Here is a 113,270-nt window from a genome sequence, read left to right as displayed (position 1 = left end):
TTGGCGCCGCCCCCGGCCAGGATCAGCGGGCGGCGCGCGGCGGTGACGAGTTTGGCAGCGCTGGCAATTGCGGCGGCTTCGGGCGCGGGCGGCGGCGCATTGCTCAGCACGGCGGAGATGCCGTCCGCCGGCTTGACCATGACGTCGGTCGGAATCTCGATGTGCACCGGCCCGGGCCGGGCCGATGAGAACAGCGCGAAGGCCTGCGCCAGCGCACCTGGCAATTCGCTGGCCTGGGTGACGCGATGCGAAAACAGCGCAACCTTTTCCATCATGCCGCGCTGGTCTGGCAGTTCATGCAGGAAGCCGAGGCCCTTGCCCAGGGTCGGCGTGGCGTTAACCCCGGAGATGACCAGCATCGGCACCGAATCGGCACGCGCCTGACCCATGGCGGTGATGGTGTTGGTCAGCCCCGGTCCGGTGATGACGAAGGCAACGCCCGGCCTGCCGCTGGCGCGCGCATAGCCGTCGGCCATGAAGCCGGCGCCCTGTTCATGACGCGGCGTGACATGGCGGATGTTGGAGCGCGCCAGCCCCCGGTAGAGCTCGACTGTGTGCACGCCGGGAATGCCGAAGACCGTGTCGACACCATGGGCTTCGAGCAGCGAAATGAGCGCCTCGCCGACGGTCGGGCCAATGTTGGTCATTGGCGTAGCACCGGCCGCGTCAGGCAGGTCGGGCCGCCTTCGCAGGCGATGCACAGCGCATCCGCCTCGAAGGTGGAGACCACGCAGCCGGCGGCCTGCATGGCAGCCGCTGTCCTGGGAAAACCGGCAACGGCGATGACCTGGCGCGGCGCGGTCGGCAACACGTTGAGGCTGAGCCCGTTGGAGGCGAAGAACTCGCCGGCATCGCCCTCGACCAGCTTGACGCCGCGCGCCCGCAGCATCTGGTAGAAGGCGGCCGGGAGCAAGGGCGCGTAGACCAGCGCCAGATCGTCGGCGAGCGGACTGATCACCGACATCAGATGCAGGCAGGCCTCCTCGCCATGCCAGAGCGGCAGATCGAAGCCGAAGACCGAAATCCCCTTGGGCGAGAGCAGATTAGCGAGTTGCTGGATACCGTCCTGGTTGGTGCGCACGCCACGACCGACGGCCAGCGTGGTCGCATCGACCCAGACGCAGTCGCCGCCTTCCACCTGGCCAGGGCTTTCGAGGCGCCCAAGGATGGGAATGCCCATGCGCTCGTACGCTGCCTCATGCAGGCCGGGCTCGGCCTGGCGCAATGCCTTGCCCATCGAGAGAATAATCGCGCCATGATCGGTCATCAGCGACGGATCGTGGGTGAAGACGGCATCGGCCAGCCCGTCATCGGCATCCGTCAGCCATTCGATCTCGGCGCCGGAAGCCGCGATCATGCCGGACAGCTGCTCATGCTGGGCTGCGGCCTTTTGCGGATCGAAGCCTGGACCATAGTGCCATTCCTGTGCCCTGGCATGACGCATGGCGCTGGCGGCGGACCGCATCAGCACGCGTTTCAGGGGTCCGGCCATGGACTGCGACCCGTATGATTTGCCCACTCAATTCTCCCGAAACGTTCGTTGCCGCCACTAACCACTACGGCAGGCTCCGATCAATAGTCCAAAAACCATGGTTGACGGAGGCAAGCGGAACGGTCCATCCTGAGAATGGGAACTCTGTCAGTGACGGGTAATGGGTAAAAGATACCAGCAGCGACCGATTCTACCGCGCCGCGGAGCGTCGAAGGGATGACGGTTACAAGCGCCGCATCCGCACTGAAATACACGGCGCAGAACGGCGCCGCCGAAGCCATCCATGTCGAGAACCTGCACAAGAGGTTCGGTGAGTTGCATGTGCTGAAGGGCGTGTCGCTGTCGGCGCGCGACGGCGAGGTGATCGCCATTATCGGTGGCTCAGGCTCGGGCAAGTCGACGCTGCTGCGCTGTATCAACTGCCTGGAAAATCCTACCAGCGGTGTCATCCGGGTCAATGGCGAAGAGATCAAGCTCAAGGCCGACAGCCACGGCCACACGGTTCCGGCCGATCGCAAGCAGATCGAGCGCATCCGTTCCAAGCTCGGCATGGTGTTCCAGAACTTCAACCTGTGGAGCCACATGACGCTGATCGAGAACGTCATCGAGGTTCCGGTGCACGTGCTTGGCGTCAAGCGCGATGTGGCGATCGCAGAGGCCGAAAAGCTGCTCGCCCGCGTCGGCCTTGCCGAAAAGCGCGACGTCTATCCGGCCTATCTGTCGGGCGGCCAGCAGCAGCGGGCCGCTATCGCCCGGGCGCTGGCCATCAATCCGCGCGTCATGCTTTTCGATGAGCCGACCTCGGCGCTGGACCCTGAGCTGGTCGGCGAAGTTCTGAAGGTGATCGGCGACCTGGCACGCGAGGGCCGCACCATGGTGCTGGTCACCCATGAGATGAAGTTTGCCCGTGAGGTCGCGACCCACGTCGTCTACCTCTACAACGGGTTGGTCGAGGAAGAGGGGCCGCCGGAGCAGATATTCGGCGCACCGAAATCCGAAAGGCTGAAACAGTTCATCCGCAACATCGGCTAGGAACAGGCCGGGGCGGGAGAAACCGGGAACCAACAACAAACTGGGAGTCGTGAAATGAAGACCGTTCTGAAGACATTCGCCGCAGCGCTGCTGCTCGGCGTCGCCGCGATGGGGGTGGCCAAGGCCGATCCAGTCAAGATCGGCGTCGCCGCCGAACCCTATCCACCCTTCACCTCGCCCGATGCATCGGGCAAGTGGATCGGCTGGGAGATCGAGTTCATCGACGCAGTCTGCGCCGAAGAGAAGCTTGACTGCGTCATCACTCCGGTTGCCTGGGACGGCATCATTCCGGCGCTGACGACGAAGAAGATCGACCTCATCGTCAGCTCGATGTCGATCACCAATGAGCGCAAGAAGACGATCGACTTCTCGGACAAATATTATAACACGCCGACGGCGATCATCGGGCCAAAGGACCAGAAATTCGGCGCCACTCCGGACGACCTCAAGGGTAAGGTCATTGGCGTTCAGGTGTCGACCGTGCACGCCGTCTACGCCAAGAAGCACTTCGGCGCCACGGCTTCCGAGATCAAGGAATACCAGACCCAGGACGAAGCCAACAACGATCTTGCGGCCGGTCGCCTCGACGCGGTGCAGGCCGATTCCATCGCGCTTGGCGAATTTCTCAAATCGGACCAGGGCAAGGCCTGCTGCGATCTCAAGGGCATGGTGGCACCGGATGACGAAGTGCTCGGACCGGGCGTCGGCGCCGGCGTGCGCAAGGAAGACACCGAGTTGAAGGACAAGATCAACGCCGGCATCAAGGCGATCCGCGCCAACGGCAAATACGACGAGATCTCGAAGAAGTACTTCGATTTTGACATTTACGGCGGCGGCGGCGCGCAGTCGAACTGACAATCCTCGCATGAGCCGAGGGGCATGGCGTCAGCGCCATGCCCCTCCTGCCCGATCTTTCCCAGGCATGTTTGCCGCCGACGCAGCCGTCGGTGGTTAGAGCCAGCAATCCGGGGGCGACGCTGATCGACGCATTTCTTTCGGCCTCGGCGGCCGGCATCATCGAACTTCTCTCGCCCAATGCGCCGGGCTGGGGCGGGACCCTTTTGGTTGGACTGCTGCATTCGATCGAGATCGCGCTGGGCGCCACATGTCTCGGTCTTTTGATCGGCACGTGCGGCGCCTATGGCAAGCTTTATGGCGGCCCGGTGGTGCGCGATTTGCTAGTGGTCTACACGACCATCGTGCGCGCCGTGCCCGAACTGGTGCTGATCCTGCTGCTCTATTACGCCGGAACCGACCTGATCAACCAGGCGCTGACGGCAATGGGTTATCAGCGCGTCGACATTAGCGGCCTTGCCGCCGGCATCGCCGTGCTCGGCTTTGTCCAGGGCGCCTATTCGACCGAGGTGATACGCGGCGCGATCCTGGCCATTCCGCAAGGGCAAATCGAAGCCGCCCGCGCCTATGGAATGTCTCCCGGCCTCCTCTTGCGGCGCATCACCTTGCCGGCAATGCTGCCCTTCGCCATACCGGGCCTCGCCAATCTCTGGCTGATCGCCACCAAGGACACTGCACTGCTGGCGGTCGTCGGCTTCTACGAGCTGGCGCTGGCAACGCGGCAGGCCGCCGGCGTCACCAAAGCCTATTTCACCTTCTTCTTCGCCGCGGGCGTGCTCTATCTGCTGTTGTCGTTGTTTTCCAACCTCCTCATCGGCCGGGTCGAGGCCTGGTCGCGGCGCGGCATGCCTTCGCTGAAGGAGGCGCGCTGATGGCCAACGAGGCGGCTATCATCAACGTCGTCGCGCGGACGTCGCTGTGGCTGCAGCCGCACCGTATCGTGCTGATCCTGATCGCACTCGGGCTGGTTCTGTCGGCGGCGTTTTTCATGCGCTGGGACTGGCTGCCGCAATATTATGAGATGGGATTGATCGGCATCTGGCGCTCGCTGTGGATCCTGGCCGTCACCTGCATTCTGGGCTTCCTGCTCGCCGTGCCGCTCGGGCTGGCGCAGGCCACCGGCTCCTTCTGGTTCGCCGCGCCCGCCAAGGTGTTCTGCACGGTGATCCGGGGCACGCCGCTGCTGATCCAGCTGTGGCTGCTCTATTACGGCCTGGGCTCGCTGTTTCCACAATATCCGTGGATCCGTGGATCCTGGATGTGGCCATATCTGCGGCAAGCCTGGCCATATGGCGTGCTGGCATTGACCTTGTCTTTTGCCGGCTATGAAGGTGAAGTGATGCGCGGCGCCTTTGCCGGCGTGCCCAAGGGGCAACTCGAGGCCGCCCGCGCCTTCGGCATGAGCCGCTGGAAGGCATTCCGGCGCATCTGGTTGCCGCAAGCCATCTACCGGGCGCTGCCGACGCTGACCGGCGAGACCGTGCTGCAATTGAAGTCGACGCCGTTGGTGGCGACGATCAGCGTGATCGACATCTTCGCTGTTTCGTCCAAGGTGCGGCAAGATACCTACCTCACCTACGAACCCTTGCTGCTGCTGGCGCTGATCTACATGACGATCACCGGTATTCTGGTCTTCGCCTTCGGCAGGATCGAAGCCAGGATCCCGAACAAGATCGGCTAGCGAGTTAGCGAATAGCAAATAGCGAATAGCGAATAGTAAGCACTCGATATTTTCGCTATTTCCGCTACTCCCTACTCGCCATTCGCTATTCGCCCAGGAACTCATTGTGATGCAACTCAGTCTCGATCAGGCAAAAGGACTGTGCCGGATGGCGGCACTCGGCGCCGGCGCGAACGAGGAAGCAGCACAATCGCTAACCGCTTCGATCATATCAGCCGAGTCGGAAGGGGTTTCCTCCGTCGGGTTTTCGCATTTCATCGATTACCTCGAGGCGCTGGAAGCCGGACGCATTGACGGCAACGCAGACCCGGTGATCACCCGGCCGGCGTTGGCGATCTACCTCTCCGATGCGCGCGGCGGGCTGGCGCATACCGGCTTCGACCGCACCATCGACGACCTCGCCAAGACGGCAAGACTGTTCGGCGTCGCCATCTTCTCGCAGAAGAACGCCTATACATGCGGCGCGCTCGGCTATTTTACCGGCCGGCTGGCAGCACAGGGGCTGGTGTCGTTCGCCGCCACCAACGGCCCGGCCGTGCTCGCCGGCTCCGGCTCGGTGAAGCCGGTCTACTGCACCAATCCGATGTCGTTTGCCGCACCCGCCGCCGACGGCGCGCCGCTGGTCATCGACCAGTCGTCGAGCGCCACCGCCTTCGTCAACATCCGCAAGGCGGCCGAGGACGGCAAGACAATCCCCGAAGGCTGGGCGCTGGACGCCAGCGGCAACCCGACCACCGATCCGGCCGCCGCCATGAAGGGTGCCATGCTTGCCTTCGGCGGCCAGCGCGGCGCCAACATCGCGCTGATGGTCGAAGTGCTGGCGGCGGGCCTGTCGGGCGCCAACTGGTCGCTCGACGCGCCATGGTTCGGCGGCGGACCGGACAGTCCGGGCACCGGGCTGTTCGTCCTTGCCATCGAACCAAAGCTGCTCGATCCGGATTTCGAGCAGCGGATGAAGGACCAGCTCGACCGGCTGCGGCGGCGCTTCGGCGTGCACGTGCCAGGTCGTGCCCGCGCTGAGGCCACAGAGAAGGCGCAAGCGCGCGGCATCACCGCATCCAAGGCCGTGGTGCAGCGCATTTCCGAATTCGCCGCCCGCTACTCCTCCTGAATAATCCATTAGAGATCCGAAAGTTATCTTGGATCTGCCCGCTTGAAGTGTGGCGCGGTGCAATTTTCTTTGCGCCCCGCTGAACCTTTCTGCGCGCTGTCGCGACCCAGCTTTGTCCAAGGCGAGCTTGCCCGATCCACACCGGGGCACCAAACCGCCAACTGCAGCGCCGACTTCATCGCGGCCTGCAAGAAGATCGGCGGCACCATGTCGGATGCTCAGGGCTGGGGTGGGCGTACTTGCTTTACGCCCTCCTGACACCGTCTCAGGTCAGGCCGCTCCGTCGGCCCCCTGACTTCGCATGGATGCAGCCCGGAAAGCCCCGCCTCGGCGGGGTTTTCTGCGTTCTACGTCCACTTCTTTGGGCGGCGATCCTGCTGTTCTTCGTCGTTCGCGGCGGCAACCGCCACTCGGCCGGCCCATGCATCGGCAAGGCATTCTGACAAGGCCGGCAGCGACCACGCGTCACCCTTTGCCTTTGGCGCGAAACCGATTATGAAACGGCTTCAGCCAAGCCTGCGAGCGCCGGAGCCAGCCATGACCGAAATCCTGCAGACCCCAAAGCTCGTCGTCATCTTTGGCGGGTCAGGCTTTGTCGGCCGCCATGTCGTGCGCGCGCTGGCCAAGCGCGGCTATCGCATCCGGGTCGCCTGCCGGCGGCCAGATCTCGCCGGCCATCTGCAGCCGCTCGGCAATGTCGGCCAGATCCAGCCGGTGCAGGCCAATGTGCGCGTGCGCTGGTCGGTAGACCGTGCCGTGCAGGGTGCCGACCACGTCGTCAATCTGGTCGCCGTCCTGCATGATAGCGGCCGGCAGAAATTCCCCGCCGTCCACGAGTTCGGCGCCCGCGCCGTGGCCGAGGCAGCGCGCGCCGTCGGCGCCGGCCTCACCCATATTTCCGCGCTTGGCGCCGACTTGAACTCCCCATCGGACTATGCGCGCACCAAGGCGCTCGGCGAAAAGGCCGTTCTGGAGACGATCAAGGACGCCGTCATTTTCCGGCCATCGATCAATTTCGGGCCCGAAGACGCCTTCTTCAACCGCTTCGCCAACATGGCGCGCTATTCGCCGGTGCTGCCGCTGATCGGCGGCGGCCAGACCAAATTCCAGCCTGTCTATGTCGGCGACGTCGCCGAAGCAGTGGCGCGCTCGGTCGACGGCAAGGTCGATGGCGGTCAGATCTATGAACTCGGCGGCCCCAAGGTACTCACCTTCAAGGAATGCATGGAAGAGTTGCTCCAGGTGATCGAACGCAAGCGCATGCTGGTGCCGGTGCCGTGGTGGGTTGCCAACATCCTGGCCTCGATCCTCGGCCTCTTGCCCAATCCGCTGCTGACCAAGGACCAGGTGATACAGCTGCGCGAGCACAACATCGTGTCGGACGCGGCGGTCAAAGCCAACAGGACACTCGCCGGGCTTGGCATCCAGCCGCAATCAATCGCGACGATCGTGCCCAGCTACCTCTGGCGCTACCGCGCTGCCGGCCAGTTCCAGCGCAAGCCCGCGGCATAATTCATTCAGCTTGAAGGTGTGTTTAGATTCAGGTCAGGCCGAGCCGAGAGCGGTGGAATCCGAGAACCGGAACGGAGCGTACTTTTGGTACGTGAGTACCGGAAGCGCAGGAAGCCATCGTTCGCAGGCCGGCATCACCTGAATATCATCCCACCTGGCGGGGCGTGACCTGCATCGGCAAGCCGCCTTGCGGCTGGGTGGTGAGTTTCTGTACCGGCCAGGGTTTCGTCTCTGCGGTGGTGTCGAAGCGGAAGCGTGACAGCATGATCGCCAGCGCGATGATCGCCTCCTGCATGGCGAAGCTGGCGCCGATGCAGACGCGCGGGCCCGCACCGAACGGCAGATACTGGAAGCGGTCGATCTTTTCGCGGTTTCCCGGATGGAAGCGCTCCGGCAGGAAGGCATCCGGCCTGTCCCAAAGCTTCCGGTGGCGGTGGACGACCCACGGCATCACCAGCACGGCGGCGTGCTTCGGGATATAGAGATCCTTCCACATTTCCGGTTCGATCGGCTCGCGGTTGATGGATGGTGCCGGCGGATAGAGCCGGAGCGCCTCGTCGAAGGCAGCGCGCGTCAGCGGCATGGCATCGAGCCACTTCGTCGGATCGGGCTCGCTCGCCAGCACTCGGTCGATCTCCTGCTCGACCCGGTTGCGCTCCCACGGGGATTCCGCAAGGCAATAGAGCGTCCAGCCAAGCGCGCGTGCCGTGGTCTCGTGGCCGGCGCCGATGAAGGTGATGATGTTGTCCTCGACTTCGGCTCGCGTCAGCCCCTCTGGACCTTCGGCCTTGAGCAGCAGCGTCAGGAAATCCTGCGGCACGGCATCGGGATCGCGCTTGAATCTCTCCTCGCGCATCTTGACCGTATCGGTGACGATCTTGCGGAAATAGGCCATGGTCTTGCGGCCGCGGATGCGGGTCAGGCGTGGCAGCCAGTCGGGCGCGCGCAACAGGTCGAGCGGATCGACGCGGCCCATCGTCTCGAACAGGCGGTCGATCTCGTTGGCGAAACTGCCGGGCCCGCCCGCGATCTCGCCGGAGAACAGCGTTTCGGCCAGGATGTCGTAAGTGAGCAGCGTCATGTCATGGGCGATGTCGGACATGCTGCCGCCTTCATATCGCGAGACGAACTCCCGCGTGCGCCGAAGCATCGGCTGGGCGAAGCCGAAAATGTGGCGCGGCGTGAACACCGGCGCCATCGCCTTGCGCGACCGCCTCCACACCTCGCCCTCGGCGGTCAGCAAGCCGTCGCGCAGGATCGGCCGCAGGATTTTCTGGCGCACAGTCGCCATCTTGTAATTCTTGGCGTTGTCGACCAGCACGTGGCGGATCAGGCCGGGATCGTTGGCAACGATCAGATGTCCACCAACGCCACTCGCCGAAATCCAGGGCTCGTTGTAGGTATGCTCCCCCCACAGTTCGAGCGGGTTGCGGTAGACGATGCGGATCATCTCCAGCGTCGAGGGCGGCGTCGTGCGCGGCTTCGGCGCCGGGGGAACAAAGGGGGCGGGCTGGACGTCCATGGGCTGCTCCGCTGATACCACAATGTAGTGGCTGGCGACCCGGGCGTCCATGTGACCGAACGGCAGACGCAAATTGTGCGGCCTGGGATGTGCGGCAGACAGTCCGTTCAGCCGATTGTGACCACTCTCCTTGCGGTGTCGCCTTGTCCACGGCCATGCTCTGCCATAGGTCACGGTCACCAACAGATACCGCCAGCCTTGGGAGCCAGCCTTGAAGCATCAGTTGAACATCATCATCGGCAGCACGCGGCCAGGCCGCGCCGGACCGGTTTTCGCCGACTGGCTGGAGAGATTCGCGCGCGAACACGGGAAATTCGAGCCGGTGCTGACCGACATCGCGGCGTTCAATCTGCCGGTGCTGGACGAGCCGCACCATCCAAGGCTTGGCAAATACCAGAACGACCATACCAAAGCATGGTCAAAGGCGATCGATGCCGCCGACGCCTTTGTCTTCGTGGCGCCGGAATACAATTATTTCGTGGCGCCGGCGATCGTCAATGCGATCGACTATCTGTTGCGCGAATGGAAATACAAGCCAGCCGGCATTTTCAGCTATGGCGGCGTCTCCGGCGGCCTGCGCGCAGCGCAGGCGCTGAAGCCGCTGCTGACCTCGGTGGGCGTCATGCCGATCCCGGAAGGTGTCGCGCTGCCGATGTATCAGAAACTGCTCGACGAGAAAGGCGCTTTCAACGCCAGCGAGCAGGTGCAGGGCGGTGCCAAAACCATGCTCGACGAGCTGCTGTGCTGGAGCGAGGCGTTGAAGCCGATGCGGGCTGCCTGACGCGCCGGCCTTGCGCCAAAAGCCCGGCTTGCTCATGCCATAAAGAGATGGAATGTTCGCACAGATGAACGAGCCGGGGGGCAGTTCGACTTGCGCTTGCTGTTTGCCTTGCTGCTGATGCTCACGACCACCGCCGCGGCAGTGGCGGAGCGGCGCGTGGCGCTGGTCATCGCCACCGATAACTACCGGCTGATCCGGCCGCTCGCCAATCCGGTTCATGACGGCGAGGCAATGGAAGCGGCGCTGAAGAAGCTCGGCTTCGAGGTCGTTCTCGAAACCAATCGCGATCTGCGTCGCATGCGCCGCGCGCTCGACGATTTTCGCCAGGATGCCAGGGGCGCCGACGTTGCGCTGGTCTATTTCTCCGGCCATGGCGTCGAGATATCAGGCAACAACCGGCTGCTCCCGGTCGATGCCGACGCGTCCTCGCTCGATGCGCTGGAGAAGACCAGCCTACCGCTGGAGGAGGTGCGCGACGCCGTGGCCGTCACAGCCAAGGTTGGCTTGATCATGCTCGACGCCTGCCGCAGCGATCCGTTTTCGGGCATGGTGAGCGAAGGTCGAGGCGCGACATCGCTGGCAAAGGACGTCGTGGAGAAAGTTAGGCCGGGGCTCGGCCGGATTGGCCGCGCCGAAAACATCCTGTTCGCCTTTTCGGCAGCGCCAGGTGAGACGGCGGCCGACGGAACCGGCGAGAACTCGCCGTTCACGACAGCGCTGACCAAATATCTCGGCACTGACGGGCTCGAGATCCGCTCGGTGCTGACGCTGGTGCAGCAGGAGGTCTATGACCTGTCGCGCGGCAAGCAGCTGCCCTATGTCGAGAGCGGCCTGCCGAAGCTGTTCTTTGCCGCAGCGGCCAAGGAACAGCTGCCGGAGCGCGAGCGCCTGCTGCTCGCCATGGCCGACGTGACGCCTCAGATGCGCGGCGAGGTCGAGCAGATAGCCAGCGATGCCGACATGCCGCTGGCGCCGCTCTATGGCGCGCTGATCAGCTCCGACGCCAGCCACCTCTCGGCGGACAGCCTGAATGCCAGGCTGCATGAGGCGGCCGACGCCTTCGTCAAGGTGCGCAGCGAAATGAGGACGCTCGCCTCCGATGATCCGCAAGTGACGGAACTGCGCCGGCAGGCCGAGGAGCAGCTGTCGCTCGGGGCCTTCGACAGCGCGCGCGCCATCCTCGCCAAGGCCGCCGATATCGACAATGTCTCGCGCAACGCCTTGAGGGCCAATTTCGTCGGACGCACGCTGTCCGAGGCGGCGACGCGTTTCCTGTCCGGCGGTGCGGCACGAGCCGATCTCGACTACGCCACGGCCATCAACGACTACGAATCGGTGCTGGCCCTTTACGGCGAGGCCGGGCAAACCTCGCTGGCGCTGAACGATGCCGACCGACAGATCCGGACGCTGGACGACCTCGGCAAGCTCTATACGCTCGTTGGCAACACCGATGCCGCAGGCCGCGCCTTTACAGCGCTTGTATCCAATCTCGAGCTGCGTTCGGCCCATGAAAGCGATCCGAGCGTCAAGCGCGATTTTGCCGTCAGCCACATCAAGCTCGGCAACATCAGGCTGGTGCAGGGCGACCTGCCGCAAGCGCTTGAGAACTATCAGGCCGCCAGAACCATGCTCCGGGATTTGACTGCGGCCGAGCCCGATCGTCTGACATGGTTCGGCGACTTCGCCACGGCCGACGACAAGATCGGCGATGTGCTGGTGACGCAAGGCGACCTGGCCGGGGCCGCGCGGATCTACCAGGAAAGCCTGTCGATCAAGAAGCAGCTTGCCGACAACGAACCGGAGCGCGCGGAGCTGCAGCGCGACCTGACCATCAGCTATGACGAGATCGGCGCGCTGGCGCGCACCGCCGGCCAGTTGGACAATGCGCAGGCGGCCTATGAGCAAAGCCTGGATATCCGGCTGGCGCTGGCCAACAAGAATCCACAGGATCCAGGGCGGCAGCGCGACGTCTCTGTCAGCCATACGACGATCGGCGACCTCAAGCGCGAGCGCAGCGATGCGGTTGGCGCGCTCGCGGCCTATCGGGCCAGCCAGTCGATCGTCGAGCGGCTGGTGGTGCGCGATCCGGACAACAGCGAGCTGAAGCGCGACCTGTCGGTCGGCTACGCCAAGATCGGCAATGCGCTGAGCGACCAGGAGAAATGGCCGGATGCGCTGTCGGCCTACAGGCAAGCTCTCGAACTGGCCCGCGCGCTGGCGGCTGGCGACCCAAACAACACGGATTGGCAGCGCGACCTCTCCGTCAGCCTCGAAAAGGTCGCCGGCATTCTGGCGATCCAAGGCGACCGGGCGGGTGCGCTCAGGGCCTACACCGACAGTTTCGTCATCGCAGACCGGCTGGCCAAGCTTGATCCGGCCAATGCCGACTGGCAGCGCGACCTGTCGATCACGCTGTCGGAGATCGGCATGCTCAAGGCCAAGCAACACGACATCAGGGGTGCACGGCAAGCCTTCCAGGACAGTCTCGACATCCGCCAGCAGCTTGCCCAGGCCGACCCGAACAACGCCACCTGGCAGCGTGATCTGGTGGTTGCCTATGTCGACTACGCCCAGGTCGCGAAAAGCCCCAAGGCCGTGCTTTCCCGGGCGCTCGACATGACGCTGGAACTTGATCGGACCGGGCGGCTGGCGCCGCGCTACAAGTTCATGATCAAGTTTCTCAGGGACCGGCTGGCCAAAGCCAGATAAGGCCTGGCGAGAGCGCGTCATGGACAGCCGGCTCATTCCCGGGGAAATGCCTGCAAACCTTGGAAAAACCGCCTTTAGCGCCTATATCTAGTGCATATCAGAGGCGCGATTCGGGGCCAATTTTCCGCGCCGTGCGAGCGGCATCCAGACAACAGGTTTTCATGAGCGATCAGATCGACAACATCAGCGGCGCTGAAGCCGAATACGGCGCCGATTCCATTAAGGTTTTGAAGGGGTTGGATGCTGTCCGCAAACGCCCCGGCATGTATATCGGCGACACCGACGACGGTTCCGGCCTGCATCACATGGTCTATGAGGTGGTCGACAATGCGATCGACGAGGCGCTGGCCGGTCATGCCGACCTCGTCACCGTGACGCTGAATCCCGACGGTTCGGTCACCGTGATCGACAATGGGCGCGGCATTCCGACCGATATCCACACCGGAGAAGGCATTTCGGCGGCTGAAGTGATCATGACTCAGCTGCATGCCGGCGGCAAGTTCGACCAGAACTCCTACAAGGTCTCGGGCGGCCTGCATGGCGTCGGCGTCTCGGTGGTCAATGCGCTTTCGGCCTGGTTGAAACTGAAAATCCGCCGCAACGGCCAGATCTTCGAGATGAGCTTCACGCATGGCAATGCCGATGCGCCGCTGAAGGCGACGGGCAGCTACGAGCAGGACAAGCAGCCGGGCACCTATGAAGGGCGCAGCGGCAGCGAGATCACCTTCTTTCCGTCGACCGAGACCTTCACCATGGTCGAATTCGACTTCGGGACGCTGGAACACCGGCTGCGTGAGCTTGCTTTCCTCAATTCCGGCGTGCGCATCGTCCTGAGCGACGCCCGTCACGCCGACGTCGTGCGCCATGAATTGCACTATGATGGCGGACTGGAAGAATTCGTCAAATATCTCGACCGGGTCAAGAAGCCGCTGATCGACAAGCCGATCGCTATCAAGGCTGAGCGCGACGGGATAACCGTCGAAGTGGCGATGTGGTGGAACGACAGCTACCACGAGAACGTGCTGGCCTTCACCAACAACATCCCGCAGCGCGATGGCGGCACACATCTAGCCGGCTTTCGCGGCGCGCTGACGCGCCAGATCACCGGGTATGGCGACTCCTCGGGCCTAACGAAGAAGGAAAAGGTCTCGCTGATCGGTGACGATTGCCGCGAAGGCTTGACGGCGGTGCTGTCGGTCAAGGTTCCCGATCCGAAATTCTCCTCGCAAACCAAGGACAAGCTGGTCTCGTCGGAAGTCCGGCCCGTTGTCGAAGGACTGGTCAACGAAGCACTTGGCACCTGGCTGGAGGAGCACCCGGCAGAGGGCAAGGTGGTCGTCGACAAGGTGATTCAGGCAGCGGCGGCGCGTGAAGCGGCACGCAAAGCGCGTGACATCACCCGCAAGAGTTCGCTCGGCGTTACCTCGCTTCCCGGCAAGCTGGCCGATTGCCAGGAACGCGACCCGGCAAAATCCGAAATCTTCATCGTCGAGGGCGATTCCGCCGGCGGCTCGGCCAAGGGTGGGCGTTCGCGCCAGAACCAGGCGATCCTGCCCTTGCGCGGCAAGATCCTCAATGTCGAGCGGGCGCGCTTCGACCGCATGCTCGGCTCCGACATGATCGGCACCCTGATCACCGCGCTCGGCACTTCGATCGGCAAGGATGAGTTCAACGCCGACAAACTGCGCTATCACAAGATCATCCTGATGACCGACGCCGACGTCGACGGCGCCCATATCCGCACCTTGCTGCTCACCTTCTTCTTCCGCCAGATGCCGGAATTGATCGAGCGCGGCCATCTCTACATCGCCCAGCCGCCGCTCTACAAAGTGACGCGCGGCAAGAGCTCTCAATACATCAAGGACGAAGGCGCCTTCGAGGAGTTCCTGATCGGTTCAGGACTGGAAGAAGCGTCGCTTACGCTCGGCTCCGGCGAAGTGCGCGCCGGGCAGGACCTGCGCGGCGCCATCGACGATGCGCTGGCCGTGCGCCAGCTGATCAACGGCCTGCATACACGCTATAACAGGGGCGTGGTCGAACAGGCGGCGATCGCCGGCGGGCTCAACCCGGACGTCTTCACCGATCTTGGCCGCGCCAATACCATGGCGGAGCGGATTGCAAAACGCCTCGACATCATCGCCGAGGACACCGAGCGCGGCTGGACCGGCCGCATGTCGACATCGAATGAAGGTGTCGGCGGTTATGTGTTCGAGCGCACGGTGCGCAGCGTCAAGGAATACGCGCATCTCGATCTGGCGCTGATCAACTCGGCCGATGCACGCCAGCTCGACCGCTACGCTCAGCGCCTCAGCGAGGTCTATGGGTCGCCGCCGGTGCTGCGCCGCAAGGAAGTCTCCGAAACCATCTCGGGGCCGCTGGCGCTGCTCAATGCCGTCTTTGCGACCGGCCGCAAGGGCCTGACCATGCAACGCTACAAGGGTCTCGGCGAAATGAACGCCGAACAGCTCTGGGAGACCACACTCGATCCGAACGTGCGCTCGCTGCTGCAGGTCAAGGTCAATGACGCCACCGATGCGGACAGCCTGTTCTCGCGGCTGATGGGCGATGAAGTCGAACCGAGGCGCGAATTCATCCAGGACAACGCGCTGTCGGTCGCCAACCTGGATATTTGAGCCAGATCCATTCTTACGCCGGCGGTGGCTTGCTCGGCTCCAGTTTGCGGCCGAGGTCGACAGCATCGCGCAGCACGGCAAGGTGCGAGCGCGGCCGAGCGCCGGCCTCGACGCCGGTCGCCGTCAACGACCAGTACAGTGTGTGGGTGAAGATGCGGCCGAGGGAACCGCGCAGCTCGACCTGGATATTCTCCACGCCGGGGCCGAAATTTTCAGCCATCGGTCCCGAAATCGGGTCGCCCGTCAACCAGCCATTGCCCCTGTCGAAGATGTTGGTCCAGCGCGTCGCGGCAAACACCGCGCCATGATGCACCGCACGCCGCGGTTTGCCTGACGGGCTGCGTCCCTCCTGATAAAGCACCGTGCCGCCGGCCGATGCCAGTTCGACGATGGGCGGACACGCCGAGAACAGTCGCTCGGCCATGCCGCGCCTGAATTCGGCGAGATTGTTCGTCACCAGAAACTCGCTGTGGGTCAGCGGACTGCCGAGTGTGATGAAATCGCTGATCTTCCATGGCAGCGGATGGTCGGCATCCGCAGTTCGCAGTTGCCGGTAGAGCTCCCACTGATCGCGTCGGAAGCCGGCGAGGTCGTCCAGCTTGCTGGGCCATGCGGAGCCATCGGCAACAAGGGTCGACTTGTCGATGGCACGGATCGCTTTCAGTTTGGCCCTGTCGCGGATGGCCTCCAGCTCTCGGGGTCCGAAATCGGCCCACAATATCTGCAGGAGATCATAGGCGATCATCGATCCAAGGCTGTGCGAAACCAGCACGATCCGGTCGTAGGCATCGTCCATCATCAGACGTTTCAGCAGCCGCAGGCCGCGATCGCGGATCAGCGCGCGCTTCTCGACGGTCGCCGCTTCCGCACGCACATAGGCCGCAACATCGCCGAAATAGGGAATGCCGAACCGGTCCACCAACCAGATGATCAGCGAAGCCAGGATGGTGACGAGCAGGCCGGCGGCCAAGGAGATATGCTGCTGCCAAACCGACGTCGCGAGCGCGAGCACCGCGCACAGGGCGACGATGACGGCAAGAAGCGTGACGATGTAGAGCTGGCGGGCGTCGGGAGGAATATCGGTCGGCCTGCGCCACAGCAGATTTGTCACCCAGGCGGCGAGCCGCCCCCGCGTCGTGCCCTGGGTGATGTCGGCCCAGTAAAGCTCGTAGAAATCGGTGCGACGGCCATCGACATCATAAGGCGTGGTGATGCGGCGAAGTTCGTACGAATTTGTCCGGCTGTCGGGTGTGATCCAGCTCTGGTTGATCTTCGCGCCGGCGGGGTCGGCCGGATCTGCGACGCGGGCATAAAACGGCGCGCGGGCGGGGTCATGGCTCCAGACAGCCTGGACAAAGCCGCGCAGCGTGTCCATCGGCCGCTGTTCGCCCATGCCATGCACGACAACCACCGCCTGGCCAAGCTTGCGCGGCGCTTTCCCAGTGGGCGGCGATGCTATTGGGTCGGGCACCAACGTCTCCGTTGACGACAATCCCGTCAGCGGGACAGGAATTCGTCATCGTAGCCCCGAACAGCCGACACGCCAAGAAAAAGCCCGGCATGAGGCCGGGCGCTTCCTGGCGCGTCTCAGTGACGATCGCTCATCAGTGATCCATCGCCTTGACGATTTCTTCGGTCATCTTCTTGGCGTCGCCGAGCAGCATCATGGTGCCGTCCTTGTAGAACAGCGTGTTGTCGATGCCGGCATAGCCGGAGCCGAGCGAGCGCTTGACGAACAGGCAGGTGCGAGCCTTGTCGACGTCGAGGATCGGCATCCCATAGATCGGCGACGACTTGTCGTCGCGGGCGGACGGGTTGGTGACGTCGTTGGCGCCGATGACATAGGCGACATCGGCCTGCGCGAATTCGGAGTTGATGTCCTCAAGCTCGAACACTTCGTCATAGGGTACGTTGGCTTCGGCCAAGAGGACGTTCATGTGACCGGGCATGCGGCCGGCGACCGGATGGATGGCGTACTTCACGTCGACGCCGTTGGCCTTGAGCTTGTCGGCCATTTCGCGCAGCGCGTGCTGCGCCTGGGCGACCGCCATGCCGTAGCCCGGCACGATGATGACTTTCTGGGCGTTCATCATCAGGTAGGCGGCGTCGTCTGCCGAGCCCTGCTTGACCGTGCGCTCGATGCCATCGTCCGCCGTGGCGGTAGTCTCGCCGCCGAAACCGCCGAGGATGACGGAAATGAAGCTGCGGTTCATGCCCTTGCACATGATGTAGGACAGGATCGCGCCGGACGAGCCGACCAGCGCACCGGTGATGATCAGCGCCAGATTGCCGAGCGTGAAGCCAAGCGCAGCCGCCGCCCAACCCGAATAGGAGTTGAGCATCGACACGACGACCGGCATGTCGGCGCCGCCGATCGGGATGATCAAGAGGACGCCAAGGACAAGCGAGGCCGCCACAATCAGCCAGAACACCAACTTGGATTCGCTCGCAACCAGCAGCACGATCAGCACGATCAGCGCGATGCCAAGGGCTGCGTTGATGAAGTGGCGACCGCCGACCATGATCGGCTTGCCGGACATGCGGCCATCGAGCTTCAAGAACGCGATGACCGAGCCGGTGAAGGTGATGGCGCCGATGGCGACGCCGAGGCTCATCTCGATCAGCGCCTGGGCGTGGATGTCGGCGACCGTGCCGATGCCAAAACTTTCCGGCGCATAGATGGCGGCGGCCGCCACCATGACGGCGGCAAGGCCGACGAGCGAGTGGAAGGCGGCGACCAGCTGCGGCATCGAGGTCATGGCAATGCGGCGCGCGGTGACGGCGCCGACACCGCCGCCAATGGCAAGGCCGAGCACGATCAGGCCGAAGCGGCCAGCGGATGGGGTCGCCAGCGCCAGCGTGGTGGCGATGGCAATGCCCATGCCGATCATGCCGTAGAGATTGCCCTGGCGGCTGGTGGTCGGGTGCGACAGCCCGCGCAGCGCCATGATGAACAGGACGCCTGAAACAAGGTAGAGGAAGGACGCGAAGTTGGCGTTCATGGCGCTCTACTTGTCCTTCTTCTTGTACATGGCCAGCATGCGCTGGGTGACGAGGAAGCCGCCGAAGATGTTGACCGAGACCAGCATCAAGGCGACGAAGCCGAAGCCCGCGGCGATGCCGGAGGCCGCGATGCCGACGGCCAACAATGCGCCAACGACGATGACCGAGGAGATGGCGTTGGTGACGGCCATCAGCGGCGTGTGCAAAGCGGGGGTGACCGACCAGACGACATAATAGCCGACGAAGATCGCCAGCACGAAGATGGCGAAACGGAAAACGAAGGGATCGATGGCACCGCCGGATAAAGCGTGCGCGGCACCACCCGCCGCCTCGGCGCCGCCGGGCGCGGCCGCCATATTCTGCACCGCCAGCCGAACGGCGGCGGAGGCCTGGTCGAGCTGGTCGAGGGCTTTCTGCAGGGTCTGATCCATCACGCAATGCCTTTCGACTTCGACGAGGGCGACCTGGCTGCGGCTGCCTTCTTGGGAGCGGCCTTCTTCGGCTTGGCCGAAGCATCGGCGACCATGGTCTTGGCCGGGATTGCAGCCGGCTCGACACGCGGCTGCCGGTCGGCCTTTATGAAAGCAGGATGCACGATCTTGCCGCCGTCGGTCAGCATCGTCGCCTTGACCAGGTCGTCATCGCGATTGATGGCAAGCGTCTTCGTCGTCTTGTCGACCAGCGTCTCGAGGAAGGCGAACAGGTTCCTGGCGTAAAGCAGCGATGCCGACGCCGCGACACGGCCAGGCACATTGAGATGGCCGACGATCTTGACGTTGTTGGCCGTGGTGACGACCTTGCCGGCTTCGGCCCCCTCGACGTTGCCGCCCCGCTCGACGGCCAGGTCGACGAGCACCGAACCCGGCTTCATCGAGGCGACCATCGCCGCCGAGACCAGTTTCGGCGCCGGCCGGCCTGGGATCAGCGCCGTGGTGATGACGATGTCCTGCTTGGCGATATGCTCTGATGTGAGTGCCGCCTGCTTGGCCTGGTATTCCTTCGACATTTCCTTGGCGTAGCCGCCGGCCGTTTCGGCAGCCTTGAACTCCTCGTCCTCAACCGCGAGGAACTTTGCGCCGAGCGAGGCGACCTGTTCCTTGGCGGCGGGGCGAACGTCGGTGGCAGTGACGACCGCACCAAGCCGGCGCGCGGTGGCGATCGCCTGCAGGCCGGCAACGCCGACGCCCATGATGAAGACCTTTGCCGCGGGCACCGTGCCTGCCGCAGTCATCATCATCGGCAATGCCCGGTCATATTCCGAAGCGCCGTCGATCACCGCCTGATAGCCGGCGAGGTTGGCCTGCGACGACAGAACGTCCATCGACTGCGCCCGGGTGATGCGCGGCATGAATTCCATCGAGAATGCGGTCACGCCGGCCTTGGCAAGGGCTGCCACGGCGGCATCGTTGCCATAGGGATCCATGATGGCGATGACCGCAGTGCCTAGCTTGTAGCTCTTCAGCTCGAGATCCGTCGGCCGGCGCACTTTCAGCACCACATCGGCCTTGGCGATATCGGAAGCCTTGCCGATAGCGGCACCGGCCTTCGCGAATTCCTCGTCGGGGATGCGCGATCTCGTGCCTGCACCGGTTTCGACGACGATTTCGAAGCCCAGCGCCGCCAGCCGCTTCACCGTATCGGGTGAAGCCGCGACGCGCGGCTCGTTCGCGTCGAGCTCACGAGGGATGAAAACAGTCTGTCCCACCGCATGATCCTTTCGGCCGGAAGCTCGTTCCCGCAAGACGCCGGCCGGCCTCGCGGCGGCGCCGTGGACAAAAAGTCGGAAAATCTATCGGAGAATAAGGGCGCCGACGGCCATAATCAGCGCGAACAGGATGGTAGCAGAGAAGAAGCCGCCCGCGAAAAAGCCGAAAGCCATCGCCAAGAGCAGGGCTCCGCAGAAAAGCGATCCGTATTTGGCCAGCCTGAGGAAGCCCGCATAAGTGCGATCATGCTCGGCATAGTCCATCTTCGCGCCCAGTTCGACAGGACCGGTCGGCGAGTGATCAGCCATAGGAATACCCCTTCGAAGACATCTTTCAGGCACATAGCGAAAAGCCGGGCCGAGAGCAATGGCGCTATTGCCGCATCGCAGCCGACAACTGCCTCAGGGGAAATTTGAAGCCGGCTGCCGACGCGACGCCGCGCTCGACACTGGGTCCGGCCGCCTGATGTGGAAAGATACTTCGAAAGCGTCGAGGCGGGGCGCTTGCGCTGCCTCAACCGGCAAGATGCGGGAAAAGCCCGAGCAGTCCGACGACGATCAGATAGAGCGCGACAATATAGTTCAACAGCCTTGGCATGACGAGGATCAGCACGCCGGCGATCAGCGAGATGAGCGGGGTGAGCGCTAGCGTGGAAATGGTCATGTTGGGTTCCTTCTGGCAAATCCGTCGAAATGGAGACGCGGAGCGTCAACGCGCCGCCTTCATCAGAACGCCTGTCTGGCCGGAAAGCTCCGGACGCTCCGCAAAAGTCGGAAGCCTCAGGCGGCGTCGCGATAATATTTCGCTGTTGGAACAATCGACAGGGGTGTCAGTCGGTTGATGGCCGGATTGGCAAACATCAGCCGCTGTTCCATCGGCGTCGACCTGAAGAATGGGAACCGTTCGAGCGTCAGTCGCATATTCTCGCCGGCGGGGATTTCGAACAATGCGATCTTGGTAAGAACGCCCGGAAATACTTTTCCCTCGGTCCTCTGCACGGCATTGAAGTAACGGGAATAAAAATTGGAATGCTCGATCTTGACCGGCGTAAGCACCGAGTTCTGGCCAAAATAGCGCGAGGCCACCATGGCTAGCCTGAGGGTCAGGAAAGGCAGCACTCCGGGCGCCGGCGCACCGTCAGGATCGGTTGCGAAGCGGGTTCCGTCGATGAAGGTTTCTCCGCGGGCAAGTCGCTCGATCAGTATTTCCGGATAGGCATCGACGGAGGGCGAATTCGGGTGCTCGCTGGAAATGTAATGGAAGCGGATCGTGCTGACCAATTCGCCATAGCAATAGACACCGAACCGGTAGGAATTGGGCAGATTGTCCCAGCGATCCTCGAACATCCCGCTGGCGATTGGGCCGCACATGCCTGAGCGCAGATAGGATTTATAGCGAAGCCGGTAAATCGCCTCCAAATCCTCACCCCCGGTGATGAGGCGATAATCGACATGCTCCAGCAGTTGCATAATCGATCGATTCAGCACCGAATCCCCGGCTGCGCTGACCGCGCCGGACGTATTGCTTGCAGCCCTTGCAGCATCCATCATCTGTCCTCGAAATTCCGCCTACTGACAAGCTATTCGAGTAAGAATGAGACACAAGCTGAAATTTAGATGTTGTTGATTTACCTTCTGTTAACCTTAACAGCTGAGCCGCCCACTTGAGAATGTATTTGATGAGGAACGCGCGTCGAGAAAGATGTGGATCGTTGCCTCCAGACATCGCACCTCCAGCAACACAGGGGCGTGAGCTCAGCCAACGCTTGAGCTGTCGGTCACGGCGCTAACTGGCTGTCCGTTTGCCAGTGAGGCGCAGGTCAGCGGCGAAAGGCCAAGTGACATTCGACATCGTCTCGATACCCGACGCACTGAGCGCGGCACCGAACAGGAAGCCCTGCACGAGATCGGGTTTGACCTGCAAGGCCAGGATCTTGAGTTGCTCGAAGGTCTCGACGCCTTCGACAGTCACGGAAAGCCCCAGCGGCCGCGACAGGTTGACGATGCCCTTGAGTAGTTCCAACGAACGCGGGTTCTGGGTGACGTCCATCAGGAACGAGCGGTCGATCTTGATCTTGTCGAGCGGCAGCTTGTGCAGGTAACTCAGGCTCGAATAGCCGGTGCCGAAATCGTCGAGAGCGATGCGCACGCCAATCTGCTTCAATTCCTCGATGTACTGGCGTGTCAGCGACTTGTCGTCGAGCAGCGCCGTTTCGGTGACCTCGATTTCCAGCCGGCCAGCGGCGAGGCCGGAGCTCACCAGCGCATCGCGAACCTTCTGGATGACATCGCGGCTGCGGAAATCCTTGGCGGACAGATTGACCGAGACGCTGGTCTGGTCGGGCCATTTGGCGCATTCGGTACAGGCTGCCTGCAGCACGAAGGTGCTGATCTCGGAAATGATTCCCATTTCCTCGGCCAGCGGAATGAAGATGCTGGGCGAGATCGGCCCGAGATCGGAATGGTCCCAGCGGCAGAGCGCCTCGCAACCGGCGATGCGCATCGTGTTCATCGCCACGATCGGCTGGTAGACTACCCGCAATTCCTTGTTTTCCACCGCGCTGCGCAGATCCGCCTTCATCAGCTGACGGTTGCGGAACGCTGCGTCCATTGCCGCCTCGAATAGCCGCCAGCCGTTCTTGCCGAGTTCCTTGGCCTTGTAGAGCGCCAGGTCAGCCTTGACGATCATGGCGTCGACATCGGTATCCTTCACCCGCGACAGCACCGCGCCGCCGCTGGCCTGGATGCGCAGGCCGTGACCGGCAACGTCCACCTCCCCCTGCAGTCCGGCGAAAATCTCGTCGAGCTGGCTTGTCAGATGGCTCTCATCCTCGACTCGGTCGAAGAAGACCATGAATTCGTCGCCGCCGAAACGGCTGACCGTGATACCTTGCCCGGCAATGGCTGCAAGCCGCTCGGCAACGGCGTAGATCAACCCGTCGCCGATCGGATGTCCAAGCGTGTCGTTGACGCTTTTGAAGTCGTCGAGGTCGAGCACCGCCAGCCCGCAGAAACGGTCGCGGTCGCCGGACGCCATGGCCTCGCCGATCAACTCGTGGAAATAGGCACGGTTGGGCAGGCCGGTAAGATTGTCGTAACGCGCCATGAAGCGGATCTTGTCTTCCGCCTCGACGCGCCCCGTCACGTCCTCGAAGGTGATGACGCCCAGCTCCTGGCTGCCTTCGCGTGCCGAAAATTCATAGTGCTGGCCGTTGGCGAGGGAAACAAGCACCTTGCGGTCGCGGCCCTCGCGCAAGGCGCGCGTCAACTGGGCCTCGATGTAGCGGCAATCCTTCGGTGCCAACATGCCCGCGGCGACGCCACGCATCAAGAGACCGTGGATGGATCGCCCAAGCAGCGCATCCCCGGACTTGAGCGACATCAGATGGGCAGCTTCGGCATTGGCTACCGCGACGCGGCCGTCGGGACCGAGCATGACCAGGCCATGTGACATAGTGTTGAGGGCGCGATCGAACCTGTGCGCGAGCTTCTTCGCTTCCTTGTGGCCGATGACCGCCGAAAAAAGCACGTCGCGAACGTGGTCGGCGCTGTTGATCGTGATAAACGTCAAGGGGATGATCATCAGCCCCAGAACGACCGAGGGGATATCCATGCGCAGCAAGAGTGCAAGTGCTGCCGGACCAATGAAGGTCACGGAAAAAATCCGCACCATGAGCGGAGATCCGTAGTTCCGGCCAACAACCGTCACCAGGGTTGCGATGGCCAGCGACGTCGCGGCCAGTTCGGCAAAGGGATCTGGATACACATAGATCGATATGAAGCACAGCGCGCCCAGGCCGAGGCCCTGCAGGCTGCCCTTGAGGATATAGTTGCGCTCCCACTGCTGCGCCTCTTGGACATTGGCTATTACACCGCCCGCCTTTTGGAAGTCGCGAATGCCGAAATAGCGGAAAAGGCTGATTGACAGCAGACTAAAAGAAAAAGCCAGGAACAATGAATCGTGCGTGCGCAAGTAGATCATGAATCCTAGGATCCAGTAGCACACGCCGCCAATCACCAGCATGTGAGCGTTGTCGAACAACGACCGCACAAACTGGATATAAACATCCGCCGGGATGTTTTCGGTCTTTGTTCTGCCCATATCGTCGGCCCAACGCTAGGCCTCGTCATCCCACATCCGCCTTAAGAAAGGCTTAGAACAGAGGCTTTGGCTCGGTTGCCGCAAGAGCGCAAAAGCAGGACAGACCGGGAAATCGAGCTTCAGGTAAACAAGGCCTTCACTCGGCGGCCCGAAGTGCCGCCCCCGCCGGTGCGTTTGCGAGGCGCTGGAGCAACCGCGAGCGCTCGCCGGCCGCCTGTTCGGCACTGGCTTGCCGGACATGGCCATAGCCGCGAATGAGAGCCGGCACCGAGGCCAGCGCAACCGCCGCATCGACCTGGGCTGGCGCCAGCGCTCCGGCGATTAGCTCTAGATCCGCCTCGTACTGTGCCAGAAGCTGTCGCTCCATGCGCCGCTCGGCGGTGTAGCCGAACAGGTCGAAGACCGTGCCGCGCAGGCCTTTCATCGCTGCCAGCAGGCGAAAACCCTTCATCATCCAGGGGCCGAAACTCGATTTCCTGGGCTTGCCGTCATTGCCGAGCCGGCCCATGATCGGCGGCGCGAGGTGGAATTCGAGTTTGTCGTAGCTCTGGAATTGCTTGCCCAATTCGGCGGCAAACGAGCCATCGCTGTAGAGCCGCGCCACCTCGTACTCGTCCTTGATCGCCATCAGCTTGAACAGGTTCCTGGCTGCCGCTTCCGACACCGCGGTCGAACCGGGCACCGCCTTCGCTTCGGCGGCGCGCAACAGGGCCAGTCTTTCGGCATAACGCCTGCCATAAGCGCCGTTCTGATAGGCGGTCAGGAATGCGACGCGGCGGGCAATGATGTCGTCCAGCGTCTCCGCGACGTCAGCAGCGTGGCCGGTCTTTCCAGGAACGGTTGGGCCCGGCTGGGCGACGAGGCCGCGCACGAAGTCCGGCTGATGGGCAGCACGACGGCCCCAGCGGAAGGCGGCGATGTTCATCGCCACGGCTTCGCCATTGAGCTGGATCGCCTTCTCGACCGCCTCGGCGGAGAGCGGCAAACCGCCATGCTGGAAGGCAAAGCCGAGCATGAACATGTTGGCGCCGAGTGAATTGCCGAAAAGTGCCGTGGCGGTGCGGGTGGCGTCGAAGAAATGCGCCTTGTCGTCTCCGGCAGCAGTGCGGATCGCTTTCTTCAGGCGCTCTATCGGCAACGAGAAATCGGCCGAACGGGCAAATTCGCCGGGCATGATCTCGGCGGTGTTGGCGAGGAAGATGGTGTGGCCCTCGCGCACCGCGGTCAGCACCTTCTTGGCGCCCGACACGACGAGGTCACAGCCAAGCACGAGATCGGCCTTGCCGGCCGAAACGCGGATCGCGTGGATGTCGTCCGGGGTGCGGGCGATGCGGACATGGGTAAACACCGAACCGCCCTTCTGGGCAAGGCCGGCCATGTCGATCATGCCGCAACCCTTGTCCTCGAGATGTGCGGCCATGCCAAGCACGGCACCGACGGTGACCACGCCGGTGCCGCCGACACCGTCGATGATTGCCGCCCAGCCCTGTTCGCCAAGCGGGAATTCGGCGGGCGTCGGCACGCCGTCGAGCGGGTTGGCCTTGCCGGCAAGGCCCTCGGCCTTGCGGATCTTGGCTCCGTGCACAGTGACGAAGGATGGGCAGAAGCCATTGACGCAGGAGAAATCCTTGTTGCAGCTGGACTGGTCGATCCTGCGCTTGCGGCCGAATTCGGTCTCGACCGGCTGGATCGAGACACAGTTCGATTGCACGCCGCAATCGCCGCAGCCTTCACAAACCAGCTCGTTGATGAAGACCCGCTTGTCGGGATCTGGGAATGTGCCGCGCTTGCGGCGGCGGCGTTTTTCGGCAGCGCAGGTTTGGTCGTAGAGCAAGACCGATACGCCCTTGACGTCCCGCAGTTCGCGCTGGACGAGATCGAGATCGTCGCGGTGATGGATGGTAGCGCCGACCGGGAATTCGGCCTTGCCGGCATATTTGTCGGGTTCATCGGTGACGATGGCGATGCGGTCGACGCCTTCGGCCCGCACCTGCCTGGCGATCATATCGACGGTCAGGCCACCTTCGTGCGGCTGGCCGCCGGTCATCGCGACGGCGTCGTTGTAGAGAATCTTGTAGGTGATGTTGGCGTCGCTCGACAGTGCAAAGCGGATCGCCAGCGTGCCTGAATGATTGTAGGTGCCATCGCCGAGATTCTGGAAGATGTGACCGCGCTTGGAGAACGGCGCCTGGCCGACCCATTGCGCGCCCTCGCCGCCCATCGCCGTGAAGCCAAGAGTATTGCGGTCCATCCACAACGCCATGAAGTGGCAACCGATACCTGCAGCGGCGATCGAGCCGTCCGGCACCTTGGTCGAGGAGTTGTGCGGGCAACCGGAACAGAAGAAGGGTGTGCGCGAACCGATGTCGGTGGCGTCGGCGAGCATTGCCTGGAACTGGCGCAGCTTTGCCACCCGCGCCGAAATCTCCTCGGACGGGCCGATGGTCCTGACAATCCTCTCGCCAAGCGCGATGGCGATCTCGTTGGGGTCGAGCGCGCCCTTGGCAGGGAACAGCCAGTCGCCGCGCTCGTCCTTCTTGCCGACAATGACGGGCTGCGTTGCGGTGCCGTAGAGGCTCTCGCGCAGCTGTACCTCGATCAGCGAGCGTTTCTCCTCGACGACGACGATGGTGTCGAGGCCGCGGGCGAAATCGGCGATGTGATGCAGGTCGAGCGGCCAGGGGCAGCCGACCTTGAACAGCCGCACGCCGATGCGGTTGGCGGCCGCCTCGTCGATGCCGATGTCCTCCAGTGCCTGGCGAACATCGAGATAGCTCTTGCCCAGCGTGATGATGCCGATCTTCGGGTTGCGGCCGCCCGAATAGACAATGCGGTTCAGCCCGTTGGCAAGGATGAAGGCGGAAGCCGCGGCACGCTTGTGCTCATGCAGCCGTTCCTCCTGGCCGAGCATATCGATCTCGTGGCGGATGTTGAGACCGCCAGGCGGCATGTCGAAATTCGGCACCACGATGTTCAGCCGCCCGAGCGAGGCATCGACGGAGGCCGTCGATTCGATGTTGTCCTTGACGCATTTGATCGCCGCCCAGGTGCCGGCAAAGCGCGACATGGCAAAGCCGTAGAGCCCATAATCGATGATCTCCTGGACACCGGCCGGGTTGAGGATCGGCACCATGGTGTCGACGAACAGGAACTCGGTGGCATGGGCGTTGGTCGAGGATTCGGCCATGTGGTCGTCGCCCATCAGGGCGAGCACGCCGCCATGCTTGGACGAGCCGGCGAGATTGGCGTGGCGGAACACATCGCCGGATCGATCGACACCCGGCCCCTTGCCATACCAGACCGAAAAGACGCCGTCATGGGTGCCCTCGCCCAGCAGCTCCGTCTGCTGCGCGCCCCAGCAAGCGGTGGCGGCCAGTTCCTCGTTGAGGCCTGGCTGGAACACGATATCGGCCTGGGCGAGCTGTTTCTTGGCCTTCCACAGCTGCATGTCGAGGCCGCCGAGCGGAGAGCCGCGATAGCCGGAGACAAAGCCGGCCGTATTCAGACCGGCGCGGCGGTCACGCTCGCGCTGCATAAGAAGCATGCGGATGACCGCCTGCGCGCCGGACAGGAAGATGCGCTCCTTTGCCAGGTCGAACTTATCGTCGAGCGCGACGTCATGCAGCGTCATCAGGAATTTCCTCTGCGGAGGCCGCGCGGGGGCAGGCGGCCAGCGTCGGGATCGGATGACGCATCCTTTCTCCCCTTGCAAGGCAGGTCAAACAAAATCGCAGGTGCCAGGCAACGCAGAACGAACAGCTGGCGATCATCGCTGCGGGCATTGCGCGGCGCGCAACCGCGCTGGCAGTGGCGGGTCAGGTACCCTTCGAGCAATCCGGCTTCGGCTGGCCCGGCAGCTTGCCGTCGGGATGGCCGACGAGATCGGGATTGGCCGTATAGAGCTGGTCGATGACCAGCGGTCGATCGGGCAGGATCGACTGGTCTTCCGTCGACATCAACGTGGTGTCGATCTCCTGCAGGACCGCACCGTCGGCCCCCTTGATGCTGATGGCAATCGCATAGGGCTTGTTCTTGACGACGCAGGTCAGAGCCGGGCTTTCCAGCGTCACCTTGTCGAGCTTCGGCCAGACCTTTTGCTCGACCACCAATGGCGCGCCGCCGGCCGGGTCCTGGAAGCTGGCGACCGCCACCTGGCCTTCTCCCATCGGCTTCAGCGGCCGTAGCGTCACCACATAGGTCGCCCTGGCGAGGCGGTAGTTGAAGACGAATATCTTGCCGGAAATCTCGAACAGCTTGCCGTCATCGTTGCCGGTGTCGCGGCAGGCCCCGAGCGCAACGGCGGCGATGAGTGCCGCACCGACGACGACCGAACGGGAAAAACCTTTAAGCATTCTTGACCTCATTTTCCGCCATGCGGCGGCGACGATAGTGACGACTTGCCTTCTGGCGGTTGCCGCACACCGCCATGTCGCACCAAAGGCGGCTGGAATTGCGGCTTCTGTCGACGAACAGCCAGGTGCAGTTGGGACAGATTCTGAGCCTTGCGGTGGTGTCGTCGCGCAGCAGCGAGAGCGCCGAAACCGCCAGCGCCGTCTCGAAGGCGATCGGCGTCACCGGATCGCCGAACGGCCTTCCCGGCGCACCGATCTCGGTCCGGCTACCGGCCAGGCCATCGGAGCAGGCTGTGAGGAAGCCCGGCAAATCGGAGGTTGCAATCGAACCCTTCGACACCGCCCCACGAAACAGCCGGTCAGTCGCCTCGCGGATCGACAGCACGACGGGCGCAATGGTCTCTGGTGACGGCGCTGCCAGCGGCCTGCCGCCAAGCTCGGCGGCGCGAAAGCGGCTCGCCGCATCGGCGAAGCGGGCAATCTCGGCCGGATCATCGAAGCGGTCGAAAGACCTCTGCGGATCGCCGCGCCGCACGACGGTGTTCGCCGTGTCGAGCGCAAGCAGGCCGCCAGTGAAGCGGTGCGGTGTCCAGGATACCGTCATGCCAGAAATCTAACCGATAAATCGCGTTTGACAAGTTAGTTTCAGCGATGCAAACCTTACCGCAGGGTGCGGTCTCCGCAGCCTTTTGAGCATGTCGTCGTCACAAAGCCACTTCGCACTTTTGGGCGACATGCTCCGAGGATTTCGCATGCTCTATTTCTTCCAGCAGGTGCTGAACGGGCTGCATTCGGGCGCGCTCTACGCGCTGCTCGCCTTCGGCTATGTGCTGACCAACGGCATCCTGCACCGCACCAACCTCGCCTATGGCGCGCTGTTCGCCTTTTGCGGCCAGACGATGATCCTCACCGCGGCCTTCGGCTATCAGGTGCTGTGGCTGACGCTGCTCGCGGCGGTGGCGCTCGGCGTCGTCGCGGCTTTCCTCTATGCCGCACTGCTCAGCCACGTGCTGTCCCGCAGCGTCTTCGAACCCTTGGCCGACCGTACACCCAACGCGATCGTGGTAACGACGCTCGGCATCCTGTTGCTGTTGTCCGAGGCGAGCCGCATCGCGGCCGACACGCACGATTTGTGGCTGCCGCCGATGCTGGCACAGCCTGTCGTTTTCGCGCACGGCGCGACCTTCAAGGCGACGCTGACGCTTATCCAGCTCATCGACTGCGCGGTGGCGCTGGCGACAATCGCCCTGGCCAGCTGGACGTTTGCCCGTTCGGGCTTCGGCCGGCGATGGCGCGCCGTTTCCGATGATCCCAAGGCAGCCGCGATGTGCGGCGTCGACGTGCGCGCGGTGTTACGGCATGCTGTGCTGTTCGGCGGTTTCTGCGCCGCGCTGGCCGGCATCATGGCCGGCCTCTATTACGGCAATGTCAGCTTCGGCTCCGGCCTCGTCTACGGGCTGAAGATCCTGTTCGTGACGGCGGTCGGCGGCTATCTCTCGCCGCCGCGGGCGGCGCTGGGCGCGGCCGCTTTCGGCATGGCCGAATCGCTGTGGACCGGCTATTTCCCGGTCGAATGGCGCGATGCGTGGATGTACCTGTTCCTGGTCGCGATCCTGGTGCTGATCGGCGCCGGCCGCGACACCGGCAAGATTGCCTGAACCGCATCAGACTTTGGTTGCATGACGCGGGGCAGAGAGCCGGTATCCGCCCAACTCTCCCGTGCAATGATATCTTGCCGCCGCTATCCTTGTTGACCCGTCAGTCCACGCACGGCATACCGTTGGACCACGTGGCGTGACGGACAATAAGGGGGAGCCGGCACGCCTCCGACATACAGGGAGGAATGCATGGCAGGGCTTCTCGCTCTATCCAGGACCATCGATCGTGCGAATGAGTTCATTGGCAAATGGGTGTCGTGGCTGATCCTGCTGGCGATCCTGGTGAGCGCCGCCAACGCCATCATCCGCAAGATGTTCGACATATCCTCGAACGCCTGGCTCGAGCTGCAGTGGTATCTGTTCGGCGCCGCCTTCATGCTGGCCGCCGCCTATACGCTGAAGCAGAACGAACATATCCGCATCGACATCGTCTACGGCCTGTTTTCACGCCGCGTGCAGCACTGGATCGACCTGCTTGGCCATCTGCTTTTCCTGATGCCGTTCGTGACGCTGATGGTGATCTATTTCGTTCCCTATGTGTCGCTGTCGTTTCGCAGCGGCGAAATGTCCAACAATTCCGGCGGGCTCATCATCTGGCCGGCCAAGGCCATCCTGCTCATCGGCTTTTTCCTGCTCGCGCTGCAGGGCGTCTCCGAGATCATCAAGAAGATCGCCATCATGCGCGGCGACATGGACGATCCCAACCCGTTCATATCTGTGCATGAGCAGGCCGAACTCGAAGCCAAGGCACTGGCCGACGAGGTGCGCTCGTGATGGAGTTCATCGCCCAGAACATGGCGCCGATCATGTTCGCATCGCTGATCATCTTCCTGCTGATCGGCTATCCAGTCGCCTTTTCGCTAGCCGCCAACGGCTTGATGTTCTTCTTCATCGGCGTGCTCCTCTCGCCCTATTCCGGTGGATCGATCAACCTCGCCTGGCCGCTTCTGCACGCACTGCCGGATAATTTCTACGGCAGCCGGGTGATGTCGAACGACACGCTGCTGGCCATTCCGTTCTTCACCTTCATGGGCATCGTGCTTGAACGATCGGGCATGGCCGAAGATCTGCTCGACACGATCGGCCAGCTGTTCGGGCCAATCCGCGGCGGCCTCGCCTATGCGGTGATCTTCGTCGGCGCCCTTTTGGCGGCGACCACCGGCGTGGTGGCCGCGTCCGTCATCGCCATGGGCCTGATCTCGCTGCCGATCATGCTGCGTTACGGCTATGACCGGCGCGTGGCGGCCGGCGTCATCGCAGCGTCTGGCACGCTCGCCCAGATCATCCCGCCGTCGCTCGTGCTGATCGTCCTCGCCGACCAGCTCGGCCGTTCGGTCGGCGACATGTATGCAGGCGCGCTGATCCCGGGCCTCGTGCTCACCGGGCTCTATATGTCCTACATCCTGATCATGTCCTTCATCCGGCCGAATTCGATGCCGGCGCTGCCGCTCGAGGCCCGTAAGCTCGGCCATGGCGTGATGTCCTTGCTGGTGGCGCTGGCGGTCACATCAGCGGTTTCCTACGCGGCGTATCGCTATCTGGCGCCGACGCATGGCGACAATGCCGACATTCTCGGCGCCACCGCCGGAGTGCTCTTTATCTACATTGTGGCCATTGCCGACAAAGGCCTGAACTTCAACATGATGTCGAGGCTCGCGCAGCAGGTGATCATCGTGCTGATCCCGCCGCTGGCGCTGATCTTCCTGGTGCTGGGCACCATCTTCCTCGGCATCGCCACCCCGACCGAAGGTGGCGCCATGGGCTCGGTCGGCGCCTTGATCATGGCGGCGGCAAAAGGCAGGCTGTCGCTGGACGTGGTCAAGCAGGCGCTGACCTCGACGACGCGGCTGTCGTCCTTCGTGCTGTTCATCCTGATCGGCGCGCGGGTGTTCTCGCTGACCTTCTACGGCGTCAACGGCCACATATGGGTCGAACACCTGCTGATCTCGCTGCCGGGCGGCGAGGTCGGCTTCCTGATCGGCGTCAACCTGCTCGTCTTCTTCCTCGCCTTCTTCCTCGACTTCTTCGAGCTCGCCTTCATCATCGTGCCGCTGCTGGCGCCGGCCGCCGACAAGCTCGGCATCGACCTGATCTGGTTTGGCGTGCTTCTGGGCGTCAACATGCAGACCAGCTTCATGCACCCGCCCTTCGGCTTCGCGCTCTTCTATCTGCGTTCGGTTGCCGCCCGCGTGCCCTATCTCGACCGCCTCACCGGCAAGCAGATCGCGCCGGTAACCACCGGGCAGATCTATTGGGGTGCGGTGCCCTTCGTCTGCATACAGGTGATCATGATCGGGCTGACCATCGCGTTCCCGCAAATGGTGATGCACTACAAGGGAACGACCGTCGATCCGGGCACGATCGATTACAAAGTGCCGGAGGCACCCGGCTTGTCACCGCTGGGCACACCATCTGCCGGCGGCACGGCACCAGCCGCTCCCGCCGCGCCCGATGATCTGTCGCAGCCGCCGAGCTTCGGCGAACCGGCGCCGGCCCAACCGGCGGCACCGCAGCCGGATCTGTCGCAGCCGCCAAGCTTCAACTGAACCCGGCATGGGCAAAATCATGAAGGCGGTTCGGCTGGAAGCGGTGGGCAGCATCGCGCTGCGCGAAGTCGACAAACCCGATATCGGGCCGGACGAGCTTCTGGTGCGTGTCGAAGCCTGTGGCGTCTGCGGAACCGACCGGCATCTGTTTCACGGTGAATTTCCGTGCACGCCGCCGGTGACGCCCGGCCATGAGTTCTCCGGCATCGTCGAGGCGATCGGAGCATCCGTATCCGGCTTTGCCATTGGCGATCGTGTCACCGGCGACCCCAACATCGCCTGCGGGCGTTGCGCGCATTGTCATGCCGGACGGGTCAACCTCTGCAGCAATCTGCAAGCCATCGGCATCCATCGCGACGGCGGTTTTGCCGAATATCTTGCCTTGCCGCAGAAGCAGGCTTTTGTCCTGCCTGTGGGCCTGGATCCAATGCACGGTGCATTCTGCGAGCCGCTAGGCTGTTGTCTGCATGGCGTGGACCTTGCCGCGATCAGACCAGGCAGCTCGGTGGTCGTGCTTGGCGGCGGCGTGATCGGCCTGCTCACCGTGCAACTGGCTAGACTGGCCGGGGCCACGACCATCGTCCTGTCGACCAGACAGGCCTCGCGGCGCGCGCTCGCCGAGGAACTCGGCGCCACGACGACGGTCGATCCGACCGCCGCCGATGTCATCGAAGCCATCGCCGGACCAGCCGGTCTGGTGCCGGGCGGAGCCGACGTGGTGTTCGAATGCGCAGGCGTGCGAGAGACCGTCGAGCAGTCAATGCGGCTGGCCCGCACCGGCGGCACGGTCGTCGTCGTCGGCGTGACGCCGCAAGGCATGAAAGCGGAATTCGAGCCCTTCGACCTGCTGTTCCGGGAACTGAAGGTGCTCGGTTCCTTCCTCAATCCCTACACCCATCGCCGCGCCGCCGAACTCATTGCATCGAGTGCAATCGAGATCGACAGGCTGATCTCCAGGCAGGTGCCGCTCGAAGACGCGGCAGCGGTGATCGCCAATCCACCGGCGCCCGGCGAGGTCAAGGTGCTGGTGGTGCCCAGCCAGGGCTGAGTGGCTACCGCAGATTGTTATACGAGCGTTTGCGCCGCCCCTCATCGCCCTGCCAGGCACTTCTCCTCGTATAGTGATGGGGAGAAGGTGCCGGCAGGCGGATGAGGGGCGGCGCAAACTTCAATCCTTTGCCGCGCAAGCCCTAGGTCTCTCTGATGGGGCTACAGCTTGCCGTTGCGCTGCTGGACCATCATGAAGGTGTCGTAATTGTATTCGGCCACCTGCGCCCAGAGATAGTGCTCTTTGCGGAAGCCCTTGATCGATTCCCAGATCTTCTTGAACGGGGCGTTGGAGGCTTCCATTTCGGCATAGACCTCGTTGGCTTTTTCGAAACAGGCCGCCATGATCTCCTGGCTGAACGGGCGCAGTTTCGCGCCGCCGGCCACCAGCCGCTTCACCGCCGCAGGGTTCAAATAATCGTACTTCTGCAGCATGTTGGCGTCCGCGGCCTGTGCCGCGGTGCGCAGAAGCGACTTGTAAGTCGGCGAAAGCTCGTCGTATTTCGCCTTGTTGAACATCAGGTGGACAGTCGGGCCGCCTTCCCACCAGCCGGGATAGTAGTAATAGGGCGCGACCTTGTAGAAGCCGAGCTTCTCGTCGTCATAGGGCCCAACCCATTCGGCGGCGTCGATGGTGCCTTTTTCCAGCGCAGGATAGATATCGCCGCCGGCGATCTGCTGCGGCACGACGCCGAGCCTCTGCACCACCTTGCCGGCAAAACCGCCGATGCGCATCTTGAGGCCGGAAAGGTCGGCCACCGTTTTGATTTCCTTGCGGAACCAGCCGCCCATCTGCACGCCGGTGTTGCCGCCCGGCAGGCCGAAAAGGCCCTGCGTGGCGAGAAACTCGTTGAACAGGTCGATGCCGCCGCCATGGTAATGCCAGGCATTCATGCCGCGTGCGTTGAGCGAGAAGGGAACCGCCGCACCGAGTGCCCATGTCGGGTCCTTGCCCCAGTAATAATATGCCACCGTGTGGCAGGCTTCGACCGTGCCGGCGGTGGTGGCGTCGGCGGCCTGGAGGCCCGGCACCAGTTCGCCGGCGGCGAAGACCTGGACCTGGAAATTGCCGTCGGTGGCTTCCGACAGCATCTTCGAGAACACCTCGGCGCCGCCATAGATGGTGTCGAGGGACTTCGGGAAGGACGACGCCAGCCGCCACGTCACCTTGGGATTGGACTGAGCTATTGCGGGCGCCGCCAGAGTGGCCGCCGCCGCCGCGGCGCCGACGCCTGTGACACCAGCCTTGCGAATGAATGAACGACGATCCATGCAGTTCCTCCCTTTTGGATCAAAAGACCGACGTTCGGGGATATCCTCGATTTCAGTGTCGGTTCGTTCGAGACAATACACGGGCAAGAAGTCGAGTCCAGCACGGCGGCCCGATTTGACGGCGAAGCCCAGCCGCCCTGCAACTATAATCTAACGGGCCGTTTCCTGGCCTATGTGACACGTTGAAACTTGGCATGGAAAAATCCCCAGGGATCGCCTATTTTGGAGGCAGGAATCCCTTGCTCAGATGGAACACAGAGCCAAAATGCATCAGCCGCTCGTCGCCATATCAACCGACGTCCGTCAGTTCGACAACTACACCTGGCATGCCGTCCCGCAGCAATATCTGGAAGCGGCGATCACCGGCGCCGGCGTGTTCCCGGTGCTTGTGCCGTCGTTTGGTGACCGGCTCGACTTCGACGAACTTCTGTCGTCGGTCGATGGCGTGATGGTCACCGGCTCGAAATCCAATGTGCATCCTTCGCTTTATGGCGGCGACGCCAGCGAAGCCAACGGGCCCTATGACCCGGCGCGCGACGCCACGACGCTGCCGCTGATTCGCCGGGCGATCGAGCGCGGCGTGCCGCTGCTCGCGATCTGCCGCGGCATCCAGGAATTGAATGTGGCGCTCGGCGGCACGCTCGGCACCGAGATCCAGGAGCGCGAGGGTTCGCTCGACCACCGCGCCCCGGTGAGCGACAATCAGGACGAACGCTTCGGTATCCGGCAGACGGTGACGATCAAGCCCGGAAGCTGCCTGGCCGGTGTGTTCGGCGAGGGCGACATCATGGTCAATTCCGTACACCGCCAAGCGGTCGACCGGCTCGGCTCGAAGCTGCAGATCGAGGCCGTCGCCAACGACGGCACGGTCGAAGCGGTGTCGGTCAGGGATGCTCGCGCCTTCGCCGTCGGCGTCCAATGGCACCCTGAATATTGGGTCAAGTCGGACAGCAACTCGGCGAAAATATTCCGCGCCTTCGGCGATGCTGTTCGCCTGCACGCCGCGGCGAAAGCCGGAGCGCGCGCTGCGGCAGAATAATCAGTCGCCAGATTTAGAGTCACTGGTGGCCGCCAGCGACAGCAGCGGCAGCGCCGGGGCGTAAGATTCGTAGCCATTGCCGTCGGCAGCCGCGAATGTGACGATCGGATCGACACCGTTGGCGCTGAAGGCGACCGTGCCGTCGTCTTGCTCTCGCCAGAACTTCGCCTGCTCTATGCCCGGCAAGAGTTTGCGGCAGATCGGGGCGACGGCAAGCAGGGACAAGCCATCCGAGATTTCGGTCCCGCGACTGACCGCACACGCCGCCTCGTCGCCATTGGCGACCAACCTGTAGCTGTTGGACGGCACGACTTCGTCGGCGGCACTTTCACTGCTGCCACCGTGAAACAGCTGAATGCTGCCAAACAGGGCTGCGGCAGCGATCAATGCGGAAATTGCTTTCATCATTCTTCATCCACGCACACCGGACAGGATAAAGAATGATTCCTGAGGGTTAAGCCGACGTTAATAAACGCGGCAGCCGCAGCTCAGCCACGAGCCCTGACTCCGACCGTCTCCGGCACCGGCGTCAGCGGGCGGCGCTCGATGAACCAGGACACCAGATTGTCTACGCACAGGTCCGCCATGGCACGGCGGGTGTGATCCGAGGCCGAGCCGACATGCGGCAACAGCGAGGTGTTTGGCGCGTCGAGCAACGCCTTGGGCACGTTCGGTTCGTCGGCAAAGACATCGAGGCCGGCAGCGGCGATGATGCCGTTGGCGAGTGCTGCCGCAAGCGCGGGCTCATCGACCGTGCTGCCGCGGCCGATGTTGACGAAGACGCCATCGGCGCCAAGCGCCGACAGGATTTCGGCATTGACCGCCTTCTCCGTCGAGGCTCCGCCAGGCGCTACCGAAATCAGTGTGTCGACGGATTCGGCAAGGCCTTTCAGCGTCGGATGGTACTGGTAGGAAAGCCCTTCGACGCGACGCCGATTGTGGTAGGAGACCGGCAGGCCGAAAGCTTCGAGCCGCCGGGCGATAGCTTGTCCGATGCGGCCCATGCCGAAAATACCCACACGGCGCCCGCGCAAGGTCAGCCGGCTCAGCGGATAGTTGCCGTTGCGCACCCAACTGCCATCGCGCAGCCAGGTTTCGGCTCGCGGCAGGTCGCGGACAGTGTTGATCAGCAGCCCGATGGCAGTGTCGGCAACTTCCTCGGTCAGCACGTCGGGCGTGTTGGTGACCATGACGTTCTTCGCCGCCGCATGGCCGACATCGACCGAATCATAGCCGACGCCGAAGGAAGCGATGAGTTCGAGATTGGGCAGTGCATCCATCATCGCCGCGTTGATGCCGGCGAACGAAGCGATGCCACGCACGTTGCTGCGCATCTCGTCGGTGACCAGGGACGGATCGGCACGTTCGATTGTGACACGCCTGAATGTGCGGTCGATGCGGTCGACCGCATGATCGTTGAAATCGCCCGGCACCAGGATGGTGACGGTTTGCAGTTGTTCGGCCTTGGTCATCCACGCTCCACCGGCTTGCCGGTCGACTGACGTACATGCAGTTCCGGCTTGATCAATTCCTGCGAGGGCCGCACCATCTGCCCGTTGAGCTTGTCGAGCAGGGCGCTGGCGGCACGGCGGCCCACCTCGCGCTGCCCATTCCAGACGGTGGTGAGTGCCGGCGTCGCAATCGCCGCCTCTTCGAGATCGTCATAGCCGGTGACGGAAATGTCCAGGCCAGGCACGAGGCCGGCTCGCGCGATGCCGTTCATGAGCCCGATGGCGACAAGGTCGTTCCAGCAGCAGGCCGCCGTCGGTCTATCCTTCAGCGCCAGGAATTGCCCGGCGGCCTCGAAACCGGCCTGCTTGGTGCGCGGGCCGGCGATGCGCCAGGACGGCCTGACTTCAAGCCCGGCCGCCTCCATGGCGTTGACATAGCCCTGGTAGCGATCGCGGCCGGTCGAGGTCTGGTCGGTGCCGCCGATCATGGCGATGCGCTTGTGTCCGAGCGAGATCAGATGGTTGGTGGCGAGCCCGGTGCCATAAGCATCGTCGCCGCGGAAGACCGGCACGTCGGCGCCCTCGACGGTGCGCGCGATCAGCACCGCCGGCAGACCGTTCTCCTCGGCCATCACGATATCGGAAGCGGGTGTGCCGATGGCCGGCGACATGATGACGCCGTCGGCGCCGAGCTGCAAAAGCGTGTCGATGAAAGTGCGCTGCTTTTCAAGCTGATCGTAGTGGTTAGACAGGATGAAGGTCTGCCGGCTGCGGTCGAGCTCGCTTTCGATCGAGCGCAGGATTTCGGCGAAGAACGGGTTCATGATGTCGTGGACCACGACGCCGACAATGCCCGAACGCGAGGTGCGCAGGCTGGCGGCGCGGCGGTTGTAGATGTAGCCGATGGCGCGAGCGTGTTCCTTGATGCGGTCGCGCGTGATTCCGGCAACCAGAGGGCTGTCGCGCAGCGCCAGCGAGACCGTGGCCGTGGACACGCCGAGCGCATCCGCGATCGTCGAAAGCTTGATTTTTTGTGCCAGCGCTCTGCGCTCCCCGACCGACCTGAGTTCTTGACCTAAACAGTTTAAAGGCGGCGTTATGCCACCGATCGAAGGCAAATCAAAGTTTTTTTGCCAGCGCTTCCGCCTCGACATCCGAACCCGCGCGGCTCTGCAGCCGAAGCCGGTGCTCGCGATGAACGATGTAGAGGCCGCTGGCAACGATGATGGCGGCGCCGTCCAGCGTCCAGCGGTCGGGAAACTGCTTGAAGACGATCCAGCCGGAAATGATCATCCATACCATCTGCGAATAGGGATAGGGCGCCAATGCCGTGGTGGTCGCCAGCCGGTAGGCCTGGACCAGCAGCCAGTGACCAACACCGCCGAACACGCCGAGCATGAGCAGGACGAACCAGTGCCAGCCATCATGCGGCAGCGAAAATGAAAACGGCAGCAAGGGCAATAGCAGCAGCGCCGGCGCCAGCGCCGAGAACAGGATCAGGCTCTCCGGCGTCTCGGTCGCCGACATGCGGCGCGTCATGATGACGTAGAAGCAGTTCGACAGCGTCGAGCCGAGCGCGAAGAGATGCCCGATGCCGAAAATCCCGACGCCCGGCCGGGTGATGATGAGAACACCGGCAAAGGCCGCCAGGATTGCCAGCCAGCGGCGCCAGCCCGCCCATTCGCCGAGCAGCGGACCGGCCAGAGCCGTGATCACCATCGGCCCGAAAAAATAGATCGAGGTGGTCTCGGCCAGTTGCAGGGACCGTAGCGCCAGGACGTTGAAGATGGTCGAGCCGAACAAGAACAGGCCGCGCAGGACATGCGCCGGCAGATTGTCCGGGCGAAAGCGCGCCGGCTCGCGCCAGCCGCGAAGCAGCGTGCCGACCAGCACCACATGCACGGCAAAGCGCACCCAAGCAACGATCAGCACCGAAACGCCGGCAAGGACGAGGTACTTGCTGCTGGTGTCGAGGAAGGTGAAACAGACATAGGTGGAAAGCATGCACAGGATCGCCACCGGTGGCGTCGCGCTTTCTAGATGTCTTTGGGGAGCACTCAATTGCAGGCCGGATCGGAAGCTGGACTGGAGCTCTCCTTTGCGGGAATTGCCGGCTCCCGGCAAGCCAATTGTCGGCGTCGCGACACGAAAGCCGGCTGGCACAACAAGAGCCGCCGGCAGGCGTAGTGTCTGAAGGGCTACGGATGCATGCGGGCGCCCTTGGTGATCTTGTCGACCAGCTTCTTGTCGGCGCGAAGCGCTATGCCGACCACCTTGGCGTCTTCAGGCGCGAATTCGGCGAAGACGGCGCGGTTGGCCGCGTCAAAGCCGGTCGAAAACATCTCCTCGACATAGAGCGAGGTCGTCACGCCGCGCTCCAGTGTGCGCATGTGTATCGTGCCAAGCGTTGCCTGGTCGGCGGACAGCACGATGACCGGCTGGATCGACAGCGGGTTGTAGAGATTGCCGGCGCGATCGCAATAGGGCTCGCCGATGATGTCGGGAAACTGGGCGGCGATGCCGCTGGTCAGGAAGGCGGTGACGTTGAGTTTCTGCCAAACCGGCAAATCCTGCCTGAGCACGATTGCAAATTTCGTATCGAACATGAGAGATAGACCATTCGAGGTTGCGCCCCGGTTTTGGGACTGAAGGAAACGATGTCGCACGATCTAGACAGCCAGGCCTTTAGAGGTCTTGGACGTTTGTGCGTCGATGCGGCGGAAAACTGCATTATCTCCGCCCCCGACCCCGCCGGCATGGAGCGGATCGAGGCGCGCTTCCACGGCAATGCCTTCGACCTGCATCGCCACGATACCTATGCGATCGGCGTGACGCTGCACGGGGTGCAGACGTTCCGCTATCTCGGCGCGACGCGCCACAGCCTGCCCGGCCAGATCATCGTGCTGCATCCCGACGAGTTGCATGACGGCGGCGCCGGTACGGAGGCCGGCCTGCGCTACCGGATGCTCTATTTGGAGCCGTCTTTGATGCTGGAGTGCCTTGGCGGCGCGTCGCTGCCGTTTGTCAGGGATGGCGTGGTGACGGACGCGGCCTTCTGCGCCACGCTGCTTTCGGCGCTGGGCCCGATGGAGCGGGAACTCGACGAGTTGTTCGTCGACGACTTCCTCGCGCAGTTGATGCAAAGCCTGACGCGGCATGCCGGCCAGCCGGCAAAGCCGATGGCCAGGACGGCGTGGCGGGCGGCTGCACTGGCTCGCGACTATCTCACGGAAAACCTGACCCGCCCAGTGCGTTCCGGCGAGTTGGAAGCGGTAACGGGGCTCGACCGCTATGCCCTGTCACGGCATTTCCGAGCCGCCTTCTCGACCAGCCCGCATCGTTTCCTGGTGATGCGCCGGCTCCAGCGCGCGCGGAGGATGATCGCCGCCGGCGAGCCATTGGCGCAAATCGCCATCGACGCCGGCTTCAGCGACCAAAGCCATTTCATCAGGCAATTCAAGAAGGCGTTCGGCATGACGCCGGGACGCTGGTCGTCGCTTATACAAGGCTCTGCAGCGGCGGCTTGAACGCCTGCCGCCTGGAGCAATTCCAGGAAAAGTGTGACGCGGTTTTCCGTCCGGAATTGCGTCAAAACAAAGAGTTGGAGCGGTTCGCCGTTTTCCGTGGAAAGGTGGAATGCTCTAACGCACAATCAGTCGTCCGACTCGGCGTCGTCGTCGATCAAAGCCAGTTCTTCGTTCGAGAGGTTGGCCTCGATGCGGGCGAGCAGCTTGAACAGCGTCTTCTGGTCCTTCTTGTCGAGGCCTTTCAGCGCCTGCTTTTCCGTCTTCTTCACCGACTTCTCGATGGCGTGAATGATCTCGCGCCCGGTATCGGTGAGGAAGATATGCGCCTGGCGGGCATCGGCCTCGGAGGCGCGTTTATCCAGGAAACCTTGGGCCTGCAAGCGGTTGATGGTCTTCGTGATGGTCGGCGGCCGTACGCCGAGACGCCCTGCAAGATTGCCGGGCGTCTGGCCATCCTCGCGGTCGAGCGCCAGCATGATCTGGTCCTGGCCGGCATAAAAGCCGTGCGCTAGAAGCCGTGCCGCCAGCGCAGTTCTTGCAAGCCTTGCCGCCGAATGCAGCCGGCTCATTGTCGCAGTCTTGTCCGCCTTGGCCATGGTCATCCCTCTTCGGCCGTACCGGGTGCGGGCAGCATAGAGGCAGCCGGCCGGTTGGCAATGACGATCAAAAAGATTTCCGGCGCTTCAAACATCTTTGCCGGCAAGCATTGTGGTGTCCGAGGTGGCTAATGCCAGATGTTTATTTCAGTTAGATGACAAACGAGTTTTCGCGGCCGGAGTTTTCGTCGCGGGCACGGCGCGTGAGCGAATGGCGCTCAGCCAGGCTTCACCGCGACGATCATCAGCGCCTGGTAGGCATCCTCCACCTCGCGCAGTGCCGCCTGCGACAGCGGTCCGGCCTGCCTGGCGATGCCGTCACTGGCGTTCGAGGTGTCGCGCTTGCCGGGCCGGTCATTGTAGGGCGCGACCGTGGTGAATATCTGCTCGCTGAGACTGTCGGGGAAAAACAACTGGCCGGTCATTACCGAACTGTCGTCGGGGAAGACCTTGAAATGGATATGGGTGGTGCGGCCGCGATACCAGCCGGGATAGATGGTGGCGAAAGAAACGATGCCGCTTGCATCGGTCTTCTGCCAGCCGCGCAGGAAGGTCTGGCCCGACGTGTCGACGTCCCTGCCGTCACCTTGCCCCGGATAGCCGGAATAGGCACCTTGCGCGTCGCAATGCCAGATGTCGACACGTGCGCCGGCAAGCGGCCGGCAGGCCGCGTCGACGACCTGCAACCGGACATCAAGGGCTATGCCCTTCTTGCCTTCGGTGACATCGGCACGTTCGAGCTTCGGGTCGAAATAGAACGGTCCCTCGGTCACTTCAGGTGTAATGGCGCAGACACCGGCGCCGGTCTCGAAAAGGGCCAGTCCGGCATAGGGCGAGGCCTGGGTAACCGAAGATTGGGCGGCCATTGCCGCGGCCGGTAGGAAGACACCACCGCCGGCGGTAACCGCGATCAAGCCGAGCGCCTTGCGCCTGTTCAATGAGAAGGAGGATGGCTTGCCGGACATATCGTGCCTCTCGAATTGGCCTCCCCCATCCTGATCTAGGCGGTCATAGCGGCTCTCGCCAATGGAAATTCGGTAATGTCGGCAAGCCGGTTTGGCCCATCGGTTTGCCTCGTGCAAAAGCCCGGCGCACATCCTATATGGAGCCGACAATCTCATTTCGATCGCCGTATCTTTCGCGGCCCAGATAGTTCGAGGCAACCCATGAGCGACGCACAGACGCAGATTCCCGTAACCGTTCTCACCGGCTATCTCGGCGCCGGCAAGACGACGCTGCTCAATCGCATCCTGTCGGAAAACCAAGGCAAGCGCTACGCCGTCATCGTCAACGAGTTCGGCGAAATCGGCATCGACAACGACCTGATCGTGGAATCCGACGAGGAGATCTACGAGATGAACAATGGCTGCGTCTGCTGCACGGTGCGCGGCGACCTGATTCGCGTCGTCGAGGGCCTGATGCGCCGGCCCGGCCGTTTCGACGCCATCGTCGTCGAAACCACCGGGCTTGCCGATCCGGTGCCGGTGGCGCAGACGTTCTTCATGGACGACGACGTGCGTTCCAAGACCAGGCTCGACGCGGTGGTGGCGCTGGTCGACGCAAAGCATCTGCCGCTGCGGCTCAAGGATTCCAGGGAAGCCGAGGACCAGATCGCCTTCGCCGATGTCGTCGTGCTCAACAAGACCGATCTCGTCACCCCCGAAGAGCTTGCCAAGGTCGAGGCGACGATCCGCGCCATCAATCCGGCGGCAAAGATCCACCGCACCGCGCGAGCCAGCGTCGCCCTATCCGAAGTGCTCGACCGCGGCGCCTTCGACCTGTCCAGGGCTCTGGAAAACGATCCGCATTTCCTCGAGGCGCATGACGACCACGATCATCATGACCACGACCATGATCATCACGACCATGATCATGACGGGCACCATCATCACGCGCATGCTTCCGACATCCATGATGTGACCGTTCAGTCGGTGTCGCTGCGCGGCGGCGAGATGGACCCGAAGAAATTCTTCCCATGGATCGAGAAGATCACCCAGATGGAAGGCCCCAACATCCTGCGACTGAAGGGCATTATTGCGCTCAAGGGCGACGATGAACGCTATGTCATCCAGGGTGTGCACATGATCATCGAGGGCGACCACCAGCGTGCCTGGAAGGATGGCGAAAAGCATGAGAGCCGGCTTGTTTTCATCGGCCGCGAACTCGACGCCGAGCGGCTGAAGAAGAGTTTTGACGCCTGCCAGGCGGCCTGACCGTTACCAATGGCGCGTTTGCTCGATCTGGCCGATGATTTCCTGATCATCGGCGACATCATTCAACTTTCCGATAATTACGATGTCGGCCCCGGCTCTGGGACCGTCGATCTTATGGTGTTCGATCCTCAGGAGGATGAGGCCGGGCTTGGACTCATGGTGACGTCCGGTTACAAGGCGGGTCTGGTCTTCGCAGTGCTGCCGGAGGAAAGCCGGTTCGAGAAAAAACGTGGACTTTCGAAAGCCTGGTTGATCGAAAACTGGGACAAATGGTTCGTGTTCACCTATCAAGGCGGCCCGGTTCCGATCGAGGAAACCGTCATCCTGCGCTGGAACGAACGAATGACCGTTGAGACTTGCCATGCCGACCGTCGCCCCGCTTGATCTCGAGGGACATTGCGTCGCCGCCGTCTTCCTCGGCGACGTGCCGCATTTCGCGATGGCCGATGGCGCCGTCCATCGGCTTGACCTTGGCCACAAGACGGTACAGGCCAATGACGGGCTGCTGGCCGCCTTCCATGATGCGGCCAACGACCGTCTGATCACCGGCGGCGAGGACGGCAAGGTGTTTGCCGTGAAGGCGGGCGGCGAGGCCACCGAACTGACCAATGCCGGAAAGAAATGGATCACCAGCGTTGCTGCTGGGCCGCAAGGCGCCATCGCCTATGCGACGGGCAAGACCGCCTTCGTGCGCTTTGCCGACGGCAAGACCCGGGAATTCGTCCATCCGCGCTCGGTCGAGGGACTGGCCTTTTCGCCCAAGGGCATGCGTTTCGGCGTTGCTCGCTACAATGGCGCGACGCTGCATTTCCCGGCCGCCGAGGGAAAGCCGGTGGAGCTCGAATGGGCCGGCGCCCACACCGGCATCACCTTCTCGCCCGACGGCGCCTTCCTGGTCACCACCATGCAGGAAAACGCATTGCATGGCTGGAAGCTCGCCGACGGCAAGCACATGCGCATGAGCGGTTATCCCGGCAAGGTCAAAAGCCTGTCGTGGAGCGTGAAGGGAAAGTGGCTGGCGAGTTCCGGCGCGCCGGCGGCGATCGTCTGGCCATTCTCAAGCAAGGATGGTCCCATGGGCAAGGCCCCGCTGGAGCTCGGCACGCGCGGCAACGCCATGGTGACATCAGTCGCCTGCCACCCGAGCCAGGATGTCGTCGCCGTCGGCTATGATGACGGCATGGTGATGGCGGTGCGCTTTGCAGACGCCAAGGAAGTGCTGTTGCGGCGACCGGGCAAGGGCGCCATCACCTCGATGATGTGGGACAGGGAAGAGCGCCGTGTCGCCTTCGGCAGTGCCGCCGGCGACTGCGGCGTCATCGACATCACGGCGTAGTTTCGGATTTACTCAGCCCCGCACGACACCTTGCCCGTCAACTCAACAGTCTTGCCGTCCTTGTCCGTGTCAGCGGATTTGTCATAGACGGCGAGCGTGTACTGACCGTCATAGACGCTCTCGTCGCTGGTCTTGGTCAGGATCGTCAGTTCGACATAGTTGTAGGTATCCGCGAGCTGATGCTCGCGGTAGATGTTCAGCCGCAATTCCTTGCCGTCCAGCCAGTACTGGGTCAGATTGGAATCCTCGAACACGGTCTTGCGCAGGTCGTCGCCGACCGGCCTCGTCTTGATTTCGAGATCGCCGCGAAAGTTGAAGGTCGGGTCGCCCATGCCTCTGGTGACGCCGGCACCGACGTCGAATGCCACAGCATCATCGTCAACGTTGCACCAGATGCCACCTGAGGCGAAGGCCGCGCTGGCCGATAACAACAGCGTCGCCACACCGATGATCGTCCGCATTTCTGTCCCCATGGCCGCTTGTATTGGCGCTGACTTCGTCAACGGGGTCAAGCGGTGCCCATGCCGGCTGAGCCAATGCAGACAGATGCGCGGCCAATTGCGTTTGCGGACACGGATTGGCTAAGAGTGGCGGACCAGAGGGAGTTTCATGCACACGTCAAAGACGTCCATCGGCGGCATCAGCCGCGACCGCATTGCCGAATTGCGCGAGACCGAAGGTGCGGCCTTCCGCAAGGCCCGGCCAAAGTCGCAAGCCAAGGTCGGCAACGGCCTGCCCGGCTTCTTCGGCGGCGTGCCGATGCACTGGATGAATGACTGGCCGACGCCGTTTCCGATCCTGGTCGACAGCGCCAAGGGCGCGACCATCACCGATATCGACGGTATCAGGCTCGACGATTTCTGCCTTGGCGACACCGGCTCGATGTTCGGCCATTCGCCGCCGCCGGTGGCGCGCGCCATCCGCCGCCAGGCTGGGCGCGGCCTGACCTATATGCTGCCTTCGGAAGACGCGATCGCCATAGGGCCGTTGCTACAACAGCGTTTCGGCCTGCCGTTCTGGCAGATCGCGACAACGGCGACCGACGCCAACCGCTTTGCATTGCGCGTCGCCCGCGCCGTTACAGGCCGTGAGAAGATCCTCGTCTTCAACGGCTGCTATCACGGCTCGGTCGACGAGACGATGGTGCGGCTTGTCGATGGTATCGTGGTCAATCGGCCGGGGCTGGCGGGCGAATTCCGCGACCTGACCCGCACCGCCAAGGTCATCGAGTTCAACGATGTTTCAGCACTCGAAGCCGCGCTCAAGGGCAAGGATGTCGCCTGCGTCATCGCCGAACCGGTGCTGACCAATTCCTGCATGGTGCTGGCCGATGCCGGTTTCCACGATGCGCTGCGCAGACTGACGCGTGAAGCCGGCACGCTGCTCTTGATCGACGAGACGCATACGATCTCGACCGGCCCGGGCGGCTACACCAGGAAATACGGGCTGGAGCCGGACTTCTTCGTTCTGGGCAAGCCGATTGCCGGCGGCGTGCCGGCCAGTGTGTGGGGCATGAGCGACGACGTCGCATCGCGCTACGCAGATTACAACAGGACCAAGGAGCCGGGCTATTCCGGCATGGGCACGACGCTCTCGGCCAACCCGCTGCAATTCTCGGCGATGCGCGCCACGCTCGAAGAGGTGATGACGCAGGAAAATTATGACCGCATGGACCATCTGGCGCAGCGGCTGGATGCCGGGCTGACCGGCGTGATCGACCGCTACCGTCTGCCCTGGCATGTTTCGCGCGTCGGCGCGCGCGTCGAGTTCATCTGCGCGCCCGGCCCCTTGAGGAATGGCGCCGAGGCGGAGATAGCGCATGCGCCGGAACTGGAGGCAGCTATTCATGTCGCGCTGGTCAATCGCGGCGTGCTGATCGCACCCTTCCACAACATGATGCTGATCTCGCCGGCGACGTCAGGAGCCCAGGTCAACCGGCTGATCGCCGCCTTCGGCGCGGTTGCGGCAAAGCTTGCGGCATGAGACAAGCGGCGATGGACCACTCCAATGCCATGATGACCTCACCTTCGGGCTCGACGCCCACCGAGGCGCAAGCCTTTCTCGATGCCCATCCCGAGATCGAGGCTTTCGATATCGTGCTGACCGATGCCAATGGCGTCGGCCGCGGCAAGATCGTGCGCCGGCATGAGCTGAAAAGCATTTTTGAGGGCGGCCGCTATATGCCGATCTCGATCCTCGGCCTCGACATCACCGGCGAGGATGTGCATGAGACCGGGCTGATCTGGACGACCGGCGACGGCGACCTCAGGGCATGGCCGATCCCCGGCACGCTGGTGTCGCTCTACGGCACGAATCCGCCACGCGGCCAGTTGCTGATGGCTATGTACCAGCTCGACGGCCAGCCGATGTCATCGGATCCGCGCCTCGCGCTGGCACGGCAGGTCGACATATTGGCAGCCAAGGGTCTCTATCCGGCCGGCGCCTTCGAACTCGAATTTTTTCTTCTTGCCAATGAGCGCGATGCCGACGGCAAGGTGCAGCCGGCGCGCGCCGTGCTCGACGGTCGTGTCTCAGGCAAGACCGAGGTCTATTCCGTCGATCACTTGCATGGCATGGAGCCGCTGTTTTCCGACATCTATGCCGCAGCTAGGGCACAAGGCATCCCGGCCGAGACGGTGATTTCCGAATATGCGCCGGGCCAATACGAACTGACGCTGAACTACCGCAAGGATGTGATGCGAGCGGCCGACGACCTCGTCATGCTGAAGCGGCTGGTCCGCGCGCAGGCGCGCCGCCACGGCGTCACCGCCTGTTTCATGGCCAAGCCGATCGAGAAATATGCCGGCTCCGGCATGCATTTTCATGTCTCGCTGCAGGACAAGGCTGGCCGAAACGTCTTTGCCGAAGCCGGCGGCGAGAGCTGGTCGCTGCCGCTGCTGCAAGGGCTCGGTGGCTTGATCCAGACGATGGCGGAATCGATGCTGGTGTTTGCGCCGCACGCCAATTCCTGGCGGCGATTCGTCTCGCAGTCCTATGCGCCGGTGGCGCCGACCTGGGGTGTGAACAACCGCTCGGTGGCGCTGCGCGTGCCGGCGGGCGACGCCAAGAACCGGCGCATCGAGCACAGGCCGTCCGGCGTCGACGCCAACCCCTATTTGATAGCCGCGACCGTGCTGGCAGCTATAGTCAAGGGGCTCGACGAAGGTCTCGATCCTGGTCCGGAAACGACAGGCAACGGCTACGAGGCGGCAGTCACGCGCACGACGATGCCCGTCGACTGGCGCGCCGCGATCGAAGCCGCGCGAGCATCCAGCTTCCTGAAGGGCGCACTCGGAGAGGACCTGCACCGGACCTTCGTGGCGATCAAGCAGTCGGAATATCTGCGCGTGGCGCGCACGGTCAGCGAACTGGATTACCACCTCTATCTGCACGAGGTGTAAGGAAAGGAACCATCGCCGATCTCGTTCATTTCAATATCGAAATGGACGAGGCAACATGATGGCGACCACGGGCCTTCCGCATGAAGCGAAGATCCCTGCCCGGCGTGTTTCTATTGCACGTGCGGAGCCGATAGCGGACGAAGCCAGCTCGATCACGAACCTGCGCGAGGCCGCAGAGGGCTGCCGTCGCTGCCCGCTTTGGCGTCATGCGACGCAGACCGTGTTCGGCGAAGGCCCGGACGATGCCAAGGTGATCTTCGTCGGCGAACAGCCTGGTGATCAGGAGGATCTCGCCGGCAAGCCTTTCGTCGGGCCTGCAGGCAGGGTGTTCGACGCCATCCTTGATGACGCCGGGGTTGACCGTCAGAAAGTTTACGTCACCAACGCGGTCAAGCACTTCAAATTCGAACCGCGCGGCAAGCGGCGCATCCATTCCAAGCCGAATGCCGGCGAGATTCAGGCCTGCCGCTGGTGGCTCGACCAGGAGTTCGAGCTGATCAAGCCAAACATCGCCGTGGCACTCGGCGCGACAGCGGCGACGTCGCTGCTGGGCAAGCCGATTCCGGTGATGAAGATGCGCGGCCAGGTGGTCGAACGCGAGGACGGTTTGCGCGTCTTTGTCACTATTCATCCCTCCCTCATCCTGCGCATTCGTGAGCCTGCGGACAAGCAAGCCGAACGAGGCCGGTTCCTGGACGATATGAGAAAGGTGAAGCGGCTGATGGCCGCCTGAGATCACCTGGTGCTGGGATTATCCGACGAGGATTGCCCTGAGATCGTTGACATTCGTACCGGTCGGGCCCGGCACGAAAAGATCGCCAACCGCGTTGAAGGCCGTCCAGGCATTGTTGCCGGCCAGCATAGCCTTGGCATCGACCCCGGCTGCCCGCATGCGCGACACCGTCGAACCGTCGGCAAAGGCGCCGGCATTGTCTTCCGAACCGTCGACACCGTCGGTGTCGGCGGCCAGTGCATGAATGCCTTCGACGCCGCTGATGCCGATGGCGAACGCGAGCAGGAATTCCGAATTGCGGCCGCCCTTGCCCTTGGCACGAAGTGTCACCGTTGTTTCGCCACCCGACAGCATCAGCACTGGCTTTGGAAATGGGCGGTTGCGGGTCGCCACTTCGCGGGCGATCGCTGCGTGGACGCCGCCGACCTCGCGCGCTTCGCCTTCGATCGAGTCGGAGAGGATGACGGCCTCGACGCCTTGCCGTTTCGCTTCCGCGGCCGCTGCCTCGAGCGATACGCCGGCAGAGGCGATCAGATGTACCTCGTTGCGCGAAAAACGTTCATCCTCAGGACTTGGCGCATCGGCGGCCGGCGAATTGATATGCGCCATCACCGAGGCCGGCAGTTTCATGCCATAGGCTGATATCGATGCCAGAGCGTCTGCGCGGCTGCCTTTATCCGGAACCGTCGGGCCGGAGGCGACCAGCGCCGGGTCGTCGCCGGGAATATCGGAAACGACCAGCGACACCACCTTGGCCGGATACGCCGCGGCGGCCAGCCTGCCACCCTTGATGGTCGAAAGGTGCTTGCGGATGGTGTTCATCGCTGCGATCGGCGCGCCGGAGGCGAGCAGCGCCTCGTTGACGGCGATCTCGTCGGCCAGCGTCAGGGTGGCGGCCGGCGACGGCAGGAGCGCCGAGCCGCCGCCCGAAATCAGCGCCACGACCAGGTCGTCCGCCGTCAACCCCTGGACCTTGGCGAGCAGGCGGCGCGAGGCTTCAAGCCCGGCTGCATCCGGCACCGGATGCGCGGCCTCGATGATCTCGATACGCTCGCATTTCGCGCCGTAGCCGTAGCGGGTGACGACCAGCCCTTCGATCGGACCGTCCCACACCTTCTCGAACGCCGCCGCCATCTGCGCCGAGCCTTTTCCCGCGCCAATGACGACGGTGCGGCCCTTAGGCCTGGCCGGCAAATGATCCCGGATGGTTCGTTCCGGATCGGCGGCGGCGACGGCCGCGTTGAAGATCGAGGTAAGGAACGATTTGGGGTCGAGCACGGTCATTCGGCTTCCCGAGGCAATGCCAGCCCGCGCTTGTCGACGCCCAAATGATCGCACAGGGCATCGACCACGACGCCGTGATCCTGGCGCTCCGGCAGTCCGGAGACAGCGATCACACCGATGACGCCGGCGCCCTTGACAGTCACCGGAAACCCACCGCCGGCCAGCACATAGTCCGATATGTCGAGGCCCTCACCGATCTTGAAGGTGCGGTCGGGGCGCTGCTGTTCCAGCACCATGCGGTAGGTGCTTTTCAGGAATCGCCTGACGACATTGATCTTGCGACGTGCCCAATCGGGATTGGACGCGTTCGAGCCGGGCATCGCGGCATAGAACAGCGGCCGATCGAAGGTCCTTATCTCGACGATAACAGGCAGGTTCTCGGCCAAAGCCCGTTTGCGGATGGCCGAGCCGATCTTGAACGCAACGGCCTCGTCGAAGACGGAGAAGACAAGGGTCTCTTCCTGTCTCTTGATCAGAGCGATGTCGTCAGCAACGGCCATGTCGTTCCCCTGTCAACTTCGCCGCACGCTTTGACCGATGGCTGCCGCCGGGTCAAGCAAGCAACACGCTGGAGCGTTCTAAATTGGCATATCGCTCTTGGCGGCCCGTCCGGCCACATAGACCTCGCGTACGGCGCGGTCGTCGCTTAGCGTCTGCAGCAGGAACAATTCCTGCGCCAACGTCTCGACCGTTTCCATCCTGAGCCGCATTGCCGGTGTCGCCCTGGCATCCAGCACGACGATGTCGGCGTCGGTGCCTGCGTCCAGCGTGCCGATCCTTTCCGCCACCGACAGCGCCTCGGCATTGCCGCGCGTCAGCTGCCAGAAGGACTGGAACGGGTTCAGCTTCTCGCCGTTCAGTGCGATCACCTTGTAGCCCTCGTCCATGGTGCGCAGCATGGAATAGTTGGTGCCCCCGCCGACATCGGTGGCGGCGGCGATACGGATCGGCCTGTCGCGGCGGCGAAAGCGCTGATAGTCGAACAGGCCGGAACCAAGGAACAGGTTCGAGGTCGGACAGAACACCGCCACCGAACCCGAGGCCGAAAGCGCGTCCGCCTCGCGCTCCGACAAATGGATGCAATGGCCGAACAGGCTTTTTTTCCCCAACAGCCCATAGTGCTCGTAGACGTCGGTGTAGTCGCGCGACCACGGATAGAGTTCTTTCGTGAAGGCGATCTCGGCATGATTTTCCGACAGATGCGTCTGCATGTGCAGGTCGGGGTATTCCCGGCACAGCGCGCCGGCCATCTCCATCTGCTCCGGCGACGAGGTGATGGCGAAGCGCGGCGTGATGGCATAAAGCTGCCGTCCCTTGCCGTGCCACTCGGCGATCAGCGCCTTTGTGTCGTCGTAGCCGGATTGCGGAGTGTCGAGCACGCCGTCTGGCGCATTGCGGTCCATCATAACCTTGCCGGCTATGTTGAGCATGTTGCGGTCATGCGACTCTGCAAAGAAGGCTTCGGCAGAAGCCTTATGCACCGAGCAGTAGGCGGCGACCGTCGTGGTGCCGTGGCGCACCACCTCGTCGAGGAATAGCCGCGCTATGCGCCGACCGTGCTGGGCGTTGGAGAACTTCGTTTCCTCCGGAAAAGTGTAGGTGTTCAGCCAGTCGAGCAGTTCTGCGCCATAGGAAGCGATGATCTGCATCTGCGGAAAATGCGCATGCGCGTCGATGAAGCCCGGCAGGAGCAGATGCGGCCGATGATCTATTTTTTTCACCGCTTCGCCAGCCTGCTTTTCAACTTCGGCATAGGCACCGGTGGCAACGATCCTGCCGTCGCGGATCAGCAGACCGCCATCCTCCTCGTAGCGCCAAGCGGAGTGGTCGTCGATGGTTTGCGGCCAGCGCTCGAAGGACAGCGTGCGGCCACGCAGAAGTGTCGAAATCATGCTATTTCCCTGCGCCTTCGAACCAGGCCACCAGCAGCGCGCGTTCCTTGTCGGTGATCTGGCTAACGTTGGCGGGCGGCATGGCGTGGCTGCGGCCGGCCTGGAGATAGATCTCACGGGCGTGGTTGGCGATATCCGCATCGTTATCCAGCATCACGCCCTTCGGCGCATGATAGATGCCCTCGTAGGCCGGCTCCGCCGCATGGCACATCGAGCAGCGGCCGAGCACGGTGTCGCGCACGGCCGGGAAATGCACCGAAGCGACATAGGCTTGCGCGGCGGCCGATTGCCTGGGTTCGCCGGTCAGCACCTTCGGCACGGTCGACAGCCAGATGATGATGATGAACAGGACAAGTGCTGCCATCCAGGTCCAGGTCGGGTTACCCTTGCGGGCGTGGACGCTGTTGAAATAGTGCCGGATCAAGACGCCGATGATGAACACCAGCGAGGCGATGATCCAGTTGAACTGCGTGCCGAACGCCAGGGGATAGTGGTTCGACAGCATCAGGAACAGCACCGGCAGCGTCAGATAATTGTTGTGGAGCGAGCGCTGCTTGGCGATCTTGCCGTATTTCGGGTCGGGCTTGCGGCCGGCGATCAGGTCGGCGACGACGATCTTCTGGTTGGGGATGATGACCATGAAGACATTGGCCGACATGATCGTGGCGGTGATGGCGCCCAGGTGCAGGAAGGCGGCGCGGCCGGTGAACAAATGCGTCAGCCCCCAGGCGATGAACACCAGCACGCAGTAAAGCACCAGCATCAGGCCGGTGTCGCTTTTTCCCAGCGGCGAGCGGCAGAGGAGATCATAGACCACCCAGCCGACACCGATCGTTGCCAGCGACAGCAAGATACCGACCGGCACGGACATCGGCAGCACGTTGGGATCGATCAGGAACAGATCGGCCCCGGCGTAGTAGACGACGCACAGCATGGCGAAGCCGGACAGCCAGGTGGCGTAGGATTCCCATTTGAACCAGGTCAGGTGCTCGGGCATCTCGGCCGGCGCCACAAGGTATTTCTGGATGTGGTAGAAGCCGCCGCCATGCACTTGCCATTCCTCGCCGAAGGCACCGACAGGCATGCCCGGCCGCTGGCGCAGGCCGAGATCGAGCGCGACGAAGTAGAACGACGAGCCGATCCAGGCGATGCCGGTGATGACATGCAGCCAGCGCACGGCGAAGCTCAGCCAGTCCCAGAAAATCGCGAAATCCATCATTGAAGTCGTCCCTGCCGATTGGGTGACTTTACGGGCTGGAGCGCTAACGGAAAGGGGCGAGGTGCACGATGACTTTCAAAAAAAAATGGAAAATACTAGGCTTATCGCTGCAAACCGGCGAAGGTGCTCCGCATGGCCTATCTCGACAACATCGCCGTCTTCGTCCGCGTCGTCGAACTCGGCAATCTGTCGGCCGCCGGGCGCGACATGCGCATTTCGCCGGCGGTGGCCTCCAACCGCATCAAGGAGTTGGAGAAGCATCTTGGGGTCCGGCTTTTCAACCGCACCACACGGCAATTGATGCCGACCGAACACGGCACGGTTTTTTATTCAGGTGCCAAGCAGGTGCTGGAGGCGATCACCGAGGCCGAAGCGGCTGTCTCGGCCCTTTCCGGCCAGCCCCGCGGTACCATCCGTGTCACGGCACCTTTGGGTCTCGGCCGCCGGCTGGTGGCTTCGGGCATACCCGATTTCCACGACAAATACCCTGATATCGAGGTGCGGCTCAGGCTTTCGGACCACAATGTCGACATCATGAAGGAGGGTATCGACGTCGCCTTCCGGCTCGGCATCATCGAGGATTCCAGCCTAAGAATGCGTGGCATCATGGAATGCGAGCGCGTGCTGGTGGCGGCGCCGAAATATCTAGAGGCGCGCGGCGAACCGTTGGAGCCGCAGGAACTGATCGGCAAGAAACATGACTGCCTGATGCTGCGCTACTCCGGCGCGCGCGAATATGTTTGGACGCTGCAGACACCCGCAGGCCCGCAGAAATTCGAAGTGCACGGGCCCTACGATACCGACGATGGCGACGTGCTGACCAGCTGGGCGCTGTCGGGGCGCGGCATCATCAACAAGCCGCGCTTCGAGGTCGAGCCGTTTATCCGCGACCAGCGCCTGAAAGTGATCCTGAGCAACACGCCGCCGACGCCGGTGCAGTTCGCAGCCGTTTATCCGCACAAGAAGCTGCAGGATCCGAAAGTGCGGCTGCTGCTCGACTTCATGGCCGAACGCTGCCAGCGGCTGATCAACGATCTCCTGGCCGGCAAGTGATGGCCTCGTGGCCCATCCGGGGCAGTTGCCCTGGGCGAAAGCCAGCCTAGGTTGGTAGCCGAATGGCTGCACGCTATCGCTGATAGCCAAATGGACAGCAGAATGCATCTCGCCGTTTCGCTCAACATCGCTTCCACCGCAGGGCAGACCGGCCCGACATTCAGTGAGATAGCCGGCTTCGTGCGAAAGGCCGAGGCGGCAGGTATCGACATGGTCGTTATCTCCGACTCATTGGCGAGCGGCGAGCCGTCCAGCAGTCCCTTCGAAGCGACGACGCTCATCGCCGCACTGGCGACAGTGACGAGCAGGATCGGCCTCGTTGCCGCAGCCTCGACAATTGCCCACCAGCCCTACAATCTGGCGCGCCGTTTTGCCTCGCTCGACATCATCAGCCATGGCCGCGCCGGCTGGAACGCGACCATGACGCAGGCGCCACGCGAGGCCGCCAATTTCAGCCGGCCCGAAGGCTTTTCCGGCGACGATTTTCGCCGTCGCACGCAGGAATATATCGGCATCGTTCAGGGCCTGTGGCAGGGCTGGGATGCGGACGCACTGCTGTTCGACCAAAGCGGAGGCCGCTTCCACGACCCCGAAAAGATGCACTTTCTTGACCATCAGGGCGAGTTCTTCTCCGTGCGCGGACCGCTGAACGTCGCACGGTCGCCGCAGGACACGCCGGTGCTTGTCTTGTCGGATCTGTCGGAGCCCGATCTGGATATTGTCGCTCGCGCCGCCGATGTGATCCTGCTGGGCGACGGACCGATCGAGAGTGCGAAAGCAAACTATGACGAACTGAGGCGCCGTGTTGCCGCCTGCGGACGCGACCCGGATGCCGTGAAGGTGCTGAGGAACGTCGCGTCTATCGCCGATAGTAAGCCGGCTGCCGTCACCGATAGCTTGGAAGAAGAATTCCGCACACCAAGCTGCGACGGGTTCAACATCCAAATGCCGGCACAGCTTTCCGCGCTCGACGATTTCTTCGGTCTGGTCTTGCCGGCTTTGCGGCGGCGCGGCCTTTTTCGACAGAGCTATCGCGGCGCAACCTTGCGCTCGCATCTCGGGCTTGCCGGCGGAGGTGGCCAATGACCGCTCGCCAGATGAAGCTCGGCGCCTTCCTATGGGCGACAGGGCACCACATCGCCGCCTGGCGCCACCCCAAGGCCCACGTGACCGCCGGAATCGACATCGACCATTACATCCAGCTGGCACGTACGGCGGAGGCGGCGAAATTCGACATGGTGTTCTGCGAGGACGCTGCCGGCCTGCGCGAAGCAAATATCGACATCGCCAGCCAAACGTCGCGCTCAATCGGTTTCGAGCCGATCAGCCTGCTTTCGGCGCTAGCCGCCCAGACCAGCCGCATCGGCCTCGTCTCGACCGCGTCGACCAGCTACAACGAGCCTTACGGGCTGGCGAGGGCCTTTCTGTCGCTCGACCATTTAAGTGGCGGTCGGGCCGGCTGGAACCTGGTCACCTCGGCCAGTCCCATCGAAGCAGCCAATTTCGGCTCGACGGGCCTCAAGCCCCATGCCGACCGCTACGAACGGGCGCGGGAGTTCGCCGAAGTGGTCGCCGGGCTTTGGCACGGCAAGCTCGATGAAGCTTCCAGTCATGCCAGCCAAAGCTTTTCGGTGCGGGATCCGCTCGACTTGCCGCGTTCGTCGCAGGGCGCGCCGGTCATGGTCCAGGCCGGCGCCTCTGAGGTCGGCCGCGACCTCGCCGCCCGCACCGCAGACGTGGTGTTCACGACCGCGCAGACGTTCGAGGAAGCGAAAGCCTTTTATGACGATCTCAAGGGACGCATGGCGGCCTATGAGCGTGAGCCGGGCGACATCAAGATCATGCCCGGCGTAGCGCCAGTGGTGGCGGAGACCGAGGCAGAGGCCCAGGAGAAATACGCGGAATTGCAGGAGCTGATCCCCGACGATGTCGGCGTGGCGCTGCTTTCCAGCTATCTCAGCATCTCCGATCTGTGGCGCTATCCGATCGAGGGGCCGCTGCCGGAATTACCGGAGAGCGAGGGGATGAAAAGCCGGCAAGCACTGGTGATCGAGCAGTCTCGCCGCGACAACCTTTCCATCCGCCAGCTTGCCCGCCATTTCGCCGGCGCCCGCGGCCATTGGCGCATTGTCGGCACAGCCGCCCAAATCGCCGACGAGCTGCAGGCGCGGTTCGAGGGCGGTGCGGCCGACGGCTTCAACGTCATGCCCTCGTATTTCCCCGGAGAGCTCGATGCCTTTGCGACGCTGGTCGTGCCGGAACTGCAGCGGCGCGGCCTGTTCCGCATCGACTATGAGGGTCGCACACTGCGCGACCATCTGGGGCTGAAACGACCCCGTTGAGATGCGTCGAGCAAACGGATTTTCGGGCGATTGAAACCGAATATCTGTCCGGCAAAACTTAGCCGGCTATCGCCTTCTCGTGCGGGACTTGTTGACCAGCATTCGGCGCCGCGGCGTGCATGACCAGCGCCGTCATGATCTCGGCCGCCGCAAGCGCCGCGATGACTTGCGGCCGCTTGTCCTTGACGGCGTCGCCGCCGATCGGCGAAATGAGGCGGGCAAATTCCGCCTCGCTGCCATCCGCCGATTTCAGGAACCAGTTCTTGAACGTCGCTTTCTTGGTCTTCGACCCGATCATGCCGACATAGGCGGCGTCGCCGCGTTTCAGCGCTTCGGCCACGATCAGGAAATCCAGCGCGTGGTCGTGGGTGAGGATGGCGAAGGCGGCCCCCGCAGGAGCATCGCGCACCATAGCTTCCGGTATCGGCGTCAGCCGGGTCTCGACGGTTTCCGGCATGCCTTCCAGCGCCTCGGCCCGCGTCTCGATGACGACGCCATACACGGGAAGAAGTGCGATCGTCGACGCCAGCGCCTGGCCGACATGGCCGCCGCCGAAGATATAGACATGCGGCAGCTGTGCCTCCTCGGCTTCCGCAGCCGCGACCAATTCGGCGGCGAGCGCCGCATCCACCAGCCGGATCAGCACTTCGACCCGCCCGCCGCAGCATTGGCCGATCTCGGGGCCTAGCGGGACGTCGAGGGTCGCGGCGCGGCGTCTCTCCCCCCTTGAGGGGGAGAAAAGCATCTGCCTGGCTTTGTCGATGGCCATGTATTCGAGCTGACCGCCGCCGATCGTGCCCAGGATTGCCGATTGCGAGACGAGCATGAGCGCGCCCTTCTCGCGTGGCGTCGACCCTTTCGTGCCGGCGACCTCGACCAAAGCGATGCGGCCTTGACCAGCAAGGAAGTCTTTGAGGCTTTGCACTTTCGAATTCATCATTCGCGTTCCCGTGCGGGAAACATAGGGTTTTTCGGCCTGAATTGCACGCATTGCCGGCCCTGGCGCCAGAATCAGGCCTTCGCCGCGGACTTCAACCGCTCGATCGCCATTAGAACCCGCTCCGGGGTCGCCGGCGCGTCGAGGCGCGGACAGATCCTGTTGTCGGCGACGCTCGCCACCGCATCCGACAGGGCGTGCAGCACCGACATGCCGAGCGGGAACGGCGGCTCGCCGACCGCCTTGGAGCGGTGGATGGTCGGCTCACCCGCTTCCGGCCAGTCGGCCAGGGTGACGTTGAAAATCTTCGGCCGATCGGAGGCGAGCGGAATCTTGTAGGTCGACGGCGCATGGGTGCGCAGCCGGCCTTTGTCGTCCCACCACAGTTCTTCCGTCGTCAGCCAGCCCATGCCCTGGATGAAGCCGCCCTCGATCTGGCCGATGTCGATGGCCCGGTTCAGCGACCGGCCACAGTCATGCAGAATGTCGGTGCGCTCGACCACGTATTCACCGGTCAGCGTGTCGACCGAGACCTCCGAGCACGAGGCGCCATAGGCGAAGTAGTAAAAGGGGCGGCCCTCGCCCTTGTCGCGGTTCCAGTGGATTTTCGGCGTCTTGTAGAACCCCGCCGCCGAAAGCTGGATGCGCGCCATATAGGCCTGCTTGACGAGGTCGGCGAAGGCGATCTCCTGGTTGCCGACGCGCACCCGGTTGGGCAGGAACAGCACCTGGTCGCGCGGTACCTGATATTTTTCGGCGGCGAAATCGGTCAGCCGATCCTTGATCTGGCGAGCGCCATTCCGCGCCGCCATGCCGTTGAGGTCGGAACCAGACGACGCCGCCGTGGCCGAGGTGTTCGGCACCTTGCCGGTCGTCGTCGCGGTGATCTTTACCTGGTCGAGGTCGATCTGGAACTCTTCCGCCACCACTTGCGCCACTTTGACGTAGAGGCCCTGCCCCATCTCAGTGCCGCCATGGTTCAGATGCACCGAACCGTCGGTGTAGACATGCACCAGCGCGCCAGCCTGATTGTAGTGGGTGGCAGTGAAGGAAATGCCGAACTTGACCGGCGTCAACGCCAGGCCGCGTTTGATGAAGCGGCTATTGGCGTTGAAGGCCGATATTTCGCGCCGCCGCCGCGCATAGCTGGCGCTCTCCTCCAGTTCGGCGACGATGCGCTGGATGATGTTGTCCTCGACCGTCTGGTGGTAGGGCGTGACGTTGCGGTCTGATGTGCCGTAGAAATTCTTCTTGCGGATTTCGAGCGGGTCCTTACCGACGGCAAAAGCCACCTCGTCGATGACGCGCTCGGCGCCAACCATGCCTTGCGGGCCGCCGAAACCACGGAAGGCAGTGTTCGACACGGTGTTGGTGTAGAGCGGCGCCGACTGCGCATGCACCGCCGGCCAGAAATAGGTGTTGTCGCAGTGGAACAGCGCGCGATCGGTCACCGGGCCGGAAAGGTCCGACGAAAAGCCGCAACGCGCCGCGAACATGAAATCGACACCGAGGATGTTGCCCTCATTGTCGAAGCCGACCTCATAGTCGACCAGGAAATCGTGACGCTTGCCGGTGGCGATCATGTCGTCGTCGCGGTCGGGCCGGATCTTCACGGCGCGATGGTGCTTCTTCGCGGCTATCGCGGCCAATGCCGCAAACTGGTTGCCTTGCGTCTCCTTGCCGCCGAAGCCGCCGCCCATGCGGCGGATTTCCACCGTGACGGCGTTGCTCGGCACACCGAGCGCGTGGCTGACCATGTGCTGGATTTCGCTCGGATGCTGGGTCGAAGAATAGATGGTGACGTCCTGGTCCTCGCCGGGAATGGCCATCGCAATGTGGCCTTCGAGATAGAAATGCTCCTGGCCGCCGATGCGCATCTGCCCTTTGAGCCGGCGCGGCGCCTTTTCGATCGCTTTAGCGGCATCGCCGCGCTTCAGGGTCAGCGGCGGCGTGACGAGCTTGTCCTTCTTCGGATCGAGCGCGCCGATGTCGGTGACGAAAGGCAGCTCCTTGTATTCGACCTTGGCCAACCTGGTGGCGCGGCGCGCCTGCTCGCGCGTTTCGGCGATGACGCAGAAGATCGGTTGGCCGTAGAATTGCACCTTGCCATCGGCCAGCACCGGCTCGTCGTGGCGGCCGGTCGGCGAGATGTCGTTTTCGCCCGGCACATCCTTGGCCGTCAGCACGTCGACAACGCCGGGCGCCGCACGCACCGCCGAGAGATCCATGCTGGTGATGGTGGCATGTGTTGCAGCCGAAAGCCCCAGGCAACCATGCAGCGTACCGGCTGGTTCCGGCATGTCGTCAATGTAGACGGCGGTGCCGGCGACATGCTTGTGCGCGGAATCATGGCGCTGATCGGTGGCGACGCCACCGGCAATCTTTTCAGCCCTAGGGTTGGGCGCTGCGTGCTTGTTCATCATGCCGCCTCGTGCCTCGAAACCTGGACCGGCGCCTTGGTGCCGCTCGTCTCTGCAAAGAAGCGCAACAGCAGGTTCTTCGCCGCCAGCGCCCGGTATTCTGCGCTCGCCCGCATGTCGGTCAGCGGCGTGAAATCCTCGGCATATCCGGCCATCGCCACTTCCACCGTCTGCTCGGTCCACGGCTTGCCAAGCAGTGCTTTTTCCACAGAAGACGCACGCTTCGGCGTCGCCGCCATGCCGCCATAGGCGATGCGCACATCCGCGACCGTGCCATCCCCGGCCAGCGTCAGGAAGAAAGCGCCGAGGGCTGCCGTGATGTCCTCGTCGCGGCGCTTGGTGATCTTGTGGACGGCGAATTTTGTGCCCTTGGCAGGAACCGGCACATGCACGGCCTCGACGAACTCGCCCGGCTGCCGGTCCTGCTTGCCATAGGAAATGAAGAAGGCTTCCAGCGGGATCGTGCGCCGCTTGTTGCCCTTGCGCAGCGTCAGCCGCGCGCCGAGAGCAATCAAGGGCGGTGGTGTGTCGCCGATCGGCGAGCCGTTGGCGATGTTGCCGCCGATAGTGCCCATGTTGCGCACCTGATCGCCACCGATGCGATCGAACAGCGGCCCCAGCGCAGGGATGCGTCTGGCGAGCGTCGAGAATGCTTCGGTGTAGGTGACGCCGGCACCGATCGAAATGACGCCATTGTCTTCCGAGATTGTGCAAAGCCCGTCGAGATTGCCGATGAAAATGGCCGGCGAAATTTCGCGCATGTGCTTGGTCACCCACAGGCCGACATCGGTCGAGCCGGCAACAATGGTGGCGCCGGGCTCCTCGTCTAGCACAGCGGCGAAATCGTCGACATTGGCCGGCACGACAAGCCGTGCCTTGCCGGCGCCGATCTCGACCCTCGCACCGTCGTGCATGGCCTCCAGCCTTGCGGTGATCGCCTTGCGCTCGGCAGCCAGCGGGTCCTTCGCCACCTTGCCGTAGCTGGAGATGGCATGCGCCGCGCGCATGATCGCCTCGTAGCCGGTGCAACGGCAGAGGTTGCCCTGCAACGCCTTTTCGATTGCCGCGTTCGACGGATCTGATGATCTCATCCACAGGCCATAGAGCGACATGACGAAACCCGGCGTGCAGAAGCCGCATTGCGAGCCGTGGAAATCGACCATCGCCTGCTGGACCGGGTGCAACTGCCCTGGTGACCCACGCAAATGCTCGACGGTCACGACATGGGTGCCGTCCAGCGAGCCGAGGAAGCGTATGCAGGCATTGACGGTTTCGTAGACCAATCCGCCAGCCGATAGTTTCCCTACCAACACCGTGCAGGCCCCACAATCGCCTTCGGCGCAGCCTTCCTTGGTGCCGCGCAGCGAGCGGTCGAGCCGCAGCCAGTCGAGCAAGATCGCATCGGACGCCACCGTCGAAAGCACGACATCCCTGCCATTGAGGATGAAGCGTATTTCGTTTCGGATATTGACCATGCCTCAGCTCCCTCTGTAGGTCGAATAACCATAGGGCGAGACGAGCAGCGGTACATGGTAGTGCACCGGCTCGGCCATGCCGAAGCGGATCGGGATCACATCGAGAAAGGCGGGCTTCGGCATGCTCAGTCCCTGCTGGCGCAAATAGTCGCCCGCGGCAAAGACCAGTTCGTATTCGCCGGTGCGAAACTCCGCGCCGGCAAGCAGGGGGGCGTCGCAACGGCCGTCAGCATTGGTGATGACAGTCTTCAAATGTGTCCGTGTTTCGCCATGGAGATGGTAGAGCGCGATCGACAGTCCCGCCGCCGGCTTGCCGGTCGCCGTGTCGAGGACATGGGTCGTCAGACGCCCGCCATCGGCTTTCGACGTTTCTGCCATTGGCCGCCTCCCATTTCCGGTACGAGCGAATTTGGCCCGGTACGATCAAGTATCAACAGTGAATTGTGCGCCAATTAAAGGCGATGCATAAGTCCCGGTCGAGCGGAGTGCGACAAAAACACTTTCAAAAATTTTCGGGGGAATGCCTAGGCAGCCCTTTCGATATTCTCACCAAACTTCGGGCCATGCCCGGCAGGAGGGACGATGCGATACACCAGAGACATGCGCGGCTACGGAGCCAATCCGCCGGATCCGAAATGGCCTGATGGTGCGCATGTCGCCGTGCAGTTCGTCGTCAACTACGAAGAGGGTGGCGAGAACTGCTTGCTGCATGGCGACAAGGCGTCGGAAGCCTTTCTGTCGGAAATCGTCGGCGCGGCGCCCTGGGTGGGCCAGCGTCACTGGAACATGGAATCAATCTACGAATATGGCGCTCGCGCCGGCTTCTGGCGGCTGATCCGACTGTTCACGGAGGCTGAGGTACCGATCACCTGCTACGGGGTCGCCACCGCGCTCGCCCGTTCGCCCGACCAGGTCACGGCCATGCAGGAAGCCGGCTGGGAAATCGCCTCGCACGGACTGAAATGGATCGACTACCGCGACCATAGCGCCGAAGATGAGCGTCGCGACCTCGAAGCAGCGATCCGCCTGCACTATGAGGTGACCGGGCAGCGACCGACTGGCTGGTACACGGGCCGCACATCGGTCAACACGGTGCGGATTGTGGCGGAAGAGGGTGGCTTCGACTACGTGTCGGACACCTATGACGACGAATTGCCCTACTGGTTCGAGCACGCAGGCGGCACGCAGCTCATCATCCCCTATACGCTCGACGCCAACGATATGCGCTTCGCGACGCCGCAAGGATTCAATTCGGGCGACCAGTTCTTTGCCTATCTCAAGGACAGTTTCGACACGCTCTACGCTGAAGGCAAGGCCGGCCGGCCGCGCATGATGAACATCGGCCTGCATTGCCGCCTCGTCGGCCGTCCGGGTCGCATCGCGGCTCTGAAGCGCTTCGTCGATTATGTCAAATCGCATGACAAGGTCTGGCTGGCGCGGCGCATCGATATCGCCAGGCACTGGCAGGAGAACCATCCCTACAAGCCGGCGGTACTCAGGCCATCCAAGATGGAATTCGAGACCTTCGTCCATACGTTCGGTGGCGTGTTCGAGCATTCGCCCTGGATCGCAGAACGCGCCCATGAACTGGAACTGGGCCCGGCGCATGACTCCGCCGGCGGCCTGCACAATGCGCTCTGCCGTATCTTCCGCTCCGCCAGCGAGACCGAGCGGCTTTCCGTGCTCAATGCCCATCCCGACCTTGCCGGCAAGCTGGCCAAGGCCAAGCGGCTGACGGCGGAGTCGACCAGGGAACAGGCCTCTGCAGGGCTGGACGCGTTGACGGACAAGGAGCGCGAGCTGTTCTCCAAGCTCAACGCCGCTTACGTCACCACCTTCGGCTTCCCCTTCATCATCGCGGTGAAGGGCAAGACCAAGGAGGAAATCCTCGCCGAATTCGAGACGCGCATCGGCAACAGCCGCGGCGTCGAATTCGAGACCGCCTACAAACAGGTCGAGCGCATCGCGCTGCTCCGCCTCAAGGACATGCTTCCGCAATAGGTTTGAACCCATGGATACGATCAGGATGCCCGAGCGAACCTATTACGCACCGCATGGCGGCCACCCCGGCCAGAGCGAGCTTTTGACGGGCCGCGCCGTCTTCACCGAGGCCTATGCCGTCATCCCCAGGGGCGTGATGCAGGACATCGTCACCAGCGCTTTGCCGTTCTGGGACCAGACCCGCGTCTGGATCTTGTCGCGACCGCTGTCCGGTTTTGCCGAGACGTTCTCGCAGTACATTGTCGAGGTCGCGCCCGGCGGCGGCAGCGACCGGCCGGAACCCGATGCCGGTGCTGAAGGTGCCCTGTTCGTGGTCGAGGGCGAATTGACGGTTCTGCTTGCCGGCAAGAAGCACGTGTTGCGGCCCGGTGGATTTGCCTTCCTGCCGCCGGCCAGCGGCTGGACGGTTCGCAACGAAAGCAAGGCCGATGTCCGCTTCCATTGGATTCGCAAGGCCTACGAGGTGGTCGACGGTCTCGGTGCGCCCGAAGCCTTCTTCACCAACGAGCAGGAGATCGCGCCAACACCGATGCCCGGCACCGAGGGCCGCTGGGCGACGACACGTTTCGTCGATCCGGCCGATTTGCGCCACGACATGCACATGACCATCGTGACGCTGGAGCCTGGCGCGGTCATTCCCTTCGCCGAGACCCATGTCATGGAGCACGGTCTCTATGTGCTGGAAGGCAAGGCGGTCTATCGCCTCAATCAGGATTGGGTCGAGGTCGAGGCCGGTGACTATATGTGGCTGCGCGCCTTCTGCCCGCAGGCCTGCTATGCCGGCGGTCCAGGCAGATTCCGCTATCTGCTCTACAAGGACGTCAACCGCCATGCCAAGCTCGGCGGGGCTGATATTGGCGGTCGCGCGCGGTGACCCGTATCGTCGCGCAGCCGCTGACCCGCGAGAACTTTGCCCCATTTGGCGACGTCATCGACATGGGCGGCGACAACCATTACCCGATCAATGGCGGCAGGGCCGAGCGCTACCACGATCTCGCTACCGCCGAGGCGACCGGGCCGAACGCCCGCGTGCTGATCTCAATGGTGCGCGGCACGCCCTATGAACTGCCTCTGAAGCTGACGATGGTCGAGCGCCACCCGTTCGGCAGCCAGGCTTTCATTCCTTTGTCGCCACGCCCGTTCCTGGTCGTTGTCTGTCATGACGGGGATGAGGGACCGAAAGAGCCGCATGCCTTTATCACTGCCCCCGGACAAGGGATCAATTACCGGCGCAATCTCTGGCATGGCGTGCTGACGCCACTCGGCGAGGCGCAGGATTTCCTGATCGTCGACCGGGGTGGCGACGGCCCCAATCTCGAGGAATTCCATTTCTCGCACGCCTACGAGATTCATCTCCCTTGATTTTGTGCATCTCGCTACCCCAAACCGGGGGCACCTTTGGGCGATGTGCAGCAGGAGACCCCGTAATGACCGATATTTCGCTGATCGACCGCCTGCTCGACGTCATCGAGCACGACATCGTGCCGAAGACGGCCGAAGGTGTCGCCCATGGCAACAAGCTGTTCGGCGCGGCAATCCTGAGGAAGGACGACCGTTCGCTGGTGCTGGCCGAAACCAACAACGAAATGGAAAACCCGCTCTGGCATGGCGAGGTGCATTGCCTGAAGCGCTTCTACGAAATGCCGAAGGCAGAGCGCGTCGACACCAAGGACGCCATCTTCATCGCCACGCACGAGCCGTGCTCGCTGTGCCTTTCGGCGATCACCTGGACCGGTTTCGACAATTTCTACTACCTCTTTTCACACGAGGATTCGCGCGACAGCTTCGCCATCCCGCATGATTTGAAGATCCTGAAAGAGGTCTTCACCCTCGATCCCGGCGGCTACAATGCAGAGAACGCCTATTGGAAGAGCTTTTCCATTCGTCGCCTGGTGCGGTCTCTGCCCGGAGCCGAACGCCAGCGGCTGGAAACACGCATCGACAAAATCTCGGCCCGTTATGACGAGTTGTCAGGCGCCTATCAGGCGAACAAGGATGAGAACGACATTCCGCTGAATTGACGCGGATGCCTAGCCAACTTTCGCTTTCTTCAGCACTTCATTTATCCTGGCTTGCCAACCCTTGCCGGTGGCCTTGAATTTTCTGACGACATCCTGATCCAGGCGGATGGACACAACTTGCTTCGGCTTCTCCACGGTCGGCCGGCCACGAGAACGCCTTATGCTCTCGAAAAGTTCTGGAAACACTTCCGCGAAAGGCTTGGCTTGCGCCACCTCTTCGTCGGTCGCCTCCGCATCATCGGGATCAGCGGCAATTTGTCTTTGAATTTCCGCTTCCTCCTCATTGGTAAGCGCTCGAACATGCGATTTAGGATTGCTCATATACTGACCTTTCCTTTCGGCTGGCACGACGCATCGAGATTACCGAAATCGCTTCGGAACCAAGCGGCTTAAAGATCACGGCGAGAATGATCTCTCCGAATTCGCCAATCGCTTTGAGTCGGCCGGCCTTGGCCGGGAGGACGGTTGAAGTCGCAAAAAACTCGATATCGAGTTCGGCAAAGTCCAGACCTCGGCTTTCGAGGTTCGTCACGCGCTTTGGCTCATCCCAAACGATCTTCAGTCGAGATTGTCCTCAATGCATCAAGCCTAAGCGAATAAAAGTAATACATAAATTAGTGAGATAACGCAAGATGGAAAGTCGAACGGTCCCGTCAAACGTCGTGTCGGCGACACGGGCCGTCGCCCGTTTGACTTCGTGACGTACGCGTTTCATGCGTCAGTGACATCCTGGAGAGCTCGCATGAAAACCGTCACCGAATTTCCCCGCAAGGTCGTCGAATTCCCGGATATGACCATCGTCATGCCTGATGGCTGCCGGCTGTCGGCGCGGGTGTGGATGCCGGATGATGCCGGCGACGATCCGGTGCCGGCGATCCTCGAGCACCTGCCCTACCGCAAGCGCGACGGCACCATCTTTCGCGATCAGCTGACGCATCCCTATTTCGCCGGCCACGGCTATGCCTCGATCCGCGTCGACATGCGCGGCAATGGCGATTCCGAAGGGCTGATGGACGACGAGTATTCCGAGCAGGAATTGCAGGATGCATGCGATGTCATTGCCTGGGCTGCAAGCCAACCCTGGTGCAACGGCAATGTCGGCATGATGGGCATTTCCTGGGGCGGCTTCAACTGCCTGCAGGTCGCGGCCAAGCAGCCGCCGGCACTGAAGGCGGTGATCAGCCTGTGCTCGACCGTCGATCGCTATGCCGACGACATCCATTACAAGGGCGGCTGCCTTTTGATCGAGAATTTCGGCTGGGCTTCGACCATGCTCTCCTATTCATCACGGCCGCCGGATCCGCTGCTGGCCGGCGACAACAGGTGGCGGAACCTGTGGCTGACCCGGCTGGAGAACCAGCCCTTCCTGGCGCCGCTGTGGCTGAAGCACCAGCACCGCGACGCCTACTGGAAGCGCGGCTCGATCTGCGAGGATTTTTCCGCCGTCAAGGCCGCGGTGCTGTCGATCGGCGGCTGGCATGACGGCTACCGCAACACGGTTTCGCATCTGGCCAGCAACATCGAAGCGCCGGTCAAGGGCATCATCGGGCCGTGGATCCACAAATACCCGCACTACGCCGGGCCCAAGCCCGCCATCGGCTTCCTGCAGGAGGCGTTGCGCTGGTGGGACCGCTGGCTGAAGGATATCGACACAGGCGTCGAGGCCGATCCCGCCTACCGCGCCTATGTCATGGACAGCGTGCGTCCGGCACGCTGGCATCCAGAGCGGCCGGGCCGCTGGATTGCGGAACAGCGATGGCCGTCGTCCAACATCAAGACGCAATCGATCGAGCTTATCGCCGAGGGCGGCAACCCCGCGATCGTCGCCTCGCCGCAAAGCTGCGGCCTGGCCGGCGGCGAGTATTTTCCGTTCACCTTCGGCCCGGAACTACCGGGCGACCAGCGCCCCGACGATGCGCTGTCGGTGTGCTTCGACCAGCCGTTGCTCACCGAAGCGATCGATATTGTCGGCGCGCCGGAAGTCCTGATCCGGGTGGCGTCCGACCGGCGCCGGGCCAACGTCGCGGTCCGGCTTTGCGACGTGCATCCCGACGGTGCCTCCGAGCTGATCTCTTATGGCGTACTCAACCTGGCGCATCGCAATTCGCATGAATTCCCGGAAGCGCTGGTGCCGGGTGAAACGGTGTCGGCGTGCGTCGTGCTCGATCAATGCGCCTACCGCGTGCCGGCCGGCCACCGCCTGCGTGTTGCCGTTTCGAACACCTATTGGCCGATAATCTGGCCGTCGCCGGAGCCGGTCCAACTCTCCTTGTCGACCGCGACGCTGTCGCTGCCGCTGCGGCCGCTGGCGACGGGCGACGAAGTGACGTTCGCCGAGCCAGAAGGCGCCTCTCCCTGGAAGACAGAAACGATCCGCGCCACCAATTCCGAGCGCCACGTCGATCGCGACGAGAAGACCGGAATTGTCACCCTTTCCATCGTTGATGATTTCGGCGAGGTGCGCGATCTCGATCACGGCCTTGCCAATGGCAGCATCGCCCGCGAGACCTGGACGATCCATCCCGACGATCCGCTGTCGGCCTCGGGGAAAACGCATTGGACGCAGACCCTGTCGCGAAAAGAATGGTCCGTGCGCACCGAAACGTCTGCCGAAATGCGATCGGACACGCAAAACTTCATCATCAACGCCAGAATCGAGGCCTATGAGGGCGAAAAGCTCGTTTTCGAGCGCAATTTCGACGAGAAGATACCGCGCGCGCTTGTTTGAACGCCGATTTCGTTGATCCAATTGCGACGTACGATTTACGCCACGGCATGTCGCATTCGGTCTTGCTTACCGCTTTCCCTTGCGGTCATTATTCTCCTCACAAGAAACAAGAAAAACGACCGCAGAGTCGAACCAACAGAGTGAGGAACTCAAAATGTCGAATGAACTGGAATACCTTAGCCGGCGCGTTGCGTCGGGCAAACTGAGCCGCCGTGATTTTCTCGGCCGGGCGGCAGCGCTTGGCGTCACCGCCCCCTTCGCCAACTCGCTGCTTTCAAGTGCGGCGCGCGCGGCGGGCCCGGTCAAGGGTGGCACGCTGAAGGCAGGCTTGGTCGGCGGCGAATCCACCAACAGCCTCGATCCGGCGCTGATGATGACGCAGGTGCCGTTCGCCTTCGGCAAGTGCTGGGGCGAAATGATCGTCGAGCTGTCGCCGGAAGGCAAGCTCGAGAACCGTATCGCCGAGGAGATCGGCTCCTCGGACGACGCCAAGGTATGGACGCTGAAGATCCGCGACGGCGTCGAGTTCCACAATGGCAAGACGGTGACCGCCGAGGACGTCGCGGCCACGCTGGAGCGCCATTCGGACGAGAAGTCGAAATCCGGTGCGCTCGGCTACATGAAGGGCATCGAGACCATCAAGGCCAGCGGCAAGGAAGTGGTGCTGACGCTGAAGGAGGCCAACGCCGACCTGCCCTATCTGCTCAGCGACTATCACCTGATCGTCCAGCCGAACGGCGGCAAGGATAAGCCCGATGCCGGTATTTCGGCCGGCCCATACGTGGTCAAGACCAACGAGCCTGGCGTGCGCCATGGCGGCGAGCGCTTTGCCAACTATTGGCAAGGCGACAAGATGGGCCATGCCGACCAGATAGAAGTCATCGTTATCAACGATGCGACGGCGCGCACCGCGGCCCTGCAGGGCGGCCAGGTCAACATGATCAACCGCGTCGAGCCGAAGATCGTCGACCTGATCAAGCGTCTGCCGGGCGTCACCATCCGCAATCACGCCGGTCCCGGCCACTACGTCTTCATCATGCATTGCAACACGGCGCCGTTCGACAACAACGATCTGCGCATGGCGCTGAAGCTGGCGATAGACCGCGAGGAGATGCTGAACAAAGTGCTGCGCGGCTACGGCTCGCTGGGCAACGACTTCCCGATCAATTCATCCTATCCGCTGTTCACCGAGATCGAGCAGCGCAAGTACGACCCCGACAAGGCCAAGTTCCATTACAAGAAGTCGGGCCATGACGGCACCGTGTTGCTGAGGACCTCCGACGTCGCCTTCCCGGGCGCCGTCGACGCCTCCCAGCTCTTCCAGCAGAGCGCGGCCAAGGCCGGCATCAAGATCGAGCTCAAGCGCGAGCCCGGTGACGGCTACTGGAACGAGGTCTGGAACAAGCAGCCCTTCTGCGCTTCCTACTGGGGCGGCCGCTCGACGCAGGACCAGATGTATTCGACCGCCTATCTGTCGACCGCCGACTGGAACGACACGCGTTTCCTGCGCCCCGATTTCGACAAGCTGGTGCTGGCGGCTCGCGCCGAGCTCGATGAGGCCAAGCGCAAGCAGATGTACCACGATATGGCTGTCATGGTGCGCGACGAAGGCGGCCTGATCTTGCCGATGTTCAACCAGTTCATCGACGCGACCGGAGCCAAGGTCGATGGCTGGATCGACGATCCGCATCAGGAACTGATGAACGGTTACGCTTTGGCGAAGTGCTGGCTGCAGGCCTGAGCCCGGCTTTGCGGATATGTCTTCACCCATCCTGAAACTGATTGCCCAGCGCGTTGCGCTGGGCATTCTCCTCTTGTTGGCCGTTTCGGTCCTGATCTTCGCCGGCACGCAGATTCTGCCCGGCGATGTCGCGCAAGCCATTCTCGGGCAGTCGGCGACGCCGGAGTCGCTAGCCAATCTGCGTGAGCAGCTCGGGCTGAACGAGCCGGCCTATATCAGGTATTTCCACTGGCTCGGCGGAGTGATGACGGGCGACCTGGGTACGGCCATGTCGAGCGGCCAAGACATCGCGACATCTATCAAGGGCCGGCTTTGGAACACGCTGTTCCTAGCCTTCTGGGCGGCGATTGTCGCCGTACCGCTGGCGATCATCCTCGGCCTTATCGCGGTCCGCTACCGCAATGGCTGGGTCGACAAGCTGATCTCCGGATTGGCGCTCGCCTCGACCTCCTTCCCTGAATTCTTCATCGGCTATGTGCTCGTCTACTTCTTCGCGGTGAAGTGGCAGATCTTCCCCGGCATCTCGACTGTCTATGACGGCATGCCCTTCGGGGAACGGATGCAAGCGATCACGCTGCCGGCGACGGCGTTGACGCTGGTCGTGCTCGCCCACATGATGCGTATGACGCGCGCGGCGATCCTCAACGTCATGCAGTCGGCCTATGTCGAAACGGCGGAACTGAAGGGCCTGTCAGCGTTCAACGTTATCCGCAAGCACGCCTTCCCGAATGCCATCGCGCCGATCATCAACGTCGTCATGCTCAACCTCGCCTACCTGATCGTCGGCGTCGTCGTTGTCGAGGTGATCTTCGTTTATCCGGGCATGGGGCAATATCTCGTCGACCACGTCACCAAACGCGACGTTCCGGTGGTGCAGGCGGTCGGGCTGATCTTCGCCGCTGTCTACATAAGCCTGAACATCATTGCGGACATAGCGGCGATCGTCGCCAATCCGCGTCTCCGGCATCCGAAATAGGGGGCGGGCATGCTCGATATCAAACGCATCCCCATTCCCGCGCTGGTCGGCATAATACTGACCGCACTATTCGTTCTGGCGGCTATCTTCGCGCCCTGGATCTCACCGCATGACAATGGCGAGATCGTCGGCGATGTCTGGGAGCCTATGTCGGCGGCGCATTGGCTGGGCACAGACAATCTCGGCCGCGATCTGCTGTCGCGAATGATCTACGGCGCCCGCATCACGCTGTTCATCGCAGTGCTGGCCACCGCGCTGTCGTTCTCGCTCGGCGCCATCCTTGGCTTCTCGGCGGCGGTGTTCGGCGGCTGGTTCGATACGCTGCTGTCGCGCCTTGTCGATCTCTTGATGTCGATCCCGACGCTGATCATGGGCCTTGTCGTGCTATCCGTGCTGCCGACCAACCTGGTGACACTGATCCTGGTCATGGGCGTTCTCGACTCGACCCGTGTCTATCGCCTGTCGCGCGCGGTCGCCGTCGACATCAACGTCATGGACTATGTCGAGGCGGCGAAGCTGCGCGGCGAAGGCAGCGCCTGGATCATCTTCCGCGAGATCCTGCCCAACGCACTGTCGCCGCTGGTTTCGGAACTCGGCCTGCGCTTCATCTATGCGGTGCTGTTCCTGTCGACGCTGTCCTTCCTCGGCCTTGGCGTGCAACCGCCTGACGCCGACTGGGGCGGCATGGTCAAGGAAAACAAGGACGGCATCGTCTTCGGCATCGGGGCAGCGCTGATCCCGGCGGCAGCGATCGCCATGCTGGCGATTTCGGTCAACCTGGTTGCAGACTGGGTGCTCAACAGGACGACAAGCCTGAAGGGAGGACGCGGGTGATGGCAGAGAGCAAAGCGAAACCCGGCGTGCTGCTCGACATCCGCAATCTGCGCATCGAGGCGACCGTCTTCCCGCCCGGCGAACCGCCGAAGAATATTGTGCTGGTGCACGATGTCTCGTTGACGCTCGAGAAGGGCAAGGTGCTTGGGCTGATCGGCGAATCCGGCGCCGGCAAGTCGACCATCGGCCTGTCGTCGATGGGCTATGGGCGCGGTGGTGTGCGCATCACCGGCGGCGAGGTCATGCTGAACGGCCGCGACATCCTCAAGGGCGGCAAGGACGGTTTTCGCAAGCTGCGCGGCCGCGAGGTCTGCTATGTCGCGCAGTCGGCGGCGGCCGCTTTCAACCCGGCGCATAGGCTGATGGACCAGGTGGTGGAAGCCACGCTGCTGCACGGCACGGCGACGCGCGCCGAGGCCGAAAAGCGCGCCGTCGCGCTGTTCAGGAAGCTCAGCCTGCCGAACCCCGAAACCATCGGCGAACGCTTTCCGCACCAGGTCTCGGGCGGCCAGCTGCAGCGCGTGATGACGGCGATGGCGCTGTGTTCCGAGCCCGACCTGATCGTCTTCGACGAGCCGACCACGGCGCTCGACGTGACGACCCAGATCGACGTGCTGGCGGCGATCAAGGACGCCATTCGCGACACCCATGTGGCGGCACTCTACATCACGCACGACCTTGCCGTCGTCGCCCAAGTCTCCGACGAGATCATGGTGTTGCGCCATGGTCGACTGGTCGAATGGGGCGGCACAAGGCAGATTATCAAGGAGCCGCGCCAGGAGTACACCAACGCGCTGGTGTCGGTGCATGAAATCGAACACGCCGAACAGAAGCCCGGCACGACGCCGTTCCTGTCGGTGAAGAACGTCACCGCCGCCTATGGCCGCAGCCATATCAAGGTGCTGAAGAACGTCTCGGTCGACATCTATCCGGGCCAGACGCTTGCCGTCGTCGGCGAGTCGGGTTCCGGCAAGTCGACGCTGGCGCGCGCCATCACCGGGCTCTTGCCACCCGAAGAAGGGACCGTCACCTTCGACGGGCGTCCGCTGGCAAACCGGCTGGCCGACCGGCCGAAGGAGGATCTGCGGCAGTTACAGATGATCTATCAGATGGCCGACGTGGCGATGAACCCGCGTCAGACCGTCGGCACCATCATCGGCCGGCCGCTCGAATTCTATTTCGGCATACGCGGCCGCGAGCGCGACAGACGCGTCGCCGAACTGCTCGACAAGATCGAGATGGGCAAAGGCTTCTCCGACCGTTATCCGGCCGAGCTTTCCGGCGGCCAGAAACAGCGCGTCTGCATCGCCCGCTCACTTGCCGCCAAGCCCAAGCTGATCATCTGCGACGAGGTGACCTCGGCACTCGATCCGCTGGTGGCACACGGCATCCTTGAACTGCTGCTCGAGCTGCAGAAGGAGGAGAACGTCGCCTATCTCTTCATCACTCATGACCTGGCCACGGTGAAGTCGATCGCCGATTCGATCGCGGTGATGTACCGCGGCGAGGTGGTGCGCTACGGCCCGAAGAGCAAGGTGCTGGCGCCGCCTTTCGACGCCTATACCGACCTGCTGCTTTCCTCGGTTCCCGAGATGGAGATCGGCTGGCTGGAAAAGGCGATCAAGGGACGGCGCATGACCAGTGCGGGGAACTAGCGAATTCGTGGCATAAGCCGCGAAACCACCCTTCAACGACAAAGCCTTCCGGAGTCGCCCATGGCGCTCGCGACAAAACTGTTGCTGATCATCCTCGACGGCGTTCCCTACAGGAACTGGCGCCGGTTGATGGGCAATCTCGAAGGCTGGATGCAATCGGGCGAGGCGCGGGTCTGGAAGATGCGTTCCGTGCTGCCGTCAACCTCGGCCTGCTGCTATGCCTCGATCCATACCGGAGTTTCGCCGCAGGTGCACGGCATACTGTCCAACGAGAACCGGTTTCGCGTCGCGCAGCCCGACATCTTCTCCGAAGTCAGCAAGGCCGGCGGCAAGACCGGCGCCGTGACGCATTCCTACTGGTCGGAATTCTTCCGCGCCTACCCCTTCGACCTGGTCGAGGACATGGAATTCGACGAGCCGGGCGGGCCGATCACGCATGGCCGCTTCCACACGATGACCGGCTACAATGGCTGCAACCAGATGACGCCGAGCGACGTCGACCTGTTCGCGACCCTGACCATGCTGACCAGGCGTCACGGCATCGACTACGGCATCCTGCACACCTGCACGCTGGATTCGATGGGGCACCGCTTCGGCCATGATTGTCACGAGATGGACCACGCCGTCTACGCGATGGACGGCATGCTGGCCGCCTTCCTGCCGGGCTGGATCGAAGCCGGCTACGAGGTCATGGTCACCGCCGATCACGGCCAGACCGACCGCGGCCATCATGGCGGCCATGGCGACGAGATGCAGGATTTCGCGCTGTATTATTTCGGAGCCGGCAAGGGACCGCGGGCCGAGACATTGCTCGACCAGCTGCAGCTGGCGCCGACAATCTTAAGCCGTCTCGGCGTGCCGGTTCCGGCGACGATGAAGGCGAAATCGTTTTTGGGGTGATGTGAACGCGACGTTGGCGCCGCCCTCCCGCCTGCCGGCGTTCGTCGTTCGAAAGGCCAAGCAATTGGCTTTTCGTCCGCTGCGCGGACCATGTCTCACCTCCCGGGTAGATGACGGGCAGAAGGGATGCTCTGGCAACCGCCTCGCTCTTCGGCTAGCCTCCGAAATTCCTTGGCGGAGGATGAACCTTTTTGGGCCGATCAGCGACAGAGCAGACAGGAGCCAGGCGGCTCGACCGGCCATGACGGCATCGACGGAGACCGATCGCGCGCTTGTCGACCGGGTCGCGAAGGGCGACCGTGCCGCCGTGCGGCTCCTGTTCATGCGCCACCACGCGCGGGTCTACCGTTTCGTGGCGCGCCAGACGGGATCGGAAATGATGGCCGACGATATCGCCAATGAAGTGTTCCTCGAGCTATGGCGCCAGGCGCCAAGTTTCGAGGGACGCTCCGAAGTCTCGACATGGCTGCTAGGCATCGCCCGTTTCAAGGCGCTGTCCTTGCTGCGCAAGAAGAAGGAAGCCTGGATCGACGACGAGGCCGCTGCCGCGGTGCCCGACAGTGCCGACACGCCGGAAGTCGTCACCATGAAGGAAGACAAGGCTGCCGCCTTGCGCCGCTTCGTCGACGCCTTGCCGGAAGAGCACCGCGTGGTGATCGATCTTGCCTATTATCATGGACAGTCGGTGAGCGAGATCGGCGAGGTGCTCGACATTCCGGTCGCGACCGTCAAGACCCGGATGTTTTACGCCCGCAAGAAACTCGGTGAGGCCCTCAAGGCCGCCGGTTACGACAGGGGGTGGCCATGAGCGCCGCTGAAAAAATGTCGCGCCGCGACGAAATGGAAATGCTGCTGCCGTTCTATCTGAACGGCTCGCTGGAAGGCTCGGACCTGGAAGCCGTCGAGGAATGGCTGGCCAGCGATCCGGCGGCACTTGCCGCCCTTGGCGAGGCGGAAGCCGAATTCTCCGGCACGGCGGCCGCCAACGAAGCGATCCGTCCGCCGGCCGATGCGCTGAGCCGCTTCGCCAGGGCGCTCGATGCCGAGGCCGGACCGGCGCGAGCGCCGGCAGGATCGTCCTGGCTGGCGCAGGCCTGGGGCCGCTTCATGGCGGTGCCGGTCGGCGTCGCCTGGGCCGCGGCCGCGGTTCTGCTGGCCCTGATCATGGTGCAGTCGTTTGTCGAGCCGGGCGGCAAGGGCAGTGATTTCGAGATAGCCGGCGCGCAAGACGATCTGGCGAAAATGCCGTTCGCCCTGGTCAAGTTCAAGCCGGATGCGAAGATGTCGGATATTTCTGGCTTTCTCGGCAGCAACGGGCTGAAGATTATCGGCGGGCCGACCGCCGACGGCGTCTTCCGGCTTGGCATTCCCGCGACGACCGCTGCCGATTACACAAGGCAAATCGGCCTTATTGCCGCCCAGCCTTTCACGCAGACTTTGATCGAGGGAAGGAAGCCGGTTGATGGCGGCTGAGGCGGTCATTCGATTTGCGGCCATGCTTGCGTCGGCGGTGACAATCGCCGCCGTGCCTGCGTCGGCGCAGACCAGCGCGAAGCCTGACCCCACGAAAATCGACTGCCGCAACGGGGCCAATGCGGCAGGAGCCGACTGCGCCAAGGGTGACGCGAAGAGCGCGACGGATGCAGCGCAGGCCGGCGCGGTGTTCTTGCCAGCTCTGATCGTAGACCTGTTTCCCAACCCGGTGGCGCCCCCGGCACCGATGCCGACGCCGCGGCCGGCTTCGGCGACACCTCCCGCCGGTAGTCAGGCCAGCCCTCCGCCTGGCGGCCCGATCGTCTCTCCGACCGATCTCGTCGCCGTTCAGCCGCCGCGCGCGGTGGTCGGCGATTTCGTGCCGGACGAGGTGCTGGTGACGGTCGACGGCGATGCCGGGGCCGTGCAGCAGATCGCCGCTTCCTTCGGCCTCCAGGTGCGCTCGCAGCGCCAGTCGCGGCTGCTTGGCACCACGCTGGTGCGTTTTGGGATTCCCGACGGCCGGCCCGTCGGCGTCGTGCTGGCGCAACTGGCCGCCGACGGCCGCACCCAGCGGCGCGAGCCCAACCATGTCTATTCGTTGCAACAGGCCGCCAGCATCGTCAACTATGCCTTCGAGCGCATCGCGCTTGATTCCAAACAGGCCAGTGGCGAAAACGTCCGCATCGCTGTGATCGACACCGGCATCGACGACACCAATCCGGCGCTGGCTGGCGTCATCGCCGAACAGTTCGACGCCATGCCGGGCGTGCCGATCGAAAAGCGCGACCACGGCACGTCGGTCGACGGCCTGATCGCCGGTGTCGGCGCGCTGGAGGGCATGGCGCCGGGTGCCAGGATCTACCATGCCCGCGCCTTCGAGGGCGGCAAGTCGACCATGGATGTGATCCTTGCGGCGCTCGACTGGGCGGCGGACCAGGACGTGCGCATCATCAACATGAGCTTCGTCGGGCCGAAGAACGACCTGCTCGGCGTCGCCTGCCGCAATGCCCGAGCGCTGGGCGTGGTGCTGGTCGCCGCCGCCGGCAATAACGGTCCGAAAGCACCCTATGGCTATCCGGCCGCTTTCGACGGCGTCATCGCCGTGACTGCCACCGACGCCAAGGACGGGCTGATGCCGCAGGCCAATCGCGGCGCCTATGTTTTCATCTCGGCGCCTGGCGTCGAGATGGTGGCGCCGAGCGGCGCCGGCTCGGATGTGGTCACCGGCACCTCGTTCGCGGCGGCGATCGTCAGCGGCGCCATTGCCAATCTCATCCACGCCGCGCCCGATCGCTCGGCCGACGATATCGAAAAGGCGCTCGGGGCTACGGCAAGAGACCTCGGCCCCAAGGGGCGCGACAATGATTTCGGCTACGGGCTGCTGGACATCAAGGCGGCGGCGGCGAAGGAATAGGTCTAACGCTTAAAAGCTTCTGCTTTTATGCATGTCGAAACTCAATCAGATGGTTGCCCCAATGGCCGAGATGGTGGAAAGCCGAAGGTCTGCTTTTCGGCGTTTCCACTGGAAAGCAGTCTCGGGCGCCAGCGTGGGTCGATAAACCGCTCTTGCCACGTCGTGATGAGATCAGGCGGCCGGCAAGCGTGGGTCGATGCCGGTCATCGCCACTGAGGCCTCCCACAGCCGCTTCGCGAGCGCTGGATCTTCGGCATGGGGCGAGCGCTTTGCTTCGCAGGCTGCACCGCGGATTCCGCCAAAGCCGGTGGGACCGTAATAGCCTCCGGGCTTCACCTGGCCGGTCGCAGCCAGAAGTGCCGGCCAGGCGCCCTTGTCGGCGCTGTTGAGCAATAGGCCGACGGCTGGGCCGACGATCTGGATCAGCCCCATGTGACGGCCAAGACTTGTGGCGGCGATGCCAGGGTGCACGCCGATGGCTGTGACGGGCGACTTCGCCGCGCGCAGGCGACGATCCAGTTCGAAGAAGAACAGCGCGTTCGCCAGCTTGCTGGCGCCGTAGCGATCGGCCTTGATGTAGCTCTTGTCGGCATTGAGGTCGTCCCAGTCGATCTTGGCCTTCAGATGCGCGACGCTCGAGGTTACGACCACCCGCGCTCCCGGCGTCTCCGCCAGCTTAGGCAGGAGCAGCGAGGTGAGCGCGAACACGCCGAGATGATTGACGCCGAACTGCGATTCGAACCCCTGCTTCGTGCGCGTCAGCGGCGGGTTCATGATCCCGGCATTGTTGATGAGCGCATCGATCCGTGGCTCCTTCGCGGCGATCTCGGCTGCGGTGCGAACGCTGTCCAGGTCACCGAGGTCGAGCGGCAACCAGACGAGATCGGCGTTGGGCGTGATCCGCTTGATCCGCGCGATGGCATCCTGCGCCCGGGTCTGCTCGCGGCAGCCAAGCAGGACGCGCGCGCCCCTGGCGGCAAGCACCCGCACGATTTCGAACCCGACGCCCGCGTTGGCGCCTGTGACGATGAAGCTTTTTCCCGTCTGCTTGGGGACGTCGGCTTCGATGAAACCCTTGCTATTAGACATTTTCGCTCCTTATAGGTGAGTAATTACATACTCATTTATGGGTTAAAAATTCAGGCGGCAGACCCCTTCCAGAACAGGTCGAACCCGGCCCGCCGGATGGCGTCACTTTCCCAAGGTTTGGCCGTGACCGCGTTGATGCTGATGTCCGCCAGATCGAAAAGAATGGTATCGATGTAGAAGGCGATCCTGTCAGGCGCCGCATGGCCGGCGAGACACTCCTCCACCATCATCCGCGCATCCCGCTGCATGGCGTGGCACCGGTTCCGGCTTTCCGCTGTGACGCGATCCGACACCTTCAACTGGCGAAGGGCCTTGCGCGCTGTGGCGTGAGCCAGTCCCCAGTCAATCAGACGGTTCCACACCGCGAATAGCAGGTCTTTGGCGGAGGCGTCCGCCGGATATGGCGCCAGCATCGTCTCTGTGAGGTCGGCCTCGATCTCGAGAAAGAGCTGGTTGAGCAGATCGTCCTTGGTTGAAAAGTAGGTGAACAGCGTTCCCTCGGAAACGCCTGCAGCCTTTGCGATCTTGGCCGTGGACGCGCCTGTGCCCAGGCTGGCGACGAATTCGGCCGCTGCATCCAGCAGCGCCTGTCGCTTTTCTTCACTGAGGGGACGCGCCATATTTCTGTCCAACGATACTGAGTGAGTAGACACTCAATTATATAGGGGATGGCGTGAGATTGGTCAAGGGATGCAATCTTAAAGCCATCTGAAAATTTCGAAGTGCCGATGCCAGACTAGAAATATTGAAACGGCGGATGATCAATTAGGCAGCTTTGGTACTTCGCGAAGGTCGCAGGCAATGGCTTGCCTTCCTCGAGCGGTCAGAGCTCATCGGCTTTTGCGAAAGCATCAAATTCGACCGAACGACCGGAGTGGGGCCAACTCGGTCGCTGCGTTTTTCGACCTCTAGCCAGGCGCGCCGGCTACCGATCCCCTGACCACCAGGTCGACGGGCCAGACTTCGCCGCGGGCGCCCTCTTCCAGCCCCGAAATCCGGGCCGCCAGCCGCTCGGCGACGCGGGCGCCGGCGAGGCGGATGGATGAACGCGTCGTCGACAGCGGCACCGAAAAATTCTCCGGCCGCAGCCAGGGGAAGACGTCGTCATGGGCGATCAGTGACACGTCGCCCGGAATGCTCAAGCCGAGGTCGCGCACCGCACGCACGACGCCCAGCGCCATGATCAGGCTGGAGCAGGCGATCGCCGTCGGCGCATCGCCCTCTTCCAGCAAACGCCTGGTGGCGCGATATCCGTTCTCTTCGGTCATGACCACCGAGCAGACATGGCGTTCGTCCAGTTCCAGTCCGCTCGCGGCCAGCGCCCGGCGCACGCCGCGTTCGCGATGGATGGCAAAGGTCTCGCGGTTGTCGCCATTGATCAGCGCCAGCCGCCGGTGGCCGAGCTGGATCAGCAGCCTCGCCGCCTCGCGGAAGGCGCCTTCATTGTCGATGTCGGTAAAGGCATAGTCGAAATCGAAGCCTTCACTGCGGCCATGAACGATGAAGGGTATGCCGAGCGTGTTGACCAGCGCCACGCGCCGGTCGGCGGGCCTCGGCGAGGAGATGTAGACGGCGTCGACCTGGCGGTTGGCGACAATGCGCCGGTAGGTCGTCTCCTGATCGTCGGCGTCGGCCGGCGACAGCACCAGATCGAGCTCGTGCGAGCGGGCATAATCGCCTAGGCCGGACAGGAACTCGACGAAATGCGGATCGATGTCGACGGATGCACCGGTCGGCAGGACATAGCCGATCATCCCGGTCTTGCCGGTCGCCAGCCGGCGCGCGCTGGGATTGGGGCGGTAGCCGTGGCGCTTGGCGGCGTCCATGACACGCCTTCGCGTTTCCTCGTTGACCTCAGGATAGCCATTCAGCGCGCGGCTTACCGTAGTCTGCGACAGTGCCAGCATATGGGCAAGCTGCTTGAGGTTCACGAAAACTCTCCATCTCCCTCAAAGCGCTTTTAAATTGAATCGACCCAAGTGCCGTCGGGCTTGGGCCATTCGACATCGGACCATAAGCGTGGTTCAGAGGTGTTTGAAACAAAAATTGCTGCTGCACTGCCATAAAAGCATGTTGCAGCGCACTTTTCAGGCCGCAAACGCGTCAGATTAAATCGATTAGCCCAGCTGCCTCTTGACTTCCGGCCGATTCAATGGCGAGATCAAAAAGGCCAAAGCGCTTTGGAAGACTCTTCGAAAGGTTGCGGTTCCTTTCTGACTGAGTCACAGTCCTGCGGCGTCGGCGGGCGGAATGGAGGTTCCGTCCGGTGTGTATGATCCACTGGGAGGAATACCGATGAAGAAAATGCTTTTGCTGGGTGCCGCGTTTGCCACGCTCGCCCTGAACGCGCCCGCGCATGCCGAACTGAAATTCAAGCCGGGTGAGGACAAGCGCTTCAACTGGGCGAACTACGAAGAGCTCAAGAAAGTCGACCTCAAGGGTGAGACGCTGTCGATCTTCGGACCGTGGCGCGGTGAGGACGAAGGCCTGGTGCGCGGCGTTCTCGATTATTTCTCGGAAGCCACTGGCGTCGAGATCAAATACTCCTCCTCGGAGAATTACGAACAGCAGATCGTCATCGACACGCAGGCCGGCAGCCCGCCGAACATCGCCGTGCTGCCGCAGCCAGGCCTGATCCAGGATCTCGCATCGAAGGGCCTGTTGACGCCGCTCGGCGACGACACCGCCAAATGGGTCAAGGACAATTACGGCGCCGGCCAGTCATGGGTCGATCTCGGCACGTTCAAGGACAAGGACGGCAAGCCGGGCTTCTTCGCCTTCCCCTACAAGGCCGACGTGAAATCGCTGGTCTGGTACTCGCCGGACAATTTCGAGGAAGCCGGCTACAAGGTGCCGAAGACGCAGGAAGAGCTCGCCGATCTCGAAAAGAAGATCATCGCCGACGGCGGCAAACCGTGGTGCATCGGCCTCGGCTCCGGCGGCGCCACCGGCTGGCCGGCGACCGACTGGGTCGAAGACCTGATGCTGCGCACCCAGCCGCCGGAAGTCTACGACAAATGGGTTAAGAACGAGATCCCGTTCAACGACCCGGCAGTGGTCAGCGCCATCGACATCTTCGGCAAGATCGCGACCGACGACAAGATGGTCGATGGCGGTGCCAAGGCAGTTGCGGCGACCGATTTCCGCGACAGCCCGAAGGGCCTCTTCTCAGTGCCGCCGAAATGCTACCTGCACCACCAGGCGTCGTTCATCCCGACCTTCTTCCCGGAAGGCACCAAGATTGGCCAGGACGCGGACTTCTTCTACTTCCCGCCCTATGCCTCCAAGCCTGAACTGGGCACGCCCGTGCTCGGTGCCGGTACGCTGGCGATGATCACGAAAGACAGCAAGAGTGCCCGCGCTTTCATCGAATTCCTGAAGATGCCGCTCGCCCATGAGATCTGGATGGCCGAAGGCGGTTTCGTGACGCCGCTCAAGTCGGTCAACAAGGGGGCCTATGCCAGCGACGCGCTGAAGAAGCAGGGCGACATCCTCGCCAACGCCTCGACTTTCCGCTTCGACGGCTCCGACCTGATGCCCGGCAAGATCGGCGCCGGCGCCTTCTGGACCGGCATGATCGACCTGGTCGGCGGCAAGTCCGCTCAGGATGTCGCCACCGACATTCAGAAAAGCTGGGACGCCATAAAGTAGGCAAGCCGCCGATTGTTCGGCTGGACGTTTTGACCTATCGATCCTGACTGGATCCGGACCCTGGGGGCCCGGATCCAACCTGCGGCCCGTGCCGCGGCGACTATCATGAGCACACAGACATCCGGCATGAAGCGCGACCGGCAAAGAGGAAGACCTGTCTTGCCTGGCGATAGCGCTCTGAACAACTGAATCGGCGCATCTAATCGCCCTGACCGTTCGGCCTTGGCTAGTGATGCGCAGGGGGAGGGACCCATGGCGGCTCAGATTTTCTCGGCCATATTCGTCATCATCGTCGGGGTCGGCGGTTGCGTCGCCTATTTCTGGGGCGCCAACAAACTGGTCGACCTGATATTTCCATCGCGCGGCGTCGCTGGCGCCGCCGCTATCGACAATCTGCGCCGGCAAGGGCTGGTCCGGCCGTGGCTGTTCGTCGGTCCGGCGATGATCATCCTGACCATCTATCTGATCTATCCGGTGGTCGAGACGCTGCGGCTGTCGTTCCTCGATCGCGGCGGCGTCAATTTCGTCGGCCTGGCCAATTATGAATGGGCCTTTGGAGATCGCGAGTTCCGCAACTCGATCCTCAACAACATCGTCTGGCTGGCGGTGGTGCCGGCCGCCTGCACCTTCCTCGGGCTGATCATCGCCGTGCTCACCGACAAGATCTGGTGGGGCACGATCGCCAAGAGCCTGATCTTCCTGCCGCTGGCGATCTCCTTCGTCGGCGCCAGCGTGATCTGGAAATTCATCTACGAGTATCGCGGCGAGGGTCAGACCCAGATCGGCATCCTCAACTCCGTCATCCAGCATTTCGGCGGTCAGCCGCAGGTCTGGATATCACTGCCGTTCTGGAACAATTTCTTCCTGATGGTGATCCTGATCTGGATCCAGACCGGCTTTGCCATGGTGATCCTGTCTTCCGCCCTGCGCGGCATTCCCGAAGAAACACTGGAAGCCGCCGTCATCGACGGCGCCAATCCATTCCAGATCTTCTGGAAGATCATGGTGCCGCAGATATGGGGCACCATCGCCGTCGTCTGGACCACCATCACCATCCTGGTGCTCAAAGTGTTCGACATCGTGCTGACCATGACCAACGGCCAGTGGAACAGCCAGGTCCTGGCCAATTTGATGTTCGACTGGATGTTCCGTGGCGGCGGCGATTTCGGCCGCGGCGCCACCATCGCCATCATCATCATGATCGCGGTCATTCCGATCATGGTCTGGAACATCCGCCAGGCGAACAAAGAGACGGGAGGACATTGAGATGGCCGTTGCGACCGGAAATTCCTTCGCCAGCCGCTTCGGCGTCCACATCGCCGTGCTTGTCTTCGTCGCGATCTGGACCATACCGACGCTCGGCATCCTGGTCTCGTCGCTGCGCGATAAGAACCAGATCATCGCCTCTGGCTGGTGGAATTCGTTCGCCAGTTCCACTCAGACCGAAGCCGGCCGGCTGCCGGCCGCCTCGACGCAAGTCGAAAAGGACGGCAAGTTCGTTCTCGAGGGCAACATCTTCGGCGACGGTGCCAAGCGCAACATCAGCGCCTTCGGTGTCAAATCGGCGGCGCCAACGCAATATCCCGCTAGCACTCCGGCCGATCTCGGCGATGGCGTGACCTTGCAGCTGAATGAGGACGGCAGCTTCGTCATGCAGTCGCCCAAAGCATTCGAAGGCGATCGCGGCCAGCGCGTCTACTATGCCTCGTCGGCGCCTCCGAAATTCACCACCGAGAACTACAAGACAGTCTTGTTTTCCGAGGGCATCGGGCGGTCGTTCATGAATTCGCTGACCGTCACCATCCCGTCGACCGTCATACCGATCCTGATCGCCGCCTTTGCCGCCTATGCGCTGGCCTGGATGCGGTTTCCCGGCCGGGCGTTGCTGATCGCGGTCATCATCGGCCTGCTGGTGGTGCCGCTGCAGATGTCGCTGATCCCGCTCCTTAAACTCTACAACGGCGTCGGCGCTTTCTTCGGCATGCCGTCGAAAACCTATCTCGGCATCTGGCTGGCGCATACCGGCTTCGGCTTGCCCTTCGCCATCTACTTGCTGCGCAGCTACATTGCCGGCCTGCCACGCGAAATCATGGAATCGGCGCGTATCGACGGCGCGAGCGATTTCGAGATCTTCGTCAAGATCGTCTTGCCGCTGTCGTTCCCCGTGCTGGCTTCGTTTGCCATCTTCCAGTTCCTATGGGTATGGAACGATCTGCTGGTGGCGATGGTTTTCCTGGGTACAGAGGCAGACCAGATCGTGCTGACCGCCAAGCTCAATGCGCTGTTGGGCTCACGCGGCGGCGACTGGGAGATTCTGACGACATCGGCTTTCGTGACCATAATCGTGCCGCTGATCGTGTTCTTTTCACTGCAGCGCTATTTTGTCCGCGGGCTGCTTGCCGGCTCGGTGAAAGGAGGCTGAAACGATGCGATCCGCTTTGAAGGCCAGCTCGAAACCTGACCTCGCCATCGATCGCGACTGGTGGCGGGGTGCTGTGATCTACCAGATCTATCCGCGCAGCTACCAGGACTCGAACGGCGACGGTATCGGCGACCTCAAGGGGATCATCGGCCGCCTGCCCTACATTGCGGCACTCGGTGCGGACGCCATCTGGATTTCGCCGTTCTTCAAATCGCCGATGAAGGATTTCGGGTACGATGTCACCGATTATTGCGACGTCGATCCGATGTTCGGCACGCTGGCCGACTTCGACGCGCTGACCGTCGAGGCACACAGGCTTGGCTTGAAGGTGATGATCGACGAGGTGCTGTCGCACACCGCCGACAATCACCCATGGTTCAAGGAAAGCCGGTCGAGCCGCACCAACCCGAAGGCCGACTGGTACGTCTGGGCGGACGCCAGGCCGGACGGCACGCCACCCAATAATTGGCTGTCGATCTTCGGCGGCTCGGCCTGGCAATGGGACACCAGCCGCCAGCAATATTACCTGCATAATTTCCTGGCCGAGCAGCCCGACCTCAACTTCCACAACCGCCAAGTCCAGGATGCGTTGCTGGACGTCACCCGCTTCTGGCTGGAGCGTGGCGTCGACGGTTTTCGGCTCGACACCATCAATTTTTACTTCCACAGCCAGGGCCTGGAAAACAATCCGCCGCTGCCGCCGGAAGAGCGCAACGACCAGACCGCACCAGCGGTCAACCCCTACAACTACCAGGATCATCTCTACGACAAGAGCCGCCCTGAGAACCTCGGCTTCCTCGAGCGCTTCCGCGCGCTGCTCGACGAATATCCGGCAACCGCCGCGGTCGGCGAGGTCGGCGATTCGCAGCGTGGACTGGACGTGGTGGCTGCCTACACGGCCGGCGGCAAGCGCGTGCACATGTGCTACTCGTTCGACTTCCTGGCGCCGGAAAAGATCAGTGCGGCCAAGGTCCGCTCGGTGCTGGAATCCTTCGGCAAGGTCGCCAGCGACGGCTGGTCGTGCTGGGCCTTCTCCAACCACGACGTGATGCGCCCGGCCTCGCGTTGGGCGGCTGGCGAAGCCGATCCGACCGCCTACCTCAAGGTCATCTCGGCTCTGCTGATGTCGTTGCGCGGTTCGGTCTGCATCTATCAAGGCGAAGAGCTTGGGCTCGGCGAAGCAGAGCTGCGCTTCGAGGACTTGCAGGACCCCTACGGCATCCGCTTCTGGCCGGAATTCAAAGGCCGCGACGGCTGCCGCACGCCGATGGTGTGGGACGGCAGCGCCAAGAATGGCGGATTTTCGCCGGCAAAGCCCTGGCTACCGGTGCCGACCAAGCATCTGTCGCAAGCGGTCAATGTCCAGCAGGGCGACGAGAATTCGCTGCTTGAGCACTATCGTCGCTTTCTCACGTTCCGGCGTGCCCATCCGGCGCTTGTCAAGGGTGACATCACCTTCATCGAAAGCGAGGGTGACACCGTCGCCTTCACCCGGCGCGCAGGCAACGAGCAGGTCGTCTGCGTCTTCAATCTGGGAGCCGGGCCAACCAAGGTTGACCTTGGCAGCCGATCGCTGCAACCTTTGCCCGGGCACGGATTTTCGGGGCAGGCAAGCAGCGGTTCCATCGAGCTTGGCGGCTACGGCGCCTGGTTCGGGCGCGTCGACTGAATTTCAAATCACTGGAGCAAACCAATGGCCGATGTCACGCTAAGGCAAGTGAAGAAGTCCTACGGCAATCTGAACATTCTCCACGGCATCGACCTCGATATCAAGTCGGGCGAATTTATCGTCTTTGTCGGTCCGTCGGGCTGCGGCAAGTCGACATTGCTGAGGTCGATCGCCGGGCTCGAGGAAATCACCTCCGGCGAGCTCAGAATAGCCGGCGAGGTCGTGAACGACGTGCCGCCGTCGAAGCGGGGCATCGCCATGGTGTTCCAGTCCTACGCGCTGTACCCGCACATGACCGTCTACGACAACATGGCGTTCTCGATGAAGATCGGGAAGGAGAACAAGGCCGAGATCGACCGGCGCGTACGCCAGGCGGCGGAAATCCTGCAGTTGACGAAATATCTCGACCGCTTGCCCAAGGCGATGTCGGGCGGACAGCGCCAGCGCGTCGCCATTGGCCGCGCCATCGTGCGCAATCCGAAGGTGTTCCTGTTTGACGAGCCGCTGTCGAACCTTGACGCCGCACTTCGCGTCGCCACCCGCATCGAAATCGCCAAGCTCAAGGAATCGATGCCCGCCACGACCATGATCTACGTCACCCATGACCAGGTCGAGGCGATGACGCTGGCCGACCGCATCGTTGTGCTCAAGGAAGGCCATATCGAGCAGGTCGGCACGCCTATGGATCTCTACAAGAAGCCCGGCAATCTGTTCGTTGCCCAGTTCATCGGCTCGCCGGCCATGAACATCCTGCCGGCGACCATCGAAAGGACCGGAAACCCGACTGTCGTCAGCCATGTCGGCGGGCGCAAGGCAACCGTGCCGATCACGACCCCTGCTTCGGCAAAGGGCGCCGCGGTGAGCTTTGGCGTGCGGCCGGAGGACCTGATCATTGCCAGCGGTGCGGACTATCTGTTCGAAGGGACGGTCGACTATGTCGAGCAGCTCGGCGAGGTCCAGCTTGTCTATGTCGACATCGGCCGCGCCGATCTGCCACTGGTGACCAAGCTGCCCGGCAATGTCGAGGTCAAGCGCGGCTCGACATTGCGGCTGAGCGCCAATGCCGAAGACCTGCATATCTTCGACACGGATGGGCGGTCCTTCGCGCTTCACGAAGCAGAGGCTAAGGCGGCCTGAGGTTCCATGATGAGACTGCACGTTGCAAAAACAAGAGCGGCGGGCCTGCCCGCCGCTCTTGTTTGGAGATCAGCTTCGGCTGTTAGCGGCCGAAGAGATTCCGGTCGCTGCCCTGAGGGGCGGACTTCGGTACGTCGCCCGACGAATTGAGCAGCTTGTAGACCGGCGAACCGGTGTCGCGCACCGAAGACGTCGGCGTGGTGTCGACGTTGGAGGTCGCCAGCTTGTTGATATCGGTGCCACCAACGTTGTCGTTGCGGGCATAGGCGCTGCCGGCGGCAATCAGAAGAGCGGCGGCAGTAAGAACAATCTTTTTCATTTTTGACACTCCGTATTCTCGAATTCGATGCTGCGGGTTAACCCGCAGCATCGCTGTCGGATGTTGGTTTTGATCGGATGTTAGTTGTTGCCGAACAGGTTGCGGTCGCTGCCATGGTTGACAGGCGCCTGCGTGGCCGGCTCCGACTTCTTGACGGAAGCCGTGTACGAGTTGTCGACGGCGGTGGTGGCAGGCTGGTTGGCGCCGTTCGAACCATAGTTGTCGCTAGCGGCGAAAGCGCTACCCGAGATGGCCAGAACGGCGGCGGTAGCAAGAATGATCTTCTTCATTTCAAGTCTCCTGAATTTTCTGGATTTCGCCAGGATGGCGGGCGAACCCGCCGTCAACTGGGAATTGGTTGTTAGTGGCCGAAGAGGTTACGGTCGCTGCCCTGGGCAGGCGTCTGAGCAGCCGGTTCGGACTTCTTGACCGAAGCGGTGTACGAGCTGTCGACGGCAGTGGCTGCCGGGGTGTTCGAACCGTAGTGGTCGCTGCCATTAGCGAAGGCGCTGCCGGAAATGGCCAGAACGGCGGCGGCAGTGAGAATGATCTTTTTCATTTTTTGTACTCCAGTATCTTCTTTTCGTCCGTCTAGCGGCGTGTCTTGGAAATGAAATCGCGTCGTTCGGACAGCCCCGATGTGGGAGGGCATCCTCGCCTTTTCCAATCACGAAGTTGTTCCGTGTGGACCATGAATCCGCTACTTGAAATTGTGCCAAGGGCTTCCACACGCTACTTATTATTTCTATTTTTCAATGGTTTAAGCAAAACCGTCCGCTGGATCACCAACTGTTGCCAAGGCCCGGCGTTCACAACGTCCTGCACGCACCGTCAACAGAAACGAACCGTTCGGTTCGATTTTAGAATCAGCTAATAGTCACTTTTCGAAACCGTTAGCCTTTTTGGCCGCCGGCAAGGGGTCGGCTTTCGAGGAGATTGCAAGTGGCGATGGCTGCCGAAGAGATAGGATTTCAGCCCGGCAATCGCCAACCCGAACGTTTCGCACGCGTGTCGCGCCGCATGGATACGATGTCGTTTTCATGCCGATGACGCGCCAGCGATCGTGGTTAGATCATGCCATCTCAGGTGCCGCTTCGTGACGACGGGGCGGAGAATTGGGAAGCCGGTCAAAATCCGGCGCTGCCCCCGCAACGGTGGTGGAGTTCAAGTCGCAACGGGAGACCACTGGGCAACTGCCTGGGAAGGTGTCGCGATCGTCCGCAAGGACAACTCCAAAGCCCGGAAACCAGCCCGAGATTTCTAGACTCGACTGATCGCGGTGGGCGATCAAGAGGTGGATAGTGCATGCCCGGCGCCTCGCCGGCCTGCGTCCAATCCTTCCTCCGTCACCACCAGTTCAGTCCTTAGATAACGAGGACAGGACATGGATATTCGCAACGACATGCTGAGGCGCTTGAACAGCCGTCGGCAAGGCTTTTCGCTAGAGCAGCCCTTCTACACCGATCCAGACTACTTCAAGCTGGACATGGAGCTGATCTGGTATCGCGATTGGCTGTTCATCGGCCATGATTGCGAGCTGCCGAAGCCGGGCAGCTACATTACTGTGCAGATCGGCGACTATCCGGTTGTTCTTGTCCGTGACCAGCAAGGCAAGATCAACGCCTTCCACAATTCCTGCCGCCATCGCGGCAGTCGCGTCTGCAACACCGACAAGGGTACTGCGGCAAAGCTCGTCTGCCCCTATCACCAGTGGACCTATGAGCTCGACGGCCGCCTGCTGTTCGCCCGTCAGATGGCCGACGGTTTCGACAAGAGTGAGTTCGGTCTGAAGCCGGTCGCCTGCGAGAGCGTCGGCGGCTATATCTTCATCTGCCTGGCCAAGGAGCCAGCGGATTTCGCGCCGATGCGGGCGATGATCGAACCTTATCTGCTGCCGCACCGGTTGCGGGAAGCAAAGGTCGCCTTCGAGAGCACGATCATCGAGAAGGGCAACTGGAAGTTGGTCTGGGAAAACAACCGCGAGTGCTATCACTGCGTCGCCAATCATCCCGAGTTGTGCAAGACCTTCCCCGAGGCTCCGACCGTGACCGGCGTCAACGGCGCCGACAGCGACCCCGAAATGGTCGCGCATTGGGCCAAATGCGAGGCATCAGGCCTGCCGAGCAAGTTCCGCATCGATCCGGCCGGGCAGTATCGCGCCACCCGCGCGCCGCTGCTGCGCGATGCCGTCAGCTACACCATGACCGGCAAACTGGCGGTGAAGAAGAACCTCTCCGACGCTGTCTCCGCCGACCGCATCGGCACCTTGATGCACTATCACTATCCGACGACATGGAACCATATCCTCATCGATCACGCGGTGACGTTCCGGGTGGTGCCGATCAGCGCCACGGAAACGGCGGTGACGACGAAATGGCTGGTGCACAAGGACGCGGTCGAGGGTGTCGACTACACCATCGAAGACCTTACCCATGTGTGGACCGAAACCAACGACCAGGACCGCCGCATCGTTGAGGAAAACGCCCTCGGCATCCTGTCGCCCGCCTATGAACCGGGCCCCTATTCGGAGCTGCATGAGGGCGGCGTGATCCAGTTCGTCGAATGGTACGCGTCGTTCATCGGCCCGCGCCTCGCCGAAGGCGGAAGGCCGGCGCTGCGCAGCGTCGCCTAGTTGCATCACATGCACAAGACATGAGGGACAAGAGAGGATGAATGCGATGACGGATCTTGGCCTCTATCGCCATCTCGACCAGATGACGCCCTGGAACGACAGGCTGCAGGTGCTGGAGGTGATCGGCGTCAGCGACGAAGCGCCTGACGTCAAGACCTTCACCTTCCGCTCCGACAACCAGACCTGGTTCCGCTACAAGCCGGGCCAGTTCGTGACGTTGGAACTGCCGACCGCGGACGGGCCGCTGATGCGCACCTATACGCTGTCGTCCTCGCCATCGCGGCCGTTCTCGATCGCAGTGACGGTGAAGGCGCAAGCCGGCAGCACCGGCACGCGATGGATGTTTGACCATCTGACGCCCGGCTCGCACGTCAAGGCCTATGGGCCGACCGGCGATTTTTCGCTGCACAGTCACCCGGCGGCTAAATATCTGTTCATTTCGGCCGGTTCGGGCGTGACGCCGATGATGTCGATGCTGCGCTGGCTGAACGACTGTGCGCCATGGACCGATGTCGGCTTCGTCAATTGCGCGCGCCGCCCGGAAGAGATCATTTTCCGCAAGGAGCTCGAACTGCTCGGCAGCCGTATGCCGGGCTTGTCGCTCGGTTTCATGATCGAGGAGCGTTCGAGCCGAGAGGGCTGGTTCGGCCATATGGGCCGCATCGACGCCATCAGGCTGCCGCTGCTGGCGCCCGATTTCCGCGAGCGCGAAATCTTCTGCTGCGGCCCCGATCCTTTCATGCGCGCCGTGCGCGGCATGCTGGACTCCGCCGGCTTCGACATGACGAAATACCATCAGGAGAGCTTTGCGGCGCCGGCCGTGGAGGAGATCCCGGCGCCGTTCGCTTTGCCGGCGGGAGACGACGCCGTCGCCCCGATCGAAGCCGTGACACCGATCCGATTCTCGCTTTCGGATGTCGATGCCGACTGCGTCGCCGGCCAAACCGTCCTGCAGACCGCGCGGGCCTCAGGCGTGCGGATTCCCGCTGCATGCGAGTTCGGCCTGTGCGGCACCTGCAAGGTGAAAAAGGTCGCGGGCGACGTCGAGATGAGCCACAATGGCGGCATCCTCGATCATGAAATCGACGACGGTTTTATCCTTGCCTGTTGCTCAAAACCGCTTTCGGCGCTCGAAATCGAGGCGTGACCGGCGGTTGGTGCCATTTCAGGAGTCCGGAGTGATCAGTCTCAAAGACGGGAAATAGGTCCGGTATCGACCGACATCGCGGGTCAGAAGCGGAAGCTGAGCGACCGCGGCATGGGCGCCAATGAAGTAGTCGGGCAACACGCCAATCCTGGATCCTCCTGATCGGCGGTACTGTGTAAATACCTTCCCGGCCAGGAAATGAGCTGCTCTTGGCATCGGAGCCATTTCGAGGCCGGTCGCATCCAGAAATGCGTCGAGATCCTCGACGCTGATGTAGCGAACAGCAAGCTCGGCATAGACCGCATCATTGATCAACAATGGTCCATCGAGGCTCGCTGCCTCGAGCTGTGCAACCGACCAGTCCGCCCAGGTCGGATCGTCCGTAACGAGGTCGAGCAGAACATGGTGTCGACCAGCGTCACGCTTCGCCACGCGTCAGTGCCATGATCGCGTCGGTCGTGAGCTCCTCGCCGGCATGGCCGCACAACTTGGCGAAGCGGCTCGCAGGCGGCTCTTTGTCAACGCGAGGCAGCACCACGCTGCCATCGGCAGCGCGTCGGAAATCCACTCTGCTGCCCGGGACGATTCCAAGGAGATCGCGGACCGGTTTGGGAATGGTCACTTGTCCCTTTGCCGTAACAGGAGTGGCCATCTTCATCCTCGTGGCAATACCATCTTTCACGAACTGTCAGCGCCAAGACCACATGCGTTAACAACGTCCATTCAAACTCCGTAGCGCTCGGTGCGAATGTTTCCCGCTGCAACGCCGGCATCAATCAGCGCCTGGGCGGCGACTGATACAAACGCGTTGGAGCCGCAGACAAAGGCGAGACCAGGCGGCTCGGGCAGCCGCGCCATTGCTTGCGCCATCATCGCGACGTCCACCCGCCGCGCATAATCGGCCGGGCGCCGGGCGGCTTCGCGTGTCAGTGTCAGCACTAGGTCGAACCCGTCCCTGCGGTCGTCGAGGGCGATCAGTTCGTCGCGAAAGATCACTTCGTCCCAGATCCGGGCTGAAAAGACCAGAACGACGGGCACTGTCGAATTGCGCGCGGCGCGATGGCGAGCCATCGACATCAAGGGCACGACGCCGGAACCGCCGCCGACAAGCACAAGCGGTCCGCCCACATCTTCTGGCCAGACGAAATGCCCGCCGAGCGGTCCGCGAAGTTCGATTTCGTCACCAATCGCCGCGACCTCGTGGAAGAAGGGCGAAACCTCGCCATCGTCGAGCTTCTCGATCGCCAGTTCGATCGCGCCAACCGTCTCGGGCGCGGAGGCAATGGAGTAGGAGCGACGCGCCTGGTAACCATCCGGTGCCGTCAGCCTGACATCGACATGTTGCCCGGCGCGGTAGGCAAACGGCCGCGATGGCCGGAAAAAGAAGCTGGTAACACGCGGCGTGCGTTTTTCGATGCGGACGATCCCGGCCGTCTGCCAGGGCGATTGCACTGCTGCCACAGCGCTCATGGATCGCCCGTATAGCGCTGTTCGCGCCATGGATCACCATAGATGTGATAGCCGCGCAATTCCCAGAAACCGGGTTCGTCGCGCGTCGTGAATTGCAGGCCGTTCAGCCATTTGGCAGACTTCCAGAAATAGAGGTGCGGCACCAGCAGCCTTGCCGGGCCGCCATGGTCCGGCGCAATCGGCTCGCCTTCGTAGAGCAGCGCCACCATGGCCTTGCCGCCGGTAAGATCCTTTACCGGCACATTGGTGGTGTACCCGTCGAACGCGTGCGCCAGCGTGAAGCCGGTCGGCGGCTCCAAACCCGCGTCGGCAAGGATATCGTCGACCAGCACGCCCTGCCACGGCGTGTCGAACTTGGTCCACGCGGTCACGCAATGGATGTCGCGTGTCATCTTGGTCAACGGCAGCGCGTTGAATTCAGCCCAGTTCCACTTCTTGATCGGCCGTGGCGCATGCTTCAACGTGAACGACCAATCCTCCGTGCGCACGCGCGGCGTCGGACCGGCCGACAGTACCGGAAAACCCTGTTCGAGATATTGGCCGGGCGGTATGCGCGCATCGTCATCGGTTGGCGGGCGCCGTCCTGAAGAGAAACCTCGGGTGACCATCGCGGTAATTCCTCTGCGGCAGGCATCCATCAACCTGTCGCAGTTTTCTCGATGATGCCGCTGCGGGCAACTGAAATCTTGGCGCACAAAGCCGGCAGGCCCGGCGAGCCTGCCGGCTTTGCATTCAGTTCAGCGCCTCGCGTCAGCCATTGGCGAACGGCACCGCGACATAGATCTGGCCTCCGTCCCGCTCGACCAGCAACAGCACCGACTTCTTGCCGGACTTGCCAGCCTGGGCAATCGCCTGGGTGACCTGCCTGGCGCTCTTCACCGGCACCTGATTGACGGCGACGATGATGTCACCTGCCTGGATTCCGGAAGCCGCGGCAGCCTTGTCGGGATTGACGCTGGCAACGATCGCACCGCGCTGATTGTGGGCGAGATTCATCTGCTCGCGAATGTCAGGGGTGATGTCCATCAGGCCAAGCCCGATCGCCGCGACGCGTGAGCCTTGCCCGACGCCAGGCGCGCCGGACCCGTCTTCCAATGACGCGGTCTTCACGTCGTCGGTGTTGCGCCCGACATCGACGGAAATATCCACGGCCTTGCCCTTGCGCCAGATGTTCAGTGTTTCTCTGGCGCCGGGCGCGACATCGGCGACCGCCCGCGACAGGTCCTTGGGATCCTTCACATCCTGTCCGGCAAAGCTGGTGATGACGTCGCCGGCCTCGACTCCGGCCCTGGCGGCGGGCGAACCGTCATTGACCCGCGAAACCAGCGCGCCGGCGGCATGATCGAGGCCAATTGCGCTCGCCACATCCGCCGTCACCGGCTGGATCTCGACGCCGAGATAGCCATACTGGATCGAGCCGTCCTTCATCAGCTTGGCGACCACCTTCCGGGCCTGGTCGGACGGGATGGCGAAGCCAACGCCGACGCTACCGCCATTGGGCGAATAGATCGCCGCGTTGATACCGACGACATTGCCGGCGACATCTATCAGCGGGCCGCCGGAATTGCCGTGGTTGATCGGGGCGTCGATCTGGATGAAGTCGTCGAACGGGCCGCTGTGCAGATCGCGGCCGCGCGCCGAAACGATGCCTGCGGTGACAGTGGTGCCGATGCCGAACGGGTTGCCGAAGGCCAATACCTGGTCGCCTGGCATGAGCTTGTCGGAATCACCCCATTTGACGGTTGGCAGGGGTTTGTCCGCCTTGACCTTGAGGACGGCGAGATCGTTCTTGGCATCGCGGCCGACCAGCTTGGCGGGGAGTTCGGTGCCGTCATCGAGCGCAACCTTGATCGAGGTGGCACCATCGATCACGTGATTGTTGGTGACGATGATACCATCCGCGCCCACGAGGAAGCCGGAACCCAGTGCTTCGGCACGCTGCGGTTGCTGTTGTGGCGGTGTCTTGGGCATCGGCATGCCCTGGTCACCGAAGAACTGACGAAAATAGTCGTCGAAAGGCGAGCCGCCGTCGAACGGAGAGGCATCGCTCGTCGTTCCAGGCTCTGCCTTCGTGACAGTGGTGATCGTTACCACCGCCGGCTTGTCGGCCGCCACGATGGGAGCGAACGAGCCGTTGGGAGCGGTGAGGCCGGCGACCGGTGTCTGGGTCGTCGGAACGGTGTTGCCCTCGCTTTGGGCGAAAGACATGACGAAGGGGGATACGATCAGCGCAGCGCCCAGCAAGGCCGCGACGCGATGTCTGCGAATTATGTCTGACATGGTCGTTTGTCCGGGCGAGAGTTGATCGGTCGCCGTGGAGGTCTCCTTGTGCGGAAGACCGGCCATTCGGCGTGTCGAACGTCGCGATTGCCTGTCTCGCCTGGCACGGCAGCCGGACCGGATCGACAGCTCTGAATCTAGGGCGCAGCTTGGCCCGATTTAGGGATTCCGGGCCACCTTACGAAGATTTAATTTCCGGAGTGACGGCGGTCACGATGTCGTCAGGCGACGGGCCAGTCTTCCCTGCCCGCCGGGGGCTCAGATCCCGCCGGTTCGTCCGAGATAGGCAGTGGCAATGTCGTGCATGCGCTTGCTGTCGAAGCTCGGTCCGTGGCCGCCATGGCCGACGCGGATCGGCAGGTCGAGCAGGCGCTGCATCGTACTGATGTAGGCCGATCGATCCGAATCCGGCAGGTCGTCGATCAGCGTGTCGTCGTAGATGGCGTCACCGCTGAAGAAAAGGCCATCGGCCTCGTCGAACAGCGCGATCGAATCCGGCGAATGGCCGGGCAGATGCAGCACACGGAATTGCCGGTCACCGAGATCGACGATGTCGCCCTCGTCCAGGGTTCGCGTCAGCGGTGCGGGCGGGATCTTGTAGTCGGCCGCCTTCCAGCCCGGCGCAGGCAGCTTCGAGACGGCGCCGTCGAGATCGTGGAACATGTAGGCGTAGGTCGCCGCCTCATCCATGCTCGCGAACTGCTCCGCGCTGTGCCTTGGCCCTGCTCGCCACGGAAATTCGTGCATTGAGCCGACATGGTCGAGATGAATGTGGGTGGCGACGACCAGCAGCGGCTTGCCGTCGGGCGTGTCGATCTCCGGCGCGAGCCGACAGATACCCATGCCGGTGTCGACCAGAAGGTCGGCATCTCGGCCGCGCAGATGCCAGATATTGGCACGCACATAGGTATGCACGAACGGCTCGGTCAGCATCGTCGTCTTGTGGTCGACAATGCTTTTGCTGAACCACTCCGGCATCAGCTGTGGCCCGGCATCAGGTGAAAGCCAGGCATCAGGTATGAGCCAGGCATCAGACGAACGGCTTCCCGACCTTGTATTTTTCCGGCACCAGCCGCTTGAGATAAGCCATGCCGGCATCGGACAGCTGATTGACATCGGGCTTCATGAAATCGTCCGGCATATGGCGGGTCTTGCCGGCGACGTTCTTCAGCGGCACCTTCTTCAGCACCGTTTTGCTGCCGTCAAATTGCAGCGCCACCGAGCCGCCGCCCTGTTCAGCGACGGTGACGGCGAAAGCGCCGGCATCGAAAGCCTCCTGCGCGTCGACCGCGCTGATGGCGCCGACATAGCCGCGCGGCATGTAGCCGAGTGCGTCGACGCGGGCCCGCTTGCCGGGCAGGCCTTCGGCCAGCGCGCGCTCAAGTGCGGCCGGCAGGTCGCTGCCCGACAGCTTGACGTTGCCATGCGCGTCGCGCTCGAGCTTGTCCGGCGGCACCAGGCTTTCGACCAGCGCTTTGCCGTCGGCGGTGCTGACGCCTTCCGAAACGGCGACGATGCAGCGCTTGTGGCGATCGAGCGTGGCGCGCACGTCGTCGATGAAGCCGGCGGCCGAGAACGGGCGCTCCGGCACATAGACCAGATGCGGGCCGCTGTCGGGGTCAACCTGCCATGCTGCCGCGGCTGCGGTCAGGAAGCCGGCATGCCGGCCCATGACGATGCCGACATAGATGCCGGGCAGAGCGCGAAAATCGAGGTCGACAGACAGAAAGGCACCAGCCACGAACTCGGCCGCCGAAATGAAGCCCGGCGTGTGGTCGTTTTCCTCGAGGTCATTGTCGATGGTTTTTGGCGCATGGACGAAAGCGATCATGCCGCCCGCGGCATCGGTCAGGATCTGCTGCGTGCCCGACGTGTCGTTGCCGCCGATATAGATGAAGGCGTCGGCGCCTGCCTTCTTCAATCCGTTGAGGATGACCTCACAATAGGCGGCATCCGGCTTGTCGCGGGTCGAGCCAAGGGCGGCACTTGGCGTGCCGGCGATCAGCCGCAGCCGGTCCTCGGGAATCGTGGAAAGGTCGACATAGTTGCCGTCACGGATGCCGCGCACGCCGTGGATGGAACCGAGGACCTTGGCACCGGGATGCCGCTTGCGGATCTCCAGCGTCGCCCCGACCACCGTCTGGTTGATGACGGCGGTTGGGCCGCCGCCCTGCGCGATGACAAAAGTTCCGGCCATTCCCGACGTCTCCCGAGCGATGAATTCGAAGGCACATTCGCCTGTCTTTCGCTATCGCGCAACGGAAGAGTGGGGCGGGCGGCGTGTCAGACGACGACGACCGGGTTTTTCTTGGAGACGCGGCTGTAGAGGTCGATGATGTCCTGGTTGATCAGACGCACGCAACCCGACGACATCGCCTGGCCAATGCTCCACCATTCGGGCGAACCGTGGATGCGATAGCCGGTGTCCTTGCCGTTCTGATAGATGTAGAGGGCGCGCGCGCCGAGCGGATTGGTGAGGCCGCCGGGCTGGCCCGCCTGCCATTTCACCAGTTCGGGCTTGCGGGCGATCATCTCTGGCGGCGGCGTCCAGGTGGGCCATTCCCTGCCATACTGGATGTTGGCACGGCCGGACCAGCGGAAACCGTCCTTGCCGATGCCGACGCCATAGCGGATGGCATCCCCACCCGGCTGGACGAGATAGAGCATGCGCTCCTTGAGATGGACAACGATGGTCCCGGGCGCCTCGCCTGTGGTGTCGACGACGATCTGGCGGCGGAATTCCGGCTTGACCTTCAGATACGGCACTTGCGGGACGTTGAAGCCGCCATCCGTCAGTGCGGCATACATCACGCCGGGGCTGGTGACGTTCTTGTCGACGCTGATCGCCGGCCGCATCGGCGGCACCGAACCGGTGGAGACGTCGTCGAGCTCCAGCGCCGGCAGGCTGCCGCCCGAGGTCGAGCAGCCGGCGACGCTAAGCAGCGCCAGCGCGCCTGCCCCGGACAGGATAGCCCGGCGGGAAAGACGATGATCGGCTTCGATTGTGTCGCCATTCTGCGGCGGCGTCAGACCTTGCGGCAACTCGCGCATATACCCAAACCCCACGCTGTCGGCGGGAAGCACGGTCCGGCCGGATGGCAGTCATTTTCATCATTCATGGTTGATAAAGCGTGAAGACCTTGCACAGCCTGAGTTCGCGCATTGCCCATGGGCGATCGACCTTCTGCGCGATCCGTTGACCGAGACCTGCTGCACAAAAGACCTCGGCGGGTCATGATCCCGCCGCCGGCGTTTCCTATCGCTCAGGGGTCAGCGGGTGCCTCCATATGCAAGACCTTAAAGACCGACATCAAGCTTTTGCCGCTGCCATTGTCGCGGCGGCAACCGTTCTCGGTGCCAGTGTCAGCCTGGCCGAAATAATGAGCACGCTGAGCGGCGCGAACTGACGCCGGTCTGCCGTTGGCGAAATTAGGGAAATCGCCTCTTTACATTCTCCCGGACGCAAGGATTTATCCTCTTCTTTACGCTCAAAGGAGACGAGCATGTCCTTCGAAAACTGGGCCGCCTTCGCTGCCGCATCGACGATCCTTCTCATCATTCCGGGTCCCACCATCCTTCTGGTCGTGTCCTATGCGCTGGGCCAGGGCTGGCGCACCGCACTGCCGATGGCCGTCGGCGTGGCGCTGGGCGACTTCACCGCGATGACCTTGTCGATGCTGGGCGTCGGCGCGCTGCTGGCCGCTTCGGCGACCGTCTTCACCATCCTGAAGCTGATCGGCGCCGGCTATCTGATCTATCTCGGCGTGAAACTGTTCCGCGCCGGTGGCGCTCTGAAAGCCGAACCGCGCACCGATGCGGTGTCGTCGGCCAAGATGATGGCACATGCCTGGCTGGTCACCGCGCTCAACCCGAAGAGCATCACCTTCTTCGTCGCCTTCCTGCCGCAGTTCCTCGACCGGCATGCCGATTTCTGGACGCAGATGCTGATCTTCGAGACGACGTTCCTGGCTCTCGCCTTCGCCAACGCCTTCGGCTATGCGCTGATCGCGGCACGCGCACGCAACGTCGTGCGCAATCCCAAGGCAATCCGCGTCTTCAACCGCACCGGCGGCACCCTGCTGGTCGGCGCCGGCATCGCCACGGTGGCAATGCGTTCCGGCAATTGAGGTAGGGTTGGATTCGCTCATCACGCAGCGATTGCGCTGCCCCTCACCTGCCTGCCCCGCGGCTAGACCGGCGCAGCGCGCGGTTGGCGTGCCCGTGGCCCATGCGTTAGGATCGCCCTGGGCCGAAGCATCGAACGGCCAGTCAATGGTCGATCGAAGGACATTGCATGGCAATCAGGGACGCATTGGGCCTGACATTTTCGGGTGCCACGCAGGCGGGGTTCGCGCCCTACTGCCAGGCAGTGCGTGAACTGCAGTGCTTCATCGGCGATCCCGTGGCCTCCATCGACCGCGCCATCACAGAAGCTCCCGGCTTCGTCATGGCGCATGTCTTCAAGGGCTACCTTTTCGGCCTCGCCACCGAGCGAGAGGCGACGGACGTAGCCAAGGCTTGCCATCAGGCCGCATTGCCACTTGCCGCGACCACGCGCGAGCAGGCGCATGTCGCTGCCCTTGGCCATCTCGCCAACGGACGCTGGCATCAAGCCAGCCGCATTCTTGAGGATGTCACCATCGAGACCCCTCGCGACGGGCTGGCGCTGCAGGTCGGCCACCAGATCGATTTCTTCACCGGCAATGCCCGCATGTTGCGTGATCGCATCGCCCGTGCCCTGCCATCATGGCAAAGCGGCATGCCTGGCTACCACGCCATGCTCGGCATGCAGGCGTTCGGACTTGAGGAGATGGCTGACTATATCAGGGCCGAGCAGCTTGGCCGCGCGGCAGTCGACATGGAGCCGCGCGACGGGTGGGCGCAGCATGCCGTCGCTCATGTCATGGAAATGCAAAGCCGGCAAAGGGATGGTATTGCCTGGATGCGCGCCGATCCCGAGGCGTGGACAAGGGAAAGCTTTCTGCAGGTGCACAATTGGTGGCACCTGGCGCTGTTCCACTATGATCTCGGCGAGACAGACGAGGTGCTGGCGCTCTATGACGGACCCATCTATGGCGGGCAGTCAACCATGGCGCTCAACATGGTCGACGCGTCGGCAATCCTGTGGCGGCTTTACCTTGGCGGCATCGATGTCGGCGACCGCTGGGCGGGGCTCGCCGCCAACTGGCGCAAGGCCGGGGCCGGCAATTATGCCTTCAACGACGCCCACGCGATGATGGCGTTCGTCGGCGCCGGGCTCGACGCCCCGGCCCAGACCTTGCTCGAGGCTCAACGCGAGGCGATGGGCGGCAGCGACGACAATGCGGCTTTCACCAGGGATGTCGGCCATCCCCTGACGCTCGCCATCAAGGCCTTTGGCGAGGGCAACTATGCCGAGACCGTGCGCCTGATCCGGCCGATACGGGCGATCGCCCACCGTTTCGGCGGCAGCCACGCCCAACGCGACGTCATCGACCTGACGCTGATCGAGGCGGTCCTGCGCGCCGGTGACGGTGCGCTTGCCAGGGCGCTCACGGCCGAACGGGGAATGGCGCGGCCCGGCAGTCCACTGTCGGCGCTGCTTTCTCGGCGCGCGGCCAATTTATCCGAGACCAATTTGTCAGAGAATTGACCCGCGATCGATCTTGTCTTAAAAACTGACAAGCCAGATTTTTTCGGGACTCGAAAAAATTAACGGCAAGGGAGGAAAGCATGTATCTCGGCCTCGATCTCGGGACGTCGGGCGTCAAGGCGCTGCTGATCGATGCCGGGCAAACCGTCATCGGTTCCGGCCATGCGTCGATCGACGTGTCGCGGCCACATCCAGGCTGGTCGGAACAGAATCCCGACGACTGGATCCGCGCTTGCGAAGAGGCGATTGCCGACCTCAAAGCCAAGCATCCCGCGGAGCTCGCCGCGGTCAAAGGCATCGGCCTGTCCGGCCACATGCACGGTGCGACGCTGCTCGATGCCGCCGATAAGGTGCTGCGTCCCTGCATCCTGTGGAATGATACACGCAGCCACGCCGAGGCCGCCTTCCTCGATGCCGATCCGCGCTTCCGCGCGCTGACCGGCAACATCGTGTTTCCCGGTTTCACCGCGCCGAAGCTTGCCTGGGTGAAGAACAACGAGCCAGCTGTCTTCGCCAAGGTCGCAAAAGTGCTGTTGCCCAAGGATTTCCTGCGGCTCTGGCTGAGCGGCGAACACATTTCGGAAATGTCGGATTCTGCCGGCACGTCCTGGCTCGATGTCGGCAAGCGGCGCTGGAGTACCGAGCTGCTCGCCGCGACATCGCTCGATGAAAAGCAAATGCCGTCCCTGGTCGAGGGCACTGAGAGGGCAGGCGCGCTGCGTGCCGAACTGGCCTCGAGATGGGGCGTTCCGGCCGGCATTCCCATCGCCGGCGGTGCCGGCGACAATGCGGCCTCGGCCTGCGGCATGGGCACGGTCGGCGCCGGCCACGCCTTCGTTTCGCTCGGCACATCGGGCGTGTTGTTTGCCGCCAACGCCGCCTACCTGCCCAACCCGGCTAGTGCCGTGCATACCTTCTGCCACGCGCTTCCGGACACCTGGCACCAGATGGGCGTCATCCTGTCGGCAACCGATTCGCTGAACTGGCTGTCCGAGATCACCGGGAAAGGCGCCGGCGAACTGACCGCCGAACTCGGCGACACGCTGAGGGCGCCCAGCGGCGTGTCCTTCCTGCCTTATCTCTCGGGTGAGCGCACACCCTACAATGATTCCGCCATTCGCGGCGCGTTCACCGGGCTGGCGCATGAATCGAGCCGTGCCGTGCTGACCCAGGCGGTGCTCGAAGGCGTCGCCTTTGCCTTCCGTGACAGCTTCGAAGCCCTGGCCACGGCCGGCACGACCTTGACGCGGGTGACGGCGATCGGCGGCGGTTCGCGCTCGCGCTTCTGGCTGAAGGCGATTGCCACCGCGCTTCAACTGCCTGTCGACATTCCCGCCGACGGCGACTTCGGCGCCGCCTTTGGCGCCGCGCGGCTCGGCCTGATCGCGGCGACGGATGCCGACCCGCTTGAAATCTGCACGGCACCGAGGACCGATGCCACGATCGAACCGGACGCCGCACTTGGCGGCGTCTATGCGGATGCCTATCAGCGCTACCGGGCGCTGTACCCGGCAGTCAAGGTCGCCACGGCGTGAGCTTGAACGCGCGCCCCTCTGGCCTGCCGGCCATCTCCCCCTCAAGGGGGGAGATTGGCAGCATTGACGGCGCCGCACTTTTTTCAACTTTGGTGATTGGCGAAGGCCAGCGTGACAGCCAATCTCCCCCCTTGAGGGGGAGATGGCCGGCAGGCCAGAGGGGGGCGCCTAGCGGCCGCCCTAGCAGCAAAACCTCACTGCGCCGGCACCTTGTCGAGAAAACCGGTGACGCTCTTCAGTCGGCCGTTCTCGATGACGCCGATGTCGGTGCCTTCGATCACCGAAGGGGTGCCCTCCGGACCGAGATTCCACGAGAAGCGGATCTTGTCGGCAAAACCGTCCGGCGTGCCCTTCAGCGAGAACCGGAAGCCGGCAAATCGCTGCTGCACGCCGTCGATGAGTGCCGCGACACCCGCATGGCCATCGCCCTGCATGAGCGGGTCGCGATAGCTGACGTCTTCGGTGAATGCTGCCTTGAGCAAGTCGGCCCGACGGCCGGCATCACTTTCGTTCCAGGCGGTGATGTAACTTTGGGCGATCTTGTTGAGGTCGGTCATGGCGTGTCTCCCTTGTCTGACTGTTTTGACACGAGCCTTTTCGACCAGCGGACGAACGAAACCAATTACGCCTGAGGTAATCAGAGCGAACAATTCGAGAGGAAAAAACATGAGCAGCGGATTTTTCGGCGACATCAAGAAGATCAAATATGAAGGGCCGGATTCGACCAATCCGCTGGCCTACCGGTTCTACAATCCGGACGAGGTGGTGGCCGGCAAGCGGCTGGAAGACCATCTGCGCTTTGCGGTAGCCTACTGGCATTCCTTCGCCTGGCCGGGCGGCGATCCGTTCGGCGGCCAGACCTTCGACCGGCCGTGGTTCCCCAAGGCCGGCGGTGTCGACACGATGGAACTGGCGAAACTGAAAGCAGACGTCGCTTTCGAGATGTTCTCGCTGCTCGGTGCGCCCTATTTCTGCTTCCACGACGCCGATGTACGGCCGGAGGGCAAGGACTTTTCCGAGAGTGCGGCACGCCTCGACGAGATCGCCGACTACTTCGCGGGAAAGATGAAGCAGACCGGCGTCAAGCTTTTGTGGGGCACTGCCAACCTGTTCTCCAATCGCCGCTTCATGTCGGGCGCGGCCACCAATCCCGACCCGGATGTCTTTGCCTACGCGGCAGCGACGGTAAAAAGCTGTATCGATGTCACCAAGCGGCTGAAGGGCGAGAACTATGTGCTGTGGGGCGGGCGCGAGGGCTATGAGACGCTGCTCAACACCGACCTCGCACGCGAGCAGGAGCAGGCCGGCCGCTTCCTCAGCCTCGTCGTCGACTACAAGCACAAGATCGGTTTCAAGGGCACGATCCTGATCGAGCCGAAGCCGCAGGAGCCGACCAAGCACCAGTATGATTACGATGTCGCGACCGTCTACGGCTTCCTCAAGCGCTTCGGACTGGAGAAGGAGGTCAAGCTCAACATCGAGCAAGGCCACGCCATTCTGGCCGGCCATTCCTTCGAGCACGAGCTGGCGCTGGCCAATGCGCTCGGCGTCTTCGGCTCGATCGACATGAACCGCAACGACTATCAGTCGGGCTGGGACACCGACCAGTTCCCCAACAACGTGCCTGAAATGGCATTGGCCTACTACCAGGTCCTGCAGGCCGGCGGCTTCAAGACCGGCGGCACCAATTTCGACGCCAAGCTGCGCCGCCAGTCGCTTGATCCGCAGGATCTGCTGATCGGCCATATCGGCGGCATGGACTCTTGCGCACGTGGCCTCAAGGCCGCGGCCCGCATGGTCGAGGACAAGGCGCTGTCGGCACCGCTGGCCGAACGCTATGCCGGCTGGAACACAGCCGAGGGCAAGGCGATGCTGTCGGGCAAGCGCACGCTGGAGGACATCGCCGAGCGTGTCGTCAAGAAGAAGATCGAGCCGCAGCCAAGGTCGGGCCGCCAGGAACTGCTGGAAAACATCGTCAACCGATACGTGTGAAGTCGATCTCTGGACCGATATCCGCCACCTCTGGAGCGGCAATCGCCTTCTGCTGGAGCAATTCCAGGAAAAGCGTGAAGCGGTTTTCCGTCTGGAATTGCGTCAAAACAAAGAGTTAGAGCGGCTCGCCGTTTCCGCGAAACCGCGAAATGCTCCAGTCGCCCATTTCGCGACAGGCACCGAGGATCGCATAGATCCTCGGCTGCCTGCTGGTCGAAAAGCAGCTGTAGAACTCTCCTTGGCCTGACCTGCCCAGACACGGGAACAAACTTTGCGCAAAGCCGGGTGCGACGACACGGTTTTTGCCCTTTGACGCCCTTCAATGACCTCGCTCTTGCCTTCAAACTGCCGTCACGTATCTCGTATAAGACTGCTCGTGGCGGGAGAGGAAGAAGGAGGCGACCCGATATGCAGAACGAACGTGAAATCGACGCCCTGCTCTCAACGGGCGAGGCCGAATCGATCATCGACCGGCTGATGGCAATGCCGCATCCGAAGGATGGCACGCGCCGCTCGAACGAATGGGACCGCGCCGTTGCCAGCCGTTTCGAGACCCATCTTGCCAGGCAAATGCGCTCTCAGATCGACGGCGGCAGCGACCACCAAAATGCTGCCTGAACTTTCTGTGCATGTCGTTGTCCTTTTGGGCGACATGCACGTCAGCCCCGGCGCAGCCTGACCGGCGCTTCGCCGAAAGCCCTTGAAAATGCCCTCGAAAACGCCGCGGCGGACGAAAATCCGGTCCGCCCAGCAATATCGGCCATCGCCACCCTGGTGTCGACCACCAGCCGGCGCGCCACACCCAGGCGCAGCCTGAGATAATAGGCGCCCGGCGTCTCGCCGATCGACTTGCGAAAGATGCTTTCCAAGGTTCGCGCCGTCACTCCGGCGCGTTTGGCCACCGCTTCTATGGTCAGCGGCTGATCGACATGCGATTCCATCAGCCGGATGGCCTGCGCCAGGCGCGGATCGTAGCCATCGAGCCGACCGAGCGAGACCAGCGGCTGCGCGTCGGTCGCGGCACGTGCCTGGTCGTAGATGAAGACGCTGGCGACATCGAGCGCCACGGCCATGCCGAGCCGCGTGCGAATGAGATGCAGCATCAGGTCGAAGGTCGGCGACGCGCCGCCAGACGTGAACACCGGCCCGTCGATGACGTAGCGGTCCGGGCGCACGTCGACGCCAGGGAAGGCCGACGAGAAATCCTCCATGTCCTCCCAGTGGGTGGTGGCGCTTCGCCCTTCCAGCAGGCCGGCGCGCGCCACCAGCCACGTGCCGGCCTCGACACCGCCGCACGCGCGGGCCGTACGCGCCGCCCGGCGCAGGCCTGACAACAGCGACGATGTCGCATAGTTCTGGGTGCCAAAGCCGGCGACGACGACAAGAACGTCGGTCGCCTCACCCGCATCGAAGCGGCCGCTAACCGCCACCGGCAGGCCGCAGGTGGTGACCGGAGCCTCGCCGGTCACCGAGACCAGCTTGAAATCGAACAAGGTCTCGCCGGAGATGCGGTTGGCGGCGCGCAAAGGATCGACCGCTGACGCGACACACATGATCGACGAGCCGGAAAACACCAGCAGCGTCACCTTGAGTGGAGAGCGTTCCGAACGAAAGATGGTCGGTTTTTCGCTTTTCATCATGGAAGCTTCGTAAAACGCAAAACAGTTTCCGGCAAGTCGGGCATTGTTGTGGCTTGTTTCTTTCGGAGGAGAGTTCCATGCCGCTTGCGATGAACCGTGAGGTTTTCATTACCTGTGCCGTGACCGGATCCGGCGGCTCGCAGGATCGCAGCCCGCATGTACCGCGCTCGCCCAAGCAGATCGCCGATTCGGCCATCGATGCGGCCAAAGCCGGCGCTGCCATCGTCCACTGCCATGTGCGGGACCCTGAAACCGGCAAGCCGAGGCGCGACGTGCATCTCTATCGCGAAGTGACCGAGCGCATTCGCGAGGCCAATGTCGATGTGGTGCTGAATCTGACCGCCGGCATGGGCGGCGACATGGTGTTCGGCTCGCCGGAAGCGCCGCTGCCGCTCAACGAGAAGGGCACCGACATGGGCGGCGCCACCAACCGCATGGAACATGTGCGCCAGTGCCTGCCGGAAATCTGCACGCTCGATTGCGGCACCATGAATTTCGCCGAGGCCGACTATGTCATGACGAATACGCCGGGCATGCTACGCGCCATGGGTGGCATGATGACGGCGCTCGGCGTCAAACCGGAGATCGAGGCCTTCGACACCGGCCATCTGTGGTTCGCCAAGCAGCTGGTCGAGGAAAAAGTGCTCAATCCCGACGCGCTCGTGCAGCTATGCATGGGTGTGCCGTGGGGGGCGCCCGACGACCTCAACACCTTCATGGCAATGGTCAACAACGTGCCGTCGACCTGGAACTGGTCGGCCTTCGCCATCGGCCGCAACCAGATGGCCTATGCCGCTGCGGCGGTGCTGGCCGGCGGCAATGTCCGTGTCGGCCTGGAAGACAATCTGTGGCTCGACAAGGGCGTGCTGGCGACCAACGCGCAGCTGGTCGAACGCGCCGCCAGCATCGTCACCAATCTGGGCGCCAGGATCATCGGCCCGGAAGAAGTGCGCAAGAAGCTCAACCTCACCAAGCGGGCGCCGATAGCGGCATAAATTATTCGCCGGGAAGGTCGATATGACTACCGTAAAATTCACGGCGATGAAGGATGGGGACCGGGACGACTATGAGTTCCTGACCGCGCATGAAATCGACTATGCGGCCAAGACCGGCGAGCGGCTGCTCGACGCGCTGGTTCAGCTCGACGCGGGCCTGTCGGGCTACAAGATCACCCGGCTCGGCCATTCGCTCCAGGCGGCGACCCGCGCCTGGCGCGATGGCGCCGATACCGACTGGATCGCGTGTGCGCTGCTGCACGACATCGGCGACATCTACGCGCCCTACAATCACGATGAATATGCCGCTTCGATCCTGAAACCATTCGTACGCGAACAATGCACCTGGGTGGTGGAAAAGCACGGCGATTTCCAGCGGCTCTATTATGCCCATCATCTGGGCGGCAACCGCCATGCGCGCGACCGCTTCGCCGGCCACGCCTATTTCGATGATTGCGATCAGTTCTGCGAGCGCTGGGACCAGTCGAGCTTCGACCCCGACTACGACACGCTGCCGATCGAATTCTTCCGGCCCTTCGTGCTCGAAGTGTTTGCCCGCAAGGCTTACGATCCCCCGGTGATCCGCGCCGGCGAGCGCGTGCCTCTCATCGATCCCGCAACAGCCAAGACAAGAACCGGAGCTTCCGCATGAGCATCATCAACAAGGCGGCCGCCATCGGTGGCGGCGTCATCGGCGCCGGCTGGGTGGCACGCTTGCTGTTGAACGGCATCGACGTGTCGATCTTCGATCCCGATCCCGAGGCATCGCGCAAGGTCGGCGAAGTGATGAAGGGCGCGCGTCGCGCCTACAAGCAGATGGTGCCTGGCGGCCTGCCCAAGGAGGGCAAGCTGACCTTCGCCAAGACCATCGCCGAGGCGGTTGCCGATGCCGATTTCATCCAGGAAAGCGTGCCGGAGCGGCTCGACCTCAAGCACCGCGTGCTGGCCGAGATCGATACCCATGCGCCGGCCAACGCCATTGTCGGCTCCTCGACCTCGGGCATCAAGCCGAGCGACATGCAGGTGGCGATGAAGAAGCACCCGGAGCGGCTGGTCGTCGGGCATCCGTTCAACCCGGTTTACCTCTTGCCGCTTGTCGAGATCGTCGGCGGCGAACAGACCTTCCCAGAGGCGATCGAGGTCGCCAAGGAAATGTATGCCTCGATCGGCATGAAGCCGGTGGTGATCCGCAAGGAGATCGAAGCCTTCGTCGGCGACCGCCTGCTCGAAGCGGCATGGCGCGAGGCGCTCTGGCTGATCAAGGACGGCATCTGCACTGTCGAGGAGCTCGACGACATCATGCGCTACGGCTTCGGCCTGCGCTGGGCGCAGATGGGCATGTTCCAGGTTTATCGCGTTGCCGGCGGAGAGGCCGGCATGCGCCACTTCATGGCGCAGTTCGGGCCGTGCCTGAAATGGCCATGGACCAAGCTGATGGACGTGCCGGAGTTCAACGACGAACTGGTCGACCTGATCGCCACGCAGTCGGACGACCAGGCGCATGGGCTGTCGATCCGCGAGCTGGAAAAGATCCGCGACGACAATCTGGTTGCGATCATGGACGCGCTGTCGAAGCAGAACAAAGGCAAGGGCTGGGGTGCCGGTGCCTTGCACAAGGACTATACCAGGCAACTGGCCAAGCTAGCGGCCAAAAAGCCTGTGGCCTCCAAGGCGGCCGAGAAGGCCAAGACGTTGAAGCCGGTGAAGAAAGCCGAAAAGCCGAAGAAAAAGACCGGCAAGAAGAAAGGCTGAGACATGGATTTCGGGCTGTCGGAGGAACAGAGGCTCATCGTCGAGACGACGAAGGCGTTCGTCGAGAACGAGCTATACCCGCATGAGCGCGAGGTCGAGCGCACCGGCGTGCTGCGCCGCGAACTGATCGAGGAGATCAAGGCCAAGGCGATCGAGGCCGGTCTCTATGCCGCCAACATGCCGGCTGATGTCGGCGGCGCGGGCCTGGATACGGTGACCTGGCTGCTCTACGAGAAAGAGCTCGGCCGTGCCAATTATGCGCTGCACTGGACCTGCGTGGCGCGGCCCTCCAATATCCTCCTGGCCGGTACGCCTGAGCAGCGCGAGAAGTATCTGTTCCCCTGCATCCGTGGCGAGAAATGGGACTGCCTGGCGATGACCGAGCCGGGCGCGGGCTCCGACCTGCGCGGCATGAAGGCGACGGCCGTGCAGGATGGCGACGACTGGGTGCTCAACGGCACCAAGCATTTTATCTCCCACGCCGACCTCGCCGACTTCGCCATCGTGTTCATGGCTTCCGGCGAAGAGGATTCGCCGCGCGGCAAGCGCAAGAAGATCACCGCCTTTTTTGTCGACAAGGGCACCAAAGGCTTCACCGTTCGTGACGGCTACCGCAACGTCTCGCATCGCGGCTACACCAATGCCATCCTCGAATTCGACGATTGCCGCTTGCCGGCCTCCCAGGTTCTGGGCGAGGTGCACAAGGGCTTCGACGTCGCCAATTCATGGCTCGGCGCCACCCGGCTGCAAGTCGGCGCCACCTGTCTCGGCCGCGCCGAGCGGGCGCTTGGCCATGCGGTGGAATATGCCGCGCAGCGCCAGCAGTTCGGCCAGCAGATCGGCAAGTTCCAGGGCGTGTCGTTCAAGCTTGCCGACATGGCGACCGAACTGAAGGCCGCCGACCTGATGGTGTTCGAAGCCGGCTGGAAGTACGATCAGGGCACCGTCACCGACCAGGACATGGCCATGGCCAAGCTGAAGGCCACCGAAATGCTCGCCTTTGTTGCCGATGAAGCGATCCAGATCCATGGCGGAATGGGGCTGATGGATGATTTGCCGCTGGAGCGCATCTGGCGCGACGCCCGCGTCGAGCGAATTTGGGAGGGCACTTCGGAGATTCAGCGACATATTATTTCGCGGGCGCTGCTGCGTCCGTTCGGGGCTTAGAGCATGATCCCCCAAGGCCGGAGTTAGGCTTGGGAGAAGATGATGCTCAAACGAAAAGATGACCATGCATAAACTCGAACGTCTTTTGCGCCCCAAATCGATTGCCGTCTTCGGCGGCGCGCAGGCCGCAGTCGTCGTGGCGCAATCGATCAAGATGGGTTTTGCCGGCGAGATCTGGCCGGTGCATCCGAGCAAGGAAGAGGTCGCCGGCCGCAAGGCCTATCGCTCCGTCGCCGATCTTCCCGGCGCGCCGGACGCCGCCTTCGTCGGCGTCAACCGGCACTTGACCATCGAGGTGGTCAAGGCGCTGGCCGAGCGCGGCGCCGGCGGTGCAGTCTGCTTTGCCGCCGGCTTCCTCGAGACCGAGGCCTATGACGATGACGGCGAGCGGCTGCAGGCCGAACTGGTTGCCGCGGCGGACCAGATGCCGATCATCGGCCCGAATTGCTACGGCCTGATCAACTATGCCGACGGTGCGTTGCTATGGCCCGACCAGCATGGCGGCATCCGACTGGCCGAGGGCGGCAAGGGTGTCGCCATCATCACCCAGTCGTCGAACATCGCCATCAACATGACGATGCAGAAGCGCGGCCTCCCGATCGCCTTCCTGATGACCGCCGGCAATCAGGCGCAGACCGGCCTGTCGGAAATGGCACTTGGCCTGATCGAGGATGAGCGGGTCACCTCGCTTGGCCTGCACATCGAAGCCTTCGATTCCGTAGCCGGCTTCGAACGGCTGGCGGCACGGGCACGGGAGCTGAAAAAACCGATCATCGCCATGAAGGTCGGCCGTTCCGAACAAGCGCGGCAGGCGACCGTCTCGCACACTGCCTCGCTGGCCGGCTCGGACGCGGCTTCGGGCGCCTTTCTGAGGCGACTCGGCATCGCGCGCGTCGATTCCATCCCCGCCTTCATCGAGGCATTGAAGCTGCTGCACATCACCGGACCTTTGCCCGGCTACAGGCTGTCGTCGATGAGCTGCTCCGGCGGCGAGGCTTCGGTCATGGCCGACAGCGCCGAGGGCCGCTGGGTCAATTTCCCGGTGCTCAGCGACACCCACCGTGCCCATGTCAAATCGACGCTCGGGCCGCTGGTCGCGGTCGCCAATCCGTTGGACTATCACACCTTCATCTGGAACAACGAGCCGGCGATGACCGCCACCTTCACCGCCATGGTGTCGGGCGGGTTCGACCTCAATATGCTGGTGCTCGACTTCCCGCGCCCCGACCGCTGCTCGGACACCGACTGGTGGGCGACGCTGCGTGCCTTCGAATCTGCGCTTAAGACCAACAAGGCGCAGGGTGCCATCGTCTCCTCGCTGCCGGAGAACCTGCCGGAGGAATACACTGCCGGCCTTATGGCGCGCGGCATGGTGCCGTTGTTCGGCATTTCAGAAGCCATGGACGCCGCCGGGGCGGCAGCCTTCATCGGCTGGGCGTGGCACGAACCGCAGGCGCAGCCGATCGACACCTCCGCCTCCGGCGCGCCTGTCGGCGAACACGTCACGCCCGACGAGGCCGAGGCGAAATCCCGCCTCATCAAGGCCGGCCTGCCGGTGCCGAAAGGCGAGCGCGCCGCCAATGCGGTCGAGGCGGTGATCTCGTCGATGGCGCTCGGCTTCCCGGTGGCGCTGAAGGCGCTGGGCGTCACCCACAAATCCGACGTCGGCGCGGTGCAGCTCAACCTCAAAGACGCCGAGTCCGTCAGCACCGCGGCGCATGATCTCTTGCCGCTCGGCACCGGGCTCTATGTCGAGCGCATGGTGCGCGACGGCGTCGCCGAACTGATCGTCGGCTTCACCCGCGACCCGATGTTCGGCGCGGTGATGACCCTGGGCACCGGCGGCGTGCTGGTCGAGCTGCTGCGCGACAGTGTCACGCTGATGCTGCCGGCGACCCGCGATGACATCGAGGCAGCGTTGCGCGGCCTGAAGCTGTACCCGCTGCTCGAGGGCTATCGCGGCCGGCCGAAGGCCGATGTTCAGGCTGCCATCGACGCCATTTTGGGCATTGCCGCCTTCGTGCAGGAGAATGCCGGCGAGATCGAGGAACTCGACATCAACCCGCTGATCGTCTGCGCGGAGGGAAAGGGCGCCTGGATCGCCGATGCGCTGCTGGTGCTGGGAGACAAGAAGAATGTCTGACGTCGTTTCGACCCGCCGCGAGGGCACGATCCTGGAGGTCACGCTCGACCGACCCAAGGCCAACGCCATCGACCTGAAGACCTCGCGGCTGATGGGCGAAACCTTCAAGGCATTCCGCGACGATCCGAACTTGCGTGTCGCCATCGTCAAGACCGCCGGCGACAAGTTCTTCTGCGCCGGCTGGGACCTCAAGGCGGCTGCCGGCGGCGACGCGGTCGACGGCGACTATGGCGTCGGCGGCTTTGCCGGCCTGCAGGAACTGCGCGACATGAACAAGCCGGTCATCGCCTGCGTCAACGGCATGGCAGTCGGCGGTGGCTTCGAGCTGGCGCTGTCCTGCGACCTCATCTACGCCTCCGATCATTCTTCCTTCGCGCTGCCCGAAATCCGCGCCGGCACGCTGGCCGACGCGGCAACGATCAAGCTGCCGAAGCGCATTCCCTATCATGTCGCCATGGACCTTCTGCTCACCGGCCGCTGGATGGATGTCGCGGAGGCGCATCGCTGGGGCCTGGTCAACGAAGTGCTGCCCAAGGAGAGGCTCGAGGAGCGTGTCTGGGAGATAGCGCGGCTGCTCGCCGGCGGCCCGCCGCTGGTGTTTGCCGCGATCAAAGAGACCGCGCGGGTGGCCGAGGCGCTCACCTTCCAGGACGCGATGAACAGAGTGACGCGCCGGCAGCTGCCGACGGTCGACGCGCTCTACGGCTCCGAGGACAATATGGAAGGCTTTCGTGCTTTTGCGGAAAAGCGTGAGCCGGTGTGGAAGGGGAAGTAATGGGAACGATGGCGTTCCGTCACACCCCCCTCTGTCCTGCCGGACATCTCCCCCGCAAGGGGCAGGACTGTCCGGGGAAAGTTATTCATATATGAAGGCCATCTGATTGAGGCAGGATCGGTCTCTTGGTCGGTTCGGATTGACCG

The 113,270-nt window shown here is 62.9% G+C and carries 103 protein-coding genes, 1 pseudogene and 1 riboswitch (1 of these 105 running past the window's edge); of the genes and pseudogenes, 55 read left to right on the top strand and 49 right to left on the bottom strand.

Going from position 1 to position 113,270, the window contains the following annotated elements; translation table 11 throughout:
* Positions 1-647: the 5' portion of a 5-guanidino-2-oxopentanoate decarboxylase gene (locus NKJ01_RS07955; RefSeq protein WP_352727273.1), read on the bottom strand. The gene continues 943 nt to the left of window position 1, outside the view; the window shows 647 of its 1,590 coding nt (coding positions 1-647); it begins with the start codon at positions 645-647; the stop codon falls past the left edge of the window.
* Positions 644-1,492: a dimethylarginine dimethylaminohydrolase family protein gene (locus tag NKJ01_RS07950; protein WP_352727355.1), complete on the bottom strand. Its 849-nt coding sequence runs from the start codon at positions 1,490-1,492 to the stop codon at positions 644-646. Before NKJ01_RS07950 ends, NKJ01_RS07955 begins: the two co-directional genes overlap by 4 nt.
* Positions 1,493-1,708: 216 nt before the next feature.
* On the opposite strand from NKJ01_RS07950, the gene NKJ01_RS07945 reads away from it, so the two are divergent.
* The 6 genes from NKJ01_RS07945 to NKJ01_RS07920 all read left to right on the top strand — a co-directional run bounded on the left by NKJ01_RS07945 (position 1,709) and on the right by NKJ01_RS07920 (position 7,683).
* Positions 1,709-2,524, top strand: a complete 816-nt coding sequence (locus NKJ01_RS07945) for an ABC transporter ATP-binding protein (RefSeq protein WP_352727271.1) — start codon at positions 1,709-1,711, stop codon at positions 2,522-2,524.
* Between the two features lie 54 nt (positions 2,525-2,578).
* Positions 2,579-3,379, top strand: coding sequence for a transporter substrate-binding domain-containing protein (locus NKJ01_RS07940; RefSeq protein WP_352727269.1), 801 nt, complete (start codon positions 2,579-2,581; stop codon positions 3,377-3,379).
* Between the two features lie 206 nt (positions 3,380-3,585).
* Positions 3,586-4,251 (top strand): ABC transporter permease, encoded by a 666-nt coding sequence (locus tag NKJ01_RS07935; protein WP_031260778.1) that lies wholly within the window; start codon positions 3,586-3,588, stop codon positions 4,249-4,251.
* The gene (locus NKJ01_RS07930; protein ID WP_023761471.1) at positions 4,251-5,060 is read left to right on the top strand and encodes an ABC transporter permease; all 810 of its coding nucleotides are present in this window, start codon (positions 4,251-4,253) and stop codon (positions 5,058-5,060) included. The genes NKJ01_RS07935 and NKJ01_RS07930 overlap by 1 nt, the downstream gene beginning before the upstream one ends.
* A gap of 109 nt (positions 5,061-5,169) precedes the next feature.
* Positions 5,170-6,171, top strand: coding sequence for an Ldh family oxidoreductase (locus NKJ01_RS07925; RefSeq protein ID WP_023761470.1), 1,002 nt, complete (start codon positions 5,170-5,172; stop codon positions 6,169-6,171).
* Positions 6,172-6,708: 537 nt separating this feature from the next.
* Positions 6,709-7,683 carry a complex I NDUFA9 subunit family protein gene (locus tag NKJ01_RS07920; RefSeq protein WP_352727267.1) on the top strand — a complete coding sequence of 325 codons (975 nt, stop codon included), beginning with the start codon at positions 6,709-6,711 and terminating at the stop codon, positions 7,681-7,683.
* Positions 7,684-7,828: 145 nt separating this feature from the next.
* Here the strand turns inward: NKJ01_RS07920 and NKJ01_RS07915 are convergent, their stop codons facing one another.
* Complete coding sequence (locus NKJ01_RS07915; protein WP_352727265.1) at positions 7,829-9,205, bottom strand: cytochrome P450; 1,377 nt, start codon at positions 9,203-9,205, stop codon at positions 7,829-7,831.
* Between the two features lie 211 nt (positions 9,206-9,416).
* Here NKJ01_RS07915 and NKJ01_RS07910 point away from each other — a divergent pair, with 211 nt between their 5' ends.
* The 3 genes from NKJ01_RS07910 to gyrB all read left to right on the top strand — a co-directional run bounded on the left by NKJ01_RS07910 (position 9,417) and on the right by gyrB (position 15,328).
* Entirely contained in the window at positions 9,417-9,986 is a 570-nt protein-coding gene (locus NKJ01_RS07910) for an NADPH-dependent FMN reductase (RefSeq protein WP_352727263.1), read from the top strand.
* A gap of 90 nt (positions 9,987-10,076) precedes the next feature.
* Positions 10,077-12,695, top strand: coding sequence for a caspase family protein (locus NKJ01_RS07905; protein WP_352727261.1), 2,619 nt, complete (start codon positions 10,077-10,079; stop codon positions 12,693-12,695).
* 161 nt (positions 12,696-12,856) lie between these two features.
* Positions 12,857-15,328 (top strand): DNA topoisomerase (ATP-hydrolyzing) subunit B, encoded by a 2,472-nt coding sequence (gene gyrB, locus NKJ01_RS07900; protein WP_352727259.1) that lies wholly within the window; start codon positions 12,857-12,859, stop codon positions 15,326-15,328.
* A 13-nt stretch (positions 15,329-15,341) separates the two neighbouring features.
* On the opposite strand, the gene NKJ01_RS07895 is transcribed toward gyrB, so the two are convergent.
* The 11 genes from NKJ01_RS07895 to NKJ01_RS07845 form a co-directional block, all read right to left on the bottom strand.
* Positions 15,342-16,799 carry a hypothetical protein gene (locus NKJ01_RS07895; RefSeq protein ID WP_352727258.1) on the bottom strand — a complete coding sequence of 486 codons (1,458 nt, stop codon included), beginning with the start codon at positions 16,797-16,799 and terminating at the stop codon, positions 15,342-15,344.
* A 133-nt stretch (positions 16,800-16,932) separates the two neighbouring features.
* The gene (locus NKJ01_RS07890; protein ID WP_352727256.1) at positions 16,933-18,330 is read right to left on the bottom strand and encodes an NAD(P)(+) transhydrogenase (Re/Si-specific) subunit beta; all 1,398 of its coding nucleotides are present in this window, start codon (positions 18,328-18,330) and stop codon (positions 16,933-16,935) included.
* A 6-nt stretch (positions 18,331-18,336) separates the two neighbouring features.
* The gene (locus tag NKJ01_RS07885) at positions 18,337-18,762 is read right to left on the bottom strand and encodes a proton-translocating transhydrogenase family protein (protein WP_032907925.1); all 426 of its coding nucleotides are present in this window, start codon (positions 18,760-18,762) and stop codon (positions 18,337-18,339) included.
* The gene (locus tag NKJ01_RS07880) at positions 18,762-20,036 is read right to left on the bottom strand and encodes a Re/Si-specific NAD(P)(+) transhydrogenase subunit alpha (protein ID WP_352727254.1); all 1,275 of its coding nucleotides are present in this window, start codon (positions 20,034-20,036) and stop codon (positions 18,762-18,764) included. Before NKJ01_RS07880 ends, NKJ01_RS07885 begins: the two co-directional genes overlap by 1 nt.
* Before the next feature lie 84 nt (positions 20,037-20,120).
* The gene (locus NKJ01_RS07875; RefSeq protein ID WP_023761460.1) at positions 20,121-20,345 is read right to left on the bottom strand and encodes an aa3-type cytochrome c oxidase subunit IV; all 225 of its coding nucleotides are present in this window, start codon (positions 20,343-20,345) and stop codon (positions 20,121-20,123) included.
* 205 nt (positions 20,346-20,550) lie between these two features.
* A complete protein-coding gene (locus NKJ01_RS07870; RefSeq protein ID WP_013528205.1) occupies positions 20,551-20,700 on the bottom strand; it encodes a DUF3096 domain-containing protein in 150 nt (49 codons plus the stop codon).
* A gap of 116 nt (positions 20,701-20,816) precedes the next feature.
* Positions 20,817-21,584 carry an N-acyl amino acid synthase FeeM domain-containing protein gene (locus NKJ01_RS07865; protein ID WP_031260774.1) on the bottom strand — a complete coding sequence of 256 codons (768 nt, stop codon included), beginning with the start codon at positions 21,582-21,584 and terminating at the stop codon, positions 20,817-20,819.
* A gap of 238 nt (positions 21,585-21,822) precedes the next feature.
* Positions 21,823-24,138, bottom strand: a complete 2,316-nt coding sequence (locus NKJ01_RS07860) for a putative bifunctional diguanylate cyclase/phosphodiesterase (protein WP_352727252.1) — start codon at positions 24,136-24,138, stop codon at positions 21,823-21,825.
* Between the two features lie 136 nt (positions 24,139-24,274).
* Positions 24,275-27,769 (bottom strand): indolepyruvate ferredoxin oxidoreductase family protein, encoded by a 3,495-nt coding sequence (locus NKJ01_RS07855; RefSeq protein WP_352727250.1) that lies wholly within the window; start codon positions 27,767-27,769, stop codon positions 24,275-24,277.
* A 184-nt stretch (positions 27,770-27,953) separates the two neighbouring features.
* Positions 27,954-28,490, bottom strand: a complete 537-nt coding sequence (locus tag NKJ01_RS07850; protein ID WP_352727249.1) for a hypothetical protein — start codon at positions 28,488-28,490, stop codon at positions 27,954-27,956.
* Positions 28,483-29,094, bottom strand: coding sequence for a CGNR zinc finger domain-containing protein (locus NKJ01_RS07845; protein ID WP_023761455.1), 612 nt, complete (start codon positions 29,092-29,094; stop codon positions 28,483-28,485). The genes NKJ01_RS07850 and NKJ01_RS07845 overlap by 8 nt, the downstream gene beginning before the upstream one ends.
* A 148-nt stretch (positions 29,095-29,242) precedes the next feature.
* On the opposite strand from NKJ01_RS07845, the gene NKJ01_RS07840 reads away from it, so the two are divergent.
* The 4 genes from NKJ01_RS07840 (at position 29,243) to NKJ01_RS07825 (ending at position 33,742) form a co-directional block, all read left to right on the top strand.
* Positions 29,243-30,148, top strand: coding sequence for a branched-chain amino acid ABC transporter permease (locus tag NKJ01_RS07840; protein ID WP_352727247.1), 906 nt, complete (start codon positions 29,243-29,245; stop codon positions 30,146-30,148).
* Between the two features lie 189 nt (positions 30,149-30,337).
* The gene (locus NKJ01_RS07835; RefSeq protein WP_352603295.1) at positions 30,338-30,922 is read left to right on the top strand and encodes a TRAP transporter small permease subunit; all 585 of its coding nucleotides are present in this window, start codon (positions 30,338-30,340) and stop codon (positions 30,920-30,922) included.
* Positions 30,922-32,694, top strand: coding sequence for a TRAP transporter large permease (locus tag NKJ01_RS07830; RefSeq protein ID WP_352485807.1), 1,773 nt, complete (start codon positions 30,922-30,924; stop codon positions 32,692-32,694). Before NKJ01_RS07835 ends, NKJ01_RS07830 begins: the two co-directional genes overlap by 1 nt.
* A 19-nt stretch (positions 32,695-32,713) precedes the next feature.
* On the top strand, positions 32,714-33,742 hold the full coding sequence (locus NKJ01_RS07825) for a zinc-dependent alcohol dehydrogenase family protein (RefSeq protein ID WP_352603356.1): 1,029 nt from the start codon (positions 32,714-32,716) through the stop codon (positions 33,740-33,742).
* Positions 33,743-33,903: 161 nt separating this feature from the next.
* Here the strand turns inward: NKJ01_RS07825 and NKJ01_RS07820 are convergent, their stop codons facing one another.
* Positions 33,904-35,013, bottom strand: coding sequence for a TRAP transporter substrate-binding protein (locus tag NKJ01_RS07820; RefSeq protein WP_023761451.1), 1,110 nt, complete (start codon positions 35,011-35,013; stop codon positions 33,904-33,906).
* A 265-nt stretch (positions 35,014-35,278) separates the two neighbouring features.
* Here NKJ01_RS07820 and NKJ01_RS07815 point away from each other — a divergent pair, with 265 nt between their 5' ends.
* Positions 35,279-36,052, top strand: a complete 774-nt coding sequence (locus NKJ01_RS07815) for a gamma-glutamyl-gamma-aminobutyrate hydrolase family protein (protein ID WP_023761450.1) — start codon at positions 35,279-35,281, stop codon at positions 36,050-36,052.
* Here NKJ01_RS07815 and NKJ01_RS07810 read toward each other — a convergent pair whose 3' ends face one another.
* The 5 genes from NKJ01_RS07810 to NKJ01_RS07790 form a co-directional block, all read right to left on the bottom strand.
* Positions 36,053-36,457, bottom strand: coding sequence for a hypothetical protein (locus NKJ01_RS07810; RefSeq protein WP_352603354.1), 405 nt, complete (start codon positions 36,455-36,457; stop codon positions 36,053-36,055).
* A gap of 83 nt (positions 36,458-36,540) precedes the next feature.
* Entirely contained in the window at positions 36,541-37,524 is a 984-nt protein-coding gene (locus NKJ01_RS07805) for a 2-hydroxyacid dehydrogenase (RefSeq protein WP_352603293.1), read from the bottom strand.
* Positions 37,521-38,543 (bottom strand): LacI family DNA-binding transcriptional regulator, encoded by a 1,023-nt coding sequence (locus tag NKJ01_RS07800; RefSeq protein ID WP_352603352.1) that lies wholly within the window; start codon positions 38,541-38,543, stop codon positions 37,521-37,523. The genes NKJ01_RS07805 and NKJ01_RS07800 overlap by 4 nt, the downstream gene beginning before the upstream one ends.
* Before the next feature lie 79 nt (positions 38,544-38,622).
* Positions 38,623-39,507, bottom strand: coding sequence for a DMT family transporter (locus NKJ01_RS07795; protein ID WP_352727244.1), 885 nt, complete (start codon positions 39,505-39,507; stop codon positions 38,623-38,625).
* A 194-nt stretch (positions 39,508-39,701) separates the two neighbouring features.
* Complete coding sequence (locus NKJ01_RS07790) at positions 39,702-40,109, bottom strand: DUF2000 family protein (protein WP_023761445.1); 408 nt, start codon at positions 40,107-40,109, stop codon at positions 39,702-39,704.
* Positions 40,110-40,160: 51 nt separating this feature from the next.
* Between NKJ01_RS07790 and NKJ01_RS07785 the strand changes: the two genes are divergently transcribed.
* A complete protein-coding gene (locus NKJ01_RS07785; RefSeq protein ID WP_023761444.1) occupies positions 40,161-41,030 on the top strand; it encodes an AraC family transcriptional regulator in 870 nt (289 codons plus the stop codon).
* A 125-nt stretch (positions 41,031-41,155) separates the two neighbouring features.
* Here the strand turns inward: NKJ01_RS07785 and NKJ01_RS07780 are convergent, their stop codons facing one another.
* Positions 41,156-41,626: a MarR family winged helix-turn-helix transcriptional regulator gene (locus tag NKJ01_RS07780; protein ID WP_023761443.1), complete on the bottom strand. Its 471-nt coding sequence runs from the start codon at positions 41,624-41,626 to the stop codon at positions 41,156-41,158.
* Positions 41,627-41,844: 218 nt separating this feature from the next.
* Entirely contained in the window at positions 41,845-42,591 is a 747-nt protein-coding gene (locus NKJ01_RS07775) for an intradiol ring-cleavage dioxygenase (RefSeq protein WP_352727242.1), read from the bottom strand.
* 201 nt (positions 42,592-42,792) lie between these two features.
* Between NKJ01_RS07775 and NKJ01_RS07770 the strand changes: the two genes are divergently transcribed.
* Genes NKJ01_RS07770 through NKJ01_RS07760 form a run of 3 tightly spaced genes read left to right on the top strand, consistent with a single transcriptional unit; the run spans position 42,793 to position 45,175 of the window.
* The gene (locus tag NKJ01_RS07770; RefSeq protein ID WP_352727240.1) at positions 42,793-43,839 is read left to right on the top strand and encodes a CobW family GTP-binding protein; all 1,047 of its coding nucleotides are present in this window, start codon (positions 42,793-42,795) and stop codon (positions 43,837-43,839) included.
* 18 nt (positions 43,840-43,857) lie between these two features.
* The gene (gene imm45, locus NKJ01_RS07765) at positions 43,858-44,223 is read left to right on the top strand and encodes an Imm45 family immunity protein (RefSeq protein WP_352727238.1); all 366 of its coding nucleotides are present in this window, start codon (positions 43,858-43,860) and stop codon (positions 44,221-44,223) included.
* Positions 44,201-45,175, top strand: coding sequence for a WD40 repeat domain-containing protein (locus NKJ01_RS07760; protein ID WP_352727236.1), 975 nt, complete (start codon positions 44,201-44,203; stop codon positions 45,173-45,175). Before imm45 ends, NKJ01_RS07760 begins: the two co-directional genes overlap by 23 nt.
* An 8-nt stretch (positions 45,176-45,183) precedes the next feature.
* Here NKJ01_RS07760 and NKJ01_RS07755 read toward each other — a convergent pair whose 3' ends face one another.
* Positions 45,184-45,636: a hypothetical protein gene (locus tag NKJ01_RS07755; RefSeq protein ID WP_352727234.1), complete on the bottom strand. Its 453-nt coding sequence runs from the start codon at positions 45,634-45,636 to the stop codon at positions 45,184-45,186.
* A 148-nt stretch (positions 45,637-45,784) separates the two neighbouring features.
* Here NKJ01_RS07755 and NKJ01_RS07750 point away from each other — a divergent pair, with 148 nt between their 5' ends.
* The 3 genes from NKJ01_RS07750 to NKJ01_RS07740 are packed head-to-tail and all read left to right on the top strand — an operon-like array spanning position 45,785 to position 49,309.
* Positions 45,785-47,158 carry an aspartate aminotransferase family protein gene (locus NKJ01_RS07750; protein ID WP_352727232.1) on the top strand — a complete coding sequence of 458 codons (1,374 nt, stop codon included), beginning with the start codon at positions 45,785-45,787 and terminating at the stop codon, positions 47,156-47,158.
* A 32-nt stretch (positions 47,159-47,190) separates the two neighbouring features.
* Positions 47,191-48,576, top strand: coding sequence for a glutamine synthetase family protein (locus NKJ01_RS07745; RefSeq protein WP_502905862.1), 1,386 nt, complete (start codon positions 47,191-47,193; stop codon positions 48,574-48,576).
* 58 nt (positions 48,577-48,634) lie between these two features.
* The gene (locus tag NKJ01_RS07740) at positions 48,635-49,309 is read left to right on the top strand and encodes a UdgX family uracil-DNA binding protein (protein ID WP_352727353.1); all 675 of its coding nucleotides are present in this window, start codon (positions 48,635-48,637) and stop codon (positions 49,307-49,309) included.
* 18 nt (positions 49,310-49,327) lie between these two features.
* Here NKJ01_RS07740 and NKJ01_RS07735 read toward each other — a convergent pair whose 3' ends face one another.
* From NKJ01_RS07735 to NKJ01_RS07720, 4 genes are all read right to left on the bottom strand, one after another.
* Positions 49,328-50,593, bottom strand: coding sequence for a glycerate kinase type-2 family protein (locus NKJ01_RS07735; RefSeq protein ID WP_352727228.1), 1,266 nt, complete (start codon positions 50,591-50,593; stop codon positions 49,328-49,330).
* Complete coding sequence (locus tag NKJ01_RS07730; RefSeq protein ID WP_023761432.1) at positions 50,590-51,093, bottom strand: heme-degrading domain-containing protein; 504 nt, start codon at positions 51,091-51,093, stop codon at positions 50,590-50,592. Before NKJ01_RS07730 ends, NKJ01_RS07735 begins: the two co-directional genes overlap by 4 nt.
* Before the next feature lie 78 nt (positions 51,094-51,171).
* Positions 51,172-52,485, bottom strand: a complete 1,314-nt coding sequence (gene guaD, locus NKJ01_RS07725) for a guanine deaminase (protein WP_352727226.1) — start codon at positions 52,483-52,485, stop codon at positions 51,172-51,174.
* A 1-nt stretch (position 52,486) separates the two neighbouring features.
* A complete protein-coding gene (locus NKJ01_RS07720) occupies positions 52,487-53,704 on the bottom strand; it encodes a urate hydroxylase PuuD (protein WP_352727224.1) in 1,218 nt (405 codons plus the stop codon).
* 132 nt (positions 53,705-53,836) lie between these two features.
* On the opposite strand from NKJ01_RS07720, the gene NKJ01_RS07715 reads away from it, so the two are divergent.
* The 3 genes from NKJ01_RS07715 (at position 53,837) to NKJ01_RS07705 (ending at position 57,099) form a co-directional block, all read left to right on the top strand.
* Positions 53,837-54,757 (top strand): LysR family transcriptional regulator, encoded by a 921-nt coding sequence (locus NKJ01_RS07715; protein WP_023761430.1) that lies wholly within the window; start codon positions 53,837-53,839, stop codon positions 54,755-54,757.
* 90 nt (positions 54,758-54,847) lie between these two features.
* Entirely contained in the window at positions 54,848-55,843 is a 996-nt protein-coding gene (locus tag NKJ01_RS07710; RefSeq protein ID WP_352603270.1) for an LLM class flavin-dependent oxidoreductase, read from the top strand.
* Positions 55,840-57,099 carry an LLM class flavin-dependent oxidoreductase gene (locus tag NKJ01_RS07705; RefSeq protein WP_352727222.1) on the top strand — a complete coding sequence of 420 codons (1,260 nt, stop codon included), beginning with the start codon at positions 55,840-55,842 and terminating at the stop codon, positions 57,097-57,099. The genes NKJ01_RS07710 and NKJ01_RS07705 overlap by 4 nt, the downstream gene beginning before the upstream one ends.
* Positions 57,100-57,157: 58 nt before the next feature.
* Here NKJ01_RS07705 and xdhC read toward each other — a convergent pair whose 3' ends face one another.
* The 4 genes from xdhC to uraH form a co-directional block, all read right to left on the bottom strand.
* Positions 57,158-58,036, bottom strand: coding sequence for a xanthine dehydrogenase accessory protein XdhC (xdhC, locus tag NKJ01_RS07700; RefSeq protein WP_352727351.1), 879 nt, complete (start codon positions 58,034-58,036; stop codon positions 57,158-57,160).
* Positions 58,037-58,110: 74 nt separating this feature from the next.
* Positions 58,111-60,456: a xanthine dehydrogenase molybdopterin binding subunit gene (xdhB, locus tag NKJ01_RS07695; protein WP_352727220.1), complete on the bottom strand. Its 2,346-nt coding sequence runs from the start codon at positions 60,454-60,456 to the stop codon at positions 58,111-58,113.
* Positions 60,456-61,931 (bottom strand): xanthine dehydrogenase small subunit, encoded by a 1,476-nt coding sequence (gene xdhA / locus NKJ01_RS07690; protein WP_352727219.1) that lies wholly within the window; start codon positions 61,929-61,931, stop codon positions 60,456-60,458. The genes xdhB and xdhA overlap by 1 nt, the downstream gene beginning before the upstream one ends.
* A gap of 3 nt (positions 61,932-61,934) precedes the next feature.
* On the bottom strand, positions 61,935-62,309 hold the full coding sequence (gene uraH / locus NKJ01_RS07685; RefSeq protein ID WP_352727217.1) for a hydroxyisourate hydrolase: 375 nt from the start codon (positions 62,307-62,309) through the stop codon (positions 61,935-61,937).
* Positions 62,310-62,513: 204 nt separating this feature from the next.
* Here uraH and puuE point away from each other — a divergent pair, with 204 nt between their 5' ends.
* The 4 genes from puuE (at position 62,514) to NKJ01_RS07665 (ending at position 65,953) form a co-directional block, all read left to right on the top strand.
* Positions 62,514-63,932, top strand: coding sequence for an allantoinase PuuE (puuE, locus tag NKJ01_RS07680; RefSeq protein ID WP_352727215.1), 1,419 nt, complete (start codon positions 62,514-62,516; stop codon positions 63,930-63,932).
* Between the two features lie 10 nt (positions 63,933-63,942).
* Positions 63,943-64,806, top strand: a complete 864-nt coding sequence (locus NKJ01_RS07675) for a bifunctional allantoicase/(S)-ureidoglycine aminohydrolase (RefSeq protein ID WP_352727214.1) — start codon at positions 63,943-63,945, stop codon at positions 64,804-64,806.
* Positions 64,803-65,294: an ureidoglycolate lyase gene (locus tag NKJ01_RS07670; protein ID WP_352727212.1), complete on the top strand. Its 492-nt coding sequence runs from the start codon at positions 64,803-64,805 to the stop codon at positions 65,292-65,294. The genes NKJ01_RS07675 and NKJ01_RS07670 overlap by 4 nt, the downstream gene beginning before the upstream one ends.
* A gap of 65 nt (positions 65,295-65,359) precedes the next feature.
* The gene (locus NKJ01_RS07665; protein ID WP_352727210.1) at positions 65,360-65,953 is read left to right on the top strand and encodes a nucleoside deaminase; all 594 of its coding nucleotides are present in this window, start codon (positions 65,360-65,362) and stop codon (positions 65,951-65,953) included.
* Positions 65,954-65,962: 9 nt separating this feature from the next.
* Here NKJ01_RS07665 and NKJ01_RS07660 read toward each other — a convergent pair whose 3' ends face one another.
* Both NKJ01_RS07660 and NKJ01_RS07655 read right to left on the bottom strand, forming a co-directional pair.
* On the bottom strand, positions 65,963-66,274 hold the full coding sequence (locus NKJ01_RS07660; protein WP_352727208.1) for a BrnA antitoxin family protein: 312 nt from the start codon (positions 66,272-66,274) through the stop codon (positions 65,963-65,965).
* The gene (locus NKJ01_RS07655; RefSeq protein WP_023761419.1) at positions 66,261-66,515 is read right to left on the bottom strand and encodes a BrnT family toxin; all 255 of its coding nucleotides are present in this window, start codon (positions 66,513-66,515) and stop codon (positions 66,261-66,263) included. Before NKJ01_RS07655 ends, NKJ01_RS07660 begins: the two co-directional genes overlap by 14 nt.
* Positions 66,516-66,695: 180 nt before the next feature.
* On the opposite strand from NKJ01_RS07655, the gene NKJ01_RS07650 reads away from it, so the two are divergent.
* The 9 genes from NKJ01_RS07650 to NKJ01_RS07610 all read left to right on the top strand — a co-directional run bounded on the left by NKJ01_RS07650 (position 66,696) and on the right by NKJ01_RS07610 (position 77,677).
* Positions 66,696-68,681, top strand: a complete 1,986-nt coding sequence (locus NKJ01_RS07650) for a CocE/NonD family hydrolase (protein ID WP_352727206.1) — start codon at positions 66,696-66,698, stop codon at positions 68,679-68,681.
* A gap of 154 nt (positions 68,682-68,835) precedes the next feature.
* A complete protein-coding gene (locus NKJ01_RS07645; protein WP_023761417.1) occupies positions 68,836-70,422 on the top strand; it encodes an ABC transporter substrate-binding protein in 1,587 nt (528 codons plus the stop codon).
* 16 nt (positions 70,423-70,438) lie between these two features.
* The gene (locus NKJ01_RS07640; RefSeq protein ID WP_352727204.1) at positions 70,439-71,398 is read left to right on the top strand and encodes an ABC transporter permease; all 960 of its coding nucleotides are present in this window, start codon (positions 70,439-70,441) and stop codon (positions 71,396-71,398) included.
* Positions 71,399-71,407: 9 nt separating this feature from the next.
* Positions 71,408-72,232 carry an ABC transporter permease gene (locus NKJ01_RS07635; RefSeq protein WP_023761415.1) on the top strand — a complete coding sequence of 275 codons (825 nt, stop codon included), beginning with the start codon at positions 71,408-71,410 and terminating at the stop codon, positions 72,230-72,232.
* The gene (locus NKJ01_RS07630) at positions 72,232-73,887 is read left to right on the top strand and encodes an ABC transporter ATP-binding protein (RefSeq protein WP_352727202.1); all 1,656 of its coding nucleotides are present in this window, start codon (positions 72,232-72,234) and stop codon (positions 73,885-73,887) included. The genes NKJ01_RS07635 and NKJ01_RS07630 overlap by 1 nt, the downstream gene beginning before the upstream one ends.
* Positions 73,888-73,947: 60 nt before the next feature.
* Positions 73,948-74,787, top strand: coding sequence for an alkaline phosphatase family protein (locus tag NKJ01_RS07625; RefSeq protein ID WP_352727200.1), 840 nt, complete (start codon positions 73,948-73,950; stop codon positions 74,785-74,787).
* Between the two features lie 241 nt (positions 74,788-75,028).
* The gene (locus NKJ01_RS07620; RefSeq protein WP_352727198.1) at positions 75,029-75,595 is read left to right on the top strand and encodes a sigma-70 family RNA polymerase sigma factor; all 567 of its coding nucleotides are present in this window, start codon (positions 75,029-75,031) and stop codon (positions 75,593-75,595) included.
* Entirely contained in the window at positions 75,592-76,260 is a 669-nt protein-coding gene (locus NKJ01_RS07615; protein ID WP_352727197.1) for an anti-sigma factor, read from the top strand. The genes NKJ01_RS07620 and NKJ01_RS07615 overlap by 4 nt, the downstream gene beginning before the upstream one ends.
* Positions 76,250-77,677: a S8 family serine peptidase gene (locus NKJ01_RS07610; RefSeq protein ID WP_352727195.1), complete on the top strand. Its 1,428-nt coding sequence runs from the start codon at positions 76,250-76,252 to the stop codon at positions 77,675-77,677. The genes NKJ01_RS07615 and NKJ01_RS07610 overlap by 11 nt, the downstream gene beginning before the upstream one ends.
* A 171-nt stretch (positions 77,678-77,848) precedes the next feature.
* Here NKJ01_RS07610 and NKJ01_RS07605 read toward each other — a convergent pair whose 3' ends face one another.
* From NKJ01_RS07605 to NKJ01_RS07595, 3 genes are all read right to left on the bottom strand, one after another.
* Positions 77,849-78,766: an oxidoreductase gene (locus NKJ01_RS07605; RefSeq protein ID WP_352727193.1), complete on the bottom strand. Its 918-nt coding sequence runs from the start codon at positions 78,764-78,766 to the stop codon at positions 77,849-77,851.
* A gap of 50 nt (positions 78,767-78,816) precedes the next feature.
* The gene (locus NKJ01_RS07600) at positions 78,817-79,386 is read right to left on the bottom strand and encodes a TetR/AcrR family transcriptional regulator (protein ID WP_352727191.1); all 570 of its coding nucleotides are present in this window, start codon (positions 79,384-79,386) and stop codon (positions 78,817-78,819) included.
* A 288-nt stretch (positions 79,387-79,674) separates the two neighbouring features.
* Positions 79,675-80,697, bottom strand: coding sequence for a LacI family DNA-binding transcriptional regulator (locus NKJ01_RS07595; RefSeq protein WP_023761199.1), 1,023 nt, complete (start codon positions 80,695-80,697; stop codon positions 79,675-79,677).
* 364 nt (positions 80,698-81,061) lie between these two features.
* On the opposite strand from NKJ01_RS07595, the gene NKJ01_RS07590 reads away from it, so the two are divergent.
* The 5 genes from NKJ01_RS07590 to NKJ01_RS07570 all read left to right on the top strand — a co-directional run bounded on the left by NKJ01_RS07590 (position 81,062) and on the right by NKJ01_RS07570 (position 87,645).
* Entirely contained in the window at positions 81,062-82,417 is a 1,356-nt protein-coding gene (locus NKJ01_RS07590) for an ABC transporter substrate-binding protein (protein ID WP_352727190.1), read from the top strand.
* Positions 82,418-82,669: 252 nt separating this feature from the next.
* Positions 82,670-83,683, top strand: coding sequence for a carbohydrate ABC transporter permease (locus NKJ01_RS07585; RefSeq protein ID WP_352727188.1), 1,014 nt, complete (start codon positions 82,670-82,672; stop codon positions 83,681-83,683).
* A 1-nt stretch (position 83,684) separates the two neighbouring features.
* Positions 83,685-84,839: a carbohydrate ABC transporter permease gene (locus NKJ01_RS07580; protein WP_352727186.1), complete on the top strand. Its 1,155-nt coding sequence runs from the start codon at positions 83,685-83,687 to the stop codon at positions 84,837-84,839.
* Positions 84,840-84,843: 4 nt separating this feature from the next.
* Positions 84,844-86,508: a beta-galactosidase BglA gene (bglA, locus tag NKJ01_RS07575; RefSeq protein WP_352727184.1), complete on the top strand. Its 1,665-nt coding sequence runs from the start codon at positions 84,844-84,846 to the stop codon at positions 86,506-86,508.
* Between the two features lie 24 nt (positions 86,509-86,532).
* Entirely contained in the window at positions 86,533-87,645 is a 1,113-nt protein-coding gene (locus NKJ01_RS07570) for an ABC transporter ATP-binding protein (protein ID WP_352603222.1), read from the top strand.
* A gap of 82 nt (positions 87,646-87,727) precedes the next feature.
* Here the strand turns inward: NKJ01_RS07570 and NKJ01_RS07565 are convergent, their stop codons facing one another.
* The 3 genes from NKJ01_RS07565 to NKJ01_RS07555 all read right to left on the bottom strand — a co-directional run bounded on the left by NKJ01_RS07565 (position 87,728) and on the right by NKJ01_RS07555 (position 88,523).
* A complete protein-coding gene (locus tag NKJ01_RS07565) occupies positions 87,728-87,964 on the bottom strand; it encodes a DUF680 domain-containing protein (RefSeq protein ID WP_352603220.1) in 237 nt (78 codons plus the stop codon).
* Between the two features lie 80 nt (positions 87,965-88,044).
* Entirely contained in the window at positions 88,045-88,254 is a 210-nt protein-coding gene (locus NKJ01_RS07560; protein WP_352727182.1) for a DUF680 domain-containing protein, read from the bottom strand.
* Between the two features lie 71 nt (positions 88,255-88,325).
* Entirely contained in the window at positions 88,326-88,523 is a 198-nt protein-coding gene (locus NKJ01_RS07555; RefSeq protein WP_352727180.1) for a DUF680 domain-containing protein, read from the bottom strand.
* 508 nt (positions 88,524-89,031) lie between these two features.
* Positions 89,032-89,233, top strand: a riboswitch (cobalamin riboswitch).
* Positions 89,234-89,348: 115 nt separating this feature from the next.
* Here NKJ01_RS07555 and NKJ01_RS07550 point away from each other — a divergent pair.
* Together NKJ01_RS07550 and NKJ01_RS07545 are read left to right on the top strand one after the other, a co-directional pair.
* Complete coding sequence (locus NKJ01_RS07550) at positions 89,349-90,596, top strand: aromatic ring-hydroxylating oxygenase subunit alpha (protein ID WP_352727178.1); 1,248 nt, start codon at positions 89,349-89,351, stop codon at positions 90,594-90,596.
* A 46-nt stretch (positions 90,597-90,642) separates the two neighbouring features.
* A complete protein-coding gene (locus NKJ01_RS07545) occupies positions 90,643-91,743 on the top strand; it encodes an FAD-binding oxidoreductase (protein WP_023761189.1) in 1,101 nt (366 codons plus the stop codon).
* 18 nt (positions 91,744-91,761) lie between these two features.
* On the opposite strand, the pseudogene NKJ01_RS07540 reads toward NKJ01_RS07545, so the two are convergent.
* The 8 genes and pseudogenes from NKJ01_RS07540 to NKJ01_RS07505 all read right to left on the bottom strand — a co-directional run bounded on the left by NKJ01_RS07540 (position 91,762) and on the right by NKJ01_RS07505 (position 98,544).
* A pseudogene (locus tag NKJ01_RS07540) lies at positions 91,762-92,165 on the bottom strand (type II toxin-antitoxin system VapC family toxin).
* Complete coding sequence (locus tag NKJ01_RS07535; RefSeq protein WP_352603216.1) at positions 92,162-92,395, bottom strand: AbrB/MazE/SpoVT family DNA-binding domain-containing protein; 234 nt, start codon at positions 92,393-92,395, stop codon at positions 92,162-92,164. Before NKJ01_RS07535 ends, NKJ01_RS07540 begins: the two are co-directional and overlap by 4 nt.
* Before the next feature lie 71 nt (positions 92,396-92,466).
* Positions 92,467-93,213: an FAD-binding oxidoreductase gene (locus NKJ01_RS07530; RefSeq protein WP_352727176.1), complete on the bottom strand. Its 747-nt coding sequence runs from the start codon at positions 93,211-93,213 to the stop codon at positions 92,467-92,469.
* Positions 93,210-93,821, bottom strand: a complete 612-nt coding sequence (locus NKJ01_RS07525) for a molybdopterin-dependent oxidoreductase (protein WP_352727174.1) — start codon at positions 93,819-93,821, stop codon at positions 93,210-93,212. Before NKJ01_RS07525 ends, NKJ01_RS07530 begins: the two co-directional genes overlap by 4 nt.
* 142 nt (positions 93,822-93,963) lie before the next feature.
* On the bottom strand, positions 93,964-95,493 hold the full coding sequence (locus NKJ01_RS07520; protein WP_352727172.1) for a DegQ family serine endoprotease: 1,530 nt from the start codon (positions 95,491-95,493) through the stop codon (positions 93,964-93,966).
* A 258-nt stretch (positions 95,494-95,751) separates the two neighbouring features.
* Positions 95,752-96,471, bottom strand: coding sequence for an MBL fold metallo-hydrolase (locus tag NKJ01_RS07515; protein ID WP_352727170.1), 720 nt, complete (start codon positions 96,469-96,471; stop codon positions 95,752-95,754).
* Between the two features lie 52 nt (positions 96,472-96,523).
* On the bottom strand, positions 96,524-97,690 hold the full coding sequence (locus NKJ01_RS07510) for a diphosphate--fructose-6-phosphate 1-phosphotransferase (protein ID WP_352727168.1): 1,167 nt from the start codon (positions 97,688-97,690) through the stop codon (positions 96,524-96,526).
* Positions 97,691-97,776: 86 nt separating this feature from the next.
* Entirely contained in the window at positions 97,777-98,544 is a 768-nt protein-coding gene (locus NKJ01_RS07505) for a L,D-transpeptidase (protein ID WP_352727166.1), read from the bottom strand.
* A gap of 452 nt (positions 98,545-98,996) precedes the next feature.
* Between NKJ01_RS07505 and NKJ01_RS07500 the strand changes: the two genes are divergently transcribed.
* The 3 genes from NKJ01_RS07500 to xylB all read left to right on the top strand — a co-directional run bounded on the left by NKJ01_RS07500 (position 98,997) and on the right by xylB (position 102,660).
* Entirely contained in the window at positions 98,997-99,620 is a 624-nt protein-coding gene (locus NKJ01_RS07500) for a LysE family translocator (RefSeq protein ID WP_352727164.1), read from the top strand.
* A gap of 167 nt (positions 99,621-99,787) precedes the next feature.
* Positions 99,788-101,125 carry a tetratricopeptide repeat protein gene (locus tag NKJ01_RS07495; RefSeq protein WP_352727162.1) on the top strand — a complete coding sequence of 446 codons (1,338 nt, stop codon included), beginning with the start codon at positions 99,788-99,790 and terminating at the stop codon, positions 101,123-101,125.
* An 80-nt stretch (positions 101,126-101,205) separates the two neighbouring features.
* A complete protein-coding gene (gene xylB, locus NKJ01_RS07490) occupies positions 101,206-102,660 on the top strand; it encodes a xylulokinase (RefSeq protein WP_352727161.1) in 1,455 nt (484 codons plus the stop codon).
* Between the two features lie 194 nt (positions 102,661-102,854).
* On the opposite strand, the gene NKJ01_RS07485 is transcribed toward xylB, so the two are convergent.
* Complete coding sequence (locus NKJ01_RS07485; protein WP_352727159.1) at positions 102,855-103,217, bottom strand: nuclear transport factor 2 family protein; 363 nt, start codon at positions 103,215-103,217, stop codon at positions 102,855-102,857.
* Positions 103,218-103,326: 109 nt separating this feature from the next.
* Here NKJ01_RS07485 and xylA point away from each other — a divergent pair, with 109 nt between their 5' ends.
* Both xylA and NKJ01_RS07475 read left to right on the top strand, forming a co-directional pair.
* Complete coding sequence (gene xylA / locus NKJ01_RS07480) at positions 103,327-104,652, top strand: xylose isomerase (RefSeq protein WP_352727157.1); 1,326 nt, start codon at positions 103,327-103,329, stop codon at positions 104,650-104,652.
* Between the two features lie 408 nt (positions 104,653-105,060).
* Positions 105,061-105,270 (top strand): hypothetical protein, encoded by a 210-nt coding sequence (locus tag NKJ01_RS07475; protein WP_352727155.1) that lies wholly within the window; start codon positions 105,061-105,063, stop codon positions 105,268-105,270.
* Positions 105,271-105,311: 41 nt separating this feature from the next.
* Here NKJ01_RS07475 and NKJ01_RS07470 read toward each other — a convergent pair whose 3' ends face one another.
* Complete coding sequence (locus NKJ01_RS07470) at positions 105,312-106,292, bottom strand: GlxA family transcriptional regulator (RefSeq protein ID WP_352603191.1); 981 nt, start codon at positions 106,290-106,292, stop codon at positions 105,312-105,314.
* Between the two features lie 77 nt (positions 106,293-106,369).
* On the opposite strand from NKJ01_RS07470, the gene bcoG reads away from it, so the two are divergent.
* From bcoG to NKJ01_RS07440, 6 genes are all read left to right on the top strand, one after another.
* Positions 106,370-107,287, top strand: a complete 918-nt coding sequence (gene bcoG / locus NKJ01_RS07465; protein ID WP_023775990.1) for a 3-dehydrocarnitine:acetyl-CoA trimethylamine transferase BcoG — start codon at positions 106,370-106,372, stop codon at positions 107,285-107,287.
* 22 nt (positions 107,288-107,309) lie between these two features.
* The gene (locus NKJ01_RS07460; protein WP_352727153.1) at positions 107,310-107,939 is read left to right on the top strand and encodes an HD domain-containing protein; all 630 of its coding nucleotides are present in this window, start codon (positions 107,310-107,312) and stop codon (positions 107,937-107,939) included.
* Positions 107,936-109,039 (top strand): carnitine 3-dehydrogenase, encoded by a 1,104-nt coding sequence (locus NKJ01_RS07455; RefSeq protein ID WP_352727151.1) that lies wholly within the window; start codon positions 107,936-107,938, stop codon positions 109,037-109,039. Before NKJ01_RS07460 ends, NKJ01_RS07455 begins: the two co-directional genes overlap by 4 nt.
* 3 nt (positions 109,040-109,042) lie before the next feature.
* Complete coding sequence (locus tag NKJ01_RS07450; RefSeq protein ID WP_352727149.1) at positions 109,043-110,206, top strand: acyl-CoA dehydrogenase family protein; 1,164 nt, start codon at positions 109,043-109,045, stop codon at positions 110,204-110,206.
* 64 nt (positions 110,207-110,270) lie between these two features.
* Complete coding sequence (locus tag NKJ01_RS07445) at positions 110,271-112,349, top strand: acetate--CoA ligase family protein (protein WP_352727148.1); 2,079 nt, start codon at positions 110,271-110,273, stop codon at positions 112,347-112,349.
* Positions 112,342-113,124 (top strand): carnitinyl-CoA dehydratase, encoded by a 783-nt coding sequence (locus tag NKJ01_RS07440; protein ID WP_352603183.1) that lies wholly within the window; start codon positions 112,342-112,344, stop codon positions 113,122-113,124. The genes NKJ01_RS07445 and NKJ01_RS07440 overlap by 8 nt, the downstream gene beginning before the upstream one ends.
* Positions 113,125-113,270 lie beyond the last annotated feature (146 nt).

Source organism: Mesorhizobium sp. M0276, assembly GCF_040321755.1.
Lineage (GTDB): Bacteria > Pseudomonadota > Alphaproteobacteria > Rhizobiales > Rhizobiaceae > Mesorhizobium.
Note: the sequence above shows the minus strand (reverse complement) of the source record. Positions and strands in the feature narration are given on the sequence as shown.

What these genes read in the sequence shown, in the direction of transcription:
- NKJ01_RS07950 (WP_352727355.1), bottom strand. Translation starts at nt 1,492, where the DNA reads ATGGCCGGACCCCTGAAACGCGTGCTGATGCGGTCCGCCGCCAGCGCC.
- NKJ01_RS07945 (WP_352727271.1), top strand. Translation starts at nt 1,709, where the DNA reads ATGACGGTTACAAGCGCCGCATCCGCACTGAAATACACGGCGCAGAAC.
- NKJ01_RS07940 (WP_352727269.1), top strand. Translation starts at nt 2,579, where the DNA reads ATGAAGACCGTTCTGAAGACATTCGCCGCAGCGCTGCTGCTCGGCGTC.
- NKJ01_RS07930 (WP_023761471.1), top strand. Translation starts at nt 4,251, where the DNA reads ATGGCCAACGAGGCGGCTATCATCAACGTCGTCGCGCGGACGTCGCTG.
- NKJ01_RS07925 (WP_023761470.1), top strand. Translation starts at nt 5,170, where the DNA reads ATGCAACTCAGTCTCGATCAGGCAAAAGGACTGTGCCGGATGGCGGCA.
- NKJ01_RS07920 (WP_352727267.1), top strand. Translation starts at nt 6,709, where the DNA reads ATGACCGAAATCCTGCAGACCCCAAAGCTCGTCGTCATCTTTGGCGGG.
- NKJ01_RS07915 (WP_352727265.1), bottom strand. Translation starts at nt 9,205, where the DNA reads ATGGACGTCCAGCCCGCCCCCTTTGTTCCCCCGGCGCCGAAGCCGCGC.
- gyrB (WP_352727259.1), top strand. Translation starts at nt 12,857, where the DNA reads ATGAGCGATCAGATCGACAACATCAGCGGCGCTGAAGCCGAATACGGC.
- NKJ01_RS07890 (WP_352727256.1), bottom strand. Translation starts at nt 18,330, where the DNA reads ATGAACGCCAACTTCGCGTCCTTCCTCTACCTTGTTTCAGGCGTCCTG.
- NKJ01_RS07885 (WP_032907925.1), bottom strand. Translation starts at nt 18,762, where the DNA reads ATGGATCAGACCCTGCAGAAAGCCCTCGACCAGCTCGACCAGGCCTCC.
- NKJ01_RS07875 (WP_023761460.1), bottom strand. Translation starts at nt 20,345, where the DNA reads ATGGCTGATCACTCGCCGACCGGTCCTGTCGAACTGGGCGCGAAGATG.
- NKJ01_RS07870 (WP_013528205.1), bottom strand. Translation starts at nt 20,700, where the DNA reads ATGACCATTTCCACGCTAGCGCTCACCCCGCTCATCTCGCTGATCGCC.
- NKJ01_RS07865 (WP_031260774.1), bottom strand. Translation starts at nt 21,584, where the DNA reads ATGGATGCTGCAAGGGCTGCAAGCAATACGTCCGGCGCGGTCAGCGCA.
- NKJ01_RS07860 (WP_352727252.1), bottom strand. Translation starts at nt 24,138, where the DNA reads ATGGGCAGAACAAAGACCGAAAACATCCCGGCGGATGTTTATATCCAG.
- NKJ01_RS07855 (WP_352727250.1), bottom strand. Translation starts at nt 27,769, where the DNA reads ATGACGCTGCATGACGTCGCGCTCGACGATAAGTTCGACCTGGCAAAG.
- NKJ01_RS07850 (WP_352727249.1), bottom strand. Translation starts at nt 28,490, where the DNA reads ATGCTTAAAGGTTTTTCCCGTTCGGTCGTCGTCGGTGCGGCACTCATC.
- NKJ01_RS07845 (WP_023761455.1), bottom strand. Translation starts at nt 29,094, where the DNA reads ATGACGGTATCCTGGACACCGCACCGCTTCACTGGCGGCCTGCTTGCG.
- NKJ01_RS07840 (WP_352727247.1), top strand. Translation starts at nt 29,243, where the DNA reads ATGCTCTATTTCTTCCAGCAGGTGCTGAACGGGCTGCATTCGGGCGCG.
- NKJ01_RS07835 (WP_352603295.1), top strand. Translation starts at nt 30,338, where the DNA reads ATGGCAGGGCTTCTCGCTCTATCCAGGACCATCGATCGTGCGAATGAG.
- NKJ01_RS07830 (WP_352485807.1), top strand. Translation starts at nt 30,922, where the DNA reads ATGGAGTTCATCGCCCAGAACATGGCGCCGATCATGTTCGCATCGCTG.
- NKJ01_RS07825 (WP_352603356.1), top strand. Translation starts at nt 32,714, where the DNA reads ATGAAGGCGGTTCGGCTGGAAGCGGTGGGCAGCATCGCGCTGCGCGAA.
- NKJ01_RS07820 (WP_023761451.1), bottom strand. Translation starts at nt 35,013, where the DNA reads ATGGATCGTCGTTCATTCATTCGCAAGGCTGGTGTCACAGGCGTCGGC.
- NKJ01_RS07815 (WP_023761450.1), top strand. Translation starts at nt 35,279, where the DNA reads ATGCATCAGCCGCTCGTCGCCATATCAACCGACGTCCGTCAGTTCGAC.
- NKJ01_RS07810 (WP_352603354.1), bottom strand. Translation starts at nt 36,457, where the DNA reads ATGAAAGCAATTTCCGCATTGATCGCTGCCGCAGCCCTGTTTGGCAGC.
- NKJ01_RS07805 (WP_352603293.1), bottom strand. Translation starts at nt 37,524, where the DNA reads ATGACCAAGGCCGAACAACTGCAAACCGTCACCATCCTGGTGCCGGGC.
- NKJ01_RS07795 (WP_352727244.1), bottom strand. Translation starts at nt 39,507, where the DNA reads ATGCTTTCCACCTATGTCTGTTTCACCTTCCTCGACACCAGCAGCAAG.
- NKJ01_RS07790 (WP_023761445.1), bottom strand. Translation starts at nt 40,109, where the DNA reads ATGTTCGATACGAAATTTGCAATCGTGCTCAGGCAGGATTTGCCGGTT.
- NKJ01_RS07785 (WP_023761444.1), top strand. Translation starts at nt 40,161, where the DNA reads ATGTCGCACGATCTAGACAGCCAGGCCTTTAGAGGTCTTGGACGTTTG.
- NKJ01_RS07780 (WP_023761443.1), bottom strand. Translation starts at nt 41,626, where the DNA reads ATGGCCAAGGCGGACAAGACTGCGACAATGAGCCGGCTGCATTCGGCG.
- NKJ01_RS07775 (WP_352727242.1), bottom strand. Translation starts at nt 42,591, where the DNA reads ATGTCCGGCAAGCCATCCTCCTTCTCATTGAACAGGCGCAAGGCGCTC.
- NKJ01_RS07770 (WP_352727240.1), top strand. Translation starts at nt 42,793, where the DNA reads ATGAGCGACGCACAGACGCAGATTCCCGTAACCGTTCTCACCGGCTAT.
- NKJ01_RS07760 (WP_352727236.1), top strand. Translation starts at nt 44,201, where the DNA reads ATGCCGACCGTCGCCCCGCTTGATCTCGAGGGACATTGCGTCGCCGCC.
- NKJ01_RS07755 (WP_352727234.1), bottom strand. Translation starts at nt 45,636, where the DNA reads ATGCGGACGATCATCGGTGTGGCGACGCTGTTGTTATCGGCCAGCGCG.
- NKJ01_RS07750 (WP_352727232.1), top strand. Translation starts at nt 45,785, where the DNA reads ATGCACACGTCAAAGACGTCCATCGGCGGCATCAGCCGCGACCGCATT.
- NKJ01_RS07745 (WP_502905862.1), top strand. Translation starts at nt 47,191, where the DNA reads ATGACCTCACCTTCGGGCTCGACGCCCACCGAGGCGCAAGCCTTTCTC.
- NKJ01_RS07740 (WP_352727353.1), top strand. Translation starts at nt 48,635, where the DNA reads ATGGCGACCACGGGCCTTCCGCATGAAGCGAAGATCCCTGCCCGGCGT.
- NKJ01_RS07735 (WP_352727228.1), bottom strand. Translation starts at nt 50,593, where the DNA reads ATGACCGTGCTCGACCCCAAATCGTTCCTTACCTCGATCTTCAACGCG.
- NKJ01_RS07730 (WP_023761432.1), bottom strand. Translation starts at nt 51,093, where the DNA reads ATGGCCGTTGCTGACGACATCGCTCTGATCAAGAGACAGGAAGAGACC.
- guaD (WP_352727226.1), bottom strand. Translation starts at nt 52,485, where the DNA reads ATGATTTCGACACTTCTGCGTGGCCGCACGCTGTCCTTCGAGCGCTGG.
- NKJ01_RS07720 (WP_352727224.1), bottom strand. Translation starts at nt 53,704, where the DNA reads ATGATGGATTTCGCGATTTTCTGGGACTGGCTGAGCTTCGCCGTGCGC.
- NKJ01_RS07715 (WP_023761430.1), top strand. Translation starts at nt 53,837, where the DNA reads ATGGCCTATCTCGACAACATCGCCGTCTTCGTCCGCGTCGTCGAACTC.
- NKJ01_RS07710 (WP_352603270.1), top strand. Translation starts at nt 54,848, where the DNA reads ATGGACAGCAGAATGCATCTCGCCGTTTCGCTCAACATCGCTTCCACC.
- NKJ01_RS07705 (WP_352727222.1), top strand. Translation starts at nt 55,840, where the DNA reads ATGACCGCTCGCCAGATGAAGCTCGGCGCCTTCCTATGGGCGACAGGG.
- xdhC (WP_352727351.1), bottom strand. Translation starts at nt 58,036, where the DNA reads ATGAATTCGAAAGTGCAAAGCCTCAAAGACTTCCTTGCTGGTCAAGGC.
- xdhB (WP_352727220.1), bottom strand. Translation starts at nt 60,456, where the DNA reads ATGAACAAGCACGCAGCGCCCAACCCTAGGGCTGAAAAGATTGCCGGT.
- xdhA (WP_352727219.1), bottom strand. Translation starts at nt 61,931, where the DNA reads ATGGTCAATATCCGAAACGAAATACGCTTCATCCTCAATGGCAGGGAT.
- uraH (WP_352727217.1), bottom strand. Translation starts at nt 62,309, where the DNA reads ATGGCAGAAACGTCGAAAGCCGATGGCGGGCGTCTGACGACCCATGTC.
- puuE (WP_352727215.1), top strand. Translation starts at nt 62,514, where the DNA reads ATGCGATACACCAGAGACATGCGCGGCTACGGAGCCAATCCGCCGGAT.
- NKJ01_RS07675 (WP_352727214.1), top strand. Translation starts at nt 63,943, where the DNA reads ATGGATACGATCAGGATGCCCGAGCGAACCTATTACGCACCGCATGGC.
- NKJ01_RS07665 (WP_352727210.1), top strand. Translation starts at nt 65,360, where the DNA reads ATGACCGATATTTCGCTGATCGACCGCCTGCTCGACGTCATCGAGCAC.
- NKJ01_RS07660 (WP_352727208.1), bottom strand. Translation starts at nt 66,274, where the DNA reads ATGAGCAATCCTAAATCGCATGTTCGAGCGCTTACCAATGAGGAGGAA.
- NKJ01_RS07650 (WP_352727206.1), top strand. Translation starts at nt 66,696, where the DNA reads ATGAAAACCGTCACCGAATTTCCCCGCAAGGTCGTCGAATTCCCGGAT.
- NKJ01_RS07645 (WP_023761417.1), top strand. Translation starts at nt 68,836, where the DNA reads ATGTCGAATGAACTGGAATACCTTAGCCGGCGCGTTGCGTCGGGCAAA.
- NKJ01_RS07640 (WP_352727204.1), top strand. Translation starts at nt 70,439, where the DNA reads ATGTCTTCACCCATCCTGAAACTGATTGCCCAGCGCGTTGCGCTGGGC.
- NKJ01_RS07635 (WP_023761415.1), top strand. Translation starts at nt 71,408, where the DNA reads ATGCTCGATATCAAACGCATCCCCATTCCCGCGCTGGTCGGCATAATA.
- NKJ01_RS07630 (WP_352727202.1), top strand. Translation starts at nt 72,232, where the DNA reads ATGGCAGAGAGCAAAGCGAAACCCGGCGTGCTGCTCGACATCCGCAAT.
- NKJ01_RS07625 (WP_352727200.1), top strand. Translation starts at nt 73,948, where the DNA reads ATGGCGCTCGCGACAAAACTGTTGCTGATCATCCTCGACGGCGTTCCC.
- NKJ01_RS07620 (WP_352727198.1), top strand. Translation starts at nt 75,029, where the DNA reads ATGACGGCATCGACGGAGACCGATCGCGCGCTTGTCGACCGGGTCGCG.
- NKJ01_RS07615 (WP_352727197.1), top strand. Translation starts at nt 75,592, where the DNA reads ATGAGCGCCGCTGAAAAAATGTCGCGCCGCGACGAAATGGAAATGCTG.
- NKJ01_RS07610 (WP_352727195.1), top strand. Translation starts at nt 76,250, where the DNA reads ATGGCGGCTGAGGCGGTCATTCGATTTGCGGCCATGCTTGCGTCGGCG.
- NKJ01_RS07605 (WP_352727193.1), bottom strand. Translation starts at nt 78,766, where the DNA reads ATGTCTAATAGCAAGGGTTTCATCGAAGCCGACGTCCCCAAGCAGACG.
- NKJ01_RS07600 (WP_352727191.1), bottom strand. Translation starts at nt 79,386, where the DNA reads ATGGCGCGTCCCCTCAGTGAAGAAAAGCGACAGGCGCTGCTGGATGCA.
- NKJ01_RS07590 (WP_352727190.1), top strand. Translation starts at nt 81,062, where the DNA reads ATGAAGAAAATGCTTTTGCTGGGTGCCGCGTTTGCCACGCTCGCCCTG.
- NKJ01_RS07585 (WP_352727188.1), top strand. Translation starts at nt 82,670, where the DNA reads ATGGCGGCTCAGATTTTCTCGGCCATATTCGTCATCATCGTCGGGGTC.
- NKJ01_RS07580 (WP_352727186.1), top strand. Translation starts at nt 83,685, where the DNA reads ATGGCCGTTGCGACCGGAAATTCCTTCGCCAGCCGCTTCGGCGTCCAC.
- bglA (WP_352727184.1), top strand. Translation starts at nt 84,844, where the DNA reads ATGCGATCCGCTTTGAAGGCCAGCTCGAAACCTGACCTCGCCATCGAT.
- NKJ01_RS07570 (WP_352603222.1), top strand. Translation starts at nt 86,533, where the DNA reads ATGGCCGATGTCACGCTAAGGCAAGTGAAGAAGTCCTACGGCAATCTG.
- NKJ01_RS07565 (WP_352603220.1), bottom strand. Translation starts at nt 87,964, where the DNA reads ATGAAAAAGATTGTTCTTACTGCCGCCGCTCTTCTGATTGCCGCCGGC.
- NKJ01_RS07560 (WP_352727182.1), bottom strand. Translation starts at nt 88,254, where the DNA reads ATGAAGAAGATCATTCTTGCTACCGCCGCCGTTCTGGCCATCTCGGGT.
- NKJ01_RS07555 (WP_352727180.1), bottom strand. Translation starts at nt 88,523, where the DNA reads ATGAAAAAGATCATTCTCACTGCCGCCGCCGTTCTGGCCATTTCCGGC.
- NKJ01_RS07550 (WP_352727178.1), top strand. Translation starts at nt 89,349, where the DNA reads ATGGATATTCGCAACGACATGCTGAGGCGCTTGAACAGCCGTCGGCAA.
- NKJ01_RS07545 (WP_023761189.1), top strand. Translation starts at nt 90,643, where the DNA reads ATGACGGATCTTGGCCTCTATCGCCATCTCGACCAGATGACGCCCTGG.
- NKJ01_RS07535 (WP_352603216.1), bottom strand. Translation starts at nt 92,395, where the DNA reads ATGGCCACTCCTGTTACGGCAAAGGGACAAGTGACCATTCCCAAACCG.
- NKJ01_RS07530 (WP_352727176.1), bottom strand. Translation starts at nt 93,213, where the DNA reads ATGAGCGCTGTGGCAGCAGTGCAATCGCCCTGGCAGACGGCCGGGATC.
- NKJ01_RS07525 (WP_352727174.1), bottom strand. Translation starts at nt 93,821, where the DNA reads ATGGTCACCCGAGGTTTCTCTTCAGGACGGCGCCCGCCAACCGATGAC.
- NKJ01_RS07520 (WP_352727172.1), bottom strand. Translation starts at nt 95,493, where the DNA reads ATGTCAGACATAATTCGCAGACATCGCGTCGCGGCCTTGCTGGGCGCT.
- NKJ01_RS07515 (WP_352727170.1), bottom strand. Translation starts at nt 96,471, where the DNA reads ATGCCGGAGTGGTTCAGCAAAAGCATTGTCGACCACAAGACGACGATG.
- NKJ01_RS07510 (WP_352727168.1), bottom strand. Translation starts at nt 97,690, where the DNA reads ATGGCCGGAACTTTTGTCATCGCGCAGGGCGGCGGCCCAACCGCCGTC.
- NKJ01_RS07505 (WP_352727166.1), bottom strand. Translation starts at nt 98,544, where the DNA reads ATGCGCGAGTTGCCGCAAGGTCTGACGCCGCCGCAGAATGGCGACACA.
- NKJ01_RS07500 (WP_352727164.1), top strand. Translation starts at nt 98,997, where the DNA reads ATGTCCTTCGAAAACTGGGCCGCCTTCGCTGCCGCATCGACGATCCTT.
- NKJ01_RS07495 (WP_352727162.1), top strand. Translation starts at nt 99,788, where the DNA reads ATGGCAATCAGGGACGCATTGGGCCTGACATTTTCGGGTGCCACGCAG.
- xylB (WP_352727161.1), top strand. Translation starts at nt 101,206, where the DNA reads ATGTATCTCGGCCTCGATCTCGGGACGTCGGGCGTCAAGGCGCTGCTG.
- NKJ01_RS07485 (WP_352727159.1), bottom strand. Translation starts at nt 103,217, where the DNA reads ATGACCGACCTCAACAAGATCGCCCAAAGTTACATCACCGCCTGGAAC.
- xylA (WP_352727157.1), top strand. Translation starts at nt 103,327, where the DNA reads ATGAGCAGCGGATTTTTCGGCGACATCAAGAAGATCAAATATGAAGGG.
- NKJ01_RS07475 (WP_352727155.1), top strand. Translation starts at nt 105,061, where the DNA reads ATGCAGAACGAACGTGAAATCGACGCCCTGCTCTCAACGGGCGAGGCC.
- NKJ01_RS07470 (WP_352603191.1), bottom strand. Translation starts at nt 106,292, where the DNA reads ATGATGAAAAGCGAAAAACCGACCATCTTTCGTTCGGAACGCTCTCCA.
- bcoG (WP_023775990.1), top strand. Translation starts at nt 106,370, where the DNA reads ATGCCGCTTGCGATGAACCGTGAGGTTTTCATTACCTGTGCCGTGACC.
- NKJ01_RS07460 (WP_352727153.1), top strand. Translation starts at nt 107,310, where the DNA reads ATGACTACCGTAAAATTCACGGCGATGAAGGATGGGGACCGGGACGAC.
- NKJ01_RS07455 (WP_352727151.1), top strand. Translation starts at nt 107,936, where the DNA reads ATGAGCATCATCAACAAGGCGGCCGCCATCGGTGGCGGCGTCATCGGC.
- NKJ01_RS07450 (WP_352727149.1), top strand. Translation starts at nt 109,043, where the DNA reads ATGGATTTCGGGCTGTCGGAGGAACAGAGGCTCATCGTCGAGACGACG.
- NKJ01_RS07445 (WP_352727148.1), top strand. Translation starts at nt 110,271, where the DNA reads ATGCATAAACTCGAACGTCTTTTGCGCCCCAAATCGATTGCCGTCTTC.
- NKJ01_RS07440 (WP_352603183.1), top strand. Translation starts at nt 112,342, where the DNA reads ATGTCTGACGTCGTTTCGACCCGCCGCGAGGGCACGATCCTGGAGGTC.